The sequence below is a fragment of the Novosphingobium barchaimii LL02 genome (assembly GCF_001046635.1).
Lineage (GTDB): Bacteria > Pseudomonadota > Alphaproteobacteria > Sphingomonadales > Sphingomonadaceae > Novosphingobium > Novosphingobium barchaimii.
The window spans coordinates 578,987-694,329 of record NZ_KQ130453.1 but is presented as its reverse complement, the minus strand read 5'-3'; the positions used below and the strand labels follow the sequence as shown (position 1 = coordinate 694,329).

Genomic DNA, 115,343 nt, shown 5'->3' with positions numbered 1-115,343 from the left:
GAAGTCCTATTCACCGACATCCGCATGCCAGGAAAAATGGACGGCTTGGAACTTGCGGAGTTCGTTCACACGCGTTGGCCGGGGATAAAGCTGTTGATCACGTCTGGCCATTGCAGGCTGTCAGCAGATGAAGTTCCAGATGGCGGACGTTTCGTCGCAAAACCTTACAAGCTGGAAACCGTCGTCGAGCAAATTCGTAAGGCCCTGATCGAGCGCTGATAGTATGCAGTCGCTATTGGCGACAAAATCTAATTCAGTGCTTCGCGGGCGGTCATGGGTGATGGCCCGTCCCGTGCGCGTCGTGCTGCTCTTCCACTCTGTCGATAATAACGGCAGGCTAGGCGGCCTGAGCGAATTGGCCGATGTGACTTGCGCAGGTTGATCCGAGCGAGAATGTTCCCGGCCGTAGCCCCCATTCGACGTATGATTTTAGGGGTCGAACAAACGGTTTGTTCGAAAGGGCTGCGATCACCTTTTTGGCAAGCCGCCGCCCTTAGCATGCGGTCTTCATGTCGGTAGCATGGTGCCCGTATCGATGAACCGCTGGTGCCATGACAGCGCCTCTCCCGGTAGCGATGGGGCGTGGCGACCGTAGGAGCCGTGATAGGCGCGGTCGTAATAATCACGCAGGGCGTCGCGATACATCGGGTGGGCGCAGTTCTCTATCACCAGCGCGGCGCGCTTGCGTGGCGGCAGGCCTCGCATGTCGGCAAGGCCCTGCTCGGTGACCAGCACCGCGACGTCCTGCATGATGTGGTCGACATGGGCCGCCTGCGGCACGATGGCAGAAATCGCGCCGCCCTTCGCGATCGAGGGCGTCATGAAGATCGAGACGTAGGCATTGCGCGCGAAGTCTCCCGAGCCACCTATGCCGTTCTGGATGCGCGATCCCATCACGCAGGTAGAGTTGACGTTGCCGTAGATATCCGCCTCGATCAGGCCGTTCATGGCGATGCAGCCTAGGCGGCGGATCAGTTCCGGGTGGTTGCTGATCTCCTGCGGGCGCAGGATCATCCGGCTGGCATAGCGCGCCATTTCGGCATTGATGCGCTCCGCCGCCTCGGGGCTGAGCGAGAACGCGGTGGCCGAGGCCATGCGCAGCTTGCCCGCGTCGATCAGATCCAGCATGCCGTCCTGGATCACTTCGGTATAGGCGGTCAGGTTGTCGAAAGGCCCGTCGATCAGGCCGGTCAGCACTGCATTGGCGATATTGCCCACGCCCGACTGCAGCGGCAACAGGTCCGCCGGCAGGCGGCCCTTGGCGACTTCGTTGCTGAGGAACTCGATGATGTTCCCGGCGATAGCCAGCGCGCTGGCGTCCGGTGCGGTGAAGGGCAGGTTGCGGTCGGGCGCGTCGGTTTCGACGATCGCTACGATCTTTGCGGGATCGCACTGCAAGGTGGCCTGGCCGATGCGGTCGTCGGGCCGGACCAGCGGGATCGGCACGCGATGGGGCGGCAGGGCGGTGCCGTAATAGATGTCGTGCATCCCCTCGAGCGCTGGGTTTTGCCACGAGTTCACTTCAAGGATGATCGCGTCGGCGCGGTCGAGCCAGGTCTTGTTGTTGCCTACCGAGGAGGAAGGCACCAGCGAACCGTCGGGCCGGATTGCGGTCACTTCCACCACCGCCACGTTTAGCGGGCCGAGAAAGCCCTGCCATGCCATCGGCGCCACCTGGCTGAGGTGCATGTCGAGATAGTCCATCTCACCCTTGTTGATGCGTTCGCGGGCGATGGGGTCGGAATTGTAGGGCAGGCGCAGTTCGATGCCGTCCGCCTTGGCCAGCGCGCCATCGAGTTCGGGGCCGGTCGAGGCGCCGGTCCAGACCTTCACGCGCATCGGGCGCCCGGCGGCGTGTTCAGCCTCGATCCTGGCGGCGAGCGCCATTGGCACCGCCTTGGGGTAGCCAGAGCCGGTGAAACCGCTCATTCCCACGGTTTGCCCATGTTGGATCAGGGCAGCGGCGTCGGCTGCGGACATGACCTTCTGGCGCAGGTCGGCACGGGCGATACGGTTCGTCATGGGGAGTCCCTCTCAGTACTCTGGCCTTCTTGGGGCCGCATCGCTTCCTTCGAACCGTGCAGGAATGAAGGCAATAGCTCAAATGAGTGCATCACTTGTGCTATAAGCGTTCAAATGAGCGACCTGATCCGATCCCTGCGACTGTTCATGCGCCTGAGCGAGGAGGGCAATTTCTCCGCCCTCGCGCGCCGGCAGAACCTCAGTCATACCACGATAGCACGCGCGATTGACGATCTGGAGGCACATTTCGGCGTTCGCCTGTTTCAGCGTTCCACGCGCCGGCTGACCTTGACTGGCGACGGGGAACGATTGGCCGAACATGCCGCCTCGATCCTCGATCAGGTGGGGCAAGCGGAGGCGGACCTGGCCGGTGCCGTGGCGGCGCGGGGCCTTGTGCGGATTGGCGTGACCACGGCGCTTGGCCTGCATTACGCGCACCGTCTGGAGCGGCTGCGAGAAGGCCACCCCGATCTCATGGTGGAGCTGCTGTTCGCCGACTGGCGCGACATTGCTGATGATCGCGGACTGGACCTGTGGCTTACGGTCGGGCCGACCGAGACGCCGGGGGCAGTTATGCTCGGGGAACTGCCGCGTATTCTTATCGCGGCGCCGGCCTATCTCAAGGCTCATGGCGAGCCGTCCAGCGCCGAAGATCTGATGATGCACCAGTGCCTCACTTACGGCTATGCGGCCCGCGCCGAGCCGTGGCCGATCGAGGGGCGCGAATTGCGAGTAAACGGGTTCCTGCGCGCGAATACCAGCGAGGCGGTGTTGCGAGCGACACGGGGCGGGCTGGGCATTGGCCTGCTACCGCGCATGCAGGTAGAGGAGGACCTTGCGTGCGGCACTGCCGTGCAAGTGTTGCCCGGCGCCCGCATCGCACCTCTCGCCATCATGGTCGCCCATGGATTTCGCGGCATGCGTATGCCGATGCGCGCCCGCGTCGCGATGGATTTTCTGGTCGAAGATTTTCCCGGCAAAACGCCTCGACCTTCCATACCGTGAGCAAGGACGGCGGCGGCGGTTTTCAGGGGCGCAGGGTCAGGCTATCGCGGCCCAACCATATTTAGACACCGGAGACAGACGCGATGACGCTCATCGGCACGCACATGGTCACATCGCCCCAGACGGCCCGCCAGTACTTCGAGCAGGTAATGACCAACCCCGCGCGCCGTCCGTTCGGCTTCGGGCGCAAGCTGGCCATCGTCAACGTCGATATCCAGTGCGCCTATACGCAGATCGACCGCTTCGTGACCTCCTACGAAACTGACCCGCGGCAGATCGAGCACGTCAACATGATCTCAGCGCTGGCGCGGGCCAGAGCCATGCCAGTGATATGGACGCGCGTGGCCTATATGCCGACCGGCGCCGACTGCGGTGTTTGGGGTATGCGCGAGGATGGGCCCGACGCTCTGCAGTCCATTCGCGCGGGTAGTGAGCGTCACGCCTTCGACCCGCGCTGCGTGGTGGATGAAAGCGTCGACGCGGTGTTCGACAAGCGCATGGCCTCCGCCTTTCACGAGACCCATCTGAACAGCCTTTTAACCTGGCACGGCGTTGATACCGTAGTGATTACTGGCGGGTCGACTTCGGGCTGCGTGCGTGCAACTGCTGTGGATGCGGTAAGCCACGGTTACCGCGCCATTGTGCCTATCGAAACCACCGCCGACAAGCACGAGAGCCCACACTTCGCCAACCTGACCGACATGCAGCTCAAGTATGCTGATGTAGTGCCGGTCAGCGCTGTGGTGGAGTGGCTGGAAAGCCGCTGAAGCTCGTCCAGCCCTCAGCCCGCAGCGTCTTCCTCGCGCGTGCTGGCGCCGGGCAGGGCGGGCCACTCCGCCATTCGCGAAGTGGCCGTCAATTCGGCGCTGACCGCCGATGCGCACGTGCGGATCAGCTCGGAAAAGCGCTCGACGGCGTCCTCCATTTTCATGGCGGAGGCAAAGAAAGCCAGCGATACGGCCCCGATCGGTCGCTCATCGTCGAAGATTGTTGCGGCCAGTGACGATGTCTTGCCCGGATTGCGCGTGAAGCGGTTGAAGCTTCGCGTGGCGTACCCCTGATCGCGCAGTTGTCCGATGAAGCCGGCATCCTCGGCAAGGGCGATGGCGTGGTCCCACTCCGGGTTCTCCAACACTTTCATCGAGGCGATCAGGGTGCCGCGCTCCGCTTCGTCCAGCGAGGCGATGTAGATCAAGCCCGCGGCGGTATCGAGCAGCGGACTGGCATAGCCGGGGAAGTATTCGTTGAAGGTCAGCGCGCTAAGCGCATGGGTGGAGTCGCGGATGACCATGGAATGGCCAACATGGGTGGATAGCGTGATCGGCCAACCCACCATGCGAGTGAGCTCGACGATATGCGGGCGCGTAGCTTTCACCAGGCGAGCATCGCCCTGAAAGCCATGCGCGAGCGTTTGCACCAGCGCGGTGGGGCGATAGCGGCGGCGACCCTGTTCACGCTCGATCAGGCCTTCGTGCAGTAGCGACTGGACGAGCCTTGAAACCGTGGGAAACGGCAAGTTGCAAGCCTTCGCGATGTCGGTGAGCGTGGCCGATCCGCCTCGATTTATGGCCTGAAGCACAGCGATGCCGCGAGACAGAGAACGAATCGGAATACCATTTTCCAACGTAGACGGCCCTCAATATTGCACCTCGAATGGGCAATTCCACACAGGCATCATGCCGATGCTAAGAGTAAATGTCCACGGGGTGAACATGCGAGGCGATCCGGGTTCGATATAAGGGCGCGCAGGCATAGTACGGCTGGCAAGCAGCAGGCACCGGGCGCGGCGCCGCGCATCGAAATAGTAACGAGGAACACGATGGCACAGCCGATCCTGCGCAAGATGCTCTCCGAGGGCAAGTTCGTGACCGCACCGGGCATCCAGGATATGATCGCCGCTGTCGTTGCTGCCCAGTGCGACTTTGAGGTCGTCTACGGTTCAGGCTACTGGCTCACCGCCTCGGCGCACGGCCTGCCTGATGCCGGTATCGCTTCGGTCACGCAGATGACCGATCGCATGGCGACGCTGGTGACTTCCTCGACGGCGGCGGTCATCGCTGATGCGGATACCGGCTTCGGCGGCTTGCTCAACGTCCACCACACCGTGCGCGCCTACGAAGCGGCAGGCGTTACCGCGATACAGATCGAGGATCAGGAATTCCCGAAGAAGTGCGGCCATACGCCGTTCAAGCGAGTGATCCCGGTCGAAGATATGGCCCGCAAGATCGAAGTTGCCTGCGAAGCGCGGTCGTCCGAGGATTTCCTCGTGATCGCACGCAGCGATGCCCGCCAGTCCGAGGGATACGATGGGATCATGCGGCGCATGGAAGCCTATGCTAGGGCCGGCGCCGACGTGCTCTTCCCAGAGGCTCTCGAAAGCCATGAGGAAATGGCGGCGATTACCTCGTCCTTCGACGTGCCGATGCTGGCGAACATGGCGCACGGCGGGCTGACACCGATCGTGTCGCCGGGGGGATTAGAGAAGCTGGGCTATGCGATCGGCATATACCCGGCGATGGCCTCGCTGGTAGCCGCACAGGCAATGGAGGATGCGTTCCGCCGTCTGCGCGCAGGCGATGCCCCAGCCAACGCCGAGATGTTTGATTTCAAGCGCTTCTGCAGCCTGATCGGATTCGAGGACGTATGGGCCTTTGAAAAGCGCTGGGCGCAGGACTGACCGAGAGGCTGAGCAACATGACCCCGCGCACGCTTTACGAAAAGATCTGGGACGCCCACGTGGTGTCGAGCCGCGATGACGGCACCAGCCTGATCTACATCGACCGCCATCTGGTTCACGAAGTCAGCAGCGCCCAGGCCTTCGAAGGGCTGCGCAAGGCCGGACTGCCGGTGCGCCGCACCGACCTTACGCTGGCGATGCCCGACCACAACGTCCCGACGACGCCGCGCGTCGATGCGGCGGGCAAACTGATCCCGATCGTCGACCCCGCCAGCGCCATTCAGCTTGCCGCGCTGGAATGCAACGTCGCCGAATTTGGCGTGCCGTTCTTTACCGCGACTTCGCCGGAACAGGGCATCGTCCATGTTGTCGGGCCGGAACAGGGCTTCACACTGCCCGGCTGTACGCTGGTCTGCGGCGACAGCCACACCGCCGCGCACGGCGCGCTTGGCGCACTGGCCTTTGGGATTGGCACCACCGAGGTCGAGCATGTGCTGGCCACGCAGACGCTGCGCATGGCGCGCTCCAGATCGATGGAAATACGTGTCGAGGGCAAGCTGGGGCACGGCGTCTCCGCCAAGGACGTGATCCTTGCAGTGATCGGCCGGATCGGCGTAGGCGGGGGCATCGGCCACGTGATCGAATATCGCGGCTCGGTCTTCGATGCGATGAGCATCGAGGAGCGCCTGACAGTCGCCAACATGTCGATCGAAGCGGGCGCTCGTGCGGGCCTGTTCGCTCCTGACGAGACGACCTTTGCCTACCTTAAGGGCCGCCCGATGGCGCCCAAGGGCAAGCAGTGGGATAACGCGGTCGCCCGCTGGCGCAATCTGCGCGGCGACGACGGCGCGGTGTTCGACAAGTCGATCAGTATCGACGCCTCCACAATCGCGCCGAGCGTGACCTGGGGCACCAACCCCGAGCAGGTCGTCTCGATCGACAGCGCTGCGCCGCGCCTGGAAGATTTCGCCGACGAAGGCCGCCGCGCCGCTGTCGCCCGCGCGCTGGACTATATGGGCATCGCGCCGGGACAAGCGATGGTCGACGTCGAGGTTGACCATGTGTTCATCGGAAGCTGCACCAACAGCCGCATCGAGGACTTGCGCGCCGCCGCCAGGGTGCTGGAGGGCCGGCATCTGTCGCCGCGCATCCAGTCCGCGATTGTGGTGCCGGGCTCGGGCCTGGTCAAGCGCATGGCCGAGGCCGAAGGGCTGGACACGATATTCATGGACGCTGGTTTCGAATGGCGCGAGCCGGGCTGCTCTGCATGTCTGGGCATGAACCCCGACGTGATCCCGCCGCTGGGCCGCTGCGCCTCAACATCCAACCGAAACTTCGTGGGCCGTCAGGGCCCCGATGCCCGCACCCACCTTATGAGCCCCGCGATGGCTGCGGCCGCCGGCGTGGCTGGACACTTGGCCGACGTGCGCGCCTATATCGGAGAACCGGCATGACCATGTCCGTGGTGGCAGGGCGGGCCTATCCGCTGGGCCTTAGCAATGTCGATACCGACCAGATCATCGGTTCGGACTGGCTCAAGACGATCAGCAAGGTGGGCCTTGGCCAGGGCGCCTTCGCGGCGCTGCGCGAGAACGGCGTCACGGTGTTCGACGAGGAACGCTACATGGGCAGCGAAATCCTCGTCGCGGGCGCCAATTTCGGCTGCGGTTCCAGCCGTGAACATGCCGCCTGGGCCATTGTCGATATTGGCATCCGCGTGGTGATCGCACCCAGTTTCTCAGACATCTTTTCCAGCAACGCCTTCAAGAACGGGATACTCACCGCCGTCGTCGACGAAGTCGCCATTCCGCCGCTGATGGCGTTCGCCCGCACCGATGGCGAGGATGGCATTCTCAAGGTCGACCTGATCGCGCAGGTGATCGAGGCGCCTGACGGCCAGCGCTGGCCGTTTCGCATCGACCCTTTCCGCCGCGAATGCCTGATCGACGGCCTCGACGAAATCGCGCTCACGCGTACCGAGGGCCCGGCGATCAGTGCGCATGAAGCGCGCGTCGCCCTTGTCGAGCCGTGGCTCGCAGGAGCGGTCTGAAGCCCACGCCCGGCTCCACCCCCGAAGGCTCGCCATCCATCGTACCGGAGAATGAGATGACCACGATTGCCAGCACGTACCGTCGCAACAAGGACCGGCAGGGCTACCGGATGAAGTTCGGCGTGCTTGGCCCGTCGACCAACACGATCGTCCAGCCCGACTTTGACGACCTGCGTCCTCGCGGCGTCACCAACCACTATTCACGCATCCACGTCGACAATGCGCAGGCCGTCTCGAACGACACCTTTATGGCCGGCGCGTGGAAAATCAGCGACATGACCCACGACGCGGTGAAACGCGTGCTGACGTGCGAGCCAAACTACCTTGTCATGGGCATGTCGGCCGTTACCTTCTTCAACGGCGCGGAAGGTGGCCGGAAGTGGCGCGAGCAGGTCGAGGAAGTCTCGGGACTGGGCGTTTCGACAGGCGCGGAAGCGACTGTCGCCGCGCTGAAGGCTTATGGCGGGATCAGGAAGGTGGCGTTCCTTTCGCCTTACTTCCCCACTGCCAATGCCGAAGTGCGCAACTTCCTCTCGGACTACGGCTATGAAACGGTGCGCGACGTTGCGCTGGAGCGGCCAAGCTGGATCGCCATAGCCGAGACGCCTGAGCAGACCTTGCGCGAAACCTTCCGGCAGCTTGACGATGACAATGTCGACGCGCTTATCCAGGTTGGCACCAACCTTGATTGCATGCGCTTCGCCGCCGCGGCCGAGGTATGGCTGGGCAAGCCAGTGATCGCAATCAACGCCGCCACCTACTGGCACGCGTTGCGCCACAACGGGATCGACGACCAGATCGATGGTTTCGGTCGCCTGATGGCTGAATTCTGACAACTTTCATCCGTGCCCGGCGCTCGCGGCGGCCCTTGGAGACGACCAAATGACTACGAAGAAGCGGGTGCAGGTTGTCGTGGCTGGTGCGGGGCCTGTCGGCTCGGTCGCCGCCATGTATCTGGCGATGAACGGCGTGGACGTGATCCTCGCGGAGCTTGGTGCGGACAACGCAGCAGACCTTCGCGCCTCCACTTTCCATCCGCCGACGCTGGAGATGCTCGACCAGATCAAGGTCACCGACTTCCTGATGGAGACTGGCCTGAAGTCGCCGGTGTACCATTGGCGTGACCGTCAGACCGGCGAGATCATGCCATTCGACTTCGCGGAACTGGCCGGCGATACCAAATATCCCTTCCGCCTCCAGTGCGAACAGCACCACCTTTCGGGCAAGCTGGCCAGCCGCCTTAACGAGGAATCCAATGCTGAGGTGCTGTTCAGCCACCGTCTGGTGTGGTTCCAGCAGGACGATGACGGCGTCGAGGTGGCCCTGGAAACGCCGACCGGGATCGAGCCGATCCGCGCCGACTATCTGATCGGCGCCGACGGCGCGAGTTCTATCGTGCGCAAATGGCTGGGCATCGAATTCGACGGCTTCACGTATCCGGAGCGGTTCCTGTGCCTGTCGACCGAACAGGAAATCCGCGACGAAGTGCCTGACCTTGCCTACGTCAACTATATCTCCGATGCGCAGGAATGGATGGTGCTGCTGCGGGTGCCTCGCCTGTGGCGCGTGCTGGTGCCCGCCAACGGGGCAAGCAACGAGGAACTGCTGTCCGAGGAGAAAAAGGCCAAGGTTTTCGACGGTTTCCTCAAGGACGGCGCCAGTGTTCAGACGCATCACCGCACGATCTACCGCGCCCATCAGCGCGTGGCCAAGCAGTTCCGCAAGGACCGGGTGCTGCTGGTCGGCGACGCGGCGCATCTCAACAACCCGCTCGGCGGGTTCGGCATGAATAGCGGCGTGCATGACGCGTTCAACTTGTGCGAGCGCCTCGTCGACGTCATCAAGGGCGGTGACAATGGCCTGCTCGATCAGTTCGACCGGCAGCGCCGCACCGTCACTCACGCCTTCACGCAGAAGCAGACCATCGAGAACATGGAGGCCATGCGCGGCGGGCAGGGTGAGGCGCACGCGCGCCGCCGTGACAAGATGCGCGCCCTGCTGACCAACGACGACGAACGCCGCAAGTACCTGCTGCGCCAGTCGATGATCGACAGCCTGAGGGATGCCGCAGCCATCGCCTGATATGATCCCCCCGCCATTTGCGAGCGAAGCGCGCGCAAATGGCGGGGGGATTAAGCGCTAAGACACCCGCTCAGGGTAGCGAGCGGTAGAATTCCAGCTTCATGTCCTCGGCCACGCATTCCAGGATGCCGGGCACCAGCCGGTCGTGGAAGTCGATGTGCATGTGCTTTTCGTACGCCGCATCGTCGCGGAACGTGGCGACGACCTGGAACAGGTCGGGGTCGCTTTCCGACTGGAACAGTTCGTACACCAGCGCGTCCGGCTCGCGTTCGAACACCAGGCTTTTCAGTTCCGATTGCAGCGCGATCATGTCGCCGCGCTTTTCGGGGCGAGTGCGCAGCTGCGCGATGAAGCTCTTGGCGCTCATCGGGCCTGTCCCTCCATCTCTGCATCCAGATCGAACAGCAGTTCGCGTTCGTAGCTGCCGTCCATGCAGCCGACGATCTTCTCGATCAGCGCCTTGTTGTGGTCGTAGGCCATGTGCGCCTCGTCGGCTGCCTCGTCGACGAAGCTTTCGTGGACGGCGAACATCCCCGGTTCGGACAGGCGGAAGAACTTGTAGTGCAGGGTGCCCGGCTCCTGCCTGGAAAGCACCTCCATCTCGCGCGCCAGGGCGACGAATTCCCGCTGCAGGTCGTCTCTGATGCGGAAGCGGGACAGGAAGCTGAAAGCCATCGTCGTTTTCTCCTCAGGCGGGGCTGGGCGACAGCGGCGATTCGCCCGCGGCTGCGCGTTTGCCCGGTTCTCTCCAATGCGGTGACTGTATCGCCACCTGCTTGCCGTTCAGCATAGGCGATCACAATATAAAAACAATCATGAATGCATGTGATAGGGCTTTATGAGGCCCTTTCACAGGGTTGGCACATGGCCCTGTGGCACGTCCGCTGTCGCACTTCCGACATGCTTCAAAAAAACATACATGAATGATTGCTTATCGCTCCGGTCGTGATATCCATCTGGGCAACCCGCAAGGAATGGCGGGGCACAAGGAGAGAGGTTATGTTCACCATGAGGCTGCATGGTTCCACGTGCGCGTTCGCGATTGTCGCAGCGCTCGCAAGTGCTTCCGCCCGCGCGCAGGATACGGCTGCCGCAGATACCGCTACCCCGCAGGCGAGCACGGCATCGGCCAGTTCGGGATTGGCCGAAATTGTCGTCACCGCTACCCGCCGCGCCACCGATCTGCAGTCCACCCCGGTCTCGGTTTCAGCGGTGGACGCCACCCTGATCGCGCAGGCATCGCCGCGCGATCTTGGCGATATCGCCGCCTTCGTGCCGAACTTCTCGGCAGCGACGATCGCCAACTTCAATGCTGCCAGCTTCGCCATGCGCGGCGTCGGGCAGACCTCAATCATCGTCTACTTCGAACCGCCGGTCGCGGTTCTTGTCGACGACTTCGTGGTGCCATCGGTGCAGACCCAGCTGCTCGATACCTTCGACGTGGCGCAAGTAGAAGTGCTGCGCGGGCCGCAGGGCACGCTGTTCGGCAAGAACACCACCGGCGGCGTCGTCACCGTACGCACCAAGCGGCCTAAACTCGAATATGTCGGTGTCGATGCGCGCGCAGAATTCGGAGACTTCGGCGAGAAGAAGGTACAGGCCGCGATGAACGTGCCGATCGGCTCGATCGCGGCGTTGCGCCTCGTCGGCGGGTATGAGAAGTCGGACGGGTTCTACCGCAACGGCGCCTGCTACGGCCCGGTCACCGGCTTCGTGCCGAACAAGTTCCAAGGCTCCAGCGGGTGCCTGGGCGGAGAGCGGCTTGGCGGCAAGGATGTGTGGCAGGCCCGCGCCAAGCTGTTGATCGAACCGTCGCCTGATTTCAGCGCGCTGCTGCAGTACGAGTGGATTCGCGATCGTTCGGATTCGGTCCCTTCGGTGAATGAGAATTACCTCTATACCGGCACCAATCCCTTCGTGACCGATCTTCTGGGCCTGACCGATCCCAATGCGCAGAACGTCGACCCGCTCAAGCGCGCGGGTTACACCGGGCGCCATGACGGCCTGCTCTTCATGGATCAGGGCCAGCGCATCTCGGTCGACGGGTTCTACGCCAATCTTGAATATCACACCGGCATCGGCACGGTCAGCTCGGTCACCGGCTATCGCAAGCAGCAGTCGCGGATTCCCAACTCCTATGCGGGTGCAACCGCGCTGGGCAGCGACGGCCAGCTGCTGTCGTTCTTCGATGCCACCCGCGATGACGACCGTAAGACCTTCCAGCAGGAACTGCGCTTCTCGTCCGATTTCCAGGGGCCGTTCAACTTCGTCACGGGCGGATTCTTCCAGCGCGACAAGATCGACTTCTGCGTTTCCCAGATCCTCGGTTTCCTCGACCTGACTGCGGGGCCTCTGCCGTTCGGCGAGTGGAACAATACGCCTTACATCCTGTGCAACGCCCAAAAGGCGAAGTCGCGCGCGCTGTTCTTCGAAGGAACGCTCAAGCTGGGCGAGAAGCTGACGATCGCGGCGGGTGGGCGCTACACCTGGGACGACAAGACCTGGAGGGGCCGCCAGCAGACGTTCATCCCGGCGCTGAACGGTGGTTTCGATCCCACGATCACGATCGACGAGGCGCTTGACGCCAGCGTATACAAGTATCCCGCAGGCGTGGTGACGGTGAAGGACAAGTGGCGCGAGCCTACTTACCGCGCCAGCATCAGCTATCAGGCGACGGACGACGTGTTCGTCTTCGGCGGTTATTCGCACGGATACAAGGGCGGCGGTTTCAACGACCAGATCGGCGGCTTCGCGGCCTTCGGTGACGATCTCGACGCCTTCCGTACCGCCGCGCGCGCCACTGACCCGGAGACCGCCGATAGCTTCGAGGTGGGCTTCAAGTCGCAGTTCCTCGACAACCGGGTGCGCTTCAACGTCACCACCTTCTATGTGAAGTACAAGGACCTGCAGAAGCAGCTCAACGTGCCGATCGTGGTCAATGGCCAGCCTAATCAGGTGACGATCTTCGTCAACGCGGCCAGCGCCACCGTGAAGGGGCTTGAAGGCGAACTTTCAGCCACTCCGGTCGATGGGCTGACCTTGCGCGGTGTGCTTGGTTATCAGGATGGCAAGTACAAGAGCTACACGGCGGAGAATGCCGGCTACGATCTGGCGAGCGCGCCGCTGGACCGGGCGCCCAAGTGGCAATGGACGGTGGATGCCATCTATTCGGTGCCGCTGGGTGATGACTACAAAATGACTCTGAACGGCAACGTGGCCTATACCGCCCGCAACCTGAACACGCAGGCGATTGACGATCCGCGCGGCAATACGTTCCTCAACGCGCGGACGCTGGTGAATGGATCGATCACCCTCTCGCAGACTGATGACAAGTATTACGTCCGTCTGATCGGCAGGAACCTTACCGACAAGCGCTACCGCATCGGCTCGCAGAACGTGGCGGGTCTGTGGCTTAACTCGCAGTTCGGCGCGCCGCGATACTTCGGTGTCGAACTGGGCCTTTCCTTCGGCAATCAGTTGTAAGGCGCCGCGCCAGTTCCCCCGTCCGCCAGGTGGATGGGGGAATTGGGCCTCACCCCCCATTTTCGAGCAAGAGGTGCACCGCGTGTTGGTGAAAGGCGATTTGAAAGTGATGCGGCCGTTTATGCTTGGCGCGATGGTGTGGAGCCTTGCGGCCTGTGGTTCTGCCGATCAGGAGGCCCTGGCCGGCAAGCAGGCGCCTGAGGCATGGCTGCAGCAGTTGGACGATGCCAGCAGCGGCGACGACTGGCCCGCCTTCGGGCGCACTTACGGCGAGCAGCATTACAGCCCGCTGGAGCAGATCAACGAAGGCAACGTCAAGGATCTGGGTCTCGTCTGGTCAGTGGACCTGCCCGCCGGCAACCCGGCCACCGGCCCGATCGAGGTGGGCGGCAGCGTCTACCTCGCCACCGGCTATTCGGTGGTGCGCGCGATCGACGTCGCCACCGGCAAGGTCCGGTGGGAGCATGACCCCAAGGCACCCGAGGCTTCGGGTGTGCGTCTGCGGCAGGGCTGGGGCAGCCGGGGCGTAGCCTACTGGAACCACAAGGTCATCACCGCCACGCAGGACGGCCGCCTCGTGGCGCTGGACGAGAAGACCGGCGCTCCTGTCTGGACTGTGCAAACACTGGACGACGGCGCGCCGATGTTCATCTCCGGCCCGCCGCGGGTATTCGACGGCAAGGTCATCATCGGCAATGCGGGATCCGATGAAAGCGCGGTGCGCGGCTTCGTCACCGCCTTCGATGCGGATACCGGCAAATTCCTCTGGAAATTCTACACCGTCCCCGGCGACCCGGCGAAGGGCTTCGAGGACGAGGCGCAGGAGATGGCCGCCAAGACCTGGCACGGCAATTGGTGGAAGTACGGCGGCGGCGGTTCAGCATGGAATTCGATCACGTATGACAAGGCGAACGACCAGATCCTGATTGGCACCGGCAATGGCGCGCCGTGGAACCACAAGATCCGCAGCTTGGGCAAGGGCGACAACCTATTCGTATGCTCGATCGTCGCGCTCGATGCGAAGACCGGCAAGTACAAGTGGCATTACCAGATCAATCCTGGCGAAAGCTGGGACTTCAACGCCGCGATGGACATGCAGCTGGCCGACCTGACCATCGACGGCAAGCCGCGTCAGGTGGTGACCACGGCGCCGAAAAACGGTTTCTACTATGTGATCGACCGCAAGGACGGCAAGCTGATCTCTGCCGAACCCTTCGTGCAGGTGACCTGGGCCAAGAAGATCGACCTGGCCACCGGGCGCCCGGTCGAAAACCCCGGCGTGCGCTATGAAAGCGGCAAGACCACGTTCCGCCCCACCCCGCTGGGCGCGCATAGCTGGATGCCGATGGCTTTCAGCCCCAAGACCGGCCTGACCTATATTCCCGCCATCGACCTCCAAGTGCGCTTCGACGATACGGGGATCACGCGCGAGAACTTCAAGTTCGCGGGCGGGATGGGCCTGTCTCCGGGTGTGGGCTACTCCATCGACGCGGGCGGCAGCAAAGTCACCGGCTGGCTGATTGCCTGGGACCCGGTGGCGCAGAAGGCGCGCTGGAAACTGCCAATGCCCACCCACGGCAATGGGGGCATCATGGCCACGGGCGGCAATCTGGTGTTTCAGGGACGGCCCGACGGCGGCTTCTCCGCCTACAACGCACAGGACGGCAAGCGGCTGTGGAACTTCGACGCGCGTGCCGGCGTGGTGGCGCCGCCGATCACCTACCGGGTGAACGGCAAGCAATACGTCACGGTGATCGCCGGAATCGGCACCAGCGTCGGCCTGTTCGGCCCAATGTTCGAGAAATACGGCATCGATTACCGAACCCAGGCCCGCCGGGTGCTCACGTTCGCGATCGGCGGCAAACAGACACTACCGCCGCGCATTCCATACAAAGCGGTTGCCTTCGAGGATGCCGACTACAAGCCGGACGCGGCTTTGGCCGCGCGCGGGGAGGGGATATTCGGCGGTCGCTGCGCCGTTTGCCACGGCACCGGCGTCGTCGCCGGCGGCACCGCGCCGGACCTGCGCACTTCGGCGATCCCGCACGATTCCGAAGTGTTCGCGCAAGTCGTCAAGGACGGCGCGCTGGTGCCGAACGGAATGCCCGCGTTCGGTGAGTTCAAACCGGACCAGATCGAAGCATTGCGCCAGTATATCCGCTCAAGGGCATACGTACTACGCAGTGGCAAACCGGAAATGCATTTCGGCTCGGCACACAAAACCGGAGAGTAAACATGAAGTCGTCCCGGACCGGGGCCGGGACGACGATTTTTCCGCCTCAATCAGAGCGCGTGGGCCACAACATAGTCAGCGCAATCCGGGCAAATTTCCACTGGCCGCCCTGACGCACATAGACATCGTCGTAGCGCCCGATCAGCAGCAGCGGATTGACCTCGCCGCCCTGGGTAGCGATGGCGGACCCTTCATGCTGGCGCGTGACGAGGTCCAACAGCAGGCAGTGGCCGCGCGCGCTGTCCGGCGCGGTCAGTTCGATCGAGTGGTTGGCGATGTAATGCAGCGTCTCCAACGGCGCGCGGCAATGGCGCCAGTTGTCGCGGAACAGGCCCAGGACCGCTTCCACTCCTTCGTAGACGCCGCCAAAGGCCATGGGGTATTCGCAAACGATATCTTCTGCGCAATTGCGGCGCACGACGGCCTCGTCCATCGTGTCGAAAGCGGTCGAATAGTCGATGCGCAACTGGCGGATCGCCTCGCGCGCGGTCAGGTCATCCAGGGTCATTATCGTTCACTCTCCCATTATCGGCCCGTCTTTCGGGCTATTTGCGCATTCGCCTGATCCGTTTCTGCAGCGTGACCAGCTTTGCCAGATAGGTTTCGCGAAGCTCCTCCGTCAGCACCAGCGAGGCGCTCTGAAGGAAGCAGGCGTGCAGTTCGAGGCGGCATTGGTCCGATCCGCACTGCCCCAGCGACCAGCGCCGGTAGACCAGGAATTCGTGCATCACATGCGTGTCGACCAGCGCCTCGTTATCGAGATCGTCGCGCACGCTGCCTTTGCCGCGCTGGTGTTCCAGCCACCCGGCGAAGCGGCTGCGCGCCACTGAGGTTAGCTCGTTCACTTCCAGCGTGCGGACTTCCGGCGCGAAGACGAAATCGATCACCACCCGCGCGTAAAGGCTGTCGCGGTCGAGTTCGCTGACCATCCAGTCTAGTTCGCGAAACACCATCGGCAGCGTGTAGATGTGGTCGCGCCGCGCGATGTGTCCGCGCACTTCGACCATGCGGTCGACCACCGTCGCGCTGATGACGCCGTCCTTGTCGCCGAACAGGCGGTAGAGCGTGCGCTGGGCTACCCCGGCCTCGTCGGACAGCCTGCGAATGGTCAGCGCGGCGACGCCGCCTTCGCCCAGGATGCGGTGGGCAGCGTCAACGATCCGCGCGCGGCGCTCCGTCATTGCCGGACTGGTGTAGCGGCGCCGACTCGCTGGCGTTTTTTCGCCGGTCATCTCCTGCACTGCAGCAAGTCCCCCACGTGTTGCGCTTCCCCCGCTATACTTACGAAATTCTTGAACGCCGCCGGTTTCCAAAACAATCCCCTCCTTCTGCTCCCGCTGCAATGCAGTAAAATAAATCATACATGAATGATTTTTTTAGCTTCACAAAAAAGATCATCTGCACTCATTTATGTGGGCCGGACGAAAACGTCGGCAGTGATTCGAACTGCCCCATCACAAAAAGGCAGTCGGTTCGGAGGGGAAGACCATGATCGGCAAGTCACACCTGAATTGCGTCTGCAAATTGCTCGCCACGGGGCTGCTGACGAGCGCCAGCACCACTGTCCTGGCCCAGACGGCGCCCGCGCCGCAGCCGCAGGGCACTAGCCAGTCCGGCCAGTCGACCGGTCTTGAGGACATCGTCGTCACCGCGAGGCGTATTTCGGAATCCATCCAGGACACGCCGGTAGCGGTTTCAGCCTTTACCGAGGCGGCGATCGAGAACAAGTTCGCCAACGATATCCGCGCTTTGGCGGGCGACGTTCCCAATGTTGTCATCACCAACGTGCCGGGCTTCAACGCCGCCGCGATCGGCATTCGCGGCCAGTCCACCGGCGACATCATACTGACCTTCGAGCCGGCCGTCGGCGTTGTCGTCGACGATTTCGTGCTGGCTCACGTCCAGACCCAGCTGTTCGACCTGTTCGACGTGGAGCGCATCGAAGTCCTGCGCGGACCGCAAGGCACCCTGTTCGGCAAGAACACCGTGGGCGGCGTCGTCAATGTCATCACCAAGAAGCCGGAGCCGGGCTTCAGTGCCGAAGTGCGCCTCGGCTACTCCAGCTTCAACACCAAGGACGTGAAGGCCTCGATCAACATTCCCTTGTCGGAAAACCTCTACTTCCGCGCCGCCGGTTCGTTTCAGGAAAGCGATGGGTACTACCGCCTGACCAAGAACAATTCCGTCGATGGTTTCCAAGGCGTGCCTGGACGCGGGCAGCGCTGGGGCGGCAGCCGCTACTTCAGCGGCCGCGCCAAGCTATTGTGGGAACCGACCGACGACACCAACCTGATGCTGACCTACGAACTGCTGCGCGACCGGGGCGACAGCCCGCCGTCGGTCAACGAGACGCCCCCCGGCTTCCTGATCGACGTGGTCGGCTTCCCCGGCATCCAGACCACCGGCCAGAGCCCGTTCAAGACCGGCACGACCCTGTGCGAAGGCTCTTCCAGCGCGCCGACCTGCGTGGGCACGCTCGATGGCCACCGGGTCGACGTGGACGGCGTGTTCCTGCGCGGCGAGCATACCATGGAGGGCACCGGCACGATCACTGTGGTCGGCGGCTGGCGCCGGGTTCGCTCGAAACTGCCATCCGACTATACCGGAGAGAACGCCTACCTGTTCGTCTCCACCCGCGAGGACACCCGTAAGCAATACAGCGCGGAAGCCCGGTTCAGCTCCGACTTCTCGGACAGCATCAAGTTCACCGCCGGCGCCATGTACTGGGGGCAGACGCTGGATGCCAATGCGACCAGCTTTCTTGGCTTCCTGCGCTTCCTGGGCGATCCCACCGCGCTGACCGATCCGAACCAGTCCACCGCGAACTACAAGGTCGACAGCTATGCAGTGTTCGGCGAGGCAGAGTACAAGCTCGCCGATCCGTTCTCTGTGTTCCTGGGTGCGCGCTATACCAAGGAGAGCAAGGACTTCTCGGTCCGCCCGCAAGTCCGCCGTTCGACCATCGCCACCGGCTTCTGGCCCGAATACAGCGACAGCGCCAAGTTCAGCAAGCCGACCATCCGCGCCGGCTACCGCTGGGAAATCGCATCGGGCATCAACAACTACTTCACGTATAGCCAAGGCTACAAGTCGGGCGGCTACAACGAACAGGCGATGTCCGCCACGTCGGCGCTGCCATTCCGCGAGGAGACGGCAGACAGCTTCGAACTGGGCTTCAAGACCGAAACGGCCGACCGCAAGCTGCGCGTGAACGTCGCGGCGTTCTATGTGAAGTACAACGATCTGCAGCGCGACGCCGTAGTGCCTTTCGTAGACCCGATCACGGGCCTGCCCGGACAGGAAACCCGCACTACCAACGCCGGCAAGGCGGAAGTGAAGGGCATCGAGCTGGAGATATCCTCCGCCCCGGTCCCCGGCCTGACGCTTGGCGCTTCGGTGGGTTACCAGAAAGCCAAGTACATCAACTTCAGCACCGACGTCGACGGTGACGGCGTCAACGAGGATGCGTCCTATCTGAAACTGCGCGGCGCGCCCAAGTGGACCGCCGGGGCCAACGCGCATTACGAATTCCCGCCTGCGGACTTCGGCACGGTCTCGCTAAACGCCGACATCAACTACCAGGCGCAGTTCGAATCCACCACGCTCAACGCCGACTATTCGCAGGGGCAGGCGCGCACCCTGGTGGGAGCGAGCATCGGCTGGACCGATCCCGACGAACGCTACCGCGTGGCCATCTTCGGGCGAAACCTGCTGGACAAGGTCTACCGCGTCTCGGCCAACTCGGTGGCGGGACTGTTCAACTTCACCAATTACGCCCCGCCGCGCAGTTTCGGCATCGAAGGCTCGGCTAAGTTCTGAGTGATGGCGGCAGCGGCTTCCCCTTCTGTGCCTCGCGGGCCTTCAGCGCAGCTTGTGCGGTTGGCCCACGCCTGCGGGCACGAGGTCGAAGGCGAAGCTGATGCGTTCTTTCTCTCCCCCGAACGGCAGCGTTCCGTGCCACAGGTAGGAGGGAAACACGATCATGCGCCCGGCGCGCGGGTTCTTGACGACAGGGGTGCCGCCGCCGCCCAGTTCGCCGGGAAGCACGCCTATCGCGAAAGCGCCGTCCTCGCCTGCAAACTCGGGATAGTAGACGCCCGAGAGCCAGTTCGGCGCATGAATGTGGGCGCCCACTTCGCCGCCGGGCTGGAGGACCGTGCCCCAAAGGGTCAGGCTCCAGTTCGCGGGCAGGGCGCGCAGGAATGGATGATCGGCGGGCTGGGCCGCGAACCCGGCGAGAGTCTCCGCGAGGTGCATCGTGGTGATGCTGACCAGGCCGCGCAGTGCCGGAGTTTCGGCATCGGCAAGATCGCCGCTCTGGCGGCCCTGCCTGGTGACGAGGCCCTCCGGCTCGAAGGTCAGCGAGGGATGCGCGCGCAATTCTTCAACCAGCGCCGCGTTGAACTGCGCCATATCGGCAAAGCCCGGCGCGGCGGTGATATCATGCACCGACACGAAGCGGTCCAAAGCCATCAGTCCGCCCAGCTCACGGGTCTGGCCCAGATGCTCGTAAGCCGCCAGCGCCAGCGCGAGCGGCGTGGTCACGCTGGGCTGTGTCTTGACGAGCGCGCCGCTGACCCGCAGCGAGTCCTCGGGATTGCCGGCCCGGATCAGCGTGCGCGCCAGATTGACGCCAAGCGCATGATTGGGCGCGGCGGGATCGAAAACGCTGCGCAGCACCGCAGCGGCACCGACGAAATCCCCGGCACTTTCCAGCATCAGACCCAGCTGGTTCGCGGCGCGCATATTGCGCGGCTGTGCTTTGAGCACCTGACGCACGAGATTTTCCGCCTCGTCCCGTTTGCCGCTGGCCGCCAGTGCATCGATCAGGTTGAGCGCGGTTTCGAGATGGCCGGGACGCAAGGCCAGCGAGCGGTTGTAGCGCGCCGCCGCTTCATCGTGACGGCCCAGGCGGGCCAGCGCCACGCCCATGTTGTTCAGCGCTTCGGGCTTGTCACCTGCCGCGGCCAGCACCTCGATGGCCTCCTCGCAGCGCCCGGCCGCGATCAGGCACGAGCCGAGGTTCGCCAGCGTCCCGTCATGGCCGGGCCGCAGGTCCAGCGCGGCAGTGAAGGCGGCAAGGGCTTCGTCATAGGCGCCGTGGTTCTTCAGCGCGACGGCCAGGTTCTGGTGCCGCCCGGCGTCGAGGGGGTCGGCATCGCGCGCGGCGCGAAAGGCAGCCAGTGCATCCTCCATGCGCCCGGTACGCTGGGCCACGATCCCCGCCAGTGTCAGCGCATCCCCGTCGCCGGGTTTCGCGGTGAGCAGGCGTTCGACCAGCGGCTGCGCGGAGGCAGGGTCCGGTCCCTGCGCGGCCTGCGCCGCCTCGGCCAGCATTTCCCCCCACATGACGAAAGGTCCTTCAAGTGATTGCAGTCATCATGCATGTCCGCACGAAACCGGACAAGACGCAGCGTTTCATAGAGTTGACGACGCAGCTCCAAAAGGATGTCCGCGCGAACGAGCCGGATACCCTGCTGTTCCAGGTCCTGCAATCGCAGGACGATGCCAACGCTTTTGTGTTCACCGAATTCTTCACCACGATGCAGGCTAAGGAGGAGCACGCGCTGCGCCCCTATCACGTCGCCATGTCCGCCGATGGATACGCCTGCCTCGACGGTGATCCGGATATCCGCTGCTTCGACCACCTTGGCGAAGCGGCCATCACAGGAGTTCCCGCATGATCGCCTCGCTTGAAGGACGCATCGCCCTTGTCACCGGCTGCACCGGCGGCATCGGCAGTGAAATCGCCCGCTCGCTGGCCGAGGCCGGGGCGGTGGTGGTGGGCGCAGATCTGCCAGGAGAATGGAACGCGGCTCAGCCCGACTGGGGCTACTACCAGCTCGACGTCACTGACGAGGCATCGTGGCAGGCCGTTATCGCGGCGATAGAAGCACGTTATGGACGGCTCGACACGCTGATCCATGTCGCCGGCATCGTCGTGGTGGAGAAGATGGAAAACACCACGCTTGAGCAGTGGCGCAAACAGATGGCCGTCAACGTCGACGGCGTTTTCCTGGGCACCAAATCAGCGATCGGCCTGATGAAGCGTTCGGGCGAGGATCTTCCGCATGGCGCCTCGATCGTGGTGATATCTTCGGTAGCGGGCAAGATCGGTTCGCCGCTGCACACTGGGTACTGCGCATCGAAGGGCGCAGTGGCGCTGTTCGTGAAGGCCTGCGCGATGGAATTCTCGGCGCTGAGCTACAAGGTGCGGGTCAATTCCGTGCACCCCAGCGGCGTGAAGACCGGCATGGTCGATCACATCCTCCAGCGCATCGTCGACAGCGGTTTCGCTGCCAGTGTCGAGGAAGCCGCCGCCGGTCTCGCCCCGGCCCACCCCATCGGGCGCATGGCCGACCCCATCGACATCGCCAAGACGGTGCGGTTCCTTGCCTCTGACGAGGCGGGTTACATGCACGGATCGGAACTGATCGTCGACGGAGGTTTCACCGCGCAATGAGCAATCTTGCAGGAAAAGTCGCGCTCGTCACCGGGGGCACCAGCGGCATCGGCGCCGCCGTCTCGAAGCTGCTGCGCGAGGCGGGCGCCAGGGTCGCAGTGCTGTCCGACGCCCCCCGGGCCGACCTCGACAAGGAAGTCGCCAGCGGCGCGCTCGCCCACGCGGTCCACGTCGACATTTCGGATGCCGAGGCCGTTGCGCAGGCCGTGCGCGGGATCGAGGCCGCACTTGGGCCGGTCACGCTGCTGGTCAATAACGCGGCCATGTGGGCGCCCAACCCGGTGCCAGAAAGCCCGCTTTCGCTGTTCGACCGGCACATCGACGTGAACCTTAAAGGCACCTTCTACGTCACGCAGGCCGTGCTCCCGGCGATGATCGAGACAGGCGGCGGCGCCATCGTCTTCATCGGTTCGGTCAGCGGCGTGGCGGGGCGTGCGGGCGACAGTGCCTACAGCGCCTCGAAAGCAGCCGTGGCGATGCTTTCGCGCACGCTGGCGGCGGAACTTGGCCCCAAGGGTATCCGCATCAACTGCGTGTGCCCCGGCGCGGTGGCGACGCCGCTCACCGCCAACTTGTGCACGCCCGAGGGCGAACAGGCCATCGCCGCGCTGATGGACGGCCATCCCAGCCCGCGCCGCAAGTTCTTCATGGAGCCGGTGCAGATCGCGCAGCTGGTTTGCTTCCTGCTCGATGACAAATCGAGCTGTGTCCACGGCGCCGTCATCCCTGCCGACGAGGGCCTCACTGCCACGATGTGATTTTTCGAGTTTTGCGAGAGGAAACAAAACCATGACCGAGCAACACGAACCCGGAAAACTGGGCGATCTTATCGTCAACATCAACGACTGCCACGAAGTGGCGCTGGGTGTCGGCACTACGATCCGGCTGCTGCGCTACAGCGAGGAAACCGGCGACTGGGTGCTATGGGTCCACATGGAGCCGGGCGCCACCTTCGCCCCTCACTGGCACTTGGGCCACGGCCAATATTTCGTCACCAAGGGCGAGCTGATCTACGATGTCGGCTCGGCGCCCGCCGGCACCTATGGCTACGAGCCGATCGGATCGCGGCACAGCGAAGCGCGCTGTGAGGAAGTGACCGAATATCTGTTCATGGGCCACGGCGCCGTCGCCTTCACCGACGATGCGGGCGAAGTGCGCTTCATCCTCAATCACGAATTCCTGCGCGATGTGGCGAAGGGCGAAGTCGTCTCCAACGTCGCCAACGAGGGGCTGGAGGAGGCGGCATGACCTCACCTTCGAACCCGAGAGCTGACCGGCTGCAGTCGATGATGGGGGCGGAGGGGCTGGACGCGGTGGTCCTCAGCCACCCGCACGACGTGCGCTATGTGGCGGGTTATCACTCGATCCTCGAGCGCTGGCAGCAGATGGAGCCGATGGCGGCGGCCATCGTCTATGCCGATCCGGCCAAACCGCTGACGCTGGTGATCCCCGAGGCGAACCTGGGCCTCGTCGCTGTGCTGAACAAGGACGGGGACGCCTGTACCTTCGGCGAACTGCGCACGTTCGACATGCTCAACTTCTGCGAAGTCAGTCGCTATATCGACCCGGATCGCAACGGCGGCCAACTGGCCGAGGATGCGGGAGGCATGGTGGGTGCCATCGCCGGAACCTGCCAGCCCGACATCACGGCGGCAATCGCCTCGGCGCTGGCGGATCACGGCCTTGCGGGGGGGCGTGTCGGCTTCGATGAACACCGCGTCTCGGCGCGGATCGCGGGCACCGTTCCTCACCAATACAGCGACGTGCTGGATTTCATGATGCGCGTGCGCGTGGTCAAGACGCCCGGCGAACTGGCGCGCTACCGCAAGCTGGGCAAACTGGCGGACCGGATCATCGCCCATGCCGGATCGCTGCTCCACGAAGGCGCGGACTGGAACGACGTGCAGGCGCGGATCTGCGACTTCATGGTCCGCCACGAAGTGATCCCGGTGGACGAAGGCGCCATGCTGTTCGGCGGTGCCTATGAGGCGGACGAGTTCATCCCCGACCTGTTCCGCACCCGGGGTAACCGTTCGCTTCGCAGCGGCGACATCGTGATCCTTGAAACCCAGGGCATCCATGACGGCTTCTGGGTCGACATCAATCGGACCGCCGTGGTCGGCAAGGCCAGCCCGGAATATCGCCGCCAGCACGACATCCTGCGCGATGCCTTCCTCAAGATGGTCGACGCTCTGCGGCCCGGCGTCTCGACCGCCAGCCTGCCGGCGATCGGGTACGAGCATCTCAAGGCCCACGGCGTCGCCACGCCCGAGAAGCTGCTGGTGGTCGCCCACGGCATCGGCCTGATGCCACTGGAAATCCCGCTGGCCTTCCCCGCCGCTGGCCTTGCCGGGGTCAAGGAAGGTTTCGTGATGGAGGAGAACATGCTGATCTCGCTCGACAGTCTCTACTTCGGCGCGAAGCTTGGCCCTTGCCATATGGAGAACGTCTACGCGATCACCGCCGGCGCTCCCGAACCGATGTACGCGGCCCCGCTCGAACTGTTCGAGGCCGTCGACGCTCCCCAGCCCGCACCCGTCCACTGAGAGAGGATCTGTCATGAGCGCTAGTCGCGACAACGACCGCAGGATTGAAAAGTACCGGCGCATGCAACGCATCCGCCAGTTCGAAACCCGCGCTGAAACCATCCATGCGGCGGGCGAAATCCCCGGCGCGCTGCATACATACGCCGGCATGGAAGCATCGGGCGTGGGTGCCTGTATGGCCCTGCGCGACGACGACTATATGGTCGGCACCCACCGCAGTCACGGCCACCCGATCGCCAAGGGCGCGAAGCTGCGCCCGCTGATGGCGGAACTGCTCGGCAAGGTGACCGGCATTTGCAAAGGGAAGGGCGGGTCGATGCACCTGTCGGACTTTTCGATGGGCAGCCTGGGGGAAACCAGCATCGTCGGCTCGGGCGGCCCGGTCACGGCAGGCGCGGCGCTTGGCGCCAAGCTGCAGGGGTTGGACCGCGTGGCGCTGTGCTTCTTCGGGGACGGGGCTTCAAGCGAAGGTGCGATCCATGAAGGCATGAACCTTGCCGCCGTGTGGAAACTGCCGGCGATCTTCGTGTGCGAAAACAACCGCTTCGGTATGTCGACACCGACCGCTGCGGGCGTCGCGGGCGCCCATGTCGCCGACCGGGCTCACGGTTACGGCATCCCCGGCGTCATCGTCGACGGGCAGGACGTGGACGCCGTGGAAGCCGCCGTGCGCGAGGCCGTCGACCGCGCCCGCGCCGGCAAAGGCCCCACGCTGATCGAGACCAAGACCTATCGCTACGCCGACCACGCCGTGAACATGGGCCGCGATCTCACCCCGCGCGGCCCGGAACATGACGAGTGGCTGGCGCGCGACCCCATCGTCCTCTATCGTGCCCGGCTGGTCGAGGACGGCATTTCCGGTTCCGATCTCGATGCGATCGACGTTCAGGTGGCAGAGGAAGTCGCCGATGCCCTGAACTTCGCCCGCGAAAGCGCATACCCGGCCTTCGAAGAGGCCTTCGACCACGTCTTCGTCGATCGCCTGCCGATCCCCGACGATGTACGTGCACACGCCTGAAGAAGGAGCCGGAAAACATGGCCAAGATCACTTACCTGGAAGCCATCTATCAGGCGCAGGCCGAGGAAATGGATCGCGATTCCAAGGTCTTCATCATGGGCGAGGACATTCGCTGCAACGTCTTCGGAACCACCACCGGGTTCGTCGAACGCTTCGGCGAGGAGCGCGTACGTGACACGCCTATTTCGGAAAACGGCTTCATCGGCGCGGCGGGCGGCGCGGCGATGGTGGGGATGCGGCCCATCGTGGACGCGACGATTTCCTCGTTCCTGTTCCCGGCGATGGACCAGATCTGCTCCATCATCGCCAAGTCACGCTATATCTACGGCGGACAGGCGCAGCTGCCGCTCGTGATCCGGTCGTGCCTATTTTACGGCAATTCCAACGCCGCCCAGCACTCCGACCGGCCCTATTCCATGTTCATGAACATGCCCGGGCTGAAGATCATCGCGCCGTCCAATGCGCATGACATGAAGGGCCTGCTGAAAGCCGCGATCCGCGATGATGATCCGGTGATGTCTTTCGAGGATTCGACCTGCTGGATGGTCAAGTCCGAAGTCCCCGACGACCTCGACTTCGTGATCCCGCTCGGCAAGGGCGAGGTCAAGCGTGAGGGCACCGACGTGACCGTGGTGGCCATCGCTGGCGCGGTGAACATCGCGCTGAAAGCGGCGGAAAAGCTGAAAGCGGAAGGCATTTCTGTGGAGGTAGTCGACCCGCGCACCTTGGTGCCGCTCGACCGCGACATCATCCTGCGCTCGGTACGCAAGACAGGCAGGGCGATTTGCGTCGACCCTGCGCACAAGACCTGCTCCGCCGCCAGTGAAATTGCCGCCACCATCGCCGAGGAGGCCTTCGAGGCCCTGCGTGCGCCGGTGGTGCGGGTGACCACACCCGATACCCACCTGCCGTTCAGCCCGCACATCGAAAAGCCGCTCTACCCCTCGGTGGAACGGATAATGGATGCGGCCCGCCGTCTGGTAGGTGCGCCTGCGCCGCAGCCCCAACCCGCCTGAGGAGAACGGACCATGGCTGAATTCACTATGGTCCTGCCGCAATACGGCATGGGCATGCAGGACGGCGAGATCGTGCGCTGGCTCAAGGAAGTGGGCGAACGTGTCGAGGAAGGCGAAAACCTCGTCGAGGTGGAAGCCGCCAAGACCACGGTCGAAGTCCCCGCGCCGGTATCGGGCACTCTGCTGCGCATCCTCGCCGACAGCGGCGACACGGTGGATGTGCGCGCTGCGATCGCGGTGATCGAGACCTAGCGCGGAGGCTGGCAATAAGACTCCGTCATCGCTGTGAAGGCGGGGATCCATTTCCCGGCCTGGCATCGACAGGATGACACCGGAGATGGGTTCCCGCCGGCGCAGGAACGACCAAAGCGAAAAAAGTGCCGAATGGCACGGCCCCGTTCCGGGAGAGGACGCGAGGATGAACGACAAGAAGGTTGGATCCGGCTGGCCGCGCTGGCTGGCGGGAACGGTGCTGCTCGCCATCGGCGCGGTGCTGGCGCTTGGCGGGGCGAAGCTGCTGATGCTCGGCGGCTCGGGCTATTATCTGGCGGCGGGCCTCGCGTGCATCGCATCAGGTGCGCTGCTGTGGCGCGGTGACCGGCGCGGCTTGTGGCTTTATGCGGGCTTGCTGGCGGGCACTGTCGTATGGTCCTGCTGGGACGTAGGCGCCCAGTTCTGGCAACTCCTGCCGCGCATCGCCGGGCCCGCCGTGATCGGCGCCCTTTTGGCCGTACCGCGTCTCCGCCGCCGGATGACGCGGGCTGGCGATGCCCTGACACGCTACGGCCTTGGCGCGGCGGTCGCGGCGGCGGCGCTGCTGCTGGGCGCGGCATTCGCCATGAACCCGACCTTCGATATCCTCCCCACACGCGGTCCCGCCGTCGCGGTGGCAGCCAACCCCGCAAACGCCGACTGGACCGCTTACGGCGCCAACTCCGCCGGCACCCGCCATTCTTCCGCCGCGCAGATCACCCCGGCGAATGCCGCGAAGCTGGAGCAGGTGTGGTCCTTCCAGACGGGCGACACCCGCGCCAAGCGCCCCGAAATCAAGTCGATCTCGTTCATGGCGACGCCGCTCATGGTGGACGACAAGGTTTATTTCTGTTCGCCTACCGGCAAGGTCTTCGCGCTCGACGCCGACAGCGGCAGGCAAGTGTGGCTGCGCGATCCGCACACGAACATCGGCAATGCCCAGATGCTCAACTGCCGGGGCGTATCCTACCACGCAGACCCCGCCGGGGCGGGCCTTTGCGCCAAGCGCATCATCAGCATGACCGTGGATGGCCGAATGCTGGCGAGCGACGCCGCCACCGGCGCCCCCTGCAGCGACTTCGGCGAGATGGGCACCGTCAACCTCGATGCCGGACTGGGCGCTGTCGATCCTCTGCGATCGTACACGTCCTCCCCGCCCGTAATCGTTGGCAACACCGCCATCCTCGGCTCTTACGTGCGCGACAACTTCACCAAGGACGATCCATCGGGCGTGGTGCGCGCCTATGACGTAAAAAGTGGCCGCCTGCTCTGGGCCTGGGACAGCGGCCGCCCGGATGACGCCCCGATGCCCGGCCCCGGCGAGGGCTGGACACGCGGTTCGGTCAATGCATGGAGCGTGTTCAGCGCCGACCCTGCGCTGGGCCTCGTCTACCTGCCCACCGGCAACGCCACGCCCGACCACGTCGGCACCCACCGCAACCCCATGCTGGAGCGCTATGCCAGTTCCATCGTCGCGCTGGACGTGAAAACGGGCCGGGTGCGCTGGCACTTCCAGACCGTCCATCACGATATCTGGGACTACGATATGCCTGCCCAGCCGGTGCTGTTCGACTATACCGCAGGTGGCAGCAAGGTGCCGGCCCTGGCCGCTCCGACCAAGCGCGGCGAGATATTCATCCTCGACCGCCGCACCGGCAAATCGCTCACCGGCATCGAGGAACGCGCCGTGCCGCGCGGGAAAATCCCGGGTGAGCGCTACTCTCCCACGCAGCCTTACGTGAAGGGCTTCCCCTCGTTCGCGCCGCCGCTGCTGACCGAGGCATCGATGTGGGGCATGACCCCGCTCGACCAGATGTGGTGCCGCATCCGCTTCCGCTCGCTCGATTACTCGGGCAACTTCACCCCGCCGTCCGAGCGCGGCATGATCCAGTGGCCGGGTACGTTCGGCGTGCTCAACTGGGGCAGCGTCAGCATCGATCCGGCGCGAAACCTGATGATCGTGAACTCCGCCGCGATCCCGCAGGAGGTGCGCCTGTTCCGCCACGGCGCGGATACTGAAAAGCCGGCACTGGCGAAGGATTCCCACGCCCCCGGGTACCTGCCGCAGATGGGCACAAATTACGGCGTAAGCCTGCTGCCCATGCTTTCGCCGTTGGGCATACCTTGCGAAGCGCCGCCGTGGGGACACATCGCCGCCGTGGACCTGAGCACCGGCAAGATCGCCTGGAGCCGCACTTTCGGCACCACCGCCGACACCGCGCCGCTGGGCATTGCGATGCCGGGTGCCTTCAACTTGGGCGGTTCGGCCAATACCGCAGGCGGCGTGACCTTCATCGGCGCTACGCTCGACAACTACCTGCGCGCCATTGACACCACCAATGGCCGCGAGTTGTGGCGCGGCCGTCTGCCTGCAGGCGGACAGGCGACACCGATCACCTACATATCGCGCAAGACCGGACGCCAGTACGTGGTGATCGCAGCGGGTGGGCACATGTACATGGGTACGACACCGGGGGACTACCTAGTCGCCTTTGCCTTGCCGAAGACGAAATAGAGGCGGGCTTGATCGCTGGAAATTTCACAGCAGGGGGCTTAGCAGCCGGGCGATGTTCTCGGCGAGTTTGCGGGTCAATGGGCGCCGTTGCCAGCTCTCTCGCGAAAGACGATCGGAATGAGCGATATAGTCCGTCTGGATAGCCTCGAGCGCGCCAACGCTGGCGCGGTCGTGGAGAAGCAGGCTGACCTCTTCGTTGAGCTGGAACGAGCGCAAATCGACATTGCTGGATCCAACGATGCCCAGTTCGCCATCGATGCTCACGTTCTTGGCATGGAGCAGGTACTGGCGAAACAGATGGACGTTGATCCCGGAACGCAGGAGGTCGTCGTAATAGGATCGCTGGGCAAGGCTCACCAACGGTTGGTCGACCACGGCGGAGACGATAAGGTCGACTTCCACTCCGCGCATCACCGCAGTACGCATCGCGCACAGCAGGGGTTCGTCGGGGATGAAATAGGGCGAGGTGATAATCACCCGCTGGACGGCGCGTTGCAGCTGCCAGGCCAGCAGGGTCTGGAAACCTTCGAGCGGATAGTTCGCCCCGCTGGGGAGAAGCTGCGCTTCGGCCGTGCCTGCGAGGGGCGGGACGGCAATGTCGCTTTCGGGCATGGTTTCGGTTTCGAGAAACCAGTCGGTGAGGAACGTGGCCGTCATTTCCGCCACCACGGGGCCGGTTACGCGCGCGACCAGTTCGCGGTTTTCGACGCCGGGCCTGAAATTCTTGTCGACGATATTCTGCGAGCCAGCGTAACCGATCTCTCCGTCGATCAGGAACAGCTTGCGGTGATTGCGCATGTCGCGCCGGGTGCGGCCGCGCAGCCAGTGAAAGGGCAGGGCTTCTCGGACATGCGCTCCGGCGCCGCGAAGGAGGGTGAGGGAGCCCTTGAGCCAGCGATGCGACCCGACCGGGTCCATCAGCACATGGACGATGGCACCGCGCTGCACCGCGCGGGCGAGGGCGGCTGCGACCCGCCGGCCGGTGGCATCGTCGGCGAATATGTAGACCAGGATGCGGACGTGTTTGCGGGCATTGTCGATGTCCTGGACCACACGGTCGATGGTGCGGTCATAGTCCGTCAGCAGTTCGACGCCATTGCCAGATACCGCGGGTTGCCCGCCAAGTCTGGCGGCAAGAACTGCCGCGTCGCAAGGCGTGGGAACGGATTGCAGTCGCGCCGCCGCCGGGGCGAGGGCCGCTTTTGCCCGCTCGAACCGCTGCGCTCGCCATGCCGGGAAACGGGGTCGACCGATGGCGAGGTAGAGCAGAACGCCGGGGATGGGCAGGAAGAATATAAGAAGCAGCCAGCTGCGCGTCGCTTCCGGGGTACGGCGCGAGGGCACGATAAGCAGCATGGCTATCCGCACCAGCCATTCGCAGGCATAGTACAGCGTGCTGGATTGCGAGAAAAGGCTGATGGTCATCGGACGATCCTAGCCCCGAAATTCCTACGTTCCAGCCCCTCTCGGTAGCGCTTCATGACAGAGGTTTAATCCAGCCTACAGCCGGCTGACACGCACACGGGTGCATATTCGCCGTTTGAACGAACCGGCTACGTCAGGACAGGAACCGGATGAAGGAAAGCGATAGCCGGGTGCCTCAACGATCTGTGGCAGCGATCGACGAGCGGACCTGCCGCATGATCTGCCCGATCGCGGCTGGGATGTCGGGCGTGTGCCTCACCGCCATCGGCATCCTGCGACTGGTCATCGTGGTAGGACGCACCTCGACTATAGCGGACGATCTGCTGGCTCTGGACGCTACGCTGTTCCTCGTCGCGACGTTGACGTCCTATTTTGCACTACGGGTGGGAACTGCCCGGCGGCTTCATGTGATGGAGCGGATCGCCGATATCACATTCATCGCTGCGATGTCGCTGATGACGGTGGTCTCGCTGCTGATCACATATGCGATGAACCGCTGATCCACAGGTCCACCCGCAGACCGGGGGCGTTGTCTCCCAGCCGGATGTCCCCGCCGTGGAGACGTGCGGCGGCTTCGACCAGAGACAGGCCCAGGCCCGAGCCGGCCAGATGGCGGGACGGATCGAGCCTTCCGAAGCGCCGGAGCGCCTCGGCCCGGCGTTCAGGGGGGATGCCGGGGCCGTCGTCGGCGACGGTCAGGATGATCTGGCTGCCATCTTCCCGCGCGCTAAGTGCGATGCTGCTGCCGCCTTGTGCATACTTAAGCGCATTCTCGATCAGGTTGCCCAGCGCCTGACTGATGAATTCGCGGTGCAGGGTGGCATGCAGGCCGGGGGGGGAACTGGCATCCAGCACGAAGCCGTTGTCTTCGGCGAGTGGACCGTAGATCTCCACGAGGTCTTCCAGCAGCGTCGCGACCTCGATCTCGCTGAACCGGTCGCGGCCGATGCCGGCTTCGGCGCGGCTGATCTGCAGCGCGGTGGAAAGCATCCTGAGCAGTGTGTCGGCTTCCTGCGCGACCCGTTCCAGCGCGGCGAGGGCGTTGTCGTCCTGGGTTTCGGCGGCGGCGCGTTCTATCAGCACTTTCATGCGCGTCACCGGCGAGCGCAGGTCGTGTGCGAGGCCATCGGTTATCATGCGCAGTTGCGAGACCAGCCCCTCGATCCGCTCCAGCATCGCGTTGATCGAGAGGCCCAGCCGGTCGAAGGCATCGCCGCTGCCGCCAACGGGCACGCGCGCTGCCAGCGCGCCATCGCCCACCGCGCCGGCAGTCTGGGTGATCGCCTCAATCCGGCTAGACAGCACACGGCCGATGACCAGCGCCCCCAGCAAGGTCAGCGCCAGCGCGGCGACAAGCGCACCCAGCCCGGCTTCCTCGTTCACGCGGACCAGTCGCAGGCTTGATTCGATGACGTGGCCAGCCAGCAAGCGCTTGCCATCTGGCAAGCTGACGGCGGTGACGCCCATGCGCTCCGGCCGTTCGCTACCGACGCGGTACAGGTCGATGGTACGCCATCGGGTGCCTGGCGGGATCACCGTAGGCCATGCATCGAGATTGCCGGCGATCGGCGTACCATCGGGCCCGGCATAAAGGATCACGGCGACGGCGCCGTGGGTGATCTCCAGGCGCGCACGGATAAGCTGGCGAAGACCTTCATCGCCCGATCCGCGCCAGGCAGCGGTCAACTCGTCGCGCAGTTCGCCCACGGCTTCGCGCTGTTCGGCCGCGAGCGCTCGCTGGCTCGCTTCCTGGACGAACACCAGGACGCCGCCGGTCACCAGGAACTGCAGGACGAATGCCAGCAGGACGAAACGCGCCGTCGTCGAGCGAAAGAGTGTCGTGCCCAGCATCATCCCGCCCTCAGGGGGCTCAGGCCGAAACGCCCAGACGGTAGCCGGCACCGCGCACCGTGTGCAGCAGCGGCCGGTCGGAACCGTCGTCGAGCTTGCGGCGTAGCCGGCTGACGTGAACGTCGATGACGTTGGTCCCGGGATCGAAATGATAGTCCCAGACGCCTTCGAGCAGCATCGTGCGCGTCACTACCTGTTCGGCATGGCGCAGCAGATATTCGAGCAGGCGAAATTCGCGTGGCTGCAATTCGATTGACCGGGCGCCGCGGCGGACTTTACGTGAAAGCAGATCCATCTCGAGATCGTCGCAGGAAAAGCTGGTTATTACCGGAGCACCGGCCCCGCGCTTGCGCAGCAGCAGGCGAACGCGGGCGAGCAATTCGGCGAAGGCAAAAGGCTTGGTCAGGTAATCGTCGGACCCGGCAGTAAGGCCTGCCACGCGGTCGTCAGACGTGCTCAGGGCGCTCAGAATGATGATGGGCGTCTCTATACCAGCGGCACGCAGCGCCGCCAGTACGGCCATGCCATCCATCTGGGGAAGCATGCGGTCCAGCACGATGGCGTCATAGGCGCCGTCTGTGGCGAGGAACAGACCGTCGCGTCCGTTGGCGGCGCGGTCGACGGTGAAACCTTCCTCGCCCATCCCCTTGGCGATGAAGGATGCAGTGTCGTCGTCATCCTCGATCACCAATAGCTTGTGGCTCATCGTTACGCTCCCTCCCGGCCGAGCAGTATGGTGCGCGCCCGGCCCTGATGCGACACTGACAGCCGCACGACGGTTCCTTGTTGCAGATAACGGTGCGCCTGATCCAGCGTGAAGATGGGCCTTCCGTTCAGATCCAAGACGGTATCCCCGACGGTGATGCCTTTAAGCTCGGGTCCGCGGCCTGAACGGATGCTCGTCACGACCAGCCGCCCCGGCTCCCACGGGGCGCATTCGATAGTCATGCCGGGCAGGAACGGGCGCGTTTCGGATCGGCCCGCAAGCGAGGCAAACCACATGCGACCAGTATGAGAATCGGAAAACAGCATCGTTCCTGCGGGTACGAGCAGCAGCAGCAGCGGTGCCAGCCGGACAAGCCGGCGCTGCGCCGGAAAGGGGCTGGCATACTGGCGCATTGCTACATCCATTGCGAGACGGCTGCGGAGCCGTCCTTTCAGAGCCTCCGCAGGAAGGGGAGGGGATCAGCCGGGCTGGCTGGTCTTGTTGCCGGCTATTTTCGTTATGGGCTTTGCCGCATGGTGAGCCGACGTCTCATGCGATGGCTTTGGGCTGCCGGGCCATTGTTCGACGCAGCGGCATTGGCCGTGGTGACACCGGCCAGAGCGAGGCCGGCGAGGAGCAGGAGCGACTTCCTGGGCGCAACTTCGGTTCCTTTGCGCTGGTGGGTCAGAAGGCCCCTCAAAGTTGACACCCTCTGATCGTAGTTACGAAAGTCCCCCGATCTGCGTTCCAATGAAATTTACGGTTTTGTCATGTTCCAGCTATCCGGCGCTTTGGACAGTATGCTATCATATTGTAATAACGATGAATTGTTCGGCCCAATCATGAAGGCTCGGTCATGGGAGGTTGCGGAACATGCCGCCCGGCGGGATCATTCCGCCGGGCTATTCACGTCACTTGGACTTATTCTCAAGCCATGCCGTCAACCGCGGACCGGCCGAGGCCCGGATCGTCGGTAAAGAAGGAATCGACGCCTGCCGCGATGTAGCGGCGCATCAACTCGATGCAGGCCTTGTCCTGACGGGCGTCATCGCCGCCCGGTCCCTGGAAATCGGTGGGCAGGAAACGGTTTTCCGGCCGTATCGTCCATGTGGAGACGAGCAGCCCGGCCGCCCGTGCATCGCGCACCAGCGATGTGGGCTTGCCGAGCGGGCCGGACTTGCCGGTTGCATCGCCGAAGGGCATGATGCCCTGAAGCACGGGCGATACCCAGTCGGCATAAGTCTTCACCTCGGCAAGGCCCGCCGGGGTATGCATCTGGTTGTAGGTCAGCTTGCCGCCAGCGGCTGTGACGTCAGGTGGGCTCATGTCCATGGGCACGGTAAGTTGCAGCAGTTGCAGCTTGGCGTAGGCACCGATGCGTGGCCGCAGCCACTTGAGGTTGGCGACCTCGAAGCTCTGGACGATCACCGGGGCGGTCGAGAGATAGTGGCTAAGCGCTACCCGGGCGAGGAAGCGCTGTTCCTGCGGCAGTCCAATCTTTGCGAAGTAGGTCGGGTGCTTGATCTCGGGGATGAGACCGATCGTACGTCCGCGTGCAGCGGATTCTGCCGCGACGAAATCGGCGATTTCCTCCAACGTCAGCAGCTGGAACTGCCCGTCGTAGCTCTTGCTTTCCGGGCGCATGGCACCGAGCCGCTCGATCGCGCGCAGGGTCTTGATCTCGGCCAGCGTGAAGTCTTCGGTGAACCAGCCGGTGAGCGATTGCCCGTCGATGACCTTGGTCGTGCGGCGGTCGGCGAACTCGGGGTGGTCGGCGACGTTTGTGGTTTCGGCGATGTTGTTTTCGTGACGGGCGATCAGAGCGCCGTCCTTGGTCGATACCAGATCGGGCTCGACAAAGTCGGCGCCCTGCTGGATGGCCTTGGCATAGGACGCCAGCGTATGCTCGGGTCGCAGCGCCGAACAGCCACGGTGGCCGATGACCAGGGGCTTTTTGCGCGGGGCCACGTCATTGGCCGCCGCGAGCACCGAAGGGGCCGCGCCAAGCGCGATCCCTGTAGCTGCTGCACCGGCTCCAACGCGGATCAGTCCGCGCCGGGAGAATGTGTTGTTCGTCATGTTTACATCCCTACCGAGAACGTCAGGAACCACTGGCGCGGGGCCAGCGGATAGACCGCATAGACCGAAGAAGGTTGGCTGATAGACACCGTCGATGCACCTTTGATGTCGAAGATATTGGTGACGTTGAGCGAGATCGATGCCTTCTTCAGGTGGAGGAGGTCCGCCGGAAGGTTAACCGCTATCCGGCCGTTCGACATGAAGTAGGAACCCACCGCACCGTCGTTGGTGTAAGTGGAATAGCGTTTGCCGATATAAATGCCGGTGAACTGCGCTTCGACCGGGCCGGCATTGGCGGAAACCACCGTCTTGTTCATCCACTTTGGACTGCCCGGAACCTGCTGGCCGGCAGTACCGTAGGTGGTGGTGCCATTAGTATAGTCGCTGTCGTACTTCGAGCTGTTGTACGAGATGCCGTTGTAGATCGACAGATGCGGGCCGAACCCGAGGGTAAGCGCGGCGTCGGCCCCGTTGGTGGTCACGCCGCCTACGTTGAACAGGCTGGTGGTGCCGCCTGTGATCGAACTGCCGCCGAGGCCGCCTACCGTGGTGCTGACCGCGAGCAGGCGATTCGAGAAGTCGACGTGGTAGTAGTTTACCTGGGCATCGAGCGAGGACAGGAACCAGCCCGGGAAGGCATGGTGGCTGCGCAAACCGATTTCATAAGTCCAGGAGGTTTCCGGTTTGCCGTTCTCCTTGAAGAAGTCGAACGCAGTCTGGCTACCGACGCTCCACGGCGCAGTGCCGAAGTTGCGCATGTTCTTCTGCACGTTGAAGTAAAGCTGCTCGGCGCCGTTCAAATCGTATTTGGCGCCGATCGCGGGCAGGAACCACTCCTTGGTGGTGATGCTGCCCGAGGGCAGCCCGCCCACCATGCCGGAGTATGACCCGGCGAGCGGCTGCGTCGGATACCAGCCCTTGGCGAATACCAGACTGGACTTGACGCCGCCCTGCACGACCAGCTTGTCGTTCACGTCCCATTCGTCCTGCAGGTGCAGCTAAAGCGCGTCGGTGCGGTACTGGAAGCTGTACTGCACGAACAGCGGGTGCTGCTGCCAATGGTAGGGGTCGGTCGGGTTGTCGGCATCCAGGGCATACCAGTTGCGCCAGTTGGCGCCGCTGTTGTGCTCGTACCATGTGCCCAGCTCGATATTGTGGTTGCCCATCTCTGCCTTGAGCGTTGAGACCAGACCCTCGCGGTCGATGCGGTACTGTGTCACACGGGTGATGTAGCCGCTGCCGCCGGTGTCCTCGACCAGCTGCGCGATGGTGTCATCAGGGAAATAAACCTTGGCGACGGATAGCGACTGACCGAGCGGCCCTGCCACCACGCCTTGACCATCATTATGGTGGTAATAGACCTGATTGGACCAAGTTACGTTGTCCGTCAGGTTGGCGTCGTACCTGATATAGCCGAGATAGTCGGTACGCAGCGCGGCCGAGAAGTAGTTCCGGTAGTTGCTGCCCTCCGAAGCGGGCGTGTTGCCGTTCGCATCGACATAGGCAAGCGCGGCCGCGAAATCGGGGAACAGAAATGGGCGGATGTAGGGGGTGTAAGCCTGCGCCGCCGTGGCGGGTTTGACGTAAGTGGTGGTGCCATCCTCGTTCGGTTCCTGCTTGTCGGAATAATCGAAGAAGGCCGTCAGCTTCCCGGCTTCGTTTTCATGCACGTACTTGGCATTGACCTGCCAGCCGCCCTGGCGGCCGTTAAAGTCCCACGCACGGGCGCGCTGGCGGGCGACGGCGACATAAGCGCTGGAACCGCCATCGGCTCCGAACGAGCCGGTATCGAAGCGGCCATACGTGCGCGAGGTGCCGTAGCTGCCGATGGTCTGCGCAAGCTGAAGGCCAAGCATCTTGGCTGGATCGCTGGAGGTTAGTTCGATCGCGCCGCCCAGGTTGTTAAGCGAGGGGATGCCCAGGTCGCCCGCGCCGGTGGCGACCACGACATTGCCGATGTTCTCGGAAATGACCGCGCGCTGCGGTGATATGCCGGTGATGTTGCCATAGCTCAGGTCGCCCAGCGGAACGCCGTCCAACGTATAGCCCAACTGGTTGATGGCGAAGCCGTGGATGTAAAGCGACATGTTCTGTTCGTTGTTACCCCACGGATCGGCGGTCTGGTACATGACACCGGGCAAGGTTTGGATCGCGCCGAAAGCGGAGACGCCGGGCAGGATCTTCTGGATCTCGGTGCCGGCCAGTTCCGTGGCCGAACGCGTAGTCTTGGCAACCGTTACGACGATGGGGTTCGAGCCGTCCGCCGCGTCGCCGGAACCAGTATCCGCTGCGGCGGCTGCGTCATCTGCCGCAAAGGCGGGCGAAGAGACGGCAAGCGTGGCGGTGGCAAGTGCCGCCAGCGACAATGTGGGGAGGAAGCGGCGCGATCCCATAATGATCCATCCTTGATCTGCAAACGATGCCATCGATCGTTCGCAGTGCGCGCTAGGCTTGGATGATGACGACTATGGGTCAAATTTTTGACTAAAATCATCATGTTAAAAGTATGGCAGTGAAACTGCCAGCCGGTCGTATTGATCGGCTATAAGGAACTTTCGAACGATCGGTCGCGAACAATAGGCGACCGATGTCAGACAAAATATCTATGGCATCTGCAGTGATTGGCACTCTTGGCGTTGCCGTGCAGCGGCACAGTGCTTTTGCAAATCTGAACAAGCGTCATTGTGCGCCGCTGAACCCATGCATTGCCTCGCGCCGTGCATGGCAGGGTGGTCGTGCAACTTTGCATCCGGCGCCCTAATACGTGACAAAGTGTTGCCGAATTTGCGAAGGGGTGCCTGCCGGATGGTCCAGTCCCGCATCACGACCGATGCAAATCGCGGTTGAACGCCCATGCCAGAATGGGCGCCATGCTGAGAGAGCCAGCCTTGGCAGCAGCGCCCTTTCTCAGCCGGGGGCCGTGAATATCTCGTGGCCCGTTTCAGTGATGCCGATCGAATGCTCGAACTGGGCCGACAGTGTGCGATCGCGCGTTACGGCGGTCCAGCCATCTTCGAGGATCTTTACGCCGGGCCCGCCGATGTTCAGCATAGGCTCGACGGTGAAAAACATACCTGGGCGCAGTTCGGGCCCAGTGCCCGCCCTGGCTGCATGTACAACGTCGGGCGCATCGTGAAACACCTGGCCAAGGCCATGGCCGCAGAAATCGCGAACGACCCCGTAGCGATGCTTGGCCGCGAAACGCTCGATCGCATGGCCTATGTCGCCCAGCCGGTTGCCCGGTTGCGCCTGCTCGATGCCGCGCATCATTGCCTCGTAGGACACTTCGACCAGCCGCTTCGCCTTCAGCGGAACCTCGCCCACCATATACATGCGACTGGTGTCGCCGTGCCATCCGTCCAAGATCGGCGTCACGTCGATATTGACGATATCACCTTCTTTCAACGTGCGCTCCGAGGGGATGCCGTGGCAGACCACCTGGTTGATCGAGATACAGCAGCTATGGGTGAACCCGTGATAGCCAAGCGAAGCGGGTCTCGCCCCGGCCTCCAGTGCCATCTCGTGGACCATGGCATCGAGCGCGTCAGTGCGCGCGCCGGGAACGACGTGTGGTTTAAGACGATCCAGCATGTCGGCAGCAAGCCGCCCCGCCTTGCGCATCCCCTCGAATCCGTCCGGTCCATGTAGCTTGATCGCTTCCGTGCGTTCGATCGGCGCCAGCGCCGCGTCGATGTAGGTTGCATGCTTCATGGGCGGAAGACGTCCTCGGGCTATTTTTGGCATGACCTTTGGCCCGCTGCTGTGTCGGCTGCGTGCACGGTCTGCCTGGTCGGTGTTGCCGGGGCACACATACTCGCCTAATTTGTGACAAGTAAATACGCACATAAAGGTAAGTGTCGATGTTGCAGCGTACGTCCACGCGACTGGCCGATCGTATGGAGCGCGGCGACGTGTTCGAACCGCGTTCGCCGTCGCGAGAGATAATGAAACATGTGACCAGCACCTGGGGCGTGCTGGTACTTATCGCGTTGAAACCTGGGACGATCCGGTTCAACGCGCTCCGGCGCAGGTTGAACGGAGTGAGCGAACGAATGCTTGCGCAGACGCTGCAGCAGTTGGAGCGCGACAGGTTGGTCAAGCGGCAAAGCTATGCGGTGGTTCCGCCGCATGTCGAATATACGTTAACCGACCTCGGCCGGGAGGCGGCAGACCGGGTCGAAGCGCTGGCGAACTGGATAGACGATCATTTACCCGTACTGCTTGCGCACCGGGAAAATCCGGAGAGCTATTGAAGAAGTGCCCGCGAAAGCTGCCTGCCCGCATCGAAATCGAGCAAATTGGCGTTCGCGTCGCCCTTCATAAGCAGGGCATTCAGTCCACGACTAAAGCCGTGGTAAGAAATCCTGTGCTGGATGGAAACAGCGCCGTGCCGAAGCTGCCTTCGCCCTTCAGTGCCGCAGAGATGAGTTAGCAGCCCTTTTCACGGAGAGGTACCACACGGTGCCCTCGGCATCGGTCTTTACAGATTTTGGCCACTGTTCTGACGAAATCGATGATCTGGATATCTTTCATTGGTTGGCCGTCGCGGATGAGTACGAAGCGGTCGCCGCCTGCGCCACCTCCGGCTCATCGCGTCAGCTATGCTTGCGACATAGCCAGCGCTTTCGTTCGACCTCGCTCACCCCACGGTCATCTGCGTAGGGCGCAGGACGGTACCTCGACCGGGGGAGAAACGGTTCGTTCGTCGTCATGGAGGTCCTGATCCCAACGATGCTGCAAGAGCGGCGTTCACGGCGTCGTCTACACTGAAATGGCTTCGCTCCGCGATTTCCCCGGCGCCGGACTTAACCAGCAGATCGCGCAATTGATCGTGAAGCCGGGCATAGACGACAGCGACGCCGCGCTTCGCCATGGCAGTGTCGAAATCAATGAGCGCTTCAAGTGCGGTGCTGTCCATGTCAGGGCTTTCCTCAAGGCTGAGGACCAGCATAGTGACACGGGATGCTGTCGCTGCGCTTTTCGCGACTGCTGCAAGCACTCTGTCGGCATTCGCGAAGAATATCGGCACTACGGGCCGGGCTATCAGCATGTTTGGTACAGGCCGGGCACCTGGGTGACGGCTCCAGTCGACGTAGTCGTGGCTCGCCCCCAACTGGCCCAGGTAGACGATATGCGGTGCCGCCAGGCGGTGTAGCAGTGCTGCAATCGACAGCGCGATCGCAAGCAGCATCCCATCTAGCACCCCGAATGCCATCACCCCCATAGCAGCAGCCAGCGCGACGTATTGGTCCCGGTCGAGACGCCACAGCCGGACTAGCGGCGCCAAGCTGAGCGCGTGCGACAATGCGGCGATGACGACGGCGGCAAGCACCGGTTTGGGCAGGCTGGCGATCGCGGGAGCGGCGACCAGGATTATGATGGCGAGGGAGCAGGAGGCCAGAATGGCGGTCCAGCGGCTCTGCGCACCTGCGGCTTCAGCGGCGGACCCGGCTGAAAATCCTGCTCCCACCGGCATACCCTGCACCAGCGCGGCACCGACATTGGCGAGACCTAGCGACAGAAGTTCACGATCTGGCTCTACCGTGTCGCCATGTCGCAGCGCCAAAGCGCGGATGGTCCCCCAGCTTTCGGCGAAGAGAATAAGCACCAGCGGCAGGATCAGCTGCGCCAGTTGCGACAAAGAGCGAAACCTCAGGCCGGGCCAGTGCGGCCATTGGAGAGCCGTATCGATCGTTCCCACCACAGCCACTCCCTGCCCGCAAAGCGAGAGCGCTGTGGAAGCAAGGATGCTGCCGGCCAGCACGCAGAATGCACCAGGAATCGACGGCCAACGCCTGAACAGGAACAGGGCGCCCAATGCAAGTCCGCCTGTGATGAGGCTCGGGACATGCCAATGCGGTATGGTGTGTATCAAATTGACTGCGATGGCGGCGATGGACGAACCCTCTTCCGGCACCCCGACGATTAAGGGTAGTTGCCGCAGGATGATGGTGATCGCCAGTCCGAAGGCGAAACCGCGCAGGACAGGCCGGGATACAAAGCCGGTAAGGCTACCCAGACGTCCACCCGCCGCGATGAGAAAGAACAGCCCTACCAGGGCGACGGCGACCGTTGCAATCACGGCCTTCTGCGCGGCGCTGCCCGGAAAAACGGCCAGCGTCGCGGCAAGGATGGCTGCCGAGGATGACGTGGGAGACACAATCGCAAAGCGGCTTCGTCCGATGAGGGCGTAGATCAAACAGCCCGCAATCGCCGCCATCACTGCCCGCTGGGGAGGGAGCCCGGCGATGCCGGCATAGGCAACGGCCTCGGGAAGCATCAGTCCCGCAACGGAAAGTCCAGCAATCATGTCTCCCCGGCGCATCGCTTCTTCTAGGCCAGAATTGGCGAGCTGCGAGCAAAACTTCGTATGATATTCGCGCGCATCCCGTAAAAAAGCCCAGCGGCGCACGCCGCTGGGCATAGTGGTAGTTCAGGGAAGATATGGTCAAGGGAGGACCAGATCCGAACGCGGCCTAGTCGCTCAACATGAAGTAAATGAGACGCCTTGTATCTCAGGTGATGCGACTATCGCGGATCTACCGCCATGACGCGGGGGTGTCGCCAATGGCGGCTTCGGCGTCGATAGCTCGGTGGCCCGGCGGGACTGTAAGGCGGACAGCATCCTTCGGTTGGATCAGGTGCAGCAGATCGGTTCGCACAACAGCTACCGGCCGCCGCCGCCGCCCGGCTCCCTAGCCTGTATCGAGATGTTTGGGTTCGGGCAGACGTTCGCGCCGAAGGCGGGCGGCGCGTTCTGACCAGTAATCCGATCTACGTAGAATGAGCCAGGGTTCAGCTGCCTTGGGCAAATTCGATGCGGTTACGGCCGTTCCGCTTGGCGCGGTACAGGGCGTTGTCGGCTTGAGCGAGAAGCGCTACCGTGTCGAGCGCAACTAAGGCTCCCTCGGTGCCGTTGGCGGCCTCGGCGATCCCGAAACTCACCGTGACACGGCCGAACGGACTGCTCGGATGCGCAATGTCAAGTTCATCGATGGCCCGTTGGCAATTCGCAGCGACTGTGGCAGCGCCGCCGATGTCTGCGTCAGGCAGCACGAGGAGGAACTCTTCCCCTCCATATCGGCACGCTTCATCGCCGGCACGTCGCAGGCATCCGATGAGGGTTTGCGCGACGGAATACAGGCATGCATCACCTTGAGGGTGGCCCAGGCTGTCGTTGTAGTGCTTGAACCAGTCGATATCGATCGCGACCAAGGACAGCGATTTGCCTACCCGTCTGGAGCGCCGCAGTTCGCGGTGAAGCACATTGTCGAGGCCGCGCCGGTTGAGCAGACCCGTCAGATGATCGCGCCGGGCAGTGGCGATAAGACGGCGGCGTGATTCTCGCAGCAGGTGCTCGACTTGCACGCGCCGGGTCACGTCCAGCACTACCAGCAGAATTTCGGAAACGTCGCCGTTCCGGTCCGCAGCGGCATGAAAAGTGACCTGATAATGGCGGCCGTTCGCCGCGAAATGCCGATCTGGCAGCGTCCGTCCAAGCGCGGCAAGATCAAAACATTCCTGGATTACCGGACCTGCACCGGTGACAAGGTCGCCCACCAGGCTGCCGGAAATGGAGTCCTGCATGAAGATCGAGGACATCGGCCGGTTGGCCATCGTGATCCGATGGCTACGATCTAGGATGCATAGCGGCATTGAGGGCGAAGCAAACAGACGTTCCATGAGCCTGCCGTCATATTCGGCAGACTGGTTCACGGAAAAGCCGCCCGGCCCATATGGGCACCGGCGCCGATGGCGGCGAATTGCATCTTAAACAGGACTTTCCCGTAATTATCGTTTGGCCGGACCGTACGCACCCCCGTCGCTCAATGTCATGTAAAGGAATGTTAATTCGGGATGACCGTCCCGTGCCGGGGCGTCCTGTAAAACATTGCAAAGGCGGGTTGCTGGACCTCGTAATCATGGCCCGTCCTGCTATTGACCAAGCGAGCCTGCATGCGGGCGAAGAAGGACGGCGCGTGCGGATAGCGATACTCGAAGATGATGTGGCCCTTGCGGGCCTGGTGGAAATGACGCTTACCGAAGCGGGGCATTTTTGTGAGGTGTTCGGCGAAGGCCATCTGCTTACCCGCGCGCTGCACAGGGAGACGTACGACGTCCTCATACTCGACTGGAACGTGCCCGGTATTTCGGGGATCGGTATTCTTGAATGGGTGAGGTCGAACCTCGACCTCGCGCCGCCTGCGCTGATGCTGACGAGCCGCTCCGCCGAAGAGGACATCGTCGAAGGGCTGTTCGCCGGCGCGGACGACTACGTCATTAAACCAGTTGCGCCCGCCGTTCTCAAAGCTCGCGTGAACGCACTGGCGCGGCGTGCTTATCCGGCAGCGTTGCTGGGCATCGAAGTCTTCGGGTCGTACCGGTTTGACACGCGCGCCGAAACTGTCGAATGCCACGGTGAGCTTATCGCGCTTACCGCGAAGGAATTCGCTCTCGCGCTGCTCCTGTTCCGCAATTTGCATCGCGCCTTGTCCCGCGCGTATATCTTCGAGGCCGTGTGGGGACGCAATCCTGACCTGCCCACCAGAACGCTGGACGTTCACATCTCCAATGTCAGAACCAAGCTGAATATTCGCCCAGGCAACGGGTTCAAGCTGGTCCCCATTTACGCTTATGGATATCGTCTTGAAGCACTCACCTCTTAGAAATCGCGCGTTGACGGCCGCGGCGTTGATCCTGCTGGCGGTGATTTCAGGGCCTGCCGCAAATGCTGAAACCCGGACGGTACTGAACCCGGCGAGGCAGACTTCCGGCAAGGCCTCCGGCGAGACGGTGCGGTACAAGGTCCAGCGCGGCGACAACCTCTTCAGGCTGGCCGCACTCTATCTCATTCGGCCGGACGATTATCGCACCGTGCAGCGCCTGAACCGGGTGGCAGATCCTCTGCGCCTGCCGATTGGCATGATCCTTCTCATCCCACGCGAACTGCTGAAGCTTGAGCCTGTTCGCGGGGCGGTGCACAGTTATAGCGGCGCGGTGCGGATCGGCGGCCGGCCCGCAACCGTGGGCATGGGGGTAAGCGAGGGGACTTTGATCGAAACGGGGCAGAAGTCCTTCGTCACGCTCAGGCTCCCGGACGATTCCAGCATTGCCCTGCCGTCGCAGTCGGCGGTGCGCATACAGCGTCTGCGCCGTTCGGTGCTCGGCAACCATCTGGAGCGACTGTTCGAGATCGAACGTGGCCGCGCCAGCGCAACGGTCACGCCGATGAGCGATCCGCTCAGCGACTTTCGCTTTGCCACGCCCGGCGCCATCACGTCCGTGCGCGGAACCCGGTTCCGCATGAGTTACGACACGAAAGGCGGACAGGCCACCAGTGAGGTGCTTGAAGGCAAAGTAGGCTTCGCAGCAGAAGCACACGATGCGCAGACTCTGCCAGCGGGGTTCGGCACGACGAGCGAACTGCCCGCACCCGTGGCCTTGCTCGATGCGCCTCAGCTTGCAGGCGCGGATGGCGTGCAGAGCAGCGACGACGTTCGCTTCGCCTTGCAGTCCGTGCCGGGCGCCAAGGCATACCGCTTGCAGATCGGCGCGGACGCGGCGTTTCTCTCGGTACTGGACGAGGTGTTGACAGTCGAGCCCGAAGCGCATTTCGCGTCCTTGCCCGATGGCATATACTTCGTTCGTGCGACCGCTATCGACGGCAACGATCTGGAAGGCAAACCAGGCATCACCCGGTTCGAACGGCGGCTTGACCGCATCGGGATGGGGCTTGAGGTCACTCCCGCCGGTTACTCCCGGCAGTTCCGGTTCTGGTGGCGGGCATATGGTGCGGTAAACCCGCAGTTCCGCTTTCAGCTTGCGAAGGCCGGCAAGGAAGCCAAGCCGATGATCGAGCAGGGGCCGCTTTCCGGCAATGACCTGATCGTGATAGACCTGCCGCCCGGCAGCTATCGATGGCGCGTCATGACCAGCCAGGTCATCAGTGCACAGACTGTATCCCGATGGTCGGATTACAGCGATTTGAGGGTTGAGAGCGGTTGGTGATCCTGCGCCGCGGGCTGAAGCTGCGGACGCAGTGGTGGCTGATCGCGATCGCCACCAGCCTGCTCGTGGTGGGGATGACGATGGACCGCACGACGATGCGCATCGACAATCTCATTTACGACCATCTGCTTCAGGCCAGCTTTTCGGCGTCGTCGCCCCCATCGTCCAAGCCCATCATGCTGGTCGAGATCGACGATGACACTATCCGGCGGCTCGGGCGTTGGCCCTGGAGCCGGGCCACGCATGCAGCGCTTATCGACCGGCTGAGCGCCGGCCGGCCCAAGGCGATAGCCTACGATGTACTGTTCACTGAAGAGGGCGATCCGAATGAAGATCGGCTGTTAGGTCAGTCGGCAGCGAGTAGCCCTATTTTTTTCCCGATGCTGCCTGCGGTAACCGCGAACGAGGGCACCGCACCCGCAGCGCTCATGCCCATCAGTCCCATTCGAGCGGCGGCCGCCGGGGTCGGCTACGCGACCATTGATCCCGACGCCGACGGTGTCGTGCGGTCTGCCACGACCGTGGCGGGCGCGCAGGGGCAATGGCACCACCTGATGGGCTTGGTCGCAGGATTCGCCGCTGGCCGCGAAGTGACCGACGCGCGGGCGCGGCTTATTCCTTTCAGCGGCGGGCAGGGGCGCTGGCCGGAAGTTTCCGCCGCTGCGGTGCTGGCCGGCGAAGTCCCGCCCGAACTATTGCAGGACAAGATCATCCTGGTCGGTGCGACAGCGTCGGGTCTCGCCAGTCGCTATCCCACCCCGACAGGCAGCGTCATGTCGGGCCTGGAAATCGAGGCTTACCTGCTTCAGGGGCTGCGGGACGGAGCGATGATCCGCCCGGCAGGCTTGTGGCCCTGTCTGGCGCTTGCGCTTTTGCCTCTATGGGTTTTAATGACCTTGCTGGGTCCGGTACGGCGCCTTCCCGCGTTAGCCAGCTTCGCGCTGTGCGCGGCCTTGGTTCTGGGTTCGTGCGCGGCGGCCCTGATATTGTGGCGGCTGTGGCTTCCGCCCGGCGCGGCCCTGACCGGGCTGGCGATCGCCTATCCCTTGTGGGGATGGCGGCAATTGGCGGTGATCGAACAGTTTATGCGTGTCCAGTTGGAGCGTCTCGATCACGAACCCTCGCTGGTTCCGCAGGCTGAACCGTCCCGCAAGGAGCGAGGAGTCGCCTATACCATCCGCCTCCTGCGCGCGGCCATCACGCGCGATCGAGAAATGCGCCATTTTCTGACCGACAGGCTCGACCAGTTGCCGGATGCAACGTTGGTGCTGGACCTGCAGGGCCGCGTCGTCATAGCCAATGCTGCCGCGCACGCACTGTTCACCTCGATCGGCATAGCGATTGACGGCACCGCGAGCGCGGCGGCGCTGTTACAGTGTTTTCGCCAGACCGGCAGCGGCGATGCCGTCCCTTTCCCTCCCATCGGCGAAGATCCTGCGATGTGCGAGGTTCAGGTCGAACAGGCCCGGTTCTTTCTGATCGGTATGGCTGCGCAGACTTCCACGGAGGGCGCCCGCGTCGGATGGGTGATCCGGTTCGTCGATATAAGCGAAGCGAAGTCCGCGCAGCGGCAACGTGATGATTTCGTGCAGCTTCTCACCCATGACATGCGCTCGCCTCAGGCATCGATCCTTGCTGTGCTGGAAACCGCTTCGCCCGACCGGATATCCGCGCGGGAGTCGGTGGCGATCCGCCACTATGCGGAAAGCACGCTGCGGCTTGCGGACGAATTCGTCCAGCTCGCACGGGCCGAGAACCTCGAATATGCGCTGGAGCAAGTCGAATTAAGCGACATGTTGATGGACGCTATCGACGATCTGTGGCCGCAGTCGAAGGCAAAATCCATCGACATCGTGACGCGTGGCGATGAACCGCTGCTGGTGATGGGCGAACGCTCGCTGTTGACCCGTGCTTTGGGCAACGTGATCGGCAATGCGATCAAGTACAGCCCACAAGGCACCACGATCACTTGTACACTGCGCAGAGAAACGCGCCGCGATGGAACGATCTGGGCATACTGCGCGATCACCGATCAGGGCCCGGGAATGGACGCAGACCTGCGGATGACCATATTCGAGCGCTTTCGCCGCGGCCCCGTAGGACTTGGTCCCAAGACCAGCGGGGCGGGCCTGGGCCTTAGCTTCGTTCACACCGTCGTCGTGCGGCACCATGGTGAGATCGAATGTGAAAGCGAGCCCGGCCGGGGCACGACTTTTACGTTCAGCCTGCCAAGCACTACGGAGTGCGACCGGAACGGGGCGCAGGTATCATGAACCGCGAGCCCCTCCTATCAGGATGGATGTCGGTCGGCAGCCGGCGCGACATGCCAGAAGCCGCCAGGAAGCGCGAGAGTCCAGACGATTCACTTGGGTCAATGCCGGGATACATGGATTCATGCTACGTCGGCCGGTTTTGCACTGCCTATTTCGTTCGGATGTGCGGCGGCACATGCAATTGACGGACAGGTCAATCGGGCCTAGCCGGCGCGCTTGTGCATCTTATGCGGCAAAGATCGCTGCGCTAATGGTGCTGTACAACCGATTTGGCGTGTCCGTGCGGCCGCTGCGCAAGGACGATCGAATGAGCCTGACGGCCACCGCTGCCGTATTGATGATGAGTTCTGCCGCCCCGGTTGCGGAGCCTCTCGTCACCACCGATCCCGTGATCGCCGAGCAGGCGGCACCGAACGCTTCACCCGAAATGCCGGTGACTGCGCCAGCGCTCCCGTCGCCACTGCCACCAAGTGTAACTCAAGGCGATGACACTGATGTGGCGCAGGGTGACGACATTATCGTCATGCGCCGCCAGCCGCCGCCGCCGGGCGATCCGCTCGAACGGATCAATGTGAAGTCGTTCAGGACCGTGCAGGCGGTCGACAATGCGGTGTTGAAACCGGTGGCGCAGGCTTACAACAAAGGACTTCCTGGCCCGGTCAGGCAGGGCCTGCGCAACTTCTTCTCGAACCTGAACGAACCGGTGGTCTTTGCCGCCTATCTTTTGGAGTTCAAGCCGGGCAAGGCGTTTGAGACGGCGGGGCGGTTCGCGATCAACACGACGATCGGCGCGGCCGGTCTTGTCGACATGGCAAAGCGCAAACCGTTCAACCTGCCGTATCGCCCCAATGGCCTCGCCAACGTGATGGGGTACTATGGTGTGAGGCCGGGGCCCTACATGTACCTGCCGATTATCGGCCCGACAACGCTGCGCGATGTTATCGGAGATTCCGTCGACAAGTTGTTGGTGCCAGCAGTCGTGGGCAAGCCTTTCACCAAGCCTGCCGTGGTGATCCCGGCAACCATCCTCAGCCAACTGGGCGAGCGAGCCGCCTTCGATAGCGAGGTCAGCCGTATTCGTGAGGAGGACAACCCTTACGCCACCTACCGTCAGCTTTATCTGAAGCAGCGTAAGGCCGAGATCGATGCGCTTCACGGGCGCATGACGCCTGACGTGGTCCCGGTTTATGGGCGGGCCATTCCCACTGCCGGGACCAGCGAAGGCGATGGGGTTGCGACGCCTGAACACAACGCGGCGTCTGAATGGGCCCCGCAGGCAGGAACCGGTGGCGACGAGAATGATGCCCGCGACGGCGTAATCGGAGCGAGATAAGGGCTTCCATGCTCAATCAATGTGTAAGTCGGTTTCGCCAGCCACTCGCGATTCGATGATAGAACTGTATTGGTTGTAAAATACATCCGCTTTGACATCCAATATACAGCACCTCTCATGAAGTTGTAATGACTCGTTAGGGGGAATGTCGTAATTGTCATTTGTCGCTGGCCAAATTCCCGAGAGAGTGTTGGCCCGGTATGACGACCTTGCAAAGGTTGACAGTTATGCTTTCGATCGCGAAAAATTGCGTGCTTTCCTCAGTCATGGGCATTGCCGTGGTTAGCTCTGTTTTTCCTGTCGTATCTGCTCATGCAGCTACTCAGGGGATTATCGGGCCAACATCCAGTGGCAACATCACTATTAATGCAACCATCAATGCCCTTGTCCTGATATCCGGCCTGAGTGATATTACATTCACTACCTTGGATAGTGTAAACGACGCCCAGCTGTACGAACCCGTCTGTGTTTGGAGCAATACCTCCAGCAGAAGCTATACGATCAGGGCTGCCGGGGATGGTGCTTCCAGTGCGTTTACGCTTGCCAGCACAGGCCATGCGCCCGTTCCCTATTCGGTAGCCTGGGCCAATTCATCGACGGCCACAACCGGTACGACGCTCGCACCAGCCACTGCTTCTGCTGCGTTTACCAGCACCGCTATCACGCCGACGTGCGGGGCGGGCGCGAGCCCTACCGCCAGGCTTTTTGTGGGCATTAGTGCCGCCAATCAGAACACGATGGTGGCCAACGCCGCGTATACTGGAATCCTGACCCTGCTCGTAACGCCGCAGTAATCGCGCTAATACCCTCAAGCTCACGAACTGCGCCCAGTGCGGCTTGATGCGAGGGACGAAAAACGGATGGCGGGTCCGATCCAGCGAAAGGACCATTGAAAATGGCATGGTGGATCCGCTTTACGGCAGGCTGCACTCTTGCACTATCCGGTCTGGTCACGCCGGCCAGCGAGGCATGGGCGCAGAATGTGCAGATCGCTTCGCTCACCGATGCCTCTTTCGGCACCATCGCCTCGGTCGCCACCAACCAGACGGCTTCGCAGACGCTGTGCGTCTACAGCGGCGTGACGAACTACACGATAAGGGCCACCGGATCGGGGACTGGCGGCGCGTTCACCATCGGCATCGTCGGTAACAGCGCCGCGCAGTTGCCCTATACCGTCCAATGGGCTTCGACGGGATCGCAGACCACGGGCACGCAGTTGATCGCCGGCCAGGGTTTGAGGTTCACGCCTAACCCGCTTAACCTGCTTTGTTCTTTGGGCAGCCTCTTCGCCAGTAGCGCCAGCCTCATCGTAACCCTGCCAGCCTCCAACCTGAGCGCTGCTCTGGCAGGCACTTACACCGGAACCCTGTCGCTTATGGTGTCGCCGAACTGACAGGCGGCATGGCGCGGGCACACTTCTTCGCCATTTCCGGGGCCATCGTAATGGCGGCGACGATGGCAGGCGCCGCAAATGCAGGCGACGCGCCCATAATCCGTCGGAAGGTCGCCATGACCGTGAAGCCGCCAGCCGGCTTCGAGGACTTGACCGGACCGCAGCAATTGGTTCTCGACGTCTACATGGGCGGCGTCCGAATGGGCGAGGCGATCGCCATCGTTGAGCCAGGCCGTTTCCGTTTCGTGGATGCCCGCAGTCTGGTGGACAGCCTGCCCGACATTAGCAACCGTCCACGGCTAACGGCGGCGCTTGGCGCGCCCAACTTGGACCCGCACCCCGAGGCGATCTGCCCGGTTGAGAGCGGGGCCTCCTGCCCGAAGCCGTCGTTCGATGTTGTAGCCATCATATATGACGCAGCGCACTACCGCGTGGATATCCTCGTCGATCCACGTTTTCTGACGGTGAAGGCCGCAGTGCGGCTGCAAAACCTGCCGCCTCCGTCCGATGCTCCCGCACTGGTCAACTTCCTGTCGGGCACGGTTACGGGAGGGCAGGGCCAGGCCGCCCAGTACTACCTTCAGGACAACGCTGTTTTCGGCATCGGCACGGGCCGCATTCGCGCAAACTTCCAGCAAGCGAGTTCATCCGGTTTCCAGACCGACACATTTGCTGGCGAACTCGACCGGCCCGGACTGCGCTATACCGCCGGGGCTTTCTGGATACCGGGTAATACCTTGCTCGATCGCCTCAAGGTGGTGGGCTTGGGCCTATCCAGCCAGTTCAGCACCAGGCTAGACCGCGACCAGTTGATGGGCAGTCCACTGATCCTGTTTCTCGAACAACGCGCGCGGGTTGATATCATGGTGAACGGTAATATCATGTCGTCGCTCGTCTACGACGCGGGGAACCAGGCGCTGGATACCTCGGCCTTGCCCGAGGGCTCCTATACGGTGACCTTGCGGATCACATCTGCATCGGGCGGAATGCGCAAGGAACAGCGTTTCTTTTCTCGCAGCAGCACGTTGCCCATGATGGGGCACGATGCATTCCTGTTCTATGCTGGGGCACTGGTGCGCAGCAGCGAAGGATTGATCGGCGACATCAGCCGTACGCCGCTGTTCCAGGCGGGTTGGGCGCGGCGTATGAATGCCGGACTTAGCGTCAACCTGGGCGCGATGGGCACGGACCGCCGGCAATGGGTGTCTGCAGGTGCAACAATGTTGCACGGCGACTGGCAGTTGGACACTTCGGTAAATGTTTCGAACCGGGGAGGTCTCGGCTTTTTCGGACACCTTGCGCGCAACGGCACTTCGCCGCTTTCCATCGATCTGGATGCGCGCAGCATTTCGAACCCCGGCGGCGGCCCTCTGCTGGCTAATACGACGGTCGTTCTCCCGACTGCCGGAAGCGTGGAATACAGCCTCTATTCCGGCGCTTACACCCAGTTCAACGGTGCAGTTGGCTATCGCCTCGGACAAGGGAGGCTGGCACTGGTGGGGACCTATCGGCGGCAAGTGGACAGTCGCGACTATTCCTTGGGGCCGGCGCTTTACATGCCGCTGCTGCGCTGGCGCGACGTGGCCCTCGATTTCAACGGGACCTACACCGCCACGCGGACCGGGCGGCGAGGCTACGCCGGACTGAACCTGAGGATCACCCGCCCGCACACCACCTACACCGCAACCGGCGGCAACCAGTTCGGATCGGGGGACAAGGGGTTCGGCGGCGGCGCTCAAGCCAGTTTCAATGCCTCGCGCCGGCTCGACGATGTGCTGGGCGCCCAGGTTCAGGCCGATGGCGGCGTGGAACGGTCGAAAGGGACCACTTATGCGCAAGGGCAGGTTCAGGCGCGCAGTGTTATTGGCGACGGCAGCCTGAACTTCGTGCAGCCCTTCGGCGAAGGAGCCACCCAATTCAGCGCCTCGCTGAACACGGCGGTGGTGATGGGGCAAGGGGGCGTGCGCCTCAACAGCGGCGGCAACGGCGATGCGATGGTTGTGATCCATGTCGATAGCGACGAACCTGATGCTGCCTTCGAAGTACTGGTGGACAACCGGCCAATGGGCACCTCCAGGGACGGCAAGGATCTGACGCTTACCCTGCCATCCTACCGCGCCTACGCCATCCGCATTCGCGGTAACGGCCAGATCCTAACTGACTACGACGCAAAAGCCCGCCAGGTTAGCCTTTATCCCGGCAACGTCGTCTGGCTCGACTGGCGCTCCCGGCCCGTAATAGCCGTCTTCGGCCGGCTGGTGGGACCCGATGGCGGCGCTCTCGTCCATGCCGAGATCACCGCAGGCGGCGACTTGGCCGAAAGCGACGAACAGGGACATTTCCTCATCCAGACCGGTCAGAATGCCACGCTGACGGTGCGCACCCGTGGCGGTCTTGTCTGCAAGGTCACCCTGGATACTGTCAAGCCGGCCAGTGGATATGCTTCGATCGGCGATCAACTTTGCCGCCCGGCAGCGTCGGCGCTTCCCAACCCTGCTTTTGCTTCTCCATCCCCGCAGCAGAAGGTTAATCAATGAACATGCCTGCGCTTATCGCGATCACCTCGTTTCTGGTCCGCGCGGCGGCGATCCCCATCGCTCTTGCCGTTATGCTTGGCCCTCTTGCCGCAGTGCCGGCACGGGCGGGCATCGCGCTCAGTAAGGTCATCGTAGACCTCGCCCCCGATGCGCCTCCGCGCGATGATATCGAGGTCATCAACGACGGTAACGAGCGTCAATATGTGGTAGCGGAACCTGCGCTTATCCAGGCAGCCGGAACTGCACAGGAAAAGCGCATCGATTCGTCCGATCCTATGGTAACCGGCCTTTTGGTCACACCGCAAAAACTGGTGCTGGAAGCGGGAGAGCGAAAGCTGATACGCGTGGCCCTGATCGCGCCACGGGGCGCCAACGAACGCGTTTTCCGCGTTGCGATCAAGCCGGTGGCTGGCACCGTCGAGGCTGAACAGACCTCTCTAAAAGTCTTTGTCGGTTATGACGTTCTGGTCATCGCGCGGGCAACGTCCGTTGCCGGGAAAGTCGTGGCCGCCCGCAGCTCAAATGCGATTACCTTCCACAACCGCTCGAATGCCAGCGTGGAAATGTCGGATGGGCACCAATGCGATGAAGGCCGCAAGAATTGCCTGCCTCTACCCGCCATGAGACTTTACTCCGGTGCCGACTGGACTGTCCCGATCAAGCAAGCGGCGCTGGTGGAATACAGGATGCAGCAGGGAAAACTGTCATCGACAGAGAGCTTTTGAACGCTGAGCGAGTGCTTGCCATACAATGATGCGAACTGCCACTCGCCAGGCGCCGATCGTCCCGTGGACCGCGCAGCCTGAAGCCGCTTCCCAGATGTAAGTCTAGCTGGCGAGGCGGGCGGCGCCGCCGCCGATCTCCCGTCGCATCGCTAAGGAGCTTACCAGCGGCATCATCCTTTCCGTACAATCGGCCAGGTCACGGCAGCGGCATAGCAGGATGTCTCCATCATGCTCGAATTAAGCATGATGTCGGCCCGGGCGACTGCCGGGCAAGGGCAGGACCATCGAGATCGCCGGCTGACGATGACGACGATATCTTCGTCCTCAAGTTCCTGCGCGCGCGGCCAGTTAGTGCCTAATCATAGAGTATTCAAATATTTAACATAATCTATATTATCGGTTTAAGTTGATGTAGGCGTAACTTAGAGATGTCACTGCCCGCGATCCTGGTGGTATGATCTCCCGCCAGTCGGGAGGTGCGCTTATGACGGTGCTGGTGATGAGCCATGATGCACGTAGAGCGGCGAAATTCGACGCGAAGCTGCATTACAACAAGGCGCCGTTCATTCTGGAACCGACACCGGTAAACCGGCCGCTTGCGGGTGAACGGGTCGAAATTTACCGTTTCCCTGCCGGTGCTTAGAACCGGTAGCGCAATTGCGCGGTGTTTTTCGGCGGCAGGGTTAAAGACCAAGTCGCGATGCCGTCGATCGTTGTAAGCGCGGCGCCATCAACCTCGATCTTTTGACCGGCACTGCCGATCGGCACCTCCAGCACGATAGAAAATGGGCTGGTATTGCTGGCGGTGATCACCGATTCCCGGGCCGCGCCCTTTTTCTGCGTGACGGTGACCCGCGTACTGTTTCCCGCTACGAGCCGGAACGTTTCTCCTTCGGCGCGATCTGTGAGCGAGCCTAGGCCCAGCAGCAGTCGCTCACCGCCTTGGTCATCGGCGTATAGCGCGGTGCTTCCTGAAGGCAGCGCAAGGCCAAGTCCAGCCTCGCTCTTGTTTTGCAGGACCAGCACGACCGCCGTGGTAGCAGCCTCGATCCGCTCCCCCGGAGAAACAGAACGGCGATAGCGGCGCTCAAACGGCACTTGCTCGCGCGCCAGCAACGCCACCTGCTTCTGACTGCGCGCACTTACCGTCACTCGCTCAGGCACCCGGTAGAGTTTGAGATCGCCAAGGTCTTCCGGCGGAGGTGGAGGAGGCGGAGGTGGCGGCGGAGGGGCCGACATTACGGCCATCGGTATGGGTGGTGGTACGCCGGCGAAGCTGCGTGAGGCTGTCACAATAATATCGTCGCGCCGTGCCTGCTCTCGTAGGTCGGAAGTAGTGGTGCCCAGCGGGTAGCATTGCAGTCTCAATGCGCCAACCGCCGCGCGCAACATAGGCGTGCCCACCCGGTTCACCTTGCCTGCCACCGCGTTGACTTGAGCATCGGCGAAGACCTGAGGATTACCGTTGCCAAGGCTCAACCACGCGAACAGGTCGAGGGAGCGGCCATCGCTTGCCTGCGTGGCGACATAGCTTGCACGCCAGTCGAAACCGGATGCAATGTAGCTCAACCGGACGGAAACGGTGCGGGCCGAAGGGCTGTCGGTAACCACGCTGAGTACCGGCTTGCTGGACAGCCCGGCAGGCACCCCGGCAAATTCCAAACGCTCCGGCAGGCCCGAGCAGCGCAGAGTCTCCACACCGTTCGCGGTTCGCAAAACTACGCCTGGTTGCGGACCTGCGACGATCGTGGCTTCTTCGCTGACCATGCGCCCGGTTGCCTTGTTGGTGCGGGTCACAGTGACTTGCCGCCCCAGCGTGCCATCGACGAGCGAAGCGGGCGACAGCAGGCGCGCATCGCGGTTCTTCTCGACCGTGCCGCCGGGCAGCCCCTCGATCACGGCGCTTACCGGGATGATCCCTTCGGCCACGCCTTCGAAACGCAGCACGGCGCGGCCGCGCGGCAGGCGTACCTTACGCGTCTCCGTCACCATCGCGAAGCCGCCTAGACTGCGCAAGTCCAGCGCGCCGTTGCTATAGGGAGCGCGGTAGACCGTCAGCTCCACACTACCGGGTCCAGACGAAGTTACGGCCTTTTCGGCCCCCTCGCCGCGCGTCCCTTCCCTGGCATCCGCCGGCCAGCCAGCGGCTACGGCCAGCAGCGCGGCCGTAGCCGACACCGAAAAGGATGGCCATGCAGTCATCAGTAGCGCGTGTCGAACGTCGCGGTGACCACCGCCTCCCCGTTGGCCGGCACCGGGACCTGCCATGCCGCCGAACCCGCGTCGCGCCGTTCGCTCTTGCGGTTCTCCTCGATGATACGGGTATCGCCCCAGTCTAGCCCACCCTGCACCAGTTCCACCGTCGCCGTGCGCGAACGAGCGTTGGTCAGGCGGTAGCGCATCTGCGTGCGCCAGCGGCTATCGCCAAGGCGCGTGCGCGAAACGGTCGTCGGCTGGACCTTCACGTCGAAAGCGTCGCCGGTCGGCAAACCGATGGTGGAACCTTGCGGAGTGTGGTCGATCTGGTTTTCGCCGGTGAACTGCGGTTGCCCGCGCGCGTCGCGGACATAGACACGCACTGTACCGGCAGGCAAAGCGTCCCCGAGACCACCCGCGCCCGAATTGGCGAAACGCAGTACGCTTGCAGCGCTGCGCGGCTCATTCGAGGTGCCCAGCCAAGGGTTCTCGAAACGATAGGCCGAACTGGCCGACACGCCCTTGGCATCAAGGAAGCTGACCTGCTTGGTCTGCTTGTCGGCGATCGTCGTGCGCTCAGCCAGCGGGTATAGATAAAAATCGCCGAGTTGTTCGCGGTTCGCGCTCTCGGTGCCGGGCTGTACGCGCGTTGTCCGGCGTGAAGAGTAGGACGGGGCATATTGATTTGAGTCGTTCGAACTGCCAACGTCACCCGCTACCAGCAGTGTCTTTGCGGCATTGAAGGTTGTGCCGCTGGTATTGCGCAGCGTCACCCAGCCCTGCACGTCGACAGTGCCGCTCTTGTCGTCGAACAGTGCGACGTAGTCGGCGCTCCAGCCAAGGCCGCTGGAAAGGTAGGAGAGCGTCGCGGGGCGATTGCCGGCGCGATTGCTCGCCAGTGTGACGGACAGCGTCGGGCGGGCACGCAGCGATTCCGGTACACGGTCGAACACGGCACGTACCGGCAGGCCGTCGTCGCGCAGGACTTCGACGTGGCCGTTTATTTCCAGGACCACACCGCCGTTCACAGCCAGGACTTTCGCCCGCTCTCGCGTTTCGGCGCCGGTTGCCGGATTCGTGCGGATCAGCGTGATCGTCTCGCCCACGGCTTTTTCCATCAGGCTGGATGGGCTTAGCAGGTCAAAGTCGAAATTCTGTTCCACGATCGCAGCGTCGGCCACGGTGAGCGATACCGTTTCAGGCCTGATCCGGGCGCTGACATCGGGAAAGCTCTGTCGCACCCGGCCCTTACCGAGGTCCAACGGGCGCACATCCTGCACCAGTGCCAGGTCGTTGTTGTAGATCGTTACCGATAGATCGCCCTGTGCGCTGGCACCGCCGGGTAGCGGCGTGACCTCCTGCGCAGCCAGTGAAGCGGGGATCGCCAGAATTGCCCAACCTGCCCAAATCGCGCGCATCGACTTCCCCTTCGATCTCGATACATCTTCATGCAGGCGTTGGAGCTGTGATGCAATGCCCGAAAAATCAACAAGGTGCGGGCTGAAGTTGCAACCGGCCGGAGGTTTTCAGAAATAGGCCTTGGCGAAGAATTCCACGGTCACGATGCCAGCAAGGATCACCGTGACAGCCTCCACCATGCGGCGAGGCAAATGCGTTCCCAGCAATGCCCCAAGATAACCCCTGGCTATTGCAGAGGGCGCCAATAGAAGCACGTCGTGCCAGCGTACCGCGTTCATCACGGCAAAAATGCCGATGGCGGCGGTGTTGGCCGCCGTCACCAGCAAAGTGCGCGGCGCCTGAAGACGATTGAGGCCGGTACGCGTAGTCACTCTCCAGATCGCCATCATCATGATGCCGACGGCGCCGCCGAAATATCCGCCGTAGATGCCGAGCAGGAACTCGCCCAACTGGATAACTGTCGGCCCGGCCCTTCCCCGCCTCCTTCCCAGTGGAGGCGCGCAGCGATGCGCTTGCTGAATGCCGGTGCGAGCGTGGCGACGAGCAGCAGCCATGGCAGTACGCGGTTGAACAGTGTCGAGGGGGTCGCCAGCAGGAGCACACTGCCGATCGCCCCGCCGAGCAGAGAAATTATGGCAAGCCGCGTCAACGACACGCCGCCACGGGGCCGATGTCCTTGCGGTAGACCCAGGCGCTGGCCGCACCGCCGGGATAGAGGGCGACGCTGCTCGAGGCATTGGCGACTACCGGCGGCACGCCCGTTGCCATCAAGGCCGGCAAGGTCACAAAGGAGCCGCTCCCGACAAGCGCGTTCATCGCACCCGCCAGCAGGCCTGCGCCGGCAAGAAGATAGTGTTCACGCCAGGCCTTGTGCCTATCCGCGCCAGGCCGCGCAATGCGGTTGGCGCTAAAGCCCGGCAGGGGGGATCAGCCGGACCGGGAGCGGCAGTTCTCGCCGCCAGAGCGCACAGGCCTGCTGGCGCGCATTCAACGGCCGGGCAAGGTCGGCGATCTGTCTACGGCTGATGCCCGAGCGTTCGCAATAGAACGGATGGCGCGGTTGCCGGGCGAAGTAGCTGTGGAACAGGGCCGTGCGATCCACCGTATGGGCAGGCTGGCCGCGGTGGAAATGCTCTGCCGTCTCGCAAAAGATGACGGTGCCGGCAGGTCCTTCGCAGCTGACCATGTCTGTTTCGTACCCTGCTCCCAGCCTTTCGGTGAGCGCTGCATCGTCCGCCAGCATATAGCGGTAGCCGTTGACGCCCCCCTGCCGGGGGTCGCGGCGGCGGATCATCTGGAAGGGGCCGCCGCCGGCGGCAACGTCGTTGCAATAGACGGCTACTTTGATCGTGCGCCGGTCCTCCCAGTCGCGGTGCCAGCGGCGCGGGCCTGCTTCCTTGCCATCCGCGACGGTGTAGATGAGTTGCAAGCCGTCATAAGCGGCAGGCAACCCGAGGTAGCTTTCCACGATGTCGAGCAGCCTCTCGTTAAGACCCCATCTGAAGATTTCCGGGCGCGAGGCGATGTCGGACGGCGGGACGATGACGAACTCCTGCCCTTCTGCCGCGAGCCGGCGCGCTTCCGGTGCGAAATCGCGTGACAAGCTCCGCGCCGCCGCCATCATCTCGTCCGATCCCGGCAGGCCGAGCGAGCCCAGGCTGGTGATGTGAATGCCGTCGCGGCGCAGGTCTTCCACGATCCGAAAGTCCGCGCCGGAAAGACTTGGCGCAAGCGGACCATGTCGCGCCAGCGCGTTTTCGTGACTCTGCATCAGCAGGGGATTGAACATGGCCGAATTGGCGCAGCGCAGCGCGGTTCGTGCCGGCAGGTCACGCGCCCATTTCATCGCCGAACGCAAAGGCGCTTCAGCCATGGCTGAGGATGTCGATGGTTCGATCGACGAGGCTATCGCTGAGGTTGGGATGGATCGGCAGGCACAGGATCTGCCGGGCGATGCGGCGTGCTACCGGCAGCGGCTGACGCGCCGAAGGCAGGTCGCGGTAGCCGGGCATGTCACAGATCAACGGATGGAAGTAGCGCCGCGCCAGGATGCCTGCGGCCTGCAGACGGCGGCACAGGGCATCGGCGTCTACCGGATAATCTTCGGATACCAGGATCGGGAAGTAGGAATGGTTGAGCGTGGCCCCGCCGCCGATGGTGAACGGTGCTATGCCGTCGATGTCCGCCAGAGCTGCGTGGTACCGGGCGCTGATTTCGCCGCGCCGGGCAATCAGATCGTCGATATAGCGCAGCTGGAGCAGGCCGAAAGCGGACTGCAATTCGTTCAGTTTTCCGTTAATCGAGGCACGGGCCATCACTGTATCGTCGATGAAGCCGAAATTGCGCAGCCGGTCGATCTTCGATTTGGTGCGCTGGTCCGGCGAAACGATCGCCCCGCCCTCAAAAGTGTTGAACACCTTGGTCGCGTGAAAGCTGAGCACGGAAAGGTCGCCCTGCCGCAGAATGCTCTGACCGCCCGTTTGAACCCCGAAGGCATGGGCCGCGTCGTAGATCACCTTAAGTTCGTAGACGTCGGCGATGCGCGAGATCGCCGCCGTATCGCAAGGATGGCCAAAGCAATGGACCGGCAGGATCGCGCTGGTCCGGTCGGTGACGGCGGCCTCGATCCCGGCGGGCGCCAAGTTGCAGTCCTCCTCGTCGATGTCGACGAAGACCGGCGTCGCTCCGACCAGACGCAGCGCATGGGCGGTCGCAACGAACGTGAACGGCGTCGTTATAACTTCGCCGCCGACCTTCATCGCCTGCAAGGCCAGCCACAGGGCAGTCGTGCCATTCGATGTCAGCGAGATATACGGGACGCCAAGATACTCTTCGAGCGCGCGCTCCAGTTGCTGGTGGAACGGCCCCGAGTTGGTCAGCCAGCGGTTGCTCCAGATGGTTTCCAGAAACGGAACGAATTCTTCCAGCGGCGGCATGAAAGGCTGCGTGACCGGGGTCGGCGGCTCTGCCGGCACGTCAATCGGCACGAGGGCCGGGATACGTGCCAGTGCGGGCATAGCGACAGGGTGTTCGCTGAGTTTCATGCGTCCAACTTCACCTTTGGAAGGAACGGGAGACCGCCTCGTTCGAAGCGGCAGTTGCGAGTTTCAAACACTATATTCCACGCATGGCGGCCCGCGCAGGCAGCGTAATCCGTGGGGAATTCGCAGACCGCCATCGTCACCCGCCCAGCGTTTCAGGCAGGTTCGTAGTAGTCATAATCGTACCGGCGGCTGCCGCTGGTTATGGACTTGTTGAGCACCGTGCCGACGATCCGCGGCGCGCCCAGCAGACGCATGGCCTCCTTCAATTCGCCCGAGGTCGTGCGGCCTTCCTCGATCACCATCACGATCCCGTCGCCCTTGCGTGCGATCAGCATCACGTCATCCAGCACCAGCGCAGGCGGCGTGTCGATGATGCACAGCGGCTGATACGGCATGGCGCGGATCGCGGTCATTGCGCCCGCCAGTCGGTCCAGCGACAGAAGGGTCGACGAATCCTGCCGGGGTTCGCGCACGGGATAAAGCGTCAGATCCAGCCCTGCCACTTTCTGGCCTACGTCTTCCCATTCGCAATCGCCCAGCAAATAGTCATCGACGCCGGCGCTCACCGTAAGGCCGAAGCGCGTTGCCATAGTCGGTCGCCGCAGGTCGAGGTCGATCAGGACGGTGGGCTGGATCAGGCTGAGCGCGCAGGCCAGGTTCGCGGTGACGAACGTCTTGCCATTGCCCGCCTGGGTCGAGGTGACCACCAGGACGCGTCCACCCTCGGCATAAAAGCCGTTCATGATCTGCGATCGCAGCAGGATGAAGGTTCGCGCGCGCGGGTCCATGTGTTCCAGCCCGAAAATGCCGTTTTCGAGCAGTTTCTCGCGGTCGAGCCGAACCCGCCGCCGTTCGAGATCGACGATTGTGCAGGGGCTGGTTTGTCCGGCGAAATCTTCCTTGCCGACAGTAATCATCGTCATGCCTCCGCTCGACGGGAATTGGGGCGCCCTCGCCGCTTTTGCAGAAGCCGGCTGATGCGTTCGAATAGCGGCGATGTAGAGCCGGAGCCCAGCACCGGAACCACTGCCAGCGGCGGCGCGTTCATCAGACGGGTGACCGCGCCGACGCCGTGGATCGGACCGGCCAGAACCTCCCACACGACCACAAGTGCGAAGCCCAGCGCCAGCCCGCCGAAGAGCCCTCCGGCCACCATCTGCAAGCGCTTGGGGCGGATCGGGTCACCCGGTATGCTGGCCGCGTTCACGACCGAGAAGCGCTCACCCTTGTTCTCCGCCTGGAGATTGGCGGTGACCTGCGCTTCCATCTGCTTGTCGCGCACGTCCTGATACTGACGCTTGAGGTTGTCGTAGTCACGCTCGAGATTGTTGAGTTCGTAAGTCGCCTGGGGCGCCATGGCGGTCATGCGGTCCATCTGCGAGATCGAGCCCACCAGTTCCCCGCGCCTTGCCGCCAGTGAGGATATGCGCGAGCGGGCCGCCGCCATTTCCGAGGCCACCACGCCGCTGCCTGGCGATGGGCGCATTGATGACAAAGCCGCCTGCCGCTGGCGCGAGACTGCTGCGCGCGCTGCGACGACATCGGGGTAGGTATCGGAATACGTCGCGGAAAGCTGGGCAAGCCGATCCTCGGCAGTGCGCAGCGCTTCGAATTCGGGCTTTGGCGCCGAGGCGATCTCCTCGCTGCGCGCCGCAAGAAGACCATTCTGCTGCATCAACCCCTGGGTTTCCGCATCGAGCCGCGATACTTCCGCGCGCAGCGACGAGCCCGATTGTGCGCTCAGGGCCACCTGATCGGGCAATGCACCGGCATAGCGACTTTCCACCTCGCGGCGCTTGCCTTCCAGTTCGACCATCTGCGCACGCAGGTCATCGACGCGGCGGGTCAGGAACGAAGCGGTGCTCACGGCCTTTTCGGTCCGCAGCCGCTTGTCCTCGGTCAGGAACATCGCGACCAGTCGCTCCGCCACCTTGTGAGCGGCCACGGGGTCCGAATAGGTGAAGGACAGGTCGAAGGCGATGGTGTCGTTGCCGTTGCCAGATGGCTGGCGCCCGTTGGCGCTGACGAGGTCTACCGCGATGGAATTGCGCATCACGCCCAGCAGGTCTTCGAACGACATCTCGTTCTGTTCGCGCTTGTACAGACCGGCCTCGCGGATGAGCCGGGTCAGGCTGGACCGGCTCATGATCTGTTCCCGGATCTTGGCCACGCTTTCATTGGCGTAGTTAGCCGATTGAACGGGGGGAGCGAAGCCGGTCGGTATCTCCGGCGCGTCGATCAGCAGGGTCGCCTGCGAGCGGTAGGCGGGGGTCATCAGCAGCGCCGCCGCCAGAGCCGCCACAGTGCCGATCACTGCAGGCACGACGATCCACCAGCGCCGCCGGAAAAAAATGGCGAATATCTCGAGCGGGCTGATGACGCTGAGGTTCGGTGCTTGCTCGTCAGTCATGTGTGATCACTCATCTGCGGGTCCTGGGCTTGAAAGTGAGCTGAATACCGAAGTACGCGGCGCCGATCCGATCACCGGTGACGGCCTGCCGGCGCGCGTACTGGACGTTCCCTGTCAGCATGATTTGCGGATGCAGCTTCCAGTCCAGCGCGCCCATGGCGCGCAAGGCATCGGTGGCGCCGTCGCCGAAGGTATCGGGCGGCCCGATCGCCGGCGCCCCGCCGACCAGCGTCGAATGCCGGAATTCGCCAGAACCGCGCAGCACGAACTTCGCACCGACCGGCTGCATCACCGAAAGCGATACGATCGCGTTGCGGCGCAGCCCGCCCAGCCCGCTGACTTCGGTGTCGAGCGAGGTGGAAAAGCAGCCGGTCGGCCCGCGGCGAGCCCACTCCCCGTCTTCCCGGCAAAGTTCCAATCGCCCGGCAAGCAATGTCCGGCCTGGCCGGGTCGCCGCGAAGCCGCTGCTTATTTCCTTCTGTTCGCCGGTTCTCGATGCGCCGAATTCCACCAGGACCTTGACATGGTCGGGTAGCTTCCGGTTGAAAGTGGCATAGAGCGCGGCCGTGTTGACGTTGCCCATCGCGGCCACCGAACTGATCGAATTGTGGACCCTCAGGCCAATGCTGGTGCGCGGCCCGGTCCGCCGAGAATAGCCGACTCCCATCGACAGCGCTTTGGCATCGAGCAACAGATTGCTGCCCGTGTAATATGTCCGCTCGACGCGCACTTCCGGCGTGATCAGTTCGTATGCGTTCGGGGTCCAGGCCGCATCGACCCCGGAGAACCAGTTGTTGCGGATCGCGCCGGGATCGCTTGCTCCGTCGGGGCTGGACGTCAGCAGGTCCAGCGCCAGCATCCGCTCGAAACCGGCTGCGAAGCCGATGTTCAGGTACTCGTTATGACGATAACGTCCTTCGACGCGTGCATCTCCCAGCAAGAAATGGCCGTAGAGCCGGCTGTAATCGCGCCGCCTTAATGTTCCGGCGATGAGCAACGTCGAACCGTTCTGGGTGGTGATCGTAACGCTGGGCGATGCCGCCACCTCTACCATCACTGCGCCCGCTTTCCCGGTGGACAGCAGCAGCGGATTGGACGACGCGAAGATCGCGGTGTCCACCTCCAGCTTCGGCTCGGTCCGCGCCTCTGCCGGCGAGGCGGCCAGTCCCGGCAGGACAAGCGCGAAAGCCACGGCGGGAAGTTGCCGGCATCGTCCGGTCACACAGGCTGCATTCTCAGGGAATGACGAGGACATCGCCTGCTCCCAGTACGGGCAAGGGCACGTCGAGCCGCCCGGTGTCCATCTTGCGCGCGCCCTTGAGCACGCGGGAAAGACGTACAGGCTCGACTGTCTGCCCCTGCGCTGTCTGGCGCAGGATGATCGCGTTCTTGACGTCGGCGAATTCCGCAAGTCCCCCGGCCATGCTCAACGCCTGCAGTACGTTGACGGAGCGACCCGAGGCGAAGCCGCCCGGTGTCCGAACCTTGCCCATCACGTAGAAGCGCATGCCCGTGGCCTCGCGCACCGCGACGGTCACGTCTGGCGGCGCTTCCCGGTAATTGGGAGCGAGATTGTCGCGAATCTGGAGCGCGATCTCGCGCACGGTGCGGTTGGCCGCACTGACCCGGCCGGCCAGCGGGAAGTTCAGGGTGCCGTCGGGCAGGACCCTGACCAAGCGCTGCAACCGCTCGTCACCCCAGACAAGGATGTCGAGTTCGTCGCCGGGATTGACGCGGTATTCGGGGTCCACACCGCTGGCCTGAACCACCGGAACCACATCCTTGGCGGCCGCCAGCGCCGGGGCTCCCATGCAAAGCGCAGCGAGAAGTCCCGGCAGCGCCTTGAGGGTGGCCATAGTCCCTCGCATACAGAACATCTCGGTTTACCCCCGTTGTTGAGGGCCAAGTGTACGACCGGCGTAGCTCTTGCGGCATTCGTCCAAGGGGGGTCCGATTTCTCACCACACGAAACTGGAAGCGTAGGACCATATCCCTGCAAATCCGTAGGTAAAACACCCCGGATGATACTCAGATCGCAATAGCCGCGAAGGCGGAGGCTAACGCACAATGTATAACAAACCTTACTGAAGATTGTGAACTGCACGATAATCACAAGAAAAACGGATCGGTGCAGTAATGGGAGTGAACAGGGTGGAAATGACAGTTCTTCCGGTCGCTTCTGCGGGCCCGTTGCCCGGTTATGGTGCGCGAGCATCCGCTGCACGGCGAATGCGCGGGCACCAACGCACGTCGGAATTCATCGACATGAAATTCGCCTGGCGTGACCAGGCTCAAGTGCTTCGCGATGTCGAACAGCGCGGCGCAGACGCACCGTTCGCCTATATCGTCACTCCCAATGTCGATCATGTCGTGCGTATCCAGCATGCCCGCTCGGACCTTTGGCCAATGTACCGCAATGCCTGGATCACCTTGTGCGACAGCCGTATTTTGGGCCGCCTTGCGGCACGTGCCGACATGGCTCTGCCGATCGTACCCGGCAGCGACTTGACCGTCGCGCTGTTTCGCGAAGTCATACGCCCGGACGACCGGATCGCCGTGATCGGCGGCAGCAGCGGTGCGATCGACAAGCTGCGCCAGACCTTCGGGCTGACCAACCTGGCTCATCACAACCCGCCGATGGGCTTCATCCACGATGCCGGCGCGACGCAGGACGCGGAGCAGTTCGCGATCGAAGCACGGGCACGCTATACCTTCATCGCGGTGGGATCGCCGCAGCAGGAAATTCTCGCCTATCGAATTGGCCGCACCGGGCAGGCGACCGGAGTGGGGCTGTGCGTGGGCGCCAGTCTGCAGTTTCTGACGGACGAACAGACCCGCGCTCCCCGGATAGTACAGCGGATGTGCATGGAATGGCTGTTCCGCCTGCTGAGCGATCCCAAGCGGTTGTGGCGCCGCTATTTGGTCGAAGGGCCGCTGATCTTCGAGATCGCCCGGCAATGGCGCCTGCGCAGCGCCGCCTGAGCCGGCCGTTGGGCACATGAGGCGGGTCTATGGACTATATGCGCTGGCGCTTGCCGGGCTGGCTCTGTGGCAGATCGGACCGGCGGTGCCGATCGTGATGCAGTCGCCTCCAGTCTTCGAAGCCGAAAAAATGGTGGCGGGCCCTTCCTTTCCCGCCCGTATTCCGCGCCGTTTGCTCGTGTCAGGCCACAGCCTGACCGACCATCCCTATCCCGAATATCTGGAGGGCATCGCAGCCAGCCTCGGCAGGCCGATGGACTGGAACATGCAGGCGCTGGAAGGCTCCTCGATAAAGGACCGGACGATGGGTTCGGGGCCTGTTCCCTGGGCCGGATATGCTGCCGGAACCGACCGGGCGGATCGGCCGATGGACATGCTTGCGCAATTGCGGCGCCCGCTTGCACCGGGAGAAATCGCCTACGATACCCTTGTCATTACCGAGCAGCATACTTTGCTGGGCAGCATCGTATGGAACGACAGCCTGAGTCTCCTGCGTGACTTTCATGAGCGTGTGATCGCCCAGAATCCCCATGCGCAGACTTATCTGTTCGAGGCCTGGATGAACGTCGTCGACCTTGACGATCCCTCATCGTGGATCGCCTACGAACGGGCTGCGGCCCCGCTCTGGCGCTGCGTCGCCGGACGAATAAACCACGATCTTGTCGCCGAGGGACGAGCCGACAGACTGGCGACCATCCCCGCCGCGTCGGCTCTGACGGTGCTGGTTGAGGAAGCCATTTCGCGCCGTCCGGTCCCCGGCCTCGAAGGGCCCGACACCCGGTCGATACTGGCGCGGATATTCCGGGATGACGTGCATCTGACTTCAGCGGGCGTCTATTACATCGCGCTGGTATCCTCCGCGATATTGCAGGGGCAGACTGTTCATACTTCGGTGCGGCCCCGGGGGATGCGCAAGGACACTGCCGACCGCCTGCAGGACATCGCCGCCCGGTTCGTCACCGCACACCGGGCCGAACGCCGGGAGATTCCGGCGAAAAGCTGCAGCAAATATGTCAGCAACAGCTTCGCGCCGCAGTATCTGGCCTACCAACGCTCGCTGCAATGGCGCGATTATCCCGGACCTATGGTCTGGCTGAAGTGGGCCAGGCTGCGGGTGCAATGGCCCCGGCTATTTCGGCGCCGGGACGCTTCCAACCCGCTCTACATCAGCAAGGCGAAGCCCCCGGTCCTCTGACAGAAGCTGTGCAAGGGCGATCGAACGCCCTTCGCCAAACCGGACCAGAGCTATGCGCGAGATATCCTGTCCGCCGCCGGGGCCTTCCACACGAACCGGGCCCTGGCCTGCCTCTGCGCTGAAGCGATAGGCCTCGCGTTTCGCCGGCAGGACCAGAGTATCGGTGCCGCCTCCGCCGTCGATACGCCCACCGGGGGCGCCACTGGCGTTGAACCGGTCGTCCCCGGAGGTGCCTACCAGCACGTCATAGCCATGCGCCGTTTGCGTAAGCGTGGACCCGCCCGGCTTGCCGATCATCAGGCGCGAGGGCGCATAGGCCACTGCAGGCCCCCGCAAAGGCGAAGGAGGATGGGCCGCGAGCCAGGTCATCATGGCGCTATACCGGGGGGAAGTCTCCTGCCCCACCGATTCCAACGCCGACCAGCTCCCCCATTTCGAGGGTGTGCCGATGATGCCGAAGTTCATGAACAGACGCCCGCCGGCCGCGGCGAAAGCCTTGTAGTTGGCGGTTTCCAGCGCGGTGAATTCGGGCCTTCGCTGCAGCTTCACCAGGAAATCGGTATAAGCCTCATTGCCGTGCTGGGAAATCGGCGTGTATTCGCCGAAGCCGCTTTCGTAGCTGACCAGTCGCAGTCCATGCGCCTTCGCCTGCTCGGCGTGATAGCGATAGAGCGGTGCGTTGAAATCGGCGATGCGCTTGTCGAGCGCGGCGACTGCACGGGCATATCCGCCGTCGCTGTCCTTCCACCAGCCTTTGACTATGGGCACGCTCTCGTCGGTGTTCATCGTCCCGTCGTAGTATGCGGTGATGGCATATTCGTCGAAATAGTCGGAGGCGCGCATCTGCCGCCCCTCGGCATCGCGCCAGTTCGCGGTATCCAGTCCCTTCGCCTCCAGCCCGCGCCAGGCAAACTGGGTGCCGAAGACCATCGACACCCTACCCGCGCGGGAACTGCGCCGTTCGGGTTCGTTGAAGGCCTTCTTCCAGATCATCCCGACCTGCGCCGCGCGCATGCCGTACCATTCCAGCCAGTCGCCATTCGGGCCAAAGGCGCGCCGCGCCTGCGCCTGTGCATAACGGGCCTGCGGAAATATCCAGTTCCACACCTCGTTGGACAGCTCGACATGGATCTTCAGGTCCGGCCGCAAGTGTTCGCGCACATAAGCCGCGAAACCCCGGACATAATCGTCGCTGGCGTTGACCGGCATCGTGAACCACGGCTCCGCCCCGGTACGGTTTGCGATCTCCACCAGCGCCTCGACCGGCACGCCCCGGCTGCCCTCGCCCCAATGCATCGAGGTTGGGCGCGGCCTGTCGGCCCAGTTTAGCTGCGGTGCGTCGCTGATCGCCGTTTCGTCCGTGATTGGCCCGCCAGTGGGCGCGAACAGGGCATTGGTGTTCATCCAGTCCATGAACCGCAGGACCTGAAACGCATCGATCCGCGCGAGGAAATCAGGGTTGAAGGTGAGACCCGCGCGGTAGAGCGGCAGGTAGTCCTCGCGCACGACCCTAATGTTTCGCAAGGAGGCCCCGGCATCGAGGCGAAGGTAAAGACTTCCGCCGCGCCCAGCCTCCACATGCATTTCACCCGGCGCCTGCGAAAGGATGCGTCCGCCGTCGACATCAAGCGCGTTGATCTCGCCCGTTCCATCGTAAAGCACCACATATCGCGCGCTGGGCGGCGCGGCAGGATTGTCGTGAATGACGTTCACCACCAGCGAGCGGTAACGCCGGCTGGCAGGATCGGCCGAAGGCAAAGCCCACCCGTCACGGTCAAGCGCGACGGTTTCGCCGGTGTCGTAACTGCCGTCGGCCTGCGGCAACCACCCGCCGGCGGATTTCATGACATCGAGGGTCGGTAGCGCGGTACTCCAATAGGCCAGCCCATCGAGGTTGGTGCCCATGCCCATGTCGGCGCCCATGTCGGCCGCCAGCCCCGGGGGATCGTCCTTGCTGGCGGCGGCGAGGCTTCCTTCTCCGCAAGCGGCTAACGGCACCGCGACCACGCAGGCCACGAACAGCCATCGCACGGCGTACCTTGCCACCGGAAATCTACCCACGCGCTTCTCCCCTCCCAATGGGCATGATCGGATGTTGCGGGCGGCGGCCATATAGTGCCGACAAGACCGGAAGGATGCTGCCGGGACGAACCCGGCGTTCGGGCAAGTCCTTCTTCCGCCGCGATTCTAGCCGTTCGGCCCGGCGCTGACAGGTATCCGTATTATGGTGGTTGAAAGTACCGGGCAGATTTCGGACCATCACATGCCTGGCCCCGGTCCGACCCCTCCCCCAAGGCCCCGGCGTATCCTGCTGCTGGCGGAAATCGCCAACCCCGACATGGTAAGCGTGCCCTTGGTTGCCTGGTGCATTGCCGAGGCGCTGGCCCGGCAGGCTGACGTTCACCTTGTGACGCACATCCGCAACCGCCCTGCGATCGCGGCGCTGGGATGGAAGGAGGACCGTGATTTCACGATCATCGACACCGAACCGATGGTCCAGCGGATTTTCCGCATCGCCCGGTTTCTGGGAGCGAGCGACAATCGTGGTTGGACTATTTATCAGGCACTTGCACCGATAGGATGCTACGCTTTCGAGAAAGCGGCGTGGGACCGTTTCCGCTCGGCTCTGGAAGTTGGCGACTACGATATCGTCCACCGGCTGACCCCGATGAGCCCGACGACGCCCTCCTTCCTTGCGCGCAAGCTCAAGCGCATCGGGATTCCTCTGGTCGTCGGCCCGCTGAACGGAGGGCTGCCATGGCCTGCCGGTTTTGCCGACCGGATGCTGCGTGAGCGCGAGTGGCTTTCACGGCTGCGCGGGGCTTACAAGTGGCTTCCCGGCTATGCCTCCACCCGCCGCGATGCCGCCGCGATCCTGGCGGGTTCGCTCTACACCCTGTCAGAACTGCCCGCGAAAGCGCAGCCGCGCAGCTTTCACCTGCCGGAGAACGGTATCGACCCCGCCCGCTTCGGCCTGCGCCGTACCCGCCGCGCCAAGGCGCCGCTGCGCGGGGCCTTCGTTGGTCGTCTGGTTCCCTACAAATGCGCCGATGTGCTGATCCGCTCGGCATGGGACCTGCTGGCAAAGCGCGAACTGCACCTCGACATCATCGGCGACGGTCCAGAGCGCGAGAGCATAGCCGCGCTCATCAGGGACCTGGGTGTGGATCACGCGGTGACGCTTCACGGAGAGGTCCCGCACCGCCAGGTCCAGACGCTGCTGGTAGACTGCGATTTCCTCGCCTGCCCCAGCATCCGCGAATTCGGCGGCGGCGTGGTGCTGGAAGCAATGGCGCTGGGGGTGGCGCCGATCGTCGCCGACTATGGCGGCCCTACCGAACTGATGGATGACGAGACGGGCATCCGGGTGCCCTTCGACGGACCCGAGGCGCTGGCCGAAGGCCTGCGCACCGTATTGCTGGAAGTCCTCGCCAATCCTGAAAAGCTGGACCGGCTGGGAGACGCTGCCGTGGCGCGGGTACAATCGACTTTCACCTGGGACCGCAAGGCCGAACAGATCGGACGGGTCTACGACTGGGTCCGGGACGGCGGCCCGCGCCCCTCCCTGCTCTGCACGGCGAGTTGAACCATGGCCTATCTTGTTATCCTGATGCTCACCGCCGCTGTGGTTTGGGGCCTTCGCCAGTTGCCAGGGCGGCTGCATACACTATGCGGGCCCCACCAGATGACGATCGTGCTGGCGCTTCCGCTTCTTGGCACTTTCGGAATGCACTATGCGTTTTTTGCCGCCGGCGTCATCGTCCTTATAGTGGCGGCGCCCGCAGTTAGCCGCGCTGGTCTGGTCCTTCCTGCCATGCAAGCGCTGGAACTGCGCAGTCAGTTGTTCCTGCTATGCCTGCCGCTGATGCCCATGATGATCTACACGATTGCCATCGGCGGGCTGACCTTTGCCCAACTCAACTACGTCCACCTGCTTGGTATCGGCTATATACTGGCCGTCATGCTTTCGGGTCAGCGGCTGCTGGAACCGAGGCTTCAGGCATGGGACATGCTGTTCCTGAGCATGATGATCGTTCAAGCCTTCATGGATTGCCGGGGCAACGATCTCACCTTTTCGGTCCGCGCCTGCAACCAGATTATCCTGAATCTCGGATTGCCTTATCTGGCGGTAAGCCGCGCTTTCGTTCGATCGCGCTCGCCGGCAGACCTGATGCTGGCTTTCCTTCTGGGCGCTTGCATACTGGCCCTGATCGCGACGTTCGAGGCACCTCGCCACTGGCTGCTATACGACACCATGCCGCAAGGCATAGGCGCCGACCCCGAAACGAGTTCCGGTTACGCGAAGCAGCGCGGCGGTCTTGTCCGTTCACGTGCGAGCTTCGCGGAATCCACCAGCCTTTCGCTGTTCCTGGGCATGGCAGTCGTGACCGCCGTGGCACTGCGCAAGCACCTCGGGTCAAAGCTTACTTTCTTTGTGGTGTTGGTGCTGCTGTCATCGGGTGTTTTCTTCACGCTGGCGCGCATCGGCTACATCGTCATCATTGCCGGACTGGTCGCCTGTATGGTTCAGGAACGGCGGTGGGGCGGTCTGTTCAAGCTGGTGCTGGCCGTGCCGATCTGTGGCGCAGCGCTGCTGGCGCTGTCGCACGTGATCCCCACCTTGGCCGCATCAATGGGCACGGGCGAGGATGCGGCCGGATCGGTTGACTACCGCTCCGAACTGCTCTCGCGCGGCCTCGCGCTTGCCCGGGAAAACTGGATAACCGGCCTCAGCATGACGGATATCTACGATAATCTGGAAAGCCTGCGGCAGGGTGAAGGGATTATCGACCTGGTGAACCAGCCCTTGACCATCCTGATGCGTGGAGGAGTTTTTGGCGCATCGCTCTATTACGCGATGCTGGTGGGTGTACTGGGTGTGTTGTTCGTTCGGGGGCCGGCGCTGGGCCGTGACGCGGGCGCAGCAGCAGCAGCAAGTTTCGCTGGACTGATCGGCCTGATGGCCAGCCTCGTCACAACCAGCTATGGACGAAACGAAACGACTTACGTGGTGCTGCTGGCGGCCGGTGCCGGACTGGTAAGCCGCGCGGTAATGCGCGTTGCTGTCCCAGCAATGCGCCCGACCTTTAACCTCACCCAGCAATCAGCATGAAGTAAAGCTTGTCGCCGATGAGGCCAAGGACTGCTCCGAAAGCCAGCGCGCTGATGATCAGTGCTTCCTGTCCTGCCCGGAACAGTCCGGCGCGGCGCAGTTCGTGCCAGCAGTAGACTTGCACCGGCACCTCAATGCATCCTACCGCGCCGACCAGCCCCATCGGCCCGAAGGCCAGGAAGGCGCAGGTCCCGACCACGATCAGCCAGGTCAGGCGCACCAGATTGCCATAAAGCAGCGCCTGCACCCTGCCGACAACGATAAGCACTTCGCGCGCGGCATAGATGTTCATCGCCATCGCAGGGGCCAGAGCGAGGAGTTGCAGGTAAGTTGCCGCCGCCTGATAACGGGGATCGTAGAGCAAGTTGACGACTGCGGGGGCCATGCTGATGAAACCGCCCATGGCAACCATGTACAGCAGCGTCATCGTGCGGCGGCTCTCGTAATAGGCATGGGCCATCGAGCCGGGATCTTCGCGGTACGCTCGAGCAAAGGCGGGCAGCAGGATGCGGCTTGGGTAAAGCGAGGTGAAGCCGGAAGCCACGCCGGACAAATTGGCGGCCAGCGAATATAGGCCGAACAACGACAGCGGAAATATGCGGGACAGCACGATTTTGTCCACGTTCGAAAGCAGCACCTGAATTGTATTTGCGCTCGCGATCGTGCGCCCGAAACGCCATAACTCGCCCACCTCATGCCGGTCGAAGGCGAACCGGCGCAGGGACCCGGGAAACAGCGCGTAGCTGAGCACGGCCTTTATAGTGGCGCCCACCAGCCCGGCGAAGATGATCGCCCAGTAGCTGTGCAATGCGATGGCCAGCACGATCCCCGTCACCGTTTGGGTGACGGCGCTGGCGATATCGAGCATGCTGAGCATGAACAGCCGCTCCTCCCGCACAGCGCTGAAGGGGGCGAGCGAGGAACATGCGTCGAGCACGAAATTGATGCCGGTCACCGCGATGGCGATGGTCAGCGCCGGCTTGCCCAAGAGTAAGGCGAGCGGTTCGGCGCAGGCCATCATGGCCAGCGTCAGCACGGCTCCGCGCAGCAGGCGCAGCGTCCAGATGACGTCGAGGAGCCTGGGATCGTCACCTTGGGCATGGCGGACGATGTAGACCCCGAAGCCTACGTCGGAGATCATCAGCAAGATGTTGAGGATCGCCCCGGTCAGCCCCGCCACGCCGAAATCGACGGGTGAAAGGACGCGGGTGAGGATGAGCGTGCTGGCAATGCGCAGCACGTTGGAGGCGACAATGGTGATCACCACCAGGCTGACGCCGCTCTGGATAGCACGGCGCCAGGGCGGGTGTTCTAGGACGGTTGCCATGCTTTCAGCGCGCCCCCTGCCGGATCATTCGTCTTTCCCCCTGGCCGCAGGCGTCGCCGCAAACGGCGCAGCAAAGGCCTTTCGAAAAGCAGGAAAATCACTATCGAAAGCGTGATGCAGACCGGCGGCAACATCGCTGCCAGCACTGGTGCAAACGCCGGATCGCCGCCCCATAACCGGGCCGCCAGTGTCACCAGCGGCCGATGGGTCAGGTAAAGCGCGAAGGAAGCCTCCCCCAGCAGCACAGGCCAGTGGCCCTGCAGGAGCACCGAAATAGCGCCCCGGCCGTGCGCGAAGACCAGCACCGCGGCGGCCATCAGCGGCAGATAGGCAAGTTGCCAGCGGAGCGGCATCGGCAAGGCGAGCAGCGAAAACCCCACCATCGCGGCCGGGATCGCCAAAGTCACGCATAGTTCTGCCGTAGTCCCTGCCCACCGCCGTCCCCCGCCCTGCTGCCAGGTACGATAGAGCAGCATTCCGGTTACGAAATCGGCCAGCCTCACAGGCGGGGCAACGTAGAAGAGCCACTCCAGCCTTGGCGAATATACCGGCTCCCACATCATCGCCATAACCGCGAGCGCGGTGACGAGCATCAGGCCAAGGACGAGGCACAGCGCCAGAAGCCGGGTGGGCACCCGGCTCAGCCATGGGAATGCGGCGTAGAAGAACAACTCGTCCGAAAGGCTCCACGACGGCCCGTTTAGCGCGTAGTGAACCGTGGTATCGGGCGACCATGCGTGCAGTAGCAGGAAGTTCAACCCGATCGTTCCCGGTCCCGGCACCGCGCCTTTCGCCGTCGCCAGCCATGCGAGGAAGAACAGCGTCATGATCCAATGCAGCGGCGCGATACGGCAGACGCGCCACAGGAAATATGACCGCATCCGGGGCTTCCCGGTAGCAAGCCTGGCTCCGTAGGCATGGCTCAGGATGAAGCCGGAAAGGATGTAGAAGAACGAGACCCCGCAGTAGCCTTGGCGAAAAAGCGTCTCGTAGATCCACGCGGCGGGCGATCCCGGATCGGCGCCAAGAAATTCGAGGTGCGAAAGCAGGACCGCAAAGGCCGCCACAAATCGGAGCCCCGTCAGCTGGGCCAGAGCGGGTGACGTGGGGCAGGAATTCGGCCGCGGCGCGTCCACCCATCACCTCGCATCCAGCGCAAGCAGATCAAGATACCTATCCGCGACTTCGCGTTCGCTGAACTGGTCCAGCCAGTCCCTCGCGATCGGCGCGGGTCTTTCGCGTAGGGCTTCCAGTATCGCCGTGCTCATCCGGTCGAGGTCGCCCACGGGAACCAGCGTGCCGCATTGGCCATGGTTCAGCGCCTCGGCCGGGCCGGATGGGCAATCGGTGGCGATCACGGGCGTGCCCACCGCCAGCGCCTCGATCACGACATTGGCAAGGCTCTCGAAATCGGACGAGAGGACCATCAGATCGGCTTTGGCGACATAGGCGTGGGGGTTCGGCACAAAACCCAGCAACGCAACGTCCCCCCCCAGGTCCATGTCGGCGACGAGGTTTCGCAGCATGTCGCGTTCCGATCCGTCGCCCAGGATCACTAACCTGGCTGGCATCTGCGCGCGTACTCGTGCGAACGCGCGGATGAGCAGCGAGAAGTTCTTCTGCGGCTCCAGCCGTCCCACGCCGATGACGATCGGCACCGTGTCGTCCGCGAACCAGGGGTGGTCGACGGGCTGCTTCGCCTGTTCGATCAGCCCGTCGCTGACGAGCGGGTTGTAGATGCAGGAGATGCTTTTCGGGTCGATGCCGATCACTTTGGCAAGATCCAGCGCCGTGCCTTTAGAAACCGCGACGATGCGATCGGCAAAAGGGTAAAGGTAGTGCGCCAGCGGGAAGAACCAGTAGCGCGACTGCCACGGCTTGGGGCCCGCGCGGTCGACAGAGGGGAAGCAATGCTCGGTCAGCATCAGGTGAAACCGCAGGCCTGAAATCCAGCGCACGACGATGGCATAAAGATTGGGGAAGCCGAAACTGGCGCACATGACCGCGCTTGGTCGGGATTTGCGCAGATAACTGCGCAGCTTGAACAGCCGCGCGATCGGCCCCCGGGCCTCCAATACATCATAGCCGATCCCCTCGGGGATAAGCGTGCGAAACGGCGAATGGGGGTTGTCGACATCCACCACGATCGAAGACTTGATGCCTCGCCGCAGGAATTCGCCCGCGAGGTTGAACACCACCCTGTCGACCCCGCCGTTGTGTAGCTGGCGGGTGTAGAAGATGATGTCGACGGCGGGGTCCATTGCTTTCGTCGCCATGTCAGCGGGCCACCTGTAATGAAGACGAGGCGGCCAGGGCCTCGCTGGTTGTTTTGGGGCGGGCGCAAATGCGGCCCGAACCTTCGGCGGCTTCCTTCAGTACGCCAAGCACAGCCCGCGCCTTGTCGGCCCAGCCGTGCCCCGCCTGTTCAAGATGATGTCGCGCGGCGTCGCCCATCGAGCGGCGCAGTTCGGGTGATGCGGCCATGCGCGCCATGGCGGCGGTAAGGCCGTCTATCACCGCCTGCTCGGATGTCGGCTTCACCAGCAGCGCACAATCGGGCGCAGCATATTGCGCGGCCCCGCCCCAGTCGATGCCGATCACTGGCAGTCCCACCGCCATGGCCTCCATCATCGCCATGCCGCCGCATTCGCGTAGCGACGGAGTGACGTAAACGTCCGTTTCTCGCAGCATTTCCTGATAGCGATCACGGTCGACGCGGCCGTGCAGAATAACCTTGCGGGTAAGCCCCTCGCGACGCACCTGTTCGCGGATCTCCTCGAACAGTTCGCCATCACCGACCAGATGCAACATGCTGTTGCCCGACCGTGCCAGCGGAGCGAAGGCGCTGACCAGCAGGCGAATGCCCTTCCAGTCGACGAAGCGGCTGCAGAAGATGAAGGACGTGGGCTCGTTCGCGGCCTTTTCTGTGACCGGGCGCTGAACCCAGCGTTCGAGGTCGACCGCGCTTTCCATCACTTCGTGGACTTTGCCGCGAATGCCACCGGGCAAGGCGGCGCGGGTCTGCTCGTTGGCGACGATCAATGCGGCGGCGCGCAGCTTCCCGGGAAACAGACGGTGCAGCGCGGCGGAGCCGAAGCGGGCTGCGGCGATGGAAAGGCGCACCACGGGGCCGTCCATGCGCCGGAATGCAGGCGGCAGGTTCATGCCCCCGCTCATCGGGCCGATGACCACCGGCGCGCCCAGCCCGTGCATGAAGCTGACCGCCGTTGCCGCGATGGGAGCCGGCTGGAACACCACGTCGATATCGAATTTGCGCACCATGTCGCGGGCGATGCCGCGCATGTGCCACTGGGTAACGATCTGGATCAGCTGGTTGAAGACCAGGTCCTCGACGCGGTACGGAAACCGCCGCCCCAGCCGGAACAAAAAGTTCTGCAGCGGCCTGTCCTTCACGAAGCGGACGCGCGCGAACTGGTCGGGGGGAAGATCAGCCCGCAGGTCTTCACGAACCCGCTCGTGACAAAGCAGATGCACATCCTCGCCTCCCGCGACGAACTGCTCGAAATAGCAGCAGGGGAGCAGGGTTTCTCCGCTCAGCCGCAGAGAGATATTTTCGGCAACCAGCAAGATCCGCATGTTCGTCTCCGCCAGACCCTCGGCACGCGCCATCACGGCACTACTGGCCCGGCGGCGTCGGCAGCCCCACGCTATCCGTCATCCGGGCTGCACCACAGTCTACGATCTACGTTGGCCAATATCGGAAGGGGGAAGGACACCACTGGCTTTCAAGGGGCGATAAGGTTGGATGTTATCCCGCAGCGCAGCACGGCAGTATGATCGAAAGACCGCGCGCGCCGCGCCACGTGAAGAGGAAGAGCATGCCCTTGCGCCTTCAGTTTCGACATCCCACCCCGGCCGCGTCGCTGCAAGGGTTTCCGGAATGACCCGTGTTGCCGGCGAGGAGCCGCTTTGTGGCCGGCCCGCCCCTGAGTCGGCCGGACCTTGCAGGACCCGCGTGGCCTATCTGACGAACGTATATCCCAAGATCAGCCATAGTTTCATCCGCAACGAGATACTGGCTCTCGAGCGCATGGATTTTGACGTCATCCGGATGACCATCCGCGCGTCGCCCGACGTGTTCGCTGACCCGACCGACGAGGACGAGCGCGCGCATACAACGACGCTGCTGGACGGTAACGTAGTGGGGATGCTGTGGTCCGCCATGACCAGGCTTGTCCGGCAGCCGCGTGCTTTCCTTCGCGGATTGTCGGTGACTGCGGCGACATATCGCCGCAGCAGCCGGGGCATTGTAAGATGTGCCGCCTACTTCCTGGAAGCATGTCGTCTCGCCGACCGGATGGATCGGGCGGGCATCCGTCACGTGCATGTTCATTTCGGCACCAATCCCGCAACGGTGGCCCGCATCGCCAGCCGTCTCGGTCAACTTAGCTATAGCCTTACGATGCACGGGCCTGACGAATTCGACGCGCCCGAAAGCCATGAAATCGGCGAGAAAGTCGCCGACGCCCGCTTCGTGGTTGCCATCAGCGCATTCGGACGCAGTCAGATCATGCGCTGGTCGGCACCCAGGGACTGGTCGAAGATCGCGGTGGTACGCTGCGGCAGCGATCCCCTGTTCATGCACGCGGTGACGCCGATCGTCGATACCGGGCTGACCGACAATTGCCTGGTCTGCGTTGCGCGGCTCAGTCCGCAAAAAGGTATCATGCTGCTGATCGAGGCGGCCGCCATCGTGGCGCAGACGCATGTGTTCCGCCTCAACATCATCGGTGACGGGCCGATGCGCGCAGAGCTGGAAGATCAGATCAGGGCCCGCGAGTTGGAGGATGTCGTCACCTTGAGCGGCTGGCTCGATCCCCGGAGCATCTGGCGTGAACTACTCGCCTCGCGCGCACTGGTCTTGCCCAGTTTCGCCGAGGGCTTACCCGTGGTCATAATGGAAGCGCTGGCGATGGGGCGGCCGGTGATCGCCACTGCGATCAGCGGCATCCCGGAACTGGTCGACCGCGATACTGGATGGGTCATCCCGGCAGGCTCGGTCACCGCGCTGGCCGACACCATAATCGCCGCCCTGGAAGCGCCAAGCGAACAACTGCGCGCAATGGGAGAGTTGGGCCGTCAACGCGTCCGGGCCGGGCATGACATTGATGAGAACGTGCCGGACCTGGCTGATCTCCTGCGTCCGTTGGCTTAGGATATGATCGATATTCTCTGCTGGGTGCTGGTCGCCATTGTCGGAATTCCGCTGCTCATGCTGGCGGTGGAATGCCTGCTAGGGGCCTCGCCTTCGGTAAAAGCACCCTATATTTTGCCCCCTCCATTCACCGTACTGATACCGGCGCATGATGAAGTAACCGGCATCGCCGCCGTGATACGCGCGGTGCGCCTGCAACTGCGGCTCTGCGACAGGGTGCTGGTGGTAGCTGACAACTGCACCGACGGCACCGCCGCCATGGCCAAGGCCTGCGGCGCCGAGGTGGTGGAGCGCAATGACCCCGATCTGCGCGGCAAGGCTTATGCCCTTGCCTACGGGCGTGAAGCGCTGCGTCTGCAGCCGACCCCGATCATCATTGTCCTGGATGCCGATTGCCTGCCCACAAGGGGCGCCTTGCCCCGCCTCGCTGCGCATGCGGCGGGCAAGAGCGCGGCCGTGCAGGGATGCTATCTCCTGACCGGAGCACCAGACGCGACACCGCTGGTGCGGTTTTCCATCTTTGCCTTCCTCGTCAAGAATCTGGTGCGCCAGACTGGCCTGCAACGCCTTGGCGGCGGTGCCCTGCTGCAAGGTACGGGCATGGCCTTTCCTTGGCCGATGTTCAACGCCGCGCCGCTGGAAACGGCCTCGCTGGTGGAGGATCTCAAGCTGGGGCTCGACCTCAGGCTGGCTGGACGTCAGGTGAAATTCGATCCGCTGGCCGTCTTTACGAGCAGTGCAAGCGCGGAGAGCGCCACCCAAGGCCAACGCACCCGCTGGGAGCATGGCTCGGTCACGACCATGGCCCAGTACGTGCCCCGCCTGATAGCCGCTTCCCTTCGCGGGCGTCCCGCCCTGCTGGTGCTGGCAGCAGACATTGCCGTACCGCCGCTTGCGCTGCTCGCCAGCATGATGGTGCCGATCTGCGCGCTGCTGGCGTTGATCGCGATATTCACCGGCACCTTTGCACCACTGCTCGCGCTGTTGGGGTCAGGCGCGGCGGCGACGGCGGCGCTGATGCTCGTTTGGTTCCGCTTAGGGCGCGAAATACTGCCGGCTGCGATGGCGCGGCAACTGCCCCGATACGTCCTGTGGAAATTGCCGATCTATCGCCGCCTTGCCGGTGCCAGGCAGACCCTCTGGGTGCGCACCAGTCGCAAGCCTTGAGCGAGACGCTGAAGATCGATGAGAAGCGATCGTGTAGTGCAATTACCGTCCGCGCGACTGCGAGGGGTATTCAGATATCCGAAATTTCAGGCGTAATCGGAAGACTGGATTCGCGCCCTGCGCAAGCCCAAAAAATTCGCGAAACACAAGTAAAAATTGATGTGGTGATAAGTAATACCGTAAAACATGAAATAACGATCCAGCCAAATTCGTTTTACAAAATGGCAGGCGATCTCCGAAATTTTGATCGACCATCAACAACGCATAATCATGCGGTGGAGGGGCAAATGCGTCTCATTGTTTCCAGTTTTCTGATTTCCGTTGCCTTGATGGCAAGTTCCCCGGCGAACGCCGCCGGACATCCCACCGGCGGCGATGCACATTGCACTGTCGACGTAGCGGCCGGCCATGTCCAGGCTGCACGCGAAGGTGATACCCCCCTGCTGTTGCCGCAGGGGGCCTGTCCCCCGGTAGCAGCAGGGCCGGACTGGAACGTCGACACCTGGATGCTGGCGATGCTGCTTCTCGGCGCGCTCGTGGTTGGCGTCCCGGCTTCGCGTCGTCGCTCCGTACCGGTGGTGTTTTCATGACATTCGCCGGCCCCGCATCGGGGATGGGCATGAAATCGCGCTGCGTCCTCATCGGCTCGGAAAGACTGCTCATCGAATGTGCTGCAAAGCTCCGGGATCGCGGGCATGACATCGTCGCGATCGTCAGCGACCAGACCCCGATCCTCGACTGGGCGGGTCGGGAGTTCATACCGGTGCTGGAAACGCCGTCGGCGCTGATCGATGCGGGCCTACCCGCCTTTGATTACCTGTTCAGCATCACCAACCTGCGCCGTTTGCCGGCGGAAATCGTGTCCTTGCCGCTCCGCGCCGCGATCAACTTCCATGACGGCGTGCTGCCCGGTTATGCCGGACTGAATACCCCAGTCTGGGCGCTGCTCAACGGCGAAACCCGGCATGGAATCAGTTGGCACCTGATGACGGCAGACATCGACGCGGGCGACTTGTTGCTGACCCGCGCGGTTGACCTCGACGCCGAAGACAGCGCGCTTTCGGTTAACACCAAGTGCTTCATCACCGCGCTCGACAGCTTCGACGCATTGATTATGGGCCTGGAAACCGACACGATCAAACCACGCCGACAGGACAATGCGCCAGGCCAGCTCTATGGCCTGACCGCCCGGCCCGCCGGGGCCGGGATGATCGACTGGAATGGCGATGCCCAAGCGATTGCGCGGGTCGTGAGGGCTCTCGACCATGGCAGCTATGCCAATCCGCTTGGCTCGCCGAAGCTCAGTATTGACGGACAGGTGCTGCTGGTCGGCAAGGCTTCGATCCAGCCTGCCTGCTCGGGACTGCCCGCAGGCACCATCGTCTCGATCCAGGGCGAAGAACTGGTCGTGGCTACCGCCACCCATGACTTGCGGATCGGCGCGATCAGCACTTGCGGCGGCCTGCCCTGCCGTCCCGGCGAACATGGCCTGCAACCCGGTGCACGGCTGGAAAATCCGAACCTGCAGCAGCGTGCGGACCTGTCGACGCTGAATTCCGCCGTCGGCAGTTTCGAACCCTGGTGGCGCAAACGGCTTGCCCGCCGCGAGCCGCTTCTGCTCCCGCATGTCGATCGCAGCCAGGCGGACGCTGCGCCAGAGATGGTCCACTGCGACCTTGCGGTCCCTGGTAGCGAAATCGCTACCCCCGCGCGGGAGCGCGCCGTGCTGGCGGCGCTGGTCGCTTGCCTTGGCCGCATTACCGACAAGCCCCGATACGACCTGGGCTATAGCGACCCGATCCTGACGAGCCAGTACGGCGGGCTGGAGGCATGGTTCTCGCCCCAGTTGCCGCTGGGTATCGACATCGATTTCTCTTCCGGCATGTCGCATCTTCGCGAAGCGCTCTGCACTGAAATCCGCCAGATTCGCCGACGGATCGGCCATGCCGCAGACCTGTTCGCACGCAGTCCCGAACTGCGGGGCAGCGGCGCTGAAGACCCCTCCACCTTGCCCGTCGCGATCCTTCTGGTCGAGGACCTTGACAAGGCAGTCGCCCGCCCGGCCGCAGACCTTACCATCGCCCTCCTCTCGGACGGCAGCGCCTGCCGCTGGTTCCACGATCCTCGCCGCCTCGACACAGAGGCCATCGAGACGATGCAGGCCGCCTTCCTGGCATTGCTGGCCGGCGCCGATGCCGATCCCGACCGTCCGGTAGGCGAACTGCCGCTGCTGGCGCCGGATCAACTGCGCCGCGTGGTCGAGGACTGGAATGCGACCGACGTGGAAATCCGCCGGGACTTATGTATCCATGACCTCTTCGCGCAGCAGGTGGCCCGCACCCCAGATGCCCCGGCGGTAACCTGCCGCGACCGGACGCTGACGTATGCCGAGCTTGATGCCCGGTCCAACCAGCTTGCGCATCAACTGCGTGCGCTTGGCGTCGGCCCCGACGTGTTGGTAGGCCTGAACGCAGACCGTTCGGTCGACCTCGTCGTTGCTTTGGTGGCGATCCACAAGGCAGGCGGTGCTTACGTGCCGCTTGACCCTAGCTATCCGCCCGACCGGATCGCCTACATGATCGCGGATTCCCGCGCGTCGATCATCGTCACCGACAGCGCTCTGGTCCACGCCCTGCCGCCGACCGACGCGACGATCTTGTGCCTCGACGGAGATTGGCCCTTCATCGCAGAGCGTTCCAGCGACCTGGTTCCGGCGCTCGCCGGGCCGGAGAACCTGGCCTATGTGATCTACACCTCGGGCTCCACCGGCAAGCCCAAGGGTGTCATGGTGGAGCACCGCAATGCGGTGAACTTTTTCGCGGGCATGGACCGCAAGCTGGAGGCCCCCGGCACATGGCTGGCGGTGACCAGCCTCAGCTTCGATATCTCGGTGCTGGAACTGTGCTGGACGCTCACCACGGGCTTCCACGTCGTCCTTGCCACGAACGACGATATCAAAGCTGCCCCGGCAATCGCCGCGGTACAGACGCCGATCGAGTTCAGCCTGTTCTACTTCCCCAGCGCCGATGCCAGCAGCGCTGCCGACCAGTATCGCCTGCTGCTGGAAGGTGCGAAATTCGCGGACAATCACGGCTTTACCGCCGTCTGGACGCCGGAGCGGCATTTCCATGCGTTCGGCGGTCTATACCCCAACCCTTCGGTTGCCAGCGCGGCGATTGCCGCGATCACCAGCAACGTGCAGATCAGGGGTGGCAGTGTGGTCCTGCCGTTGCACCATCCGATCCGCGTGGCCGAGGAATGGTCGCTGGTCGACAACCTTTCACAAGGCCGCGTCGGAATCTCCTTTGCCGCCGGATGGCAGCCCAACGACTTCGTGCTGAACCCTGAGAACTTCGCCGATCGCAACGCCGTAATGATGCGCGGCATCGATACGGTGCGCGCCTTGTGGCGGGGTGAGACGCGGCCTTTCCCCGGTCCGCTTGGCAAGGACGTGGAAACGGCGATCTACCCGCGCCCGGTCCAGCGCGAGCTTCCAGTGTGGATCACCTCGGCAGGCAACGTCGATACTTTCGTGTCGGCAGGTACGGCGGGCACCTTCGTCCTCACCCATCTGCTGGGCCAGACGGTGGAGGAAATGGCGGCCAAGGTCGCCCGCTACCGCGAGGCATGGAAAGCCGCAGGCCATCCCGGCGAGGGTCATGTCACGCTGATGCTACACAGCTTCGTCGGCAACGATGCCGATGCCGTACGCGAGGCGGTGCGCGGGCCGATGATCGCGTACTTGCGTACTTCGACCGATCTGGTGAAGAAGTTCGCCTGGTCGTTCCCGGCCTTCAAGCGCCGCCCCGGCATGGAGGAATCGAGCGCCCACGCCGACCTCTCCAGCGTCACCGAGGCGGAGATGGACGCTCTCCTGGAATATGCGTTCGACCGCTATTACGACACCAGCGGCCTGTTCGGCACCCCGCAGGACTGCCTGGCGATGGTCGCACGGGTGCGGGCAGCGGGGATCGACGAGATCGGCTGTTTGATCGATTTCGGCCTGCCGGTGAAAGAGGTTCTGGACCACCTGCCCGCGCTCGACGCGCTGCGGCAGATGGCGAACCCGGGCCCCACGGTCCAGTCGGCCACGCTGCCCACGCTGATGGCCAGGCATGAGGTTACCCATCTCCAGTGCACCCCTTCGATGGCGCACATGCTGGTTGCCGACGATGCCGCCCGGGCGCAACTGGCGAAGCTGCAGCGCCTGATGATCGGCGGCGAAGCCTTCCCGCCCTCCCTCGCACACGATCTTTACGCGCTGGCCGGTACATCGGTCATGAACATGTACGGGCCGACGGAGACCACCATCTGGTCCGCCGTCCACAAACTGGACGGGGCGCCCGGCGCGGTGCCGTTGGGGCGGCCGCTCGCCAATCAGCAGGTCTTCATCCTCGACAGCCGCCAGCAGCCCTGCCCGCCGGGCATTCCGGGTGAACTGGTGATCGGCGGCGAGGGCGTGGTGCGCGGCTACCTGTTCCGGCCGGAACTGACGGCTGAGCGGTTCATCGCCCACCCCTTCCGCCCCGGTGCGCGGGCCTATCGTACCGGCGACCTCGCGCGGCAGCGCAGCGACGGTACGCTCGAATTCCTGGGAAGGCTGGATCACCAGATCAAGATACGGGGCTATCGCATCGAACTGGGAGAGATCGAGGCGGTGCTCAGCAGTCACCCCGAAGTGGAGCAAGCGATTGTCTCCGCCAGGGAGGACACTCCGGGGGATGTCCGGCTGGTCGGGTATTATGTACCAGCAAACGTTGCCAATACCCCTGTCGACGTACTGCGCGACCATATGCGCGTACATCTCCCGGAGTTCATGGTGCCGGCCCTGTTCATGGAAATGCGGGCTCTGCCCCGCACGCCCAACGGCAAGGTCGATCGCGGTGCGCTGCCTGCCCCGCAGAGCGGCGCGATTTCTCCCGGCGGCGACTATGTCGCGCCGGGAGACGCCATGGAAGAGCGAGTGGCGACCATCTGGCGTGAGGTGCTCAAGCTGGACAAGGTCGGCACCCGTGACAATTTCTTCGACATCGGCGGGCATTCGCTGCTGGCGGTTCAAGTGCACCGCCAACTGCGCGCCGCACTCGACCGGCCGCTGCCGCTGACCGACATCTTCCGCTTTCCCACCGTCCAGACGCTTAGCGCGCATTTGTCGGGAGGCGCGGAAGGCAATGCGGCGGTGATCGAAGGTCAGGCGCGGGCGGCGGAACGGCGCGCGGCACTCGACCGGCGCCGCAGCATTCGGGCGCCGCTGGCAACACGATAACGGGGTGAGACAAGGCATGTATCGCAACGACGAGCATTTCGGGGGGGAATTTCCTGCCGCCGGCGGCGAGGAGCCAGAGAACGCAATCGCCATCGTCGGCATGTCCTGCCGTTTCGCCGGGGCGCGGGGGATCGACGCCTATTGGGACCTGCTGCGCGGCGGCGTCGAGGGAATAGAGCACTATTCCGAGGAAGCCCTGCTCGCCGCCGGGGCCGATCCGCGTATGATCGCCCGCCCCAACTACATCCGCGCCGGCGCGCCGCTGGCGGACATGGAATGCTTCGACCACACCCTGTTCGGGCTAAGTCCGCGCGATGCGGCGATCATGGACCCGCAGCACCGCCATTTCCTGGAATGCGCTTGGGAAGCGATGGAGGATGCCGGCCACGTCGCGGACCGCGTGCCGGGCGCCATCGGCGTCTTCGGCGGCACCGGCCACAACGCCTACCTGTTCAGCAACCTGTTGACGAACCCCAAGCTGGTCCGCGATGTTGGGCCGTTCCTGCTGCGCCACACCGGTAACGACAAAGATTTCCTGTCGACCCGCGTATCCTACCTGCTCAACCTCAAGGGGCCGAGCGTCAACGTCCAGACGGCGTGCTCGACCTCGCTGGTGGCAATCCACAGCGCGGTGCAGAGCCTGCTGAACCGCGAATGCGACATGGCACTGGCCGGCGCCGCCTCCATCGAACTGCCCCATGCTCAGGGCTACCTTTACGAAGAAGGCGAGATCACCAGCGCCGACGGCCACTGCCGGCCCTTCGATGCGGATTCGACCGGTGCCGTGTTCGGCAGCGGCGTGGGCATCGTCGTGCTACGCCGGCTTGAGGATGCGGTAGCCGACAACGACCATATTTACGCAGTGATCCGCGGCTCGGCGGTCAACAACGACGGGTCGGGCAAAGTCAGCTACCTCAGCCCCAGCGTCGATGGCCATGCCGGCGTCGTCAGTGAAGCGCTCGACGTGGCTCAGGTCGATGCCCGCAGCGTCGGCTATGTCGAGGCGCACGGCACCGGCACGCGCGTGGGTGACCCGATCGAGATCGCCGCGCTGAGCCAGGCTTACCGGCGCCATACCGCCGACACCGGCTTTTGCCGCATCGGCTCGGTGAAAGGCAATATTGGCCATACCGACACCGCTGCCGGGGTGGCCAGCGTTATCAAGGTGGGCCTGTCGCTGCACCACGGCGCCATCGCCCCGACGCTTCACTACTCCCGGGCCAACCCGGCCTGCGAGTTTGCAGACAGCCCTTTCTCGGTAGCAGGCGAATTCCAGCCCTGGCCCCGCCTTCCCGGCAAGCCGCGCCGCGCGGGTGTCAGCTCACTCGGGGTCGGCGGGACCAACGCGCACGTCATCATGGAGGAAGCCCCGCCGCGTGCGCCCGGCAGTGCCGGCCGGACGTGGCAGGTACTTACCCTGTCCGCCCAGACGGCTACGGCGCTGGAGGCTAATGCCGCCGCTCTGAGCGATCACCTGCGGGCGGATCCGAAGGTAAACCTGGCGGATGTCGCATTTACTTTAAGTACTGGTCGCAAATCCTTGGCATATCGCAAGATTGTGGTCGCACGGGACGGAGCTGAAGCTGCTGAGGCGTTGGCCCAGCCCGCCAATTCAAGGCCGCGCAAGGCCGTCACGGGCAGCACAAACCGTTCGGTCGCTTTCCTGTTCTGCGGCGCCGGCGCCCAATATACCGGAATGGGCGCGGAACTCTATGCCAGTGAGCCGCAGTTTCGCGCGGTGATAGACGAGTGCCTGTCCCATCTGGGACGCGAGGAAGGTGCGGCCTTGAAAGGCTGGCTCTACCCGGATGCCCCGAACGCCGAGGAAGCGGCACTTGCGATGCAGCGCCCCTCCATCGCGCTGCCGCTGCTGTTCTCGGTGCAGGTCGCGCTGGCGCGGCTTTGGATCGCCTGGGGGGTGAAGCCCACCGCGATGATCGGCCATAGCTCGGGCGAATATGCCGCCGCGCACCTGGCCGGTGTGCTTAGCCTTTCCGACGCCCTGACCATCGTGCGCGCCCGGGGCCGTCTGTTCGAGACGGTGCCCGGCGGCGCCATGCTCAGCGTGCCGATGGCCGAGGCGGACGTTGTGCCCCTGCTCCTGCCCGAACTTTCGATCGCGGCAGTCAATGGCCCCCAGCTGGTCGTCGTATCCGGCCCTGCCGCCGCCATCGCCGCTTTCGCCGAAGAACTGACCGCGCGCGAAGTGGAAAGCCAGACCGTAGGCATTTCGGTGGCGGCGCATTCGGCCATGCTCGACCCGGTCCTGGATGCGTTCAGGAAAGTGCTGGCGGCGGTCAAGTTCAGCCCCCCCACCCTCGCTTTCGTATCAAACCTGACCGGTGACTGGATCACCGCCGCGCAGGCGACCGACCCGGAATACTGGGTAACGCACCTGCGCCAGCCTGTCCGCTTCACCGACGGTCTGGCGCGGTTGCTGGGCGATCCCGACCGCGTACTGCTGGAAGTCGGCCCCGGCCGGGTCCTTTCGAGCCTCGCCCGGCAGCACCCGGACCGCAGTGCCGACCTGCCGGTCCTAAACAGCCTCCCCCACAAGGATGAGCGCAAGTCCGGCGATCTGGCCCATGTCCTCGATACGCTGGGCAACCTTTGGGCTGCCGGCCTCACCCCGGACTGGGACGCTTACTGGGCGGCAGAGCGGCGCTGCCGCCTGCCTTTGCCCACCTACCGGTTCGACCGGCAGCGGCACTGGTTCAAACCGGGCACGGCTGCACTCGCCGCGCTGGAACCCGAGATCGCGCCGGATCAGCCCCTTCCCCGCCATGTGGATATGGCAGACTGGCTATACGAGCCAATCTGGCACCGCGCAGGCCAGGAGGCAGTCGCCGCACAGGACGGCGTGACGCTGGTGTTCGAGGACAAGACCGGGCTTGGCGCCGAAATTGCTGCCAGCCTGCGCGGGAAAGGCCAGCGCGTCATATCCGTGCGGCCGGGACGGCGCTTTCGCCAGTTGGGCGACGAGATGTTCGAAATCAATGTTCGCGCCGCCGAGGACTACAGTCGTCTGGCCACGACGCTTGCGGATCGCGATCTCGCGCCCGCCCGCGTCTATCACCTCTGGCTGGTAACCGGCGAAACTGCGCACGATGCCGCCGCTTTGCAGGACCTTGGGCTGCACAGTCTGGTTTTCCTGACCCAGGCACTGGGAGAAGGCGACACCGGCTCGATTGCCATGACGGTGGTCTCCGACGGTGTTCAGCGCGTCTGCGACGAGGAAGGAATGGTGCCCGCCAAGGCCACTATCCTTGGGGCCTGCCGGGTCATCCCGCGTGAATATCCCGAAATCCGGGTGCGCAGCGTCGATATCCGTCTGCCCCGCCGCAACGGCCCCGCCTGGGCCACATTGCGCGACATGCTAGTCGCGGAAAGCGACCAGCCCGATGACGCCGAAGTCATCGCCTATCGCGCCTCCGAGCGCTGGACCGCGAGCTTTGCCGCAGCCCGGGCGCCGGTCACCCCGCCGATACCGGCCGATATCCAGTTGAAGCAGGAGGGCGTGTACCTGATAACCGGCGGCCTTGGCGGGCTGGGCATGGTGATGGCCGGGCACCTTGCGCGGACCCGTAAGGCCCGGCTGGCTCTGCTGGCACGCCGCGCCTTGCCGCCGCGCGCGCAGTGGCAAGACATCATGGCCCGCGCCGGAGCGGATCCGGTGGCCCGCACGATCCGCAAGATCAACGCGATCGAGGCAGCCGGCGGCGAAGTCATGCTGATCGTTGCCGATGTCTGCAATGTTCGCGCGGTGCGCCGGGCGGTGAAGCAGATCCACCGGCAATGGGGCCCGATCGACGGCGTGTTCCACACCGCCGGCGTGATCGACGATGGACTGCTCCAGCTCAAGACCCGGTCATCGGTAGACCGCGTGCTATCACCCAAGCTTCACGGAACGCTTGCGCTGGACGCGGCCCTCAAGGATGAGCAGCCCGAATTCATGCTGCTGTTCTCATCGATCAGCGCCTTCGCCGGGATACCTGGACAGGTCGACTATGCGGCGGCGAATGCCTTCCTCGATGCCTACTCCCAAAGCCGGCGCGACGATGTGACGAACGTCGTCTCCATCGCCTGGAGCCGCTGGCAGGACGTGGGAATGGCAGCGGGCCTCGCGGAACAGGCCGCACCAGACCGGGCGACCGCGCCACTGGGTGCAGGCGAGGTTATGGACCATCCGTTCCTGCACACCCTGCATCGCCTGTCGCCATCAGAGGTGATCGTCGAGGGCGCGCTTTCGCCCGATCGCCACTGGCTGCTGGATGAACACAGGCTGGCAGACGGCAGCGCCCTCATCCCCGGCACCGGCTTTCTCGAACTGGCGCGTGCCGCTTTCGACAGCCTTGAGGCCGGACCGAGCGAATTAGCCGACATCCTGTTCCTTGCGCCCTTCGCCGTCCCCGATGGCGAGAGTCGAACCTTGCGCGTCCACATGCACCAGGAGCGCGACGGCGACTGGCATTTCGCCATCCTCGGCCGCGCCGCGAACGGCGACGCCGATCAAAGCTGGACCGAGCATGTCCGTGGTACGGTCCGCCGCCTCGCCGCCGCACCCCTAGCGCCGCAGGACGTGCCTGCACTGCTGCAACGCATGCCTGCCGAAGGCAATGCCGAAGCACTTGTCGATGCATCGTCGATGATGCGCTTCGGGCCGCGCTGGCGGTCGGTCCGGCAATTGCGCACCGCAGAAGGTGAGGCTGTGCTGGAACTGGCGCTGGACCGGCGATTCGCCCACGATCTTGCGCATATCGCGCTGCATCCAGCCCTGCTCGATTTCGCGACGGCGGGTGCTCAGTGCCTGATTCCAGGGCGCCGAGCGGGCCAGGATTTCTTCGCGCCTGCCTCGTACGGCGCGATCAAACTCTACCAAGCCTGCCCTGCCCACCTGTTCAGCCATGTCCGTTGCCGCCCTGCGACAAGCGATGCCATTGCCGTGTTCGACGTGACGCTCCTCGACCCGCACGGCAGGGTAGTAGCTGAGATCGCCGAATTCACGATGCTCCAGCTTTCGGACACCGCCCGGCTTTCCGGCGCCGAAACTGCGGCTCCGCGCGCGGCGAACAGGCTGCTTCCGCCAGAACCGGCGAGTGACGGTCTGGTTTCGGCCGAAGGCGTGGCTATTGTCGAGCGCCTGCTGGCGGGCTCGCGGGCCAGCCATGTCATCATCTCCCCTACCGACCTGCACCAGACGTTGGATCGGATCCGCGCGCCCTATCAGCCGGCAGCGGCGTTCGAGCGAGACGACGAAGCCCCCGGCGGCGATCCCCCGGCGACCGCTGCCGAGCGCATCATCGCTGAAATCTGGAGCGAGATGCTAGGCGTAAGACACATCCAGCGCAGCGACGACTTCTTCGACCTTGGCGGCCACTCGCTGCTGGGCGTGCAGTTCATGAACCGCCTGCGCAAACGAACCGGCAAGCAATTGCCACTAGCGACATTGCTGGAAAGCGCGACAGTGGAGAAACTGGGCCGCCTGATCGATCCCGAAGGCGCCGCCGCCGTCAGCTCCAGCGAAGCGCCGGAGGAGGAGGTCGCCGCTAACAGAAAGATCATCACCATCCGTCCCGGCAGCCGGAAAACCCCGCTGTTCCTGGTCCACGACGGCCTTGGCGAAACACTGCTATACCGTGCGCTGGCGATGCGGATGGACCCCGAACGTCCGGTCATGGGCATCGAGCCAGACGTCTATGCCGGCGGCGCCTACCTGCACACCAGCATCACCGAGATGGCCAGCGCCTATATCGTGCGGATGCAGACGGTGCAGCCGCATGGCCCCTACCTCATCGCGGGGCTTTGCGCCGGGGGCGTCATCGCCTTCGAGATGGCCCGCCAGTTGCAGGACATGGGAGAAACTACGGCATTTGTCGGCATAGTCGATGCAGCGGACGTCGAAGCGCACAAACGCTCGTTCTATATCACCCGCACCCGCATCCAGCGCGTCCGGGCGCTGCTGCGCGGTGATGCAGGCGGGCCGCAGCCCAGTGTCGGCCTCCTGATGCGCCGCGCTGCCAACGCCGTCGTCTACGACGTATCGACCCGCCTCGAATGGATGAGCCGCACGCGCAAGGTCGCCCGCATGGCCGAAGGGCCAAGCGCGGCGAACGACGACATAAAGGTCGCTGCACCTAAACTGTCGTTCCTCCACCTTTACGAAGTCGCCCACCGGGCCCACCGTCCGGGCGGCCTGTTCGAAGGCGGCGAAGTGGTCCTGTTCAAGGCCATGCAGGGCACCGGCGCCGACGACGACGTTCCCTATTCCGATCTCTACACCGACTGCATCTTCGGCTGGGGCAAGCGGGTCGAGGGCGACGTAACGGTAGTCTCGGTGCCGGGCGGCCACAGCAGCGTCCTTCAGGAACCCAATGTGGATGTACTGGCTGGCGCAATGCGCGAGGCCATAGCCCGCGCCCGCCCGGACGAAGATGTAGTGCAGGAACCTATCCCCATCATGCCTGCACCCCCGGCTTCGTTCGATTTTGGGCGCAGGCCGGAGACGGCCCAGTTGCAAGTTCAGTGATATAATGGGGAACGCCCTCATGGAACACCAGCAGCGGCCGACCCTGATGGTCGTAATCGTGAACTATCGAACCGGAAATCTGGTCGTCGACTGCCTGGCCAGTCTGGAGAGCGAAGTTGCCGCCTACCCCGGCACCCGCGTTGTGGTGGTGGACAACGATTCGCGTGACGGTTCGGCAGACACGATTGAAACAGCGATTAAAACGCGGGACTGGTCGGGCTGGGCCAGCCTGATGCGATCTCCCGTCAATGGCGGGTTTGCGGCCGGCAACAACTTTGCGATCAGAGCAGCGCTTGGCGATGCAGCGGCGCCTGACCTTTTCTGGCTGCTGAACCCCGATACCCGGGTGCATCCCGGCGCCTTGAAGACCTTCCTCGATTTTTTCGAGGCCAACCCGACTGTAGGAATTGCCGGGAACCTGCTGCTCTACGGCAATGAAATGCCATGGCCTTTCGCCTTCCGCTTTCCGTCCATCCTGAGTGAACTGGAACGCGGCGCCTCCTTCGGGCCGCTCACTAAACTCCTGCGAGACCATTGCGTGGCCAAAGTCATGGGAACCGCCCCCGAACAGGTCGATTCCGTATCGGGCGCCAGCATGGTGGTCCGGCGCGCAACGCTCTATGCCGCTGGCCTGATGGATGAGGGATATTTCCTCTATTACGAAGAAACCGACTTCTGCCGAAAGGCGCTGCAGCAGGGCTGGAGTTGCTGGTATCTTCCCTCGGCGGTGGTCATGCACATTGCTGGCCAGAGCACAGGGCTAAAGGACAATCAGGACTCCCGTATTCCGCGTTACTGGTTCGATTCCCGCCGCCGCTATTTCATCGTTAACCACGGCAAGGGTTATGCCATCATCGCGGACGTCGCCTGGCTGGCGGGGCATGTGTGGTGGCGTTTGCTGCGCCGTATGCGATCGCGAAAAGACACGGTAGTTCCGTTTCTACTGCGGGACTTCATCGCACGATCCGCGTTGTTCAACGACGCACAAGCCTTGCCTGTGCGGGCCTGAAGGCGGTGGTTGGCGCTCTCAACCTTTCGTCCCTAGCCCGTCCGCTGGTGGGCGACGTACCATTGGAGCTGTGGCTGCTGGACTTATCCGGCCCGCCGCCAGCCGAGGGCATCGCCTGGCTCTCACAGGAGGAGCGCGGCCGCGCAGCCCGCTTCGCGTTCTCGCGCAACCGGGAACGCTATCTCAACGCGCACATCGCCCTGCGGCTGGTGCTGAAGGAATATTGCGGCCTCGCTCCGCACCGGCAGCGCTTCGTTCCAGGGCCCGACGGCAAACCTCAACTCACAGAGCCAGCAGACTGTCATTTCAGTCTCAGCTATGCGGGCGACGTAGCACTGATGGGGATCGACTGCGACAGCGCAGTCGGTGTCGATATCGAATGCGACCGACCCATTCCCGATGCCGACGAATTGAGCGCCCTGCACTTTCATCCAAGAGAGCAACTGGCGCTGTCCTCGCTGCCGCCACACTTTAGGCATGGCACCGGCTTTCTTCAGGGCTGGACCCGCAAGGAAGCGTGCCTGAAAGCGCTGGGGCATGGATTGACCATGCCGGCGGCGCAAATCCATTCAGGCCTTAAAGGGCGCAGGCCAGTGCGCATGGATGGGCAGATCGTTCTGGAGGTGGGCTGCTGCCCGCCACTGAACGGCTACACCGCCGCATGGGCGCGCACCATCGATCATGAGGATCGACGCGCCTAATCCATCAGGTTTCGCGCGGCGGCTAGCCGGTCAGTATGCGTTCTGCTGGCGCAGCACCGTCACGACCGTCTGCGCCAGGATACGCAGATCGAACCAGATTGACCAGTTGCGCACGTAGTAAAGGTCATGTTCCAGACGACGGAGCAGTTGCTCCTCGCTATGCGTTTCGCCGCGCCAACCGCAGACTTGCGCCCAGCCTGTCATGCCAGGCTTCACGTTATGCCGCGCTGGGTAGGACTGCGATATCTCTCCGAACAGGCGGCCGGCGGCGCGGGTCGATACGGCATGAGGCCTCGGCCCCACCATCGACATATGGCCCAGCAGAACATTGAGCAACTGCGGCAGTTCGTCCAGGCTGGTCCGCCGGAGGATAGCGCCAACGGCAGTGACGCGCGGGTCGTTTCGCCGCGCCTGCACCACGGCATCCGCGTCCCCAGAGACCTGCATGGTGCGGAATTTCAGGATTTCAAAGTCGCGGCAGTTATAGCCCTGCCGCTTCTGCCGGAACAGCACCGGCCCCGGCGAATCCAGCTTGATGGCGATCGCGACGATCAGCATCAGCGGCGCCAGCAGGATCAGTGCCAACATTGAAAGCAAACGATCTTCCGTTGCCTTGAGCAGGCGCTGCCCGCGTGAAAGCGGCCAGTCCAGCAATGTGAGGACAGGCCACTCGCCCAGCACCGTCACGGCATTCTGCGTCCAGGAAAAGCCGCCGCTTGCAGGCGCCAGGCGAATTTCGACCGGAGTATCCGACAAGCGGGCCACGATCGCGCGGGCCCGGTTTTCCTGCCCCTGCGGCAATGCGATGATGACCCGGTCAATCGCCCCAAGGCGGATCGCCGTCAGCAAGGCAGTAATGTTGCCGCGATAGGGCAACGCGCCGCCCTGCGGCATGGTCTGGAAATCGAGAGGTTCGGATTCATCGTCACAGTAAAAGCCCGTGAGTGAAAGCGTCAGTAGCTTGTGCTGCGTTATATAACGAACCAGTTCAGCCGCTTGTTGCCCGGTTCCGATCACGGCACTGCGTTGATCGAACACCCCGCGCCGCCGCAGGCCCGTCATTGCCGTAGCCATGCCGATCCGGCCCAGCGCTAGAGCACTGCCGCAAGCGATAGACCAGATATAGATATCGCCCGCAGCAAGCGGCATCCTGCCAAGCAAAGCGGCACTAAGACCAAGAACGAATAGCGTTACCCCTGCCCAGGCATTCAATGCCCGCATTACCGACCGACCCGCCGAAAGATGAGCCTGAAGTTCGTAAGCCCCAACGAGTTGGGCTATTACCGCGAAGAGAGCGCTAGACACCACCCCGATTCGATCGAGGCGAAGCGTCTGCATTTGTCCTTCGTAGTGCCCCAGCACCTCCCCTGCGAGCAAACTGGCTGCGACGATGAGACCTATATCGATGAAGCGTACAGCGCCTTGCATGCACTGTATCGGTATCGACCAGGCCCGACCGTCGGGAAGCCCGCTTTCTCGCAGGACACCATCGCCGTTACCGAGACTGTGAGGATCGGATGATAGCGCCGTCATTGGTGCCCCCAATGTCTAGGCCGCGTTGAATATATATCCCGGCGCCGCATCACCAATCATGCCGTTGCGGATGACATAGGCAATCATGTGAACGCGGTTTCTAGTGCGGGTTTTCAACCGCACGTTTTCAACATGCCGCTCAACCGTGCATGGTGCGATTGACAAAGTTAGTGCGACCTCTTTCGCGGACATCCCGCGAGCCACCAAGCAAACCACCTCAGATTCCCGAACGGTGAGTTGCAGATTGCAAAGTTTTTCGGCCATAATTTCCCCCATAAATTCATGAAAACAAGAGATTATTTTACTCAAGGCTTCACACTTGGAATTTTGGGAAATCGAAACTTCGCTGGCGACCCCTATAGGATTTTCCCATCGGTAAATTTATATAACACAGTTTGTAGTGCGAGCACCAGTTTTGTTCGCAGTACGTTTTTTTACGTACATCTATTGCCGTTGCATCGTAGCCGCAATCACCGGAAGATCGCGTTGCTGCCAGCAACTATGGTTGGTCAGATGTGCAACAAATTGGACTGACGGTATGGCTGATGGAGTTGGCGTAAGCATTGAAGGGCTGACCAACAGGGAATCGGAGATCTTGCGTGCAATTGCCCAGGGACTGTCCGCCAAGGAAGTCGCCAAGCAGTTGAACATCGCCCCGCGCACGGTGGAAAGGCACATAGATCATATCAGATTGAAGACGCGCACCCGCAACCGCTCGCACATGGTGGCCTTCGCTATCGCCAACGGTCTGGTTTGACCGTCGCGATCTCTGCCAGCGGTCGGACATGTCGATAGCACCGCGCAAGGTCGTGCCCCCAAACGCTCGCGCAATTGTTGGCGCGGCAACTCCTTCTTCAAAGCCACGCCAAGGCGGAAATTTCCGTTTCCTGGCACGTGCCGCGGCAGGAATGCTGGGCTGGCGTGTCAATGAGGCTATGGCAGATCCTTGCTTCGTCCTAGGTGCCGATATAAGCCAGTTGCTCTACACGGGCGTGTGATGGGCTGGCTGCTCATCCTGACCGTCCCGATGCGCCTGATAGCACTTGTGCTCTGGTTCATCGTCGGAGCCATGTGGTTCGCCGCCAGGTGCCGGAAGGCTCAAACTCCTGACATCCGCCAGTGATTACGACTACAGAAGTCCGCATGCGGGAAATGGTCGCCCCTGTCCGCATCGACTTTTTCTTCATCCACAAGCCGCATCAGTTCGCTCAGCCAGACGGTGGCGGGTGCGGGTGGTCGACGTGGCCGGACGAGTGGCCGATATAGTCGCCCATACGATCGTTGGTGACCCACGGCCCGGGCAAGTATTGCCCTGAGCCAGTGACATAGACTTGCATCGATTACTCGCTGAAACCCTTGGCGAGGATCGCGGCAAATCGTCAAGCTACAGGGATCGAAAAATTACGATCTATGTTCAATACAATTTATGAACAACGATCAATTTAGAATAAAATGTAGTGTTGTCAGCCCTTCAGCAATGGTCAAGCGCATTGGTGAGGCTCTCACGCACGCGCGCCAGAGCAAGCCCCGCCGGATCGCGTTCACCCATCAAGGCGAAGCTGCCATTGAGATCAAACGTGCAGTGGCCGTGGACCGTGGCGACCAGGGACCGGGCAAGCCGCGGTGCCTGGTCACGGCAAGATTCGGGCAGCGCTGCGGCTACCTCAGCCACCACGACGTCGGTCAGTTCGCCGCGTAGCAAGTCATGCTCGGGCGGCATGGCGGCGTCGGGTGGCAGATGATGATCGTAGATTGCCATCCAGGCATTGCGGTTGGACCGGGCAAAGCCGAAGTACCCTCCGACCAGTGCGCGGATGCGGTCTTCCCCGCCCTCTGCCAGCGCCTTGCGAATATAGTCGGTCCACAACACAAACGTGCGGGTGTTGATCGCGATGATTAGCCGGTCGTAGCTGCCGAAGACGTTGTAGAGAGTGCCGATGGTATAGCCGATCCGTTTCGCGACTTCACGAGCAGAGAAGCGCGCAAAGCCGACTTCGGCCATGTGCTTGTGCCCCTCAACGATGAGCATTTGTTCCAGTTCTTTGCGGCTATGATCTGATCGGCGTGCCATCGCGGATTCATAGGAAAATCGCCTTAAATTGTATAGTGTTTAATATTTATATTGAACAGCGATTAATACGGCGATACCTGTGTGAACAGAATCAACGGGTTGGGTACCGTCATGCGTCTGCAACGTATCCTGTTTGTATCAATTCCGGCCATTTCGTGGCCTTCGCCACGCTTCCGATCATGCCCCTGCCGGGTCTTGTCGGTGCCACCATGGCTGCAGCCGACTTGCGGGCGCAGGCCGATCAAACCTTCAATGCGTTCATCTTCTCGCCGGCAGTTCGCGCCAGGTATCGCACTATACCGTGCTAATTTTTCCGTCTCCCGAAGGCCACCGCATCGCCCAACGGCAAAGCATTCCTGCAGTCGCTTTACGCCAACCGGGCCGAGCACTGCTTCCCGCCCAGCGGCGAGAATCCGAAATTCAACAGAATGTGCTCCCGGTCGTCCGATCCCGACAGCGAGTGGCCGGACATGATGAACGGCATCATGGGCTCGCGGATCGTCAGTGTGGTCACGCCGCATGAAACCCTGGATACGACCGTCTGGTCCTGCAGCCCCTCTTCCGAAGAAGACCACGACGACAGCTACAGGCTGTGCCACGTGCGAAGCGCCGATGCGGCAACGCAGAAGGCGCGAAGCGAAAGCTGGCTGGTATTCATGAATTCGTTGAACTGAGGGTACCGCGATGAACAAAACCCGTTCCCCGCTGCTGCTCATGCCAATGGCCGCCACGCTTTTCCCCGCTGGACCCGCCTACGCGCAAGCCGCCCCCGAGCCATCCGTGCCCAAACACGAAGATGCCTTGGGCGCCATCTGCAAAACCCCCGTCCACGACGAGACCTGCATGCTGGAAGGCAAAGAAGTGTCCTACTGGCTTAGCCTGAACTCGAATATCGACGGCAAGAAGTGGTACACCGTCGTCGCCACCGCACGTAATCCGCCCGGCGAAAACGGTATTGCGTCCCCCTACACAAAACTTTCGCTCGCGCAGGTTACCTACGTGCAGGAAGGGGGGCGCTGGAAGCTGCTTGCCCGACAGATCGATTTTGGCGGGGTCTATCCCAGTGGCACAGCTGGCAATCCACCCGTGGAGGAGGACGGCCTGCCCCTCTTCGAAAAGGCGGTACCGGGCGGCATACTCATCGGTTACCCCACTTCCGAGACGGCTATGGGCGGTATCACCATGCACAATTACAACATGTTCCGCAGTGTGCCGGATAAGTCTGGCGAGTGGACTTATGCGGGCTCCATCAACATCGGTGCGGACAACAGCCTCGACTGCGATCAGGGGGCACAGCCCAATCGCTGCTACAACTCATTCGGCTGGCTGGCTACCACCGGCCGCAGTTCGAACGATGGCTGGCCGGAACTGGAAGGCAAGGTCAGCGGCACCACATCAGGGCCAGGCGGCAAAGTGCGCCCTGTGACCGAGAAGGAAAATGTCATCTGGAATTTCGATGCCGGCAAGTCCCTCTACATCGGCAGCGCCGCGCCCTGATCGCACTTGTCCCAAGGAGTTTGCAATGAAGAAAACGTCCAAAGCTACATTGCTGGCGCTGGCCATGGCTGCGCCCATGCCATCCCTCGCCGCGACTTGCCCCGCGAAAGATTTCAAGGGCTTCCTTACTGCCTTCATGGACGACCCGGCAGTCCAGCGCACACATGTCGCGGTGCCGTTGGCATCGAGCCACGTCGATGCCGACGCCCAGCCAGAACCCACTCCGGTTGAAGAGATGCTGGTCGCCGGCGAAATCGAGTTTCCCCTGATGCCAGACAAGGCACAGCGCGGAGCCCAGCGTCTGGAAACCAGCATAAGCATCCCTTCGGCCAACGACCGCGAAGTGAAGCTGGCGCAGTCCGACGGCGGCTATCAGCTGCGCTACCTGTTCCGCCGCACTGGCCAGTGCTGGACACTGGTCAAGATGAGCGACGATTCGCTCTGAAACCGCACCCTGCCACGAGGATCCGATCCATGTATTGTTCCCGGACGTGTAAATTGGTCATATGCTTCGCTCTTGCCGCTATGCTGCCATCGGCAGTTCAGGCGCAAGCGCCCAAGGCTACGCTTGCCGCGGAATCCCGTTTGCGACGCCCCTTCCCCAGCTTCTTCTCGGACTTCCAGAAAGCCGTGCTCGCCGACGACCGGGAACGGGTCGCCGACATGACGGCCTTGCCGTTCAAGGACTTCAGCGGTGCCGAACCGGCCCGCTCCGCCGATACCCGCGCCGATCTGCTGAAGAACTACGCGCGTATCTTCACGCCCGCCGTGATCGCCGGCATACGCGAAGGCCGCTTCCGTGCCTTTCGCCCGGGCAGCGATGACGGCGAAGCGCCGGGACCCATCGTCAAAGGCGAATATCTTCTCGACCTGCCCAATGAGACCGACCAGATCGTGTTCATACCTTGGGGCGGCAGTTACAAAATGGGCCGCATTCCCTTCTATTCGTGAGCACCTTATGATCGATGTTCAATTATTTTATTGAACATCGATCATTTATAGGTTAGGGCCAGGTCATCCATCCGCAGCCCTCGCGGTCACATCACGGTGGACAGATCGCCAGCCGAAAAGGACAGCGCCCATGAGCACCCTTTTATCGCCCTCGTCGCCCCCTCCATCCGAGGCTGACGCCGCACCTGCCGACTGGCCTTTGCGAGCTTGGGGATTGGCGCTGCTTGGAGCGTTCACCGGGCTGGCGATCCACGTCCTGACCCTGCGCCATGAAATTCCCCCGGCATCGGAAGAAGTCGCTCAGATCAAGCTGGCGCTTGCCACTTTCCTGGGTATCGGCGCGATATTACTAGGCTTCCTGGTCGAGCGAACAAGGCCGACGTGGACCTTGAGCTTCGCCGCTGTCGCCGGTTTTGTGGTGGCCCTCGCCACTTACTGGAACGGGCCGTTTAATTGGTACGGCTCGGCTGATATCTGGCAACCGGCCTGCGCTCTGCTCAGCGTGATAATCGCCGCGCCGCTTTTTCAGTCATGGCGGGGCTACCGGGACCAGGCCAATAGCCGCCTCGATATCCCCTATGTACAGGCCTACCATTACGCGTGGACCAACGTGGTACTGTGGTGTGCAGCCTGGGTCTTCGTTTGCATTGCCTGGCTGATGGCGCTGCTGCTGGGCGAACTCTTCCGGCTGATCGGCATCCGCTTGCTGCACGATCTCCTACAGGAGCACTGGGTTATCCTCATGTTGATCGGCGCCGCCTTGGGCGCCGGCATCGGCCTGCTGCGCGACCGCGAGCAGATCCTCGGCCTGCTGCAGCGGGTGGTCACCACTGTGCTGGCGGTACTCGCGCCGGTGCTGGCGCTGGGGCTCATCGTTTTTCTCGCGGCCATTCCCGTCACGGGCCTTGCGCCCTTGTGGGAGGCAACCAAGTCGACCACGCCTATCCTGCTGGGCTGCATTATCGGCGCTCTGTGTCTGACCAATGCCGTCATCGGCGAGACCGATATGCAGACGCCCCGCAGTCCTGTGCTACGCTTCAGCGCCCAGGCGCTGTGCCTGGCGGTGCTGCCGCTGGCGGTCATCGCCGCGATTTCCACCGGCAGCCGCATCCACCAGTACGGTCTTACACCCGACCGGCTCTGGGCGGTTATGTTCACCGGCATCGCCTGCGCTTATGGTCTGGCCAGTTTGGTTGCCGTGATACGTGGCCGGTTGGCTCCAGCTGCTTATCTGCGCACGGCCAACCTGCATCTTGCAGTCGCCCTGTGTGCACTGGCTTTTCTGCTTTCGACGCCGCTGGTCAGCTTCGGGGCGCTTTCCACCCGCGATCAAGTCACGCGCCTGAGAAATGGAACCACCCCTGCCGATAAGTTCGACTGGCGCGCGCTGCGTTTCGAATTCGGCTCTGCCGGGGTTGAAGCTGTGCGTGACCTTGCCCGGACCGGCGCCACGCCGGCAATCCGCGCGGCCGCTGCCGAAGCGACGAAGGCCAAGAGTCGCTGGGAGGTTTCCGACTTACGCCTGGAAAGCCCTAAGCCCGTCATCGATCAACAACGCCTGACCATCCTGCCGCGCAAGATTGCGCTACCCGATACACTGCTCGCCAGGCTGCCCGACTATAATGCTTGCGGCCTCGAAGATCCCTGCGCGGTGGTATACAAAGCTGGAAGCGATGAGGCGGTTGTTCTCCAAGGCACGCGCGTCAACATATGGAGGCGGGAGGGCAATGTCTGGTCGAACGAGCCCGGCGACAAGACTTTTCCCGGAACCGAACGGGTCAAGCAGATTAACGCCGGCATCGCGTCCGGCAAAGTAGAACTGCGTGATGTAACCCGGCGCCAGATGTTCGTAGACGGCAAGCCCGTTGGCGATCCTTTCGAATGACGTCTGCCCGCTTGGATATGCACGCATGAGGGCTCGGCCAGCGCGTGTTCAGGTATCGGATCAAGGTGGGTGGCGCCGACTATCCCTAAAGGTAATCCACTCGATCTGCGCGAGCATCGCCGAACTCGGCACGATGTCCGGCAACGGCCGATATTGACTTTGACATGAGCAAATACGGCCGGGCAGCGATCCAGCCTCACCGCGCTGAGTCAACCCGGGCAGCCAAATACCAGCATCGAATTATCGCTGCTCAATAATAAATTGAGCAGCGATAATTCGATTGCGCAGCATGAACATGCACGGTTGGAGAGACTGCTTCACGCTGACAGATCGGATTGACGGGTCACCTGTTCAGGCTGCCGCGGGCAGATCGCGCGTTCGGCCCAGTTGCGAAGCGGTTAGGCCTTGGCGAAGCAGCGCTCGTTCCATTTCACGGAAAGGCCTTCGCTGATGGTGCCTTGGGTCGTGTGGCGGGCGATCGTTCCCATGAAGTGCCACTGGCCCCTGACCTGATCCGGTGTCAGGTCCAGCGAAACATATCCGCGGCGGCTGGTATCGGCGAAGGCCAATCCCGGATTGGCACCGCGCAGAGCCTTGGCCAATTCAGCAGGCGCCAGTGCGGGCAAATAGGTCTCGTAGCCCGGCGAAGTGACCGAATGCCCGGCATATTCGACGCCGGCCGCAACCCCTTCAATCGCCAATTCGTTGCCCCAGGCATTGTGGCTGTCACCCGAGAGGACGACGAGGTTGCAATCGGCCTCGCGGGCGGCGCGAAGCAGGCGTTCGCGCGCGGCGGGGTAGCCATCCCACGAATCCATGTTGAACGGCAGTCCGGCCCTGGCCGCAGCAGCGATGGCCATGAGCGCCTGCCGGACCTTAGGGTCGCCATCCGCCGGAACGAGGTCCCCCATCTGTAGCGGAGCCTTGAGCGAACCCATCACCACCTGCTGGGCAAGCACCTGCCAGCGCGTGCCCGACTTTGCGGATTTGGCCAGTGCGCCGTGGAGCCAGGCTTCCTGCCTAGTGCCCATCAGGGTGCGGTCGGGAGCCATCCACGGACCGTCGCGGAAATCGGCCAAGGCCTTGGCGACGTCCGCCTTCCCGGCCATCACCGATCCGAAGTCCAATTGCTGGTTGCGCGCAGTGATGCGGGTTTCCGGGCGGAAAAGCGTAGCCAACGAACCGATCTCGAAGCTGTCGTAAACCGCATCGGACACCGGCATCCATTCCCGGTAGGCCTTTTCCGCCGCTGCCTTTCGGATGGACCATGGGCCTTCCTTGTCGCTCTGGTGATTTTCGGCGCCGTCCTTCCAGGCGTCGTTGGCCAGTTCGTGATCATCCCACTGCGCGATCATCGGAAAACGCTGGTGCAGGCGGCGCAGGTCCGGGTCAAGGCGATAGCTGGCGAAGCGCAGCCGATAGTCGGCCAGCGTCACCGTTTCATTAGCAGGTTCGATCATGCGCCCGGCCATCGGGTTCTCGGGATAATGACCGTATTCGTACTCGTAGAAGTAATCGCCGACGTGGACCACGAGGTCGAGATCGTCACGCGATGCGGCATGGGCATAGGCGTTGAACCAGCCAAATGGCATGTTCGAACAGGAGAACAGGCCGATGCCGAACCGGTCGACCTCGCCCACCGGCAGGGTGCGCGTGCGGCCTTTGTCGCTCATGCTGCCATCGGGCGCGATGAAGCGGTAATTGTACCATTTACCAGGCGCCAGGCCATTCACCACCAGTTTGGCGCAGTTGTCATGCGCCGGAGAAGCGACGACATCGCCGCCGCCCGCGATCTTGCGGAAGGTTTCGTCCTCGGACAGTTCGCAGCGCAGCTTGGTGTCGCCGCTGCCGACATAGCGGGTCCACAGCAGCACCGAGTGAGGTCCCGGCTCGCCGCTGGCAACGCCGTGGGTAAAGCCGCGGGCGGTGAGGATCTGGGCGACACCGGGCGTAGACATCGCAGCGAGGCCGAAAGCGCCCGCGCGCAGCAGGAGACGGCGATCGAGGTTAAGAGTCATGGTCGGTTTCCTGAAAGATGCGATCAGTAGCGGGCGGTGAATTCGATGCCGTAGGTGCGCGGTTCGGCGGGGATAAAGGTGGGGTAACCGAACGATCCGCCGGTATTGCCCGCATCGAGCAGGTAGTTCCTGTTGGTCAGGTTACGAGCATAACCGGCGATCTGGAAGCGGTCCTCCATCAGCGACACGCCGCCGCGCAGGTTCACCAGCGTGACCGGGGCCTGACTGATCGCCTCGGTGTTGGGGGTCTCGAAGTAGATCTTGCTGCGGTATGTCACGCTGGGTGACAGGAACACACTGGTCCGCTGCGAGATTGGCGCGTTGAGGTTAAAGCCTGCCGACCACTGCCATTTGGGCTGGAGACGGAACCTGTCGCCCGCGAAGTTGCCGTTGCTAGCCTTGTCGTCGATACCGCCGCTGATGAAGCCGACATTGCCGAATGCGCGCAGCCAGTCGGTCAGACGGGCTTCAACTTCACCTTCGACGCCAAGGTTGCCAGCCGAACCGGCGCTTACCGTCCGCGAACCGCTCGCGCTTACGACGTTGACCTGAAAATTACTGTAGTCGTTGTAATAGATGCCCAGCGACCCTGACAACATGCCGGCCTGGCCTTTCACGCCCACTTCGTAGTTCCAGACGCTCTCAGCGCGGATGCGGTTTTCGGCCACCACATAGCTGCCCGCAACTGTAGCGCTGCCCAGTTCGACCACTGGCGAGCGGCGGCCCTTGGAGACGGTTGCATAGAAGTTGATCCCAGGCGTGATGCGATAGAGCGCGTTGAAGCGCGGCAGCACCGCTGCGTAGGAACGCTGGGCCTGGAACAGAACTCCGTCGGTGTCGACGATCGGCAGGAGTTGCTGGCCGTATAGCGGCGCGGCAGGCTGGCTGGTAGCATAGCCTGAACGGCGCTTTTCGATCAGGACACGCGCGCCGGCAGTCAGTTCCAGCGCAGAGGTGGCCTTCCAGGTGGCATCTCCGAACATGGACCAGGTCTGGTTGCGGCCTTCGTTCTTGTACCAGCTCTGATAGGGCACCGCGGTCGCCAGTCCGCCGCTGGCAAGGCCGGTTGCCAGTGAGGCGGGGACGGTGTTGTCCGGGGCTACGCAGGCTAGGCCGGGAATGATGTTGGCACTGCACTGCAGATAAGTGCCGACTTCGGAAGACAGCGGCACGTACTGGGAACTGTCCTCGATGATATAGTTCCAACCGAAAGAGGCACGCCACTTGTCGTCGGTGTAGGTGAAACGGCTTTCGTGGCTGGCCTGCCAGCCCTTGGCGCGCTCGGCGAATTCGAGATACCAGGCGGCGGAACCATCCGCATCGAACACTTCGAGCGCGTCGAAATCGCGGTAGCCATTGACGGTGGTGAAGTTCCAGCCGTCCGCGAAGTCCCAGCTGAGGGTCAGGTTGGCGTCGTAGACATCACGATCGAGGCCCAGTTTGTCGGAGCCGAGAACCTGCTTCGATAGCGGCGAACCTCCCAGATAGGCGGCGCCATAAAGACCGTCCACCGAAGTGGAGCCCAGGTTTTTCGACAGGAATGGCGTGCCCGAATTGCGTTGGCGGTCATATGTCACCACGAGGTCGGCGGTGAAGTCGCTGGTAGGCGTGAAGCGCAGCGATCCGCGCAGCCCGAGCTGGTCTTGGGCATAGAGGTCTTCCTGATCCGGCGCCAGGTTCTCGATGTAGCCGTCGCGCTTCTTCCATTGGCCAGCGATACGGGCAGCGATCACGTCGTTGCCCATATTCACGAACCCTTCGATGCGGCGGGCATCAAGGTTGCCGTAAGCGCCGGTAATCGAGGCGGAAGTTCCGGCTTCAGGCTTGGCCGAGACGAAGCTGATCGCGCCGATCGTGGCGGCTGTGCCGAACAGCGTCGCCTGCGGCCCCTTCACCACTTCCACGCGGTCAAGATCGTAGAGGCCCTGATAGGCCCCGCGCGAACGCGAGATATCGACGCCGTTGTAATAGAGTGAAACGCGCGGTCCCTGCTGCGCCGAACCGCTATCGGACGTGATGCCGCGGATCACGAATCCGGGATTGTTGGCGCTTTGGATCTGGACGTTGAGCCCCGGCACGTAGTTCGACAATTCGCCGATATCGGTTACGCCCAATTCGCGCATACGCTCACCGGTCTGGACCGAAAGCGTCATGGGAACGTCAAGAACGCGCTGCTCCACTTTCTGGGTAGTCACTATGATCGAGTTGGGATTCTCGTCGCTCATGGCGCCGTCTGCTTCGGCGGCGAAGGCGGCGTTCGGCACCATGGCCAGCGCAGTTCCGGCGAGAAGAGTTGCTGCACAAGTCGCGAGTTTCATTTTGAATTACCTGGATTTGTTGGGTTGAGAGGGGGCCTAACCGTAGTCCATGACGGCTCGAAGGCGCTCTCGTCTCTCTCGTGTGACATCAGTGATATGTGTCCTCGACGACACATGCGGTCCTTGTGACTGGCGCCTCCCGTACCGGCACCCATCACGACCGCGCACCGACCGGCCTTGTCCTGAGCAAATTTATGTACTAGATGGTACACACATTCGATGGCCTCAAGGCCATCCGATTTTCACTGAGTCCACCGCGCAGCTTGTTCGTTCCGATCGCAAGACGGCGAGTTATCGGTGCATTCGAAGAACAAAAGGAGGTGCCGCATGCCCGGCACGAACAAAGTTAGCAGCCTGCCCCGGTATTGGCTGTTGTTGCTTGGTCTGGTGATTATGGCCGCAGGCCTTTTCTTCACCGTCGGCGGCGCAAAACTCGTCAGCCTCGGCGGCAGCTTCTACTTCCTGTTTTCCGGATTTGGACTGGTCGCATCGGGCTTCCTGATCGCGCGCCGCCGCCCGGTGGGCGCCTGGCTTTTTGCTACTGTGTTCGCGGCGACGATCGTGTGGGCGCTTTGGGAAGTCGGGCTGGCGTTCTGGCCGCTGATTTCGCGCCTCCTCGCCATGGGCGTGGGTGCGACCGTGGTCGCTGCGTCCCTGCCACTGATGCGCCGCGCAAGCGGACAGACGGCGGCTTGGCGCCCTGCCCTTGCCGCCTCTGCGGTGATCGGGCTGGCCTCGGCCGGTGGTTTTGCCGCCATGTTCGTACCGCATCCCACCGTCGCATTCACGGGCGAGGAACTGGCAAGCATTCCGGTCGACCCCGCGCATGAGCAGAAGAACTGGGAAGCATACGGCAATACCCCGGGCGGCAGCCGTTTCGCCGCGCTGGACCAGATCACCCGCGCCAACGTGGGCAAGCTAAAGGTCGCCTGGACCTACCGCACCGGCGATGTCGCGGTCAGCGACGGCAACGGCGCTGAAGATCAGGATACCCCGCTGCAGGTCGGCGACACAGTCTTCGTCTGCACCCCCCACAACAACGTCATCGCTCTCGACGCCGACACAGGTCGCGAAAAGTGGAAAACCACGATCAACGCGAAGGCCTCTGTCTGGATGCGCTGCCGCGGTCTTGCGTATTTTGATGCCAAAGCCCCGCTCCAGCAGCCGACGATGCCGGGCTCGACGCCCGTAGCGCCGGTGGCGGTGCCCGAAGGCGCGGCATGCCAGCGCCGCATCCTCATGAACACCATCAATGCGCAGCTGATTGCGCTCGACGCGGACACCGGCGCATTCTGTCAGGACTTCGGCACCGGGGGCCGGGTTGACCTCAAGGCGGGGCTGGGCGCTGCGCCCGATCCCCAATACCAGCTCACCTCCGCCCCTACTCTGGCGGGAACGACCGTCGTCGTCGGCGGACGCGTGGCCGATAACGTGCAGGTCAATATGCCCGGCGGCGTGATGCGCGGGTTCGACGTTGTGACTGGGAGGCTGCGCTGGGCTTTCGACCCCGGCAATCCTGCCATTACCGGTGTGCCGCCGAAGGGGCAGACTTACGCCCGCTCGACCCCCAACGTCTGGGCTGCGATGTCTTACGACCCTGCCTCCAACACGGTGTTCATGCCGGTGGGCAGTGCCTCGGTCGATATCTACGGCGCCACCCGCAGCACACTCGACCACAAGTACGGCGCTTCCATGCTGGCGCTAGACGCCGCGAGCGGCAAGGAGAAGTGGCACTTCCAGACCGTTCACAACGACCTGTGGGACTTCGACCTGCCGATGCAGCCGACCTTCGTGGACTTCGCGGTCGATGGCGGCAGAAAGGTGCCCGCGCTTGTGTTCGGCACCAAGGCCGGCCAGCTCTACGTTCTCGATCGCGCCACCGGTAAGCCGCTCACCAGGGTGGTAAACCAGAAGGTCAAAGCCGCGAACATCCCGAACGAGCCTTATTCGCTCACCCAGCCTCGTTCCGTGGGCATGCCGCAGATCGGCGTGCCGAACCTGACGGAAGCGGACATGTGGGGCGCCACCCCGTTCGACCAGTTGATGTGCCGCATCGCCTTCAAGGGAATGCGCTACGAGGGGCTCTACACGGCGCCCGGCACTGACAAGTCACTCAGCTTCCCGGGGTCGCTGGGCGGCATGAACTGGGGCGGTCTGTCGATAGACCCAACCACGAACACGATCTTTGCCAACGACATGCGCCTTGGCCTGTGGATACAGATGTTCCCCCAGACTGCAGAGCAACAGGCGGTAAGCAACAGCGGCGGCGAGGCCACTAATACGGGCATGGGCAGTGTGCCGATGAAGGGCACACCCTATTCGGTGACCAAGGACCGCTTCCTTTCAGCGCTGGGTATCCCATGCCAGGCCCCGCCCTACGGCACGCTGACGGCGGTGGATATGAACACCCGCAAGGTGAAGTGGCAGGTCCCGGTCGGCACCGTGCGCGACACTGGCCCGCTGGGCATCCGCATGGGTCTGCCAATCCCGATCGGTCTGCCGACGCTAGGCGGTACGCTGGCGACCCAGGGCGGCCTTGTCTTCATCGCCGGCACGCAGGATTATTATCTGCGCGCGTTCAACTCGGCCACCGGGAAAGAACTTTGGAAGGGGCGCTTGCCCATTGGCAGCCAAGGCGGACCGATGACCTACAAGTCGCCCAGAACCGGCCGGCAGTACATCGTGATCACCGCTGGCGGCGCCCGCCAGTCCCCCGATCGGGGCGACTACGTGGTGGCTTATAGCCTGCCGTAAGCGCTGCAGGGGGGGCGGAACGGTTCCGCCCCCCCTGCACTCGTCTTCCCGAATCCATTTCATCCGGCGGCATCGGTCTTCCGGTCAGGAGGGGCCATGGCCCAGCGCATCCAGATATCAGCTCGACTGGCAGGTTGCTGCCTTTTGGCCGCAGCCCCTTTAACTCCCGCCCGCGCCGAGGAACCAACAGCCGAGACAGAACCGACCGAAGCCTCCTCGGGAAAGACCGTTGCGCCGATTACCGAGACGACGCCAACACCGTTTCAGGATACCATGACGGGCGACTGGGGCGGCCGGCGCACCCGGCTCAAGGACAGCGGGATAAGCCTGCGTGCGGACTACGTTTCAGAGACCTTCGCCGCCGTGGACGGCGGGGTCAGGCGCGGCACCGCCTATACTCAGCAGATCCGCGCAGGCATGGACTTCGACATGGGCAAGATCGCCGGATGGTCCGGCGGGCTCTTTCACGTCACCCTCAACGACCGGCGCGGCGTGGGTATATCCTCGGACTACGTAGGAAACCGATTGCCGATCCAGGAAGCCTACGGCGGCCAGTATGTCCGGCTGGGCGAGGTGAGCTATGAACAGAACCTTCTGCATGACAGGCTGAACTTGCGACTGGGTTACTTTGCCATGGGCAACGACCTTGGCGGCATGGCGCTGGGGTGCAATTTCGTGAACGCGGCTTTCTGCGCCCATCCGCTTTCACTTTCGGGCGACAGCGGCTGGTACAACTATCCCAACGCACGCTGGGGCGCGGCGATCCGCTACCGGCCTCGCGCCGACATCGCGCTGCGCACCGGCATCTATCAGGTCAACCCGAATCTGGGCAGCGAAGGCAACGCCTTCCACCCCTTCGCCGGAGGAAGCACCGGCGTGATCCTTCCCTTTGAAGTCGAATACGACCCCGGCTTGCGCAGGGACAGCGCGGTCTTGCCAGGACATTACAAGGTGGGTGTCTATTACGATACGTCCCGCGTAGCGCGCGTGGGCGGCAGCGGGAAAGTGACCGGCCGCTACGGCGTTTACATTCTCGCCGATCAGATGATCGTGCGTGAGGGAAGCGGCGGCCGTGGCCTGTCCGTGTTTGGACAGTTCACCGCCAATCCCGAGGCTTCGGCCCAGATTACCCGCTGGTACGCCGCCGGCGCGGTCAAAACCGGGACCTTCCGGGGCCGCGACGCTGATACCTTGGCACTGGGTGTCGTTCATGCGCAGCTGGACCCTCGGCTTAGGCGTGCCCATGCCGAGACGGCAGGCATCCTAGATGGATATGCCGCCCTGCCCGCCGGCGAAACCGCCATAGAAATGAGCTACGGTTTCCAGGCCCGCCGCTGGCTGAGCATTCGCCCCGACGTGCAATATATCATCGAGCCGGGAAGTTTCGCGTTCCGCTCTACCCACAACGCGCTGGCGCTGGGCTGTCAGGTCAGGATGCAGTTCTGACGGGCGCCGCATCGGCGCGGCAGTAGCGCAGGACCGTTTCAACCACCTGATCGCGGCGCCGCGCAGCCGCTTGGTCGCTGGCCGTGTCCACGCCGAAGATGGTGCCGAAGGTATAGCGGTTGGACACGAAGTAGAACGCCAGCGCGCTGATCGTCATATGCAGGTCCACGGGGTCCAGACCCTCGCGAAACTGTCCTTCCGCCACGCCGCGATCGATCAGTGCCTTTGTTTTGGGGAGGACCAGGTCGTTCTTCGCTTCGGCCACCGCGCCGACATTGCGGCCCTGCGCCATGTTTTCATCCATCACCAGTCGCACCAGTTCGGGGTGGCGGAAATGGTAGTCGAAAGTCAGCGCGGTCAGCCGTTCGAGCGCGGCCAGCGGCGGCAGTTCATCGAGCCCCGCATCCAGCTCTGCCGAGCGAATGCCATTGTAGGCCTGCCTCAGGACGGCAAGATACAGCCCTTCCTTGCTGCCGAAATGATAGTAGATCATCCGCTTCGAGGTTGCCGTCGCCGCCGCGATTTCGTCCACGCGCGCGCCGGCAAAGCCTTTGTCGGCGAAGTGGGTGGTTGCGATCTCGATGATCTGCTTTCGGTTGCGTTCGGTAAACTTTTCTCGCATCGCGCCGTCGCTATGGGCATGTCTCCCGGCGATGGCAAGGCAAGCACGTTCATCATTTCGTCGGGTCTTTGCGGCACATAAGCCTGCGACCAATTTCAACACGGAGATGCGAGTGCCGGCGGTTAAGAGCTTCAAGTCCATGCTGATCCTGGCCTTGCCGATCCTGCTTGGCATTGCCGGGCTAAGCAAGGCCTGCGCCGCGATCGACGAGGCACCCTCGCCGCCAACAGTGCCCGCAGGCAAAGCAGTGGCTGCACAGCCGGCGTCATTGGGCGCAGCACCGCCAGCGCCGCGGCTACCGCCAGCCGATCTCGACAAGCTCTATCCCTTCTACATGCCCATGGACGCCCTGCGGCAACCGGCGATAAAGCTGACCGTTAAATGCGACGCCTCGCGCGCCGCCGGGCGGGAAGTCTATGCGGGCCGAGACGGCGAGTCGCTTTATGGCCGGGCCGAGGGCGGTTACGAATTCGTCTATGAAGCGCTCGATTCCGCTGGGCAGCCTTGTGTCTATCCCTTCGCGCCGTGGATGCCGCAGATCGTCGGATCGCTTCAGGGCACCCAGTATATCCTGCGCTCGTCGATACCCGGCCAGCGCGTGACCTTCCGTAGCAATAACGAGTGGGCCACCATCGACCTGCGCATGTTCGACATAGGCCAGCAGCGCGTGCACTTCGAAATGCGCGACATCGAACTGGACTTCCCCGGCGCGGTCCAACCGATGGGCGCAGTCCATCTAGAGGCCGTCGGAACCGCCCGCCCCGGACTGCTGACGGCGGTGATCCGCCGCTCCAAGATCTACGGCGGTAAGAATGCCCTGTTCGTGCCGGGCGGGCAGACCATGCTTTACATCGAGGACAGCGAACTGGCCGGCAATGTCGGCTCCAACGTCGATCAGGAGCATACCAGCTACATCAACGGCATCCTGGTTTCGCATTTCCGCAACACCAGCTTCCACGGCCAGCTGGCTTGGCAGAACATAGCCAGCGGGCACCAGATCAAGGACAAGGCATACCTGCGGATCTACGAGAACGTCACCGTATCGAACCAGCCAAACACCTCGACTCCTTCTGCGATGCCGCTGATAGACGCTTCTTCTTTCGGCTTTACCTGGTCGGACAACCTGCATCTTCAACGTGTCGCCCCGGCGCAGGCCCCGCGCGATGCGCTGATCGATCTGCGCAGCGAAATCCTCTACGGCGCGCCTGAGAACTATCCGTGGAACGTGCTGGTGGACGGCGCTTGGTTGATGCCGGCATCCCCGCTGACGGTGCTCGACAAAGTCTACCTTTCGGTTTTCCTGAACACCAGAGTCGACAGTTTCCGCACCGAACCCTACGCCATTGCGCTGAGGCCGCAGGGCACTTCGATCGCGCCGGGAACCACCACGGTCGAAGGCAACGATAGCACCAACCGCGCACAGCAGCGCATGGTCTCGCTGGCCTTCAACACCACCGGCCGCTTCAAACAGGTCTATTCGAATGAGGGCTGGACCTTCACCGACCCCGAATTGCCCGCCGGAGCGGAGTGGGTCACTGACCGCGATGCCTTCATCCGCCATGCTCTGGGTCTGATCGGACGCTGAGGCCCGGCGCGGGATGGCATTAGTCGCCCCATCCGCTACGATCACATCGCCGTAACACCCCTATTGGGCCGAACATCACCTATGAGCCTGCATATTCTTCTGGTCGAGGATGATCGCCAGCTTCAACGCCAGCTCGTCGCCCAGCTTATCCAGTTCGGACACGAGGTTCAGGCCGCAGACGACGGGCGCAAAGCCCTGGTGCTGCTTGGCCAGCATGCCTTCGACATTGTGATCCTTGACTGGATGCTGCCCCATCTCGACGGCATCGAGCTGCTGCGCCAGCTGCGTGAAAGCGGCATGAACGTGCCGGTCCTCATGCTGACCGCGCTGGGCCAGATTCCAGACAAGCTCGAAGGTTTCGAGGCCGGGGCCGACGACTATGTCGTCAAGCCGGTGGACGCCCTCGAACTGAACGCCCGACTGCACGCCCTGTTGCGCGCCCGCCGCGTTACGGAACAGCCGACCGATACCGTGAGCGCGGGCGATATCCTCGTCAGCCCCTCGCGAGTGCTCGCCTGGCGTGGAGGACAGGCGCTCAACCTGTCACGCACCGAATTCAACCTGCTCCTCGAACTGGCGCGCGCGGACGGGCAAGTCGTCACGCGGGCGATGCTGATAGAGCGTATTTGGGGTCATGATTTCGTGCCGACCACCAATATCATCGATTCCCACGTCAAGCATCTGCGGGCGAAGTTGATCCAACATGGTGACGATCCGATCGGAACCGTGCGCGGGATCGGCTACCAATTACGGGCATGATAGGCGCAGCACGGTCCCTTCGCGGGCTGACCATTGGTTTTCTGTGCCTGTTCCTGATGGTCACCACTCTCGCCGGGCTTGGCACTTTCTTCGCGACGCTCTCGATGATCAACGTGTTGGTGGACAAGCGCATTGCTTTCGAAAGCGATGAACTGGCCCCTGGCGGAACAGACCTTCCGCGCGGCGAACTTGCCCGGCGGATAAGAGAGCTGACCAGCCAGCGCGATACCGGCGACCTGGGCCTGCTGCTGACTGATGCTCAAGGGCGTACGATTGTCGGAAACACCCGGTTTTCCCGTAGATTGCCCTCTGGATTTTCGTCGCTCAACCGGCAGGATCGCATTGAGGGCCTCAGCGCCGGTCGGGTTTTCGTGCGCGATCTTCACGGCGGAATGCGCCTCGCCGTGTTCGCCGAGACCGAGCCGATCGACGACTATTTTTCAGCACGAAAGCTTATCTACATCGCCGGGTTCGGCGCAATCGTTCTGGTCGTAATGATAGGGCTGTTATTGTTCCGCAGGCTGATCGGCCAGCGGATCGAGGCCATGCGCACGACCGTGGAATCGATCATCGATGGTGACCTCTCGCAGCGCGTGCCCATTGTCGGTGACGGCGGTGAGTTCGATCAGCAGGCAGCCGCGTTTAATCGAATGCTCGACCGCATTGGCCAGTTGGTGGCTGAGGTTCGTAATGTTTCCAATGATATATCGCACGAACTTCGCACACCACTTGCAAGGTTGCGCAACGAGCTGGCCCTTTTGGAACAGCGCAGCGACGCTGAACCGCTACGCGATGAACTCGCGCTGGCTACAGCCCAAGCCGATGACCTGCTGGGCATGTTCGGCGCGTTGTTGCGTATCGCCGAAATTGAGAGCGGCGCCCGCCGTGCGGGTTTCCGCTCCCTAGACTTCGACGCGCTGATCGCGGACATCGCCGACATGGTGCGCCCCTTGGCCGAGGATGGCAGCCAGCGCCTGATTATCGGCCCATGCAATGCGGGCACTCTTGTCGGGGATCGCCAACTGCTGTCGCAGTTGCTGCACAACCTTCTCGAGAACGCCTTGAGGCACGGCCCGGAGGGCACCACGGTACGGATTAGCGCGGATCGAGATGACCATGTCGTAGTCATGGTGGTGACGGATGATGGTCCCGGCATTTCCCAAGATCAACGCGCGCTGGTCCTGCGCAGGTTCGGAAGGATCGAGCGCAGGGGCAGTGGCCACGGGCTGGGTCTACCTCTGGCCGATGCCATCGCCCGGCTCCATCGCGGAACCTTGGCACTCGGCGATGCCAGGCCTGAAGGCGGCCTCAAGGTTACCGTCGTGCTCCCCGCCTGAAGCAAAAAAACGGCGTGACGCGGGGGAGCGTCACGCCGATCAGTTTTGCGATCCTGCGGCGACCTGAACTGTTCCCCCATCGAAAGGGACCATTTCTCCGCATCGATCGCATTTCCGGGACCGCCGGCCCTGTGAACAGGACTGGCGGCGGGGGGAAAGCGGTTAGAACTGGACGCTGGCGTCGATGCCGAAAGTGCGCGGCGCGTTGAAGTTGCCGTAGTCGCCCAGGATGTTGTTGACGCTGCCGGTAGACACGCTGGTGGTCGGCGCCCCGGGCAGGCTGTTAGACGGATCCCGGCGGAAGATGTACTGTTCGTTGAACAGGTTACGGCCCCATACGCCGAGCGTCAGCTTTTGGTCGCCCACGCCGATGTCGGCCAGCGAGATGCGTCCGTTGAAGATCAGCGATGCGTCGTTTTTGGTGGCGAACTGGTCGAAGGCCTGGGTGGCCTGCGAATAGTTACCGTCGATGTGGAACTTCAGCGTGGTGTCGTTTTGTCCGACCGGCAGCGCATAATCGATCGAGCCGCTGGCCGCATTGCGCGGGGTGAACACGATGTAGAACCGCTGGTCGACAGTGGTCGAGGCCCCGTTGGTTCCGGTGTAGGTGATCGGCACCAAGGGGATCTTCGTGTAGGTATAGGCGTAGGATGCGCTCAGCGTCAGGCCTTCGACCGGGTTCACCGTCAGGTCCGCTTCGATGCCGCGAATCTTGGTGGTTCCGGGCGCGTTGATGGTGACCAGGTTGTTGTAGTTGGCACCGTTGAACGACTGGATCGAGCTGATGTCGACCTGGCTGTTCTTGCGGTCCATGATATAGCCGGCCAGGTTGAAGCGGGCGCGGTGGTTCCAGAAATCGCTCTTCAGGCCAACTTCGTAGGACTTCACATCCTCGGGGTTGAAGGCCTGGTAGTTGGCCGTGCGCGAGCTGGCACCGCCGGCACGGTAGCCGGTGGCATACTTGGCATAGACGTGCAGATCGTCCGTGGCGTCATAGGCCAGTGTAGCCATCGGATTGAAACGGTTCCAGCTTTCATCCAGCGGGGTATAGCCTGCCGCCGTCGCTGCCGCCGTGTTCACATCGTAGTTCACGTTGCGCGACAAGTGCAGCACGCCGCGCTTCTTGTCGTGCGTGTAGCGGCCGCCCACGGTCAAGTGAACCTTGTCGGTGGCGTTCCAAGTGGCCTGGCCATAAGCCGAATAGCTCTTCGACCACACTTCCGAGGCACGGTCGATCGAACGGCAGCCGACGTCGGAGCCGAACCCACCCGAACCCGTGCAGGAGTCGAGGATCGTGTAGACGGCCTGACCGGCGCTGTTGAGGTAGACGCCGTTGGAGTTCGG

94 protein-coding genes (2 of these 94 running past the window's edge) are annotated in these 115,343 nt (G+C 63.1%); 54 read left to right on the top strand and 40 right to left on the bottom strand.

Annotation, left to right across the window (positions count from 1 at the left end; genetic code table 11):
* A protein-coding gene (locus tag V474_RS09715) for a response regulator (RefSeq protein ID WP_059151294.1) crosses the window boundary here: on the top strand, positions 1-219 show its 3' portion. It extends 159 nt beyond the left edge of the window; the window shows 219 of its 378 coding nt (coding positions 160-378); its start codon lies beyond the left edge, outside the window; the stop codon is at positions 217-219.
* A 288-nt stretch (positions 220-507) separates the two neighbouring features.
* On the opposite strand, the gene V474_RS09710 is transcribed toward V474_RS09715, so the two are convergent.
* Positions 508-2,022, bottom strand: coding sequence for an acetyl-CoA hydrolase/transferase family protein (locus V474_RS09710; protein ID WP_059151293.1), 1,515 nt, complete (start codon positions 2,020-2,022; stop codon positions 508-510).
* Between the two features lie 114 nt (positions 2,023-2,136).
* Between V474_RS09710 and V474_RS09705 the strand changes: the two genes are divergently transcribed.
* Positions 2,137-3,027, top strand: a complete 891-nt coding sequence (locus V474_RS09705; protein ID WP_059151292.1) for a LysR family transcriptional regulator — start codon at positions 2,137-2,139, stop codon at positions 3,025-3,027.
* Between the two features lie 83 nt (positions 3,028-3,110).
* Complete coding sequence (locus tag V474_RS09700) at positions 3,111-3,794, top strand: isochorismatase family protein (protein ID WP_059151291.1); 684 nt, start codon at positions 3,111-3,113, stop codon at positions 3,792-3,794.
* A gap of 14 nt (positions 3,795-3,808) precedes the next feature.
* Here V474_RS09700 and V474_RS09695 read toward each other — a convergent pair whose 3' ends face one another.
* Positions 3,809-4,651: a helix-turn-helix domain-containing protein gene (locus tag V474_RS09695; protein WP_082699704.1), complete on the bottom strand. Its 843-nt coding sequence runs from the start codon at positions 4,649-4,651 to the stop codon at positions 3,809-3,811.
* A 195-nt stretch (positions 4,652-4,846) separates the two neighbouring features.
* Between V474_RS09695 and V474_RS09690 the strand changes: the two genes are divergently transcribed.
* From V474_RS09690 to V474_RS09670, 5 genes are read left to right on the top strand one after another with little or no spacing between them, the layout of a single operon-like run.
* The gene (locus V474_RS09690; RefSeq protein WP_059151290.1) at positions 4,847-5,704 is read left to right on the top strand and encodes an isocitrate lyase/PEP mutase family protein; all 858 of its coding nucleotides are present in this window, start codon (positions 4,847-4,849) and stop codon (positions 5,702-5,704) included.
* Positions 5,705-5,721: 17 nt separating this feature from the next.
* A complete protein-coding gene (gene leuC / locus V474_RS09685; RefSeq protein WP_059151289.1) occupies positions 5,722-7,158 on the top strand; it encodes a 3-isopropylmalate dehydratase large subunit in 1,437 nt (478 codons plus the stop codon).
* On the top strand, positions 7,155-7,754 hold the full coding sequence (gene leuD, locus V474_RS09680) for a 3-isopropylmalate dehydratase small subunit (protein WP_059151288.1): 600 nt from the start codon (positions 7,155-7,157) through the stop codon (positions 7,752-7,754). Before leuC ends, leuD begins: the two co-directional genes overlap by 4 nt.
* A 56-nt stretch (positions 7,755-7,810) precedes the next feature.
* Positions 7,811-8,587: a maleate cis-trans isomerase family protein gene (locus tag V474_RS09675; RefSeq protein ID WP_059151287.1), complete on the top strand. Its 777-nt coding sequence runs from the start codon at positions 7,811-7,813 to the stop codon at positions 8,585-8,587.
* A gap of 49 nt (positions 8,588-8,636) precedes the next feature.
* Entirely contained in the window at positions 8,637-9,836 is a 1,200-nt protein-coding gene (locus tag V474_RS09670; protein WP_059151286.1) for an FAD-dependent oxidoreductase, read from the top strand.
* 70 nt (positions 9,837-9,906) lie between these two features.
* Here V474_RS09670 and V474_RS09665 read toward each other — a convergent pair whose 3' ends face one another.
* Together V474_RS09665 and V474_RS09660 are read right to left on the bottom strand one after the other, a co-directional pair.
* On the bottom strand, positions 9,907-10,203 hold the full coding sequence (locus V474_RS09665; RefSeq protein ID WP_059151285.1) for a putative quinol monooxygenase: 297 nt from the start codon (positions 10,201-10,203) through the stop codon (positions 9,907-9,909).
* Positions 10,200-10,511 carry a putative quinol monooxygenase gene (locus tag V474_RS09660; protein WP_059151284.1) on the bottom strand — a complete coding sequence of 104 codons (312 nt, stop codon included), beginning with the start codon at positions 10,509-10,511 and terminating at the stop codon, positions 10,200-10,202. Before V474_RS09660 ends, V474_RS09665 begins: the two co-directional genes overlap by 4 nt.
* Before the next feature lie 324 nt (positions 10,512-10,835).
* On the opposite strand from V474_RS09660, the gene V474_RS09655 reads away from it, so the two are divergent.
* On the top strand, positions 10,836-13,319 hold the full coding sequence (locus tag V474_RS09655; RefSeq protein ID WP_059151283.1) for a TonB-dependent receptor: 2,484 nt from the start codon (positions 10,836-10,838) through the stop codon (positions 13,317-13,319).
* 109 nt (positions 13,320-13,428) lie between these two features.
* Positions 13,429-15,552, top strand: a complete 2,124-nt coding sequence (locus V474_RS09650; protein WP_059151282.1) for a PQQ-dependent dehydrogenase, methanol/ethanol family — start codon at positions 13,429-13,431, stop codon at positions 15,550-15,552.
* 46 nt (positions 15,553-15,598) lie between these two features.
* Here the strand turns inward: V474_RS09650 and V474_RS09645 are convergent, their stop codons facing one another.
* Together V474_RS09645 and V474_RS09640 are read right to left on the bottom strand one after the other, a co-directional pair.
* The gene (locus tag V474_RS09645; protein ID WP_059151281.1) at positions 15,599-16,060 is read right to left on the bottom strand and encodes a nuclear transport factor 2 family protein; all 462 of its coding nucleotides are present in this window, start codon (positions 16,058-16,060) and stop codon (positions 15,599-15,601) included.
* Between the two features lie 37 nt (positions 16,061-16,097).
* Complete coding sequence (locus V474_RS09640; protein WP_236711089.1) at positions 16,098-16,733, bottom strand: TetR/AcrR family transcriptional regulator; 636 nt, start codon at positions 16,731-16,733, stop codon at positions 16,098-16,100.
* A 307-nt stretch (positions 16,734-17,040) separates the two neighbouring features.
* Between V474_RS09640 and V474_RS09635 the strand changes: the two genes are divergently transcribed.
* Complete coding sequence (locus V474_RS09635; RefSeq protein WP_059151279.1) at positions 17,041-19,371, top strand: TonB-dependent receptor; 2,331 nt, start codon at positions 17,041-17,043, stop codon at positions 19,369-19,371.
* 42 nt (positions 19,372-19,413) lie between these two features.
* Here V474_RS09635 and V474_RS09630 read toward each other — a convergent pair whose 3' ends face one another.
* On the bottom strand, positions 19,414-20,901 hold the full coding sequence (locus V474_RS09630) for a tetratricopeptide repeat protein (RefSeq protein WP_059151278.1): 1,488 nt from the start codon (positions 20,899-20,901) through the stop codon (positions 19,414-19,416).
* A gap of 32 nt (positions 20,902-20,933) precedes the next feature.
* Between V474_RS09630 and V474_RS09625 the strand changes: the two genes are divergently transcribed.
* The 9 genes from V474_RS09625 to V474_RS09585 all read left to right on the top strand — a co-directional run bounded on the left by V474_RS09625 (position 20,934) and on the right by V474_RS09585 (position 29,362).
* Positions 20,934-21,236 carry a putative quinol monooxygenase gene (locus V474_RS09625; protein WP_236711087.1) on the top strand — a complete coding sequence of 101 codons (303 nt, stop codon included), beginning with the start codon at positions 20,934-20,936 and terminating at the stop codon, positions 21,234-21,236.
* A complete protein-coding gene (locus V474_RS09620; protein WP_059151276.1) occupies positions 21,233-22,015 on the top strand; it encodes an SDR family oxidoreductase in 783 nt (260 codons plus the stop codon). Before V474_RS09625 ends, V474_RS09620 begins: the two co-directional genes overlap by 4 nt.
* Positions 22,012-22,773, top strand: coding sequence for an SDR family NAD(P)-dependent oxidoreductase (locus V474_RS09615; protein ID WP_059151275.1), 762 nt, complete (start codon positions 22,012-22,014; stop codon positions 22,771-22,773). Before V474_RS09620 ends, V474_RS09615 begins: the two co-directional genes overlap by 4 nt.
* A 31-nt stretch (positions 22,774-22,804) precedes the next feature.
* Entirely contained in the window at positions 22,805-23,263 is a 459-nt protein-coding gene (locus V474_RS09610; protein ID WP_059151274.1) for a cupin domain-containing protein, read from the top strand.
* Positions 23,260-24,561 (top strand): M24 family metallopeptidase, encoded by a 1,302-nt coding sequence (locus V474_RS09605; RefSeq protein ID WP_059151273.1) that lies wholly within the window; start codon positions 23,260-23,262, stop codon positions 24,559-24,561. Before V474_RS09610 ends, V474_RS09605 begins: the two co-directional genes overlap by 4 nt.
* Before the next feature lie 13 nt (positions 24,562-24,574).
* Positions 24,575-25,579, top strand: coding sequence for a thiamine pyrophosphate-dependent dehydrogenase E1 component subunit alpha (locus V474_RS09600; protein WP_059151272.1), 1,005 nt, complete (start codon positions 24,575-24,577; stop codon positions 25,577-25,579).
* Positions 25,580-25,596: 17 nt separating this feature from the next.
* On the top strand, positions 25,597-26,595 hold the full coding sequence (locus V474_RS09595; RefSeq protein ID WP_059151271.1) for an alpha-ketoacid dehydrogenase subunit beta: 999 nt from the start codon (positions 25,597-25,599) through the stop codon (positions 26,593-26,595).
* Positions 26,596-26,607: 12 nt separating this feature from the next.
* Positions 26,608-26,847 (top strand): biotin/lipoyl-containing protein, encoded by a 240-nt coding sequence (locus V474_RS09590; protein WP_059151270.1) that lies wholly within the window; start codon positions 26,608-26,610, stop codon positions 26,845-26,847.
* A 166-nt stretch (positions 26,848-27,013) separates the two neighbouring features.
* Positions 27,014-29,362 carry a membrane-bound PQQ-dependent dehydrogenase, glucose/quinate/shikimate family gene (locus V474_RS09585; protein WP_059151269.1) on the top strand — a complete coding sequence of 783 codons (2,349 nt, stop codon included), beginning with the start codon at positions 27,014-27,016 and terminating at the stop codon, positions 29,360-29,362.
* Between the two features lie 24 nt (positions 29,363-29,386).
* Here V474_RS09585 and cls read toward each other — a convergent pair whose 3' ends face one another.
* Entirely contained in the window at positions 29,387-30,787 is a 1,401-nt protein-coding gene (gene cls, locus V474_RS09580; RefSeq protein WP_059151268.1) for a cardiolipin synthase, read from the bottom strand.
* A 149-nt stretch (positions 30,788-30,936) separates the two neighbouring features.
* On the opposite strand from cls, the gene V474_RS09575 reads away from it, so the two are divergent.
* Entirely contained in the window at positions 30,937-31,287 is a 351-nt protein-coding gene (locus tag V474_RS09575) for a hypothetical protein (RefSeq protein WP_059151267.1), read from the top strand.
* Here the strand turns inward: V474_RS09575 and V474_RS09570 are convergent.
* The 7 genes from V474_RS09570 to map form a co-directional block, all read right to left on the bottom strand.
* On the bottom strand, positions 31,265-32,689 hold the full coding sequence (locus V474_RS09570; RefSeq protein ID WP_330219637.1) for a sensor histidine kinase: 1,425 nt from the start codon (positions 32,687-32,689) through the stop codon (positions 31,265-31,267). The two genes, V474_RS09575 and V474_RS09570, sit on opposite strands and share 23 nt — an antisense overlap.
* Positions 32,658-33,344 carry a winged helix-turn-helix domain-containing protein gene (locus tag V474_RS09565; RefSeq protein WP_059151266.1) on the bottom strand — a complete coding sequence of 229 codons (687 nt, stop codon included), beginning with the start codon at positions 33,342-33,344 and terminating at the stop codon, positions 32,658-32,660. The genes V474_RS09570 and V474_RS09565 overlap by 32 nt, the downstream gene beginning before the upstream one ends.
* A 2-nt stretch (positions 33,345-33,346) precedes the next feature.
* The gene (locus V474_RS09560) at positions 33,347-33,757 is read right to left on the bottom strand and encodes a PDZ domain-containing protein (RefSeq protein ID WP_148649348.1); all 411 of its coding nucleotides are present in this window, start codon (positions 33,755-33,757) and stop codon (positions 33,347-33,349) included.
* Positions 33,758-34,271: 514 nt separating this feature from the next.
* Positions 34,272-35,423, bottom strand: a complete 1,152-nt coding sequence (locus tag V474_RS09555; protein WP_059151264.1) for a glycerophosphodiester phosphodiesterase — start codon at positions 35,421-35,423, stop codon at positions 34,272-34,274.
* A gap of 2 nt (positions 35,424-35,425) precedes the next feature.
* A complete protein-coding gene (locus tag V474_RS26565) occupies positions 35,426-36,415 on the bottom strand; it encodes a TonB-dependent receptor (RefSeq protein ID WP_330219641.1) in 990 nt (329 codons plus the stop codon).
* 6 nt (positions 36,416-36,421) lie between these two features.
* Positions 36,422-37,816, bottom strand: coding sequence for a TonB-dependent receptor plug domain-containing protein (locus V474_RS26560; RefSeq protein WP_236711078.1), 1,395 nt, complete (start codon positions 37,814-37,816; stop codon positions 36,422-36,424).
* 514 nt (positions 37,817-38,330) lie between these two features.
* Entirely contained in the window at positions 38,331-39,134 is an 804-nt protein-coding gene (gene map / locus V474_RS09545) for a type I methionyl aminopeptidase (protein ID WP_059151263.1), read from the bottom strand.
* A gap of 149 nt (positions 39,135-39,283) precedes the next feature.
* Here map and V474_RS09540 point away from each other — a divergent pair, with 149 nt between their 5' ends.
* Positions 39,284-39,676 (top strand): winged helix-turn-helix transcriptional regulator, encoded by a 393-nt coding sequence (locus V474_RS09540; protein WP_059151262.1) that lies wholly within the window; start codon positions 39,284-39,286, stop codon positions 39,674-39,676.
* A gap of 455 nt (positions 39,677-40,131) precedes the next feature.
* Here V474_RS09540 and V474_RS09535 read toward each other — a convergent pair whose 3' ends face one another.
* Both V474_RS09535 and V474_RS09530 read right to left on the bottom strand, forming a co-directional pair.
* Positions 40,132-41,733: a SulP family inorganic anion transporter gene (locus V474_RS09535; RefSeq protein WP_236711067.1), complete on the bottom strand. Its 1,602-nt coding sequence runs from the start codon at positions 41,731-41,733 to the stop codon at positions 40,132-40,134.
* Positions 41,734-42,218: 485 nt separating this feature from the next.
* Entirely contained in the window at positions 42,219-43,025 is an 807-nt protein-coding gene (locus tag V474_RS09530; protein WP_169795050.1) for a GGDEF domain-containing protein, read from the bottom strand.
* 377 nt (positions 43,026-43,402) lie between these two features.
* On the opposite strand from V474_RS09530, the gene V474_RS09525 reads away from it, so the two are divergent.
* The 9 genes from V474_RS09525 to V474_RS26175 all read left to right on the top strand — a co-directional run bounded on the left by V474_RS09525 (position 43,403) and on the right by V474_RS26175 (position 54,335).
* Positions 43,403-44,089 (top strand): response regulator transcription factor, encoded by a 687-nt coding sequence (locus V474_RS09525; protein WP_059151490.1) that lies wholly within the window; start codon positions 43,403-43,405, stop codon positions 44,087-44,089.
* 10 nt (positions 44,090-44,099) lie between these two features.
* Positions 44,100-45,431 carry a FecR family protein gene (locus V474_RS09520; protein ID WP_236711064.1) on the top strand — a complete coding sequence of 444 codons (1,332 nt, stop codon included), beginning with the start codon at positions 44,100-44,102 and terminating at the stop codon, positions 45,429-45,431.
* Positions 45,428-47,704 carry a CHASE2 domain-containing protein gene (locus V474_RS09515; protein WP_059151259.1) on the top strand — a complete coding sequence of 759 codons (2,277 nt, stop codon included), beginning with the start codon at positions 45,428-45,430 and terminating at the stop codon, positions 47,702-47,704. The genes V474_RS09520 and V474_RS09515 overlap by 4 nt, the downstream gene beginning before the upstream one ends.
* A gap of 250 nt (positions 47,705-47,954) precedes the next feature.
* On the top strand, positions 47,955-49,037 hold the full coding sequence (locus V474_RS09510; protein ID WP_407938322.1) for an MlaA family lipoprotein: 1,083 nt from the start codon (positions 47,955-47,957) through the stop codon (positions 49,035-49,037).
* Between the two features lie 266 nt (positions 49,038-49,303).
* Positions 49,304-49,831 (top strand): hypothetical protein, encoded by a 528-nt coding sequence (locus tag V474_RS25555; protein ID WP_148649346.1) that lies wholly within the window; start codon positions 49,304-49,306, stop codon positions 49,829-49,831.
* A gap of 101 nt (positions 49,832-49,932) precedes the next feature.
* The gene (locus tag V474_RS09505) at positions 49,933-50,430 is read left to right on the top strand and encodes a hypothetical protein (protein ID WP_059151258.1); all 498 of its coding nucleotides are present in this window, start codon (positions 49,933-49,935) and stop codon (positions 50,428-50,430) included.
* An 8-nt stretch (positions 50,431-50,438) separates the two neighbouring features.
* Positions 50,439-52,967: a TcfC E-set like domain-containing protein gene (locus tag V474_RS09500; protein ID WP_059151257.1), complete on the top strand. Its 2,529-nt coding sequence runs from the start codon at positions 50,439-50,441 to the stop codon at positions 52,965-52,967.
* 71 nt (positions 52,968-53,038) lie between these two features.
* The gene (locus V474_RS09495; protein WP_236711062.1) at positions 53,039-53,692 is read left to right on the top strand and encodes a fimbrial biogenesis chaperone; all 654 of its coding nucleotides are present in this window, start codon (positions 53,039-53,041) and stop codon (positions 53,690-53,692) included.
* A gap of 484 nt (positions 53,693-54,176) precedes the next feature.
* Positions 54,177-54,335 (top strand): hypothetical protein, encoded by a 159-nt coding sequence (locus V474_RS26175; RefSeq protein WP_169795047.1) that lies wholly within the window; start codon positions 54,177-54,179, stop codon positions 54,333-54,335.
* Here V474_RS26175 and V474_RS09490 read toward each other — a convergent pair.
* The 10 genes from V474_RS09490 to V474_RS09450 all read right to left on the bottom strand — a co-directional run bounded on the left by V474_RS09490 (position 54,332) and on the right by V474_RS09450 (position 64,617).
* The gene (locus V474_RS09490) at positions 54,332-55,894 is read right to left on the bottom strand and encodes a DUF4139 domain-containing protein (RefSeq protein ID WP_059151255.1); all 1,563 of its coding nucleotides are present in this window, start codon (positions 55,892-55,894) and stop codon (positions 54,332-54,334) included. The genes V474_RS26175 and V474_RS09490 overlap by 4 nt on opposite strands.
* On the bottom strand, positions 55,894-57,306 hold the full coding sequence (locus V474_RS09485) for a DUF4139 domain-containing protein (RefSeq protein ID WP_059151254.1): 1,413 nt from the start codon (positions 57,304-57,306) through the stop codon (positions 55,894-55,896). The genes V474_RS09490 and V474_RS09485 overlap by 1 nt, the downstream gene beginning before the upstream one ends.
* Positions 57,307-57,414: 108 nt before the next feature.
* Entirely contained in the window at positions 57,415-57,756 is a 342-nt protein-coding gene (locus V474_RS26555) for a sulfite exporter TauE/SafE family protein (protein WP_236711060.1), read from the bottom strand.
* 196 nt (positions 57,757-57,952) lie between these two features.
* Entirely contained in the window at positions 57,953-58,123 is a 171-nt protein-coding gene (locus V474_RS26550) for a hypothetical protein (protein ID WP_236711057.1), read from the bottom strand.
* A 91-nt stretch (positions 58,124-58,214) separates the two neighbouring features.
* The gene (locus V474_RS09475) at positions 58,215-59,180 is read right to left on the bottom strand and encodes a phytanoyl-CoA dioxygenase family protein (protein ID WP_059151253.1); all 966 of its coding nucleotides are present in this window, start codon (positions 59,178-59,180) and stop codon (positions 58,215-58,217) included.
* Entirely contained in the window at positions 59,173-60,351 is a 1,179-nt protein-coding gene (locus V474_RS09470; protein WP_330219636.1) for a DegT/DnrJ/EryC1/StrS family aminotransferase, read from the bottom strand. Before V474_RS09470 ends, V474_RS09475 begins: the two co-directional genes overlap by 8 nt.
* Before the next feature lie 152 nt (positions 60,352-60,503).
* Complete coding sequence (locus tag V474_RS09465; protein WP_148649343.1) at positions 60,504-61,274, bottom strand: CpsD/CapB family tyrosine-protein kinase; 771 nt, start codon at positions 61,272-61,274, stop codon at positions 60,504-60,506.
* A complete protein-coding gene (locus V474_RS09460; protein ID WP_059151251.1) occupies positions 61,271-62,761 on the bottom strand; it encodes a GumC family protein in 1,491 nt (496 codons plus the stop codon). Before V474_RS09460 ends, V474_RS09465 begins: the two co-directional genes overlap by 4 nt.
* Before the next feature lie 10 nt (positions 62,762-62,771).
* Positions 62,772-64,016: a hypothetical protein gene (locus V474_RS09455; protein ID WP_148649342.1), complete on the bottom strand. Its 1,245-nt coding sequence runs from the start codon at positions 64,014-64,016 to the stop codon at positions 62,772-62,774.
* Complete coding sequence (locus V474_RS09450) at positions 63,997-64,617, bottom strand: polysaccharide biosynthesis/export family protein (protein ID WP_236711045.1); 621 nt, start codon at positions 64,615-64,617, stop codon at positions 63,997-63,999. The genes V474_RS09455 and V474_RS09450 overlap by 20 nt, the downstream gene beginning before the upstream one ends.
* Before the next feature lie 409 nt (positions 64,618-65,026).
* On the opposite strand from V474_RS09450, the gene V474_RS09445 reads away from it, so the two are divergent.
* Complete coding sequence (locus V474_RS09445) at positions 65,027-65,743, top strand: WecB/TagA/CpsF family glycosyltransferase (protein WP_236711042.1); 717 nt, start codon at positions 65,027-65,029, stop codon at positions 65,741-65,743.
* A gap of 16 nt (positions 65,744-65,759) precedes the next feature.
* The gene (locus V474_RS09440; protein ID WP_059151248.1) at positions 65,760-66,938 is read left to right on the top strand and encodes a hypothetical protein; all 1,179 of its coding nucleotides are present in this window, start codon (positions 65,760-65,762) and stop codon (positions 66,936-66,938) included.
* Here V474_RS09440 and V474_RS09435 read toward each other — a convergent pair.
* Positions 66,873-68,984 (bottom strand): hypothetical protein, encoded by a 2,112-nt coding sequence (locus V474_RS09435; protein WP_148649340.1) that lies wholly within the window; start codon positions 68,982-68,984, stop codon positions 66,873-66,875. The two genes, V474_RS09440 and V474_RS09435, sit on opposite strands and share 66 nt — an antisense overlap.
* A gap of 178 nt (positions 68,985-69,162) precedes the next feature.
* Here V474_RS09435 and V474_RS09430 point away from each other — a divergent pair, with 178 nt between their 5' ends.
* Together V474_RS09430 and V474_RS09425 are read left to right on the top strand one after the other, a co-directional pair.
* Positions 69,163-70,524, top strand: coding sequence for a glycosyltransferase family 4 protein (locus V474_RS09430; protein WP_236711039.1), 1,362 nt, complete (start codon positions 69,163-69,165; stop codon positions 70,522-70,524).
* 3 nt (positions 70,525-70,527) lie between these two features.
* Positions 70,528-72,051 carry an O-antigen ligase family protein gene (locus V474_RS09425; protein WP_059151245.1) on the top strand — a complete coding sequence of 508 codons (1,524 nt, stop codon included), beginning with the start codon at positions 70,528-70,530 and terminating at the stop codon, positions 72,049-72,051.
* Here V474_RS09425 and V474_RS09420 read toward each other — a convergent pair.
* Genes V474_RS09420 through V474_RS09405 form a run of 4 tightly spaced genes read right to left on the bottom strand, consistent with a single transcriptional unit; the run spans position 72,032 to position 76,975 of the window.
* Entirely contained in the window at positions 72,032-73,378 is a 1,347-nt protein-coding gene (locus V474_RS09420) for an oligosaccharide flippase family protein (protein ID WP_059151244.1), read from the bottom strand. The genes V474_RS09425 and V474_RS09420 overlap by 20 nt on opposite strands.
* The gene (locus V474_RS09415) at positions 73,363-74,514 is read right to left on the bottom strand and encodes an acyltransferase family protein (RefSeq protein WP_082699698.1); all 1,152 of its coding nucleotides are present in this window, start codon (positions 74,512-74,514) and stop codon (positions 73,363-73,365) included. Before V474_RS09415 ends, V474_RS09420 begins: the two co-directional genes overlap by 16 nt.
* A gap of 3 nt (positions 74,515-74,517) precedes the next feature.
* Positions 74,518-75,654 carry a glycosyltransferase gene (locus V474_RS09410; RefSeq protein ID WP_082699697.1) on the bottom strand — a complete coding sequence of 379 codons (1,137 nt, stop codon included), beginning with the start codon at positions 75,652-75,654 and terminating at the stop codon, positions 74,518-74,520.
* Between the two features lies 1 nt (position 75,655).
* Positions 75,656-76,975 carry a glycosyltransferase family 4 protein gene (locus V474_RS09405; RefSeq protein WP_169795046.1) on the bottom strand — a complete coding sequence of 440 codons (1,320 nt, stop codon included), beginning with the start codon at positions 76,973-76,975 and terminating at the stop codon, positions 75,656-75,658.
* A 379-nt stretch (positions 76,976-77,354) separates the two neighbouring features.
* On the opposite strand from V474_RS09405, the gene V474_RS09400 reads away from it, so the two are divergent.
* From V474_RS09400 to V474_RS09370, 7 genes are read left to right on the top strand one after another with little or no spacing between them, the layout of a single operon-like run.
* Positions 77,355-78,554, top strand: a complete 1,200-nt coding sequence (locus V474_RS09400) for a glycosyltransferase family 4 protein (protein ID WP_059151240.1) — start codon at positions 77,355-77,357, stop codon at positions 78,552-78,554.
* A 3-nt stretch (positions 78,555-78,557) separates the two neighbouring features.
* Positions 78,558-79,721 (top strand): glycosyltransferase family 2 protein, encoded by a 1,164-nt coding sequence (locus V474_RS09395; RefSeq protein WP_059151239.1) that lies wholly within the window; start codon positions 78,558-78,560, stop codon positions 79,719-79,721.
* On the top strand, positions 79,718-80,311 hold the full coding sequence (locus tag V474_RS25550) for a hypothetical protein (RefSeq protein ID WP_148649339.1): 594 nt from the start codon (positions 79,718-79,720) through the stop codon (positions 80,309-80,311). The genes V474_RS09395 and V474_RS25550 overlap by 4 nt, the downstream gene beginning before the upstream one ends.
* The gene (locus V474_RS09385) at positions 80,308-84,987 is read left to right on the top strand and encodes a MupA/Atu3671 family FMN-dependent luciferase-like monooxygenase (RefSeq protein ID WP_201786017.1); all 4,680 of its coding nucleotides are present in this window, start codon (positions 80,308-80,310) and stop codon (positions 84,985-84,987) included. Before V474_RS25550 ends, V474_RS09385 begins: the two co-directional genes overlap by 4 nt.
* A gap of 16 nt (positions 84,988-85,003) precedes the next feature.
* Complete coding sequence (locus tag V474_RS09380; protein ID WP_059151236.1) at positions 85,004-91,513, top strand: type I polyketide synthase; 6,510 nt, start codon at positions 85,004-85,006, stop codon at positions 91,511-91,513.
* Entirely contained in the window at positions 91,473-92,522 is a 1,050-nt protein-coding gene (locus V474_RS09375) for a glycosyltransferase family 2 protein (protein ID WP_236711030.1), read from the top strand. Before V474_RS09380 ends, V474_RS09375 begins: the two co-directional genes overlap by 41 nt.
* A gap of 47 nt (positions 92,523-92,569) precedes the next feature.
* The gene (locus V474_RS09370) at positions 92,570-93,223 is read left to right on the top strand and encodes a 4'-phosphopantetheinyl transferase family protein (protein ID WP_148649338.1); all 654 of its coding nucleotides are present in this window, start codon (positions 92,570-92,572) and stop codon (positions 93,221-93,223) included.
* Between the two features lie 30 nt (positions 93,224-93,253).
* Here the strand turns inward: V474_RS09370 and V474_RS09365 are convergent, their stop codons facing one another.
* A complete protein-coding gene (locus tag V474_RS09365) occupies positions 93,254-94,585 on the bottom strand; it encodes an undecaprenyl-phosphate glucose phosphotransferase (protein WP_236711152.1) in 1,332 nt (443 codons plus the stop codon).
* Between V474_RS09365 and V474_RS26545 the strand changes: the two genes are divergently transcribed.
* Positions 94,466-94,744: a hypothetical protein gene (locus V474_RS26545; RefSeq protein ID WP_059151232.1), complete on the top strand. Its 279-nt coding sequence runs from the start codon at positions 94,466-94,468 to the stop codon at positions 94,742-94,744. The genes V474_RS09365 and V474_RS26545 overlap by 120 nt on opposite strands.
* A gap of 27 nt (positions 94,745-94,771) precedes the next feature.
* On the opposite strand, the gene V474_RS09355 is transcribed toward V474_RS26545, so the two are convergent.
* Positions 94,772-95,020: a response regulator transcription factor gene (locus tag V474_RS09355; protein ID WP_082057843.1), complete on the bottom strand. Its 249-nt coding sequence runs from the start codon at positions 95,018-95,020 to the stop codon at positions 94,772-94,774.
* 274 nt (positions 95,021-95,294) lie between these two features.
* Here V474_RS09355 and V474_RS09350 point away from each other — a divergent pair, with 274 nt between their 5' ends.
* Positions 95,295-95,513 (top strand): response regulator transcription factor, encoded by a 219-nt coding sequence (locus V474_RS09350; RefSeq protein ID WP_059151230.1) that lies wholly within the window; start codon positions 95,295-95,297, stop codon positions 95,511-95,513.
* Positions 95,514-96,227: 714 nt separating this feature from the next.
* On the opposite strand, the gene V474_RS09345 is transcribed toward V474_RS09350, so the two are convergent.
* Entirely contained in the window at positions 96,228-96,827 is a 600-nt protein-coding gene (locus V474_RS09345) for a TetR/AcrR family transcriptional regulator (RefSeq protein ID WP_059151229.1), read from the bottom strand.
* A 470-nt stretch (positions 96,828-97,297) separates the two neighbouring features.
* Between V474_RS09345 and V474_RS09340 the strand changes: the two genes are divergently transcribed.
* The 5 genes from V474_RS09340 (at position 97,298) to V474_RS09320 (ending at position 101,160) form a co-directional block, all read left to right on the top strand.
* Positions 97,298-97,501, top strand: coding sequence for a hypothetical protein (locus V474_RS09340; RefSeq protein WP_148649337.1), 204 nt, complete (start codon positions 97,298-97,300; stop codon positions 97,499-97,501).
* Positions 97,502-97,511: 10 nt separating this feature from the next.
* Positions 97,512-98,324 carry a hypothetical protein gene (locus V474_RS09335; RefSeq protein WP_059151227.1) on the top strand — a complete coding sequence of 271 codons (813 nt, stop codon included), beginning with the start codon at positions 97,512-97,514 and terminating at the stop codon, positions 98,322-98,324.
* Between the two features lie 25 nt (positions 98,325-98,349).
* Positions 98,350-98,769: a hypothetical protein gene (locus tag V474_RS09330; protein ID WP_059151226.1), complete on the top strand. Its 420-nt coding sequence runs from the start codon at positions 98,350-98,352 to the stop codon at positions 98,767-98,769.
* A 140-nt stretch (positions 98,770-98,909) separates the two neighbouring features.
* Positions 98,910-99,275 carry a hypothetical protein gene (locus tag V474_RS09325; protein WP_148649336.1) on the top strand — a complete coding sequence of 122 codons (366 nt, stop codon included), beginning with the start codon at positions 98,910-98,912 and terminating at the stop codon, positions 99,273-99,275.
* A 214-nt stretch (positions 99,276-99,489) separates the two neighbouring features.
* Positions 99,490-101,160, top strand: a complete 1,671-nt coding sequence (locus tag V474_RS09320; RefSeq protein WP_059151224.1) for a DUF4153 domain-containing protein — start codon at positions 99,490-99,492, stop codon at positions 101,158-101,160.
* Between the two features lie 398 nt (positions 101,161-101,558).
* Here V474_RS09320 and V474_RS09315 read toward each other — a convergent pair whose 3' ends face one another.
* Entirely contained in the window at positions 101,559-103,178 is a 1,620-nt protein-coding gene (locus V474_RS09315) for an alkaline phosphatase D family protein (RefSeq protein ID WP_059151223.1), read from the bottom strand.
* Between the two features lie 23 nt (positions 103,179-103,201).
* On the bottom strand, positions 103,202-105,496 hold the full coding sequence (locus tag V474_RS09310) for a TonB-dependent receptor (protein WP_059151222.1): 2,295 nt from the start codon (positions 105,494-105,496) through the stop codon (positions 103,202-103,204).
* 327 nt (positions 105,497-105,823) lie between these two features.
* On the opposite strand from V474_RS09310, the gene V474_RS09305 reads away from it, so the two are divergent.
* A complete protein-coding gene (locus V474_RS09305; RefSeq protein ID WP_059151221.1) occupies positions 105,824-108,250 on the top strand; it encodes a glucose/quinate/shikimate family membrane-bound PQQ-dependent dehydrogenase in 2,427 nt (808 codons plus the stop codon).
* A gap of 273 nt (positions 108,251-108,523) precedes the next feature.
* The gene (locus V474_RS09300) at positions 108,524-109,696 is read left to right on the top strand and encodes a carbohydrate porin (RefSeq protein ID WP_236711022.1); all 1,173 of its coding nucleotides are present in this window, start codon (positions 108,524-108,526) and stop codon (positions 109,694-109,696) included.
* Here the strand turns inward: V474_RS09300 and V474_RS09295 are convergent.
* Positions 109,680-110,318 carry a TetR family transcriptional regulator gene (locus V474_RS09295; protein WP_059151219.1) on the bottom strand — a complete coding sequence of 213 codons (639 nt, stop codon included), beginning with the start codon at positions 110,316-110,318 and terminating at the stop codon, positions 109,680-109,682. The genes V474_RS09300 and V474_RS09295 overlap by 17 nt on opposite strands.
* 112 nt (positions 110,319-110,430) lie before the next feature.
* Here V474_RS09295 and V474_RS09290 point away from each other — a divergent pair, with 112 nt between their 5' ends.
* Both V474_RS09290 and V474_RS09285 read left to right on the top strand, forming a co-directional pair.
* The gene (locus tag V474_RS09290) at positions 110,431-111,903 is read left to right on the top strand and encodes a hypothetical protein (RefSeq protein WP_148649335.1); all 1,473 of its coding nucleotides are present in this window, start codon (positions 110,431-110,433) and stop codon (positions 111,901-111,903) included.
* An 81-nt stretch (positions 111,904-111,984) separates the two neighbouring features.
* On the top strand, positions 111,985-112,662 hold the full coding sequence (locus tag V474_RS09285; RefSeq protein WP_082699693.1) for a response regulator transcription factor: 678 nt from the start codon (positions 111,985-111,987) through the stop codon (positions 112,660-112,662).
* On the opposite strand, the gene V474_RS26540 is transcribed toward V474_RS09285, so the two are convergent.
* Complete coding sequence (locus tag V474_RS26540; protein ID WP_236711014.1) at positions 112,644-113,048, bottom strand: hypothetical protein; 405 nt, start codon at positions 113,046-113,048, stop codon at positions 112,644-112,646. The genes V474_RS09285 and V474_RS26540 overlap by 19 nt on opposite strands.
* 18 nt (positions 113,049-113,066) lie before the next feature.
* Here V474_RS26540 and V474_RS09280 point away from each other — a divergent pair, with 18 nt between their 5' ends.
* Positions 113,067-113,999 carry a sensor histidine kinase gene (locus V474_RS09280; protein ID WP_236711012.1) on the top strand — a complete coding sequence of 311 codons (933 nt, stop codon included), beginning with the start codon at positions 113,067-113,069 and terminating at the stop codon, positions 113,997-113,999.
* 162 nt (positions 114,000-114,161) lie between these two features.
* Here the strand turns inward: V474_RS09280 and V474_RS09275 are convergent, their stop codons facing one another.
* Positions 114,162-115,343, bottom strand: the 3' end of a protein-coding gene (locus V474_RS09275; protein ID WP_059151487.1) for a TonB-dependent receptor. The gene runs 1,308 nt beyond the window's last position; the window shows 1,182 of its 2,490 coding nt (coding positions 1,309-2,490); the start codon falls outside the window, past its right edge; the stop codon is at positions 114,162-114,164.

What these genes read in the sequence shown, in the direction of transcription:
- V474_RS09590 (WP_059151270.1), top strand. Translation starts at nt 26,608, where the DNA reads ATGGCTGAATTCACTATGGTCCTGCCGCAATACGGCATGGGCATGCAG.
- leuC (WP_059151289.1), top strand. Translation starts at nt 5,722, where the DNA reads ATGACCCCGCGCACGCTTTACGAAAAGATCTGGGACGCCCACGTGGTG.
- V474_RS09455 (WP_148649342.1), bottom strand. Translation starts at nt 64,016, where the DNA reads ATGTCCTCGTCATTCCCTGAGAATGCAGCCTGTGTGACCGGACGATGC.
- V474_RS09445 (WP_236711042.1), top strand. Translation starts at nt 65,027, where the DNA reads ATGAAATTCGCCTGGCGTGACCAGGCTCAAGTGCTTCGCGATGTCGAA.
- V474_RS09555 (WP_059151264.1), bottom strand. Translation starts at nt 35,423, where the DNA reads ATGACGAACAACACATTCTCCCGGCGCGGACTGATCCGCGTTGGAGCC.
- map (WP_059151263.1), bottom strand. Translation starts at nt 39,134, where the DNA reads ATGAAGCATGCAACCTACATCGACGCGGCGCTGGCGCCGATCGAACGC.
- leuD (WP_059151288.1), top strand. Translation starts at nt 7,155, where the DNA reads ATGACCATGTCCGTGGTGGCAGGGCGGGCCTATCCGCTGGGCCTTAGC.
- V474_RS09655 (WP_059151283.1), top strand. Translation starts at nt 10,836, where the DNA reads ATGTTCACCATGAGGCTGCATGGTTCCACGTGCGCGTTCGCGATTGTC.
- V474_RS09605 (WP_059151273.1), top strand. Translation starts at nt 23,260, where the DNA reads ATGACCTCACCTTCGAACCCGAGAGCTGACCGGCTGCAGTCGATGATG.
- V474_RS09475 (WP_059151253.1), bottom strand. Translation starts at nt 59,180, where the DNA reads ATGGCTGAAGCGCCTTTGCGTTCGGCGATGAAATGGGCGCGTGACCTG.
- V474_RS09485 (WP_059151254.1), bottom strand. Translation starts at nt 57,306, where the DNA reads ATGCGCGCGATTTGGGCAGGTTGGGCAATTCTGGCGATCCCCGCTTCA.
- V474_RS09335 (WP_059151227.1), top strand. Translation starts at nt 97,512, where the DNA reads ATGAACAAAACCCGTTCCCCGCTGCTGCTCATGCCAATGGCCGCCACG.
- V474_RS09660 (WP_059151284.1), bottom strand. Translation starts at nt 10,511, where the DNA reads ATGGCTTTCAGCTTCCTGTCCCGCTTCCGCATCAGAGACGACCTGCAG.
- V474_RS09540 (WP_059151262.1), top strand. Translation starts at nt 39,284, where the DNA reads ATGTTGCAGCGTACGTCCACGCGACTGGCCGATCGTATGGAGCGCGGC.
- V474_RS26175 (WP_169795047.1), top strand. Translation starts at nt 54,177, where the DNA reads ATGACGGTGCTGGTGATGAGCCATGATGCACGTAGAGCGGCGAAATTC.
- V474_RS09630 (WP_059151278.1), bottom strand. Translation starts at nt 20,901, where the DNA reads ATGTGGGGGGAAATGCTGGCCGAGGCGGCGCAGGCCGCGCAGGGACCG.
- V474_RS09420 (WP_059151244.1), bottom strand. Translation starts at nt 73,378, where the DNA reads ATGGCAACCGTCCTAGAACACCCGCCCTGGCGCCGTGCTATCCAGAGC.
- V474_RS09460 (WP_059151251.1), bottom strand. Translation starts at nt 62,761, where the DNA reads ATGACTGACGAGCAAGCACCGAACCTCAGCGTCATCAGCCCGCTCGAG.
- V474_RS09410 (WP_082699697.1), bottom strand. Translation starts at nt 75,654, where the DNA reads ATGGCGACGAAAGCAATGGACCCCGCCGTCGACATCATCTTCTACACC.
- V474_RS09585 (WP_059151269.1), top strand. Translation starts at nt 27,014, where the DNA reads ATGAACGACAAGAAGGTTGGATCCGGCTGGCCGCGCTGGCTGGCGGGA.
- V474_RS09650 (WP_059151282.1), top strand. Translation starts at nt 13,429, where the DNA reads ATGCGGCCGTTTATGCTTGGCGCGATGGTGTGGAGCCTTGCGGCCTGT.
- V474_RS09700 (WP_059151291.1), top strand. Translation starts at nt 3,111, where the DNA reads ATGACGCTCATCGGCACGCACATGGTCACATCGCCCCAGACGGCCCGC.
- V474_RS09505 (WP_059151258.1), top strand. Translation starts at nt 49,933, where the DNA reads ATGGCATGGTGGATCCGCTTTACGGCAGGCTGCACTCTTGCACTATCC.
- V474_RS09450 (WP_236711045.1), bottom strand. Translation starts at nt 64,617, where the DNA reads ATGGCCACCCTCAAGGCGCTGCCGGGACTTCTCGCTGCGCTTTGCATG.
- V474_RS09405 (WP_169795046.1), bottom strand. Translation starts at nt 76,975, where the DNA reads ATGCGGATCTTGCTGGTTGCCGAAAATATCTCTCTGCGGCTGAGCGGA.
- V474_RS09315 (WP_059151223.1), bottom strand. Translation starts at nt 103,178, where the DNA reads ATGACTCTTAACCTCGATCGCCGTCTCCTGCTGCGCGCGGGCGCTTTC.
- V474_RS09465 (WP_148649343.1), bottom strand. Translation starts at nt 61,274, where the DNA reads ATGACGATGATTACTGTCGGCAAGGAAGATTTCGCCGGACAAACCAGC.
- V474_RS09295 (WP_059151219.1), bottom strand. Translation starts at nt 110,318, where the DNA reads ATGCGAGAAAAGTTTACCGAACGCAACCGAAAGCAGATCATCGAGATC.
- V474_RS26560 (WP_236711078.1), bottom strand. Translation starts at nt 37,816, where the DNA reads ATGGGATCGCGCCGCTTCCTCCCCACATTGTCGCTGGCGGCACTTGCC.
- V474_RS09330 (WP_059151226.1), top strand. Translation starts at nt 98,350, where the DNA reads ATGAAGAAAACGTCCAAAGCTACATTGCTGGCGCTGGCCATGGCTGCG.
- V474_RS09395 (WP_059151239.1), top strand. Translation starts at nt 78,558, where the DNA reads ATGATCGATATTCTCTGCTGGGTGCTGGTCGCCATTGTCGGAATTCCG.
- V474_RS09425 (WP_059151245.1), top strand. Translation starts at nt 70,528, where the DNA reads ATGGCCTATCTTGTTATCCTGATGCTCACCGCCGCTGTGGTTTGGGGC.
- V474_RS09600 (WP_059151272.1), top strand. Translation starts at nt 24,575, where the DNA reads ATGAGCGCTAGTCGCGACAACGACCGCAGGATTGAAAAGTACCGGCGC.
- V474_RS09565 (WP_059151266.1), bottom strand. Translation starts at nt 33,344, where the DNA reads ATGAGCCACAAGCTATTGGTGATCGAGGATGACGACGACACTGCATCC.
- V474_RS09285 (WP_082699693.1), top strand. Translation starts at nt 111,985, where the DNA reads ATGAGCCTGCATATTCTTCTGGTCGAGGATGATCGCCAGCTTCAACGC.
- V474_RS09665 (WP_059151285.1), bottom strand. Translation starts at nt 10,203, where the DNA reads ATGAGCGCCAAGAGCTTCATCGCGCAGCTGCGCACTCGCCCCGAAAAG.
- V474_RS09595 (WP_059151271.1), top strand. Translation starts at nt 25,597, where the DNA reads ATGGCCAAGATCACTTACCTGGAAGCCATCTATCAGGCGCAGGCCGAG.
- V474_RS09310 (WP_059151222.1), bottom strand. Translation starts at nt 105,496, where the DNA reads ATGAAACTCGCGACTTGTGCAGCAACTCTTCTCGCCGGAACTGCGCTG.
- V474_RS09560 (WP_148649348.1), bottom strand. Translation starts at nt 33,757, where the DNA reads ATGCGCCAGTATGCCAGCCCCTTTCCGGCGCAGCGCCGGCTTGTCCGG.
- V474_RS09305 (WP_059151221.1), top strand. Translation starts at nt 105,824, where the DNA reads ATGCCCGGCACGAACAAAGTTAGCAGCCTGCCCCGGTATTGGCTGTTG.
- V474_RS09385 (WP_201786017.1), top strand. Translation starts at nt 80,308, where the DNA reads ATGACATTCGCCGGCCCCGCATCGGGGATGGGCATGAAATCGCGCTGC.
- V474_RS09710 (WP_059151293.1), bottom strand. Translation starts at nt 2,022, where the DNA reads ATGACGAACCGTATCGCCCGTGCCGACCTGCGCCAGAAGGTCATGTCC.
- V474_RS09535 (WP_236711067.1), bottom strand. Translation starts at nt 41,733, where the DNA reads ATGATTGCTGGACTTTCCGTTGCGGGACTGATGCTTCCCGAGGCCGTT.
- V474_RS09380 (WP_059151236.1), top strand. Translation starts at nt 85,004, where the DNA reads ATGTATCGCAACGACGAGCATTTCGGGGGGGAATTTCCTGCCGCCGGC.
- V474_RS09345 (WP_059151229.1), bottom strand. Translation starts at nt 96,827, where the DNA reads ATGGCACGCCGATCAGATCATAGCCGCAAAGAACTGGAACAAATGCTC.
- V474_RS09510 (WP_407938322.1), top strand. Translation starts at nt 47,955, where the DNA reads ATGGTGCTGTACAACCGATTTGGCGTGTCCGTGCGGCCGCTGCGCAAG.
- V474_RS09530 (WP_169795050.1), bottom strand. Translation starts at nt 43,025, where the DNA reads ATGTCCTCGATCTTCATGCAGGACTCCATTTCCGGCAGCCTGGTGGGC.
- V474_RS09615 (WP_059151275.1), top strand. Translation starts at nt 22,012, where the DNA reads ATGAGCAATCTTGCAGGAAAAGTCGCGCTCGTCACCGGGGGCACCAGC.
- V474_RS09625 (WP_236711087.1), top strand. Translation starts at nt 20,934, where the DNA reads ATGCATGTCCGCACGAAACCGGACAAGACGCAGCGTTTCATAGAGTTG.
- V474_RS09355 (WP_082057843.1), bottom strand. Translation starts at nt 95,020, where the DNA reads ATGGCCGAAAAACTTTGCAATCTGCAACTCACCGTTCGGGAATCTGAG.
- V474_RS26550 (WP_236711057.1), bottom strand. Translation starts at nt 58,123, where the DNA reads ATGAACGCGCTTGTCGGGAGCGGCTCCTTTGTGACCTTGCCGGCCTTG.
- V474_RS09635 (WP_059151279.1), top strand. Translation starts at nt 17,041, where the DNA reads ATGATCGGCAAGTCACACCTGAATTGCGTCTGCAAATTGCTCGCCACG.
- V474_RS09440 (WP_059151248.1), top strand. Translation starts at nt 65,760, where the DNA reads ATGAGGCGGGTCTATGGACTATATGCGCTGGCGCTTGCCGGGCTGGCT.
- V474_RS09645 (WP_059151281.1), bottom strand. Translation starts at nt 16,060, where the DNA reads ATGACCCTGGATGACCTGACCGCGCGCGAGGCGATCCGCCAGTTGCGC.
- V474_RS26545 (WP_059151232.1), top strand. Translation starts at nt 94,466, where the DNA reads ATGAGCCTGAAGTTCGTAAGCCCCAACGAGTTGGGCTATTACCGCGAA.
- V474_RS09350 (WP_059151230.1), top strand. Translation starts at nt 95,295, where the DNA reads ATGGCTGATGGAGTTGGCGTAAGCATTGAAGGGCTGACCAACAGGGAA.
- V474_RS25555 (WP_148649346.1), top strand. Translation starts at nt 49,304, where the DNA reads ATGGGCATTGCCGTGGTTAGCTCTGTTTTTCCTGTCGTATCTGCTCAT.
- V474_RS09690 (WP_059151290.1), top strand. Translation starts at nt 4,847, where the DNA reads ATGGCACAGCCGATCCTGCGCAAGATGCTCTCCGAGGGCAAGTTCGTG.
- V474_RS09300 (WP_236711022.1), top strand. Translation starts at nt 108,524, where the DNA reads ATGACGGGCGACTGGGGCGGCCGGCGCACCCGGCTCAAGGACAGCGGG.
- V474_RS09490 (WP_059151255.1), bottom strand. Translation starts at nt 55,894, where the DNA reads ATGACTGCATGGCCATCCTTTTCGGTGTCGGCTACGGCCGCGCTGCTG.
- V474_RS09430 (WP_236711039.1), top strand. Translation starts at nt 69,163, where the DNA reads ATGGTGGTTGAAAGTACCGGGCAGATTTCGGACCATCACATGCCTGGC.
- V474_RS09670 (WP_059151286.1), top strand. Translation starts at nt 8,637, where the DNA reads ATGACTACGAAGAAGCGGGTGCAGGTTGTCGTGGCTGGTGCGGGGCCT.
- V474_RS09610 (WP_059151274.1), top strand. Translation starts at nt 22,805, where the DNA reads ATGACCGAGCAACACGAACCCGGAAAACTGGGCGATCTTATCGTCAAC.
- V474_RS09500 (WP_059151257.1), top strand. Translation starts at nt 50,439, where the DNA reads ATGGCGCGGGCACACTTCTTCGCCATTTCCGGGGCCATCGTAATGGCG.
- V474_RS09620 (WP_059151276.1), top strand. Translation starts at nt 21,233, where the DNA reads ATGATCGCCTCGCTTGAAGGACGCATCGCCCTTGTCACCGGCTGCACC.
- V474_RS09495 (WP_236711062.1), top strand. Translation starts at nt 53,039, where the DNA reads ATGCTTGGCCCTCTTGCCGCAGTGCCGGCACGGGCGGGCATCGCGCTC.
- cls (WP_059151268.1), bottom strand. Translation starts at nt 30,787, where the DNA reads ATGACCATCAGCCTTTTCTCGCAATCCAGCACGCTGTACTATGCCTGC.
- V474_RS09575 (WP_059151267.1), top strand. Translation starts at nt 30,937, where the DNA reads ATGAAGGAAAGCGATAGCCGGGTGCCTCAACGATCTGTGGCAGCGATC.
- V474_RS09705 (WP_059151292.1), top strand. Translation starts at nt 2,137, where the DNA reads ATGAGCGACCTGATCCGATCCCTGCGACTGTTCATGCGCCTGAGCGAG.
- V474_RS09640 (WP_236711089.1), bottom strand. Translation starts at nt 16,733, where the DNA reads ATGACGGAGCGCCGCGCGCGGATCGTTGACGCTGCCCACCGCATCCTG.
- V474_RS09470 (WP_330219636.1), bottom strand. Translation starts at nt 60,351, where the DNA reads ATGAAACTCAGCGAACACCCTGTCGCTATGCCCGCACTGGCACGTATC.
- V474_RS09340 (WP_148649337.1), top strand. Translation starts at nt 97,298, where the DNA reads ATGATGAACGGCATCATGGGCTCGCGGATCGTCAGTGTGGTCACGCCG.
- V474_RS09675 (WP_059151287.1), top strand. Translation starts at nt 7,811, where the DNA reads ATGACCACGATTGCCAGCACGTACCGTCGCAACAAGGACCGGCAGGGC.